This window comes from Pseudomonas segetis, from assembly GCF_900188155.1.
Lineage (GTDB): Bacteria > Pseudomonadota > Gammaproteobacteria > Pseudomonadales > Pseudomonadaceae > Aquipseudomonas > Aquipseudomonas segetis.
This window is the reverse complement of record NZ_FZOG01000003.1, coordinates 1-115343: the sequence shown is the minus strand read 5'-3', so window position 1 is coordinate 115343 and position 115343 is coordinate 1. Positions and strand designations below refer to the sequence as shown.

The 115343-nt window shown below is 57.1% G+C and carries 104 protein-coding genes and 1 pseudogene (1 of these 105 running past the window's edge); 49 read left to right on the top strand and 56 right to left on the bottom strand.

All coding sequences use genetic code 11. The features are described from left to right. The 4 genes in view from CHB79_RS11785 to CHB79_RS11770 are tightly spaced (at most 2 nt apart) and all read right to left on the bottom strand, a layout consistent with a single transcriptional unit that may run on beyond the window. Positions 1-277: the 5' end (the start) of a hybrid sensor histidine kinase/response regulator gene (locus CHB79_RS11785; protein ID WP_089360062.1), read on the bottom strand. It extends 938 nt beyond the left edge of the window; the window shows 277 of its 1215 coding nt (coding positions 1-277); the start codon lies at positions 275-277; its stop codon lies beyond the left edge, outside the window. A gap of 2 nt (positions 278-279) precedes the next feature. Further along, positions 280-888: a chemotaxis protein CheB gene (locus CHB79_RS11780; RefSeq protein ID WP_089360061.1), complete on the bottom strand. Its 609-nt coding sequence runs from the start codon at positions 886-888 to the stop codon at positions 280-282. Then, entirely contained in the window at positions 885-1706 is an 822-nt protein-coding gene (locus CHB79_RS11775; protein WP_089360060.1) for a CheR family methyltransferase, read from the bottom strand. Before CHB79_RS11775 ends, CHB79_RS11780 begins: the two co-directional genes overlap by 4 nt. Continuing rightward, on the bottom strand, positions 1706-5203 hold the full coding sequence (locus tag CHB79_RS11770) for a response regulator (RefSeq protein WP_089360059.1): 3498 nt from the start codon (positions 5201-5203) through the stop codon (positions 1706-1708). Before CHB79_RS11770 ends, CHB79_RS11775 begins: the two co-directional genes overlap by 1 nt. A 256-nt stretch (positions 5204-5459) precedes the next feature. Here CHB79_RS11770 and CHB79_RS11765 point away from each other — a divergent pair, with 256 nt between their 5' ends. Together CHB79_RS11765 and CHB79_RS11760 are read left to right on the top strand one after the other, a co-directional pair. Further along, a complete protein-coding gene (locus CHB79_RS11765) occupies positions 5460-5858 on the top strand; it encodes a response regulator (protein WP_089360058.1) in 399 nt (132 codons plus the stop codon). 113 nt (positions 5859-5971) lie between these two features. Next, complete coding sequence (locus tag CHB79_RS11760) at positions 5972-6382, top strand: DUF1330 domain-containing protein (protein ID WP_089360350.1); 411 nt, start codon at positions 5972-5974, stop codon at positions 6380-6382. Between the two features lie 54 nt (positions 6383-6436). Here the strand turns inward: CHB79_RS11760 and CHB79_RS11755 are convergent, their stop codons facing one another. The 7 genes and pseudogenes from CHB79_RS11755 to CHB79_RS11725 all read right to left on the bottom strand — a co-directional run bounded on the left by CHB79_RS11755 (position 6437) and on the right by CHB79_RS11725 (position 12574). Next, entirely contained in the window at positions 6437-7222 is a 786-nt protein-coding gene (locus tag CHB79_RS11755) for an N-acetylmuramoyl-L-alanine amidase (protein WP_089360057.1), read from the bottom strand. After that, positions 7219-7790, bottom strand: a pseudogene (locus CHB79_RS11750) (MarC family protein). The gene CHB79_RS11755 and the pseudogene CHB79_RS11750 overlap by 4 nt, the downstream one beginning before the upstream one ends. Before the next feature lie 137 nt (positions 7791-7927). Then, positions 7928-9934, bottom strand: a complete 2007-nt coding sequence (locus CHB79_RS11745; RefSeq protein WP_089360056.1) for a GGDEF domain-containing protein — start codon at positions 9932-9934, stop codon at positions 7928-7930. Further along, positions 9935-10813: an endonuclease/exonuclease/phosphatase family protein gene (locus tag CHB79_RS11740; RefSeq protein ID WP_089360055.1), complete on the bottom strand. Its 879-nt coding sequence runs from the start codon at positions 10811-10813 to the stop codon at positions 9935-9937. It lies immediately after the preceding gene. A gap of 24 nt (positions 10814-10837) precedes the next feature. After that, entirely contained in the window at positions 10838-11467 is a 630-nt protein-coding gene (locus tag CHB79_RS11735) for a thiol:disulfide interchange protein DsbA/DsbL (protein WP_089360349.1), read from the bottom strand. A gap of 164 nt (positions 11468-11631) precedes the next feature. Further along, positions 11632-12237, bottom strand: a complete 606-nt coding sequence (locus CHB79_RS11730) for a c-type cytochrome (protein ID WP_010488028.1) — start codon at positions 12235-12237, stop codon at positions 11632-11634. Positions 12238-12283: 46 nt separating this feature from the next. Beyond that, positions 12284-12574, bottom strand: a complete 291-nt coding sequence (locus tag CHB79_RS11725; RefSeq protein WP_010488030.1) for a c-type cytochrome — start codon at positions 12572-12574, stop codon at positions 12284-12286. A 269-nt stretch (positions 12575-12843) separates the two neighbouring features. Here CHB79_RS11725 and yihA point away from each other — a divergent pair, with 269 nt between their 5' ends. Next, a complete protein-coding gene (gene yihA, locus CHB79_RS11720; RefSeq protein ID WP_010488032.1) occupies positions 12844-13500 on the top strand; it encodes a ribosome biogenesis GTP-binding protein YihA/YsxC in 657 nt (218 codons plus the stop codon). A gap of 349 nt (positions 13501-13849) precedes the next feature. On the opposite strand, the gene polA is transcribed toward yihA, so the two are convergent. After that, positions 13850-16651: a DNA polymerase I gene (polA, locus tag CHB79_RS11715; RefSeq protein WP_089360054.1), complete on the bottom strand. Its 2802-nt coding sequence runs from the start codon at positions 16649-16651 to the stop codon at positions 13850-13852. Between the two features lie 235 nt (positions 16652-16886). On the opposite strand from polA, the gene CHB79_RS11710 reads away from it, so the two are divergent. After that, positions 16887-17171 carry a DUF2782 domain-containing protein gene (locus tag CHB79_RS11710; protein ID WP_010488037.1) on the top strand — a complete coding sequence of 95 codons (285 nt, stop codon included), beginning with the start codon at positions 16887-16889 and terminating at the stop codon, positions 17169-17171. Positions 17172-17215: 44 nt separating this feature from the next. Next, positions 17216-18166: a homoserine kinase gene (locus CHB79_RS11705; RefSeq protein WP_089360053.1), complete on the top strand. Its 951-nt coding sequence runs from the start codon at positions 17216-17218 to the stop codon at positions 18164-18166. Positions 18167-18209: 43 nt separating this feature from the next. Here CHB79_RS11705 and znuA read toward each other — a convergent pair whose 3' ends face one another. After that, positions 18210-19148 carry a zinc ABC transporter substrate-binding protein ZnuA gene (gene znuA / locus CHB79_RS11700; RefSeq protein WP_089360052.1) on the bottom strand — a complete coding sequence of 313 codons (939 nt, stop codon included), beginning with the start codon at positions 19146-19148 and terminating at the stop codon, positions 18210-18212. 66 nt (positions 19149-19214) lie between these two features. Between znuA and CHB79_RS11695 the strand changes: the two genes are divergently transcribed. The 7 genes from CHB79_RS11695 (at position 19215) to CHB79_RS11665 (ending at position 24965) form a co-directional block, all read left to right on the top strand. After that, positions 19215-19700 carry a Fur family transcriptional regulator gene (locus tag CHB79_RS11695; protein ID WP_089360051.1) on the top strand — a complete coding sequence of 162 codons (486 nt, stop codon included), beginning with the start codon at positions 19215-19217 and terminating at the stop codon, positions 19698-19700. After that, on the top strand, positions 19697-20488 hold the full coding sequence (gene znuC, locus CHB79_RS11690; RefSeq protein WP_089360050.1) for a zinc ABC transporter ATP-binding protein ZnuC: 792 nt from the start codon (positions 19697-19699) through the stop codon (positions 20486-20488). The genes CHB79_RS11695 and znuC overlap by 4 nt, the downstream gene beginning before the upstream one ends. Next, positions 20488-21276 carry a zinc ABC transporter permease subunit ZnuB gene (gene znuB, locus CHB79_RS11685; protein ID WP_089360049.1) on the top strand — a complete coding sequence of 263 codons (789 nt, stop codon included), beginning with the start codon at positions 20488-20490 and terminating at the stop codon, positions 21274-21276. Before znuC ends, znuB begins: the two co-directional genes overlap by 1 nt. 79 nt (positions 21277-21355) lie before the next feature. Next, on the top strand, positions 21356-22204 hold the full coding sequence (locus CHB79_RS11680; protein WP_089360348.1) for a PA5502 family lipoprotein: 849 nt from the start codon (positions 21356-21358) through the stop codon (positions 22202-22204). Positions 22205-22432: 228 nt separating this feature from the next. Further along, positions 22433-23440 (top strand): methionine ABC transporter ATP-binding protein, encoded by a 1008-nt coding sequence (locus CHB79_RS11675; protein ID WP_089360347.1) that lies wholly within the window; start codon positions 22433-22435, stop codon positions 23438-23440. Continuing rightward, positions 23440-24105 (top strand): methionine ABC transporter permease, encoded by a 666-nt coding sequence (locus CHB79_RS11670; protein WP_010488056.1) that lies wholly within the window; start codon positions 23440-23442, stop codon positions 24103-24105. Before CHB79_RS11675 ends, CHB79_RS11670 begins: the two co-directional genes overlap by 1 nt. An 86-nt stretch (positions 24106-24191) precedes the next feature. Further along, complete coding sequence (locus CHB79_RS11665) at positions 24192-24965, top strand: MetQ/NlpA family ABC transporter substrate-binding protein (protein WP_089360048.1); 774 nt, start codon at positions 24192-24194, stop codon at positions 24963-24965. A gap of 74 nt (positions 24966-25039) precedes the next feature. On the opposite strand, the gene CHB79_RS11660 is transcribed toward CHB79_RS11665, so the two are convergent. Beyond that, positions 25040-25915 carry a LysR family transcriptional regulator gene (locus CHB79_RS11660; protein ID WP_089360047.1) on the bottom strand — a complete coding sequence of 292 codons (876 nt, stop codon included), beginning with the start codon at positions 25913-25915 and terminating at the stop codon, positions 25040-25042. 112 nt (positions 25916-26027) lie between these two features. On the opposite strand from CHB79_RS11660, the gene CHB79_RS11655 reads away from it, so the two are divergent. Then, on the top strand, positions 26028-26453 hold the full coding sequence (locus CHB79_RS11655) for a VOC family protein (protein WP_089360046.1): 426 nt from the start codon (positions 26028-26030) through the stop codon (positions 26451-26453). A gap of 53 nt (positions 26454-26506) precedes the next feature. On the opposite strand, the gene CHB79_RS11650 is transcribed toward CHB79_RS11655, so the two are convergent. The 5 genes from CHB79_RS11650 to CHB79_RS11630 are packed head-to-tail and all read right to left on the bottom strand — an operon-like array spanning position 26507 to position 30465. Continuing rightward, complete coding sequence (locus CHB79_RS11650) at positions 26507-27142, bottom strand: SCO family protein (protein WP_089360045.1); 636 nt, start codon at positions 27140-27142, stop codon at positions 26507-26509. Positions 27143-27153: 11 nt separating this feature from the next. Then, positions 27154-28053, bottom strand: a complete 900-nt coding sequence (gene cyoE, locus CHB79_RS11645; RefSeq protein WP_089360044.1) for a heme o synthase — start codon at positions 28051-28053, stop codon at positions 27154-27156. A gap of 30 nt (positions 28054-28083) precedes the next feature. Beyond that, positions 28084-29133, bottom strand: coding sequence for a COX15/CtaA family protein (locus tag CHB79_RS11640; protein WP_089360043.1), 1050 nt, complete (start codon positions 29131-29133; stop codon positions 28084-28086). Between the two features lie 29 nt (positions 29134-29162). Then, positions 29163-29759, bottom strand: a complete 597-nt coding sequence (locus tag CHB79_RS11635) for a hypothetical protein (RefSeq protein ID WP_089360042.1) — start codon at positions 29757-29759, stop codon at positions 29163-29165. Continuing rightward, positions 29734-30465, bottom strand: coding sequence for an SURF1 family protein (locus CHB79_RS11630; RefSeq protein WP_089360041.1), 732 nt, complete (start codon positions 30463-30465; stop codon positions 29734-29736). The genes CHB79_RS11635 and CHB79_RS11630 overlap by 26 nt, the downstream gene beginning before the upstream one ends. An 86-nt stretch (positions 30466-30551) precedes the next feature. Between CHB79_RS11630 and CHB79_RS11625 the strand changes: the two genes are divergently transcribed. Next, positions 30552-30755 carry a twin transmembrane helix small protein gene (locus CHB79_RS11625; RefSeq protein ID WP_089360040.1) on the top strand — a complete coding sequence of 68 codons (204 nt, stop codon included), beginning with the start codon at positions 30552-30554 and terminating at the stop codon, positions 30753-30755. 45 nt (positions 30756-30800) lie between these two features. Here the strand turns inward: CHB79_RS11625 and CHB79_RS11620 are convergent, their stop codons facing one another. Genes CHB79_RS11620 through coxB form a run of 4 tightly spaced genes read right to left on the bottom strand, consistent with a single transcriptional unit; the run spans position 30801 to position 35006 of the window. Further along, positions 30801-31688, bottom strand: coding sequence for a cytochrome c oxidase subunit 3 (locus CHB79_RS11620; protein ID WP_010488076.1), 888 nt, complete (start codon positions 31686-31688; stop codon positions 30801-30803). Positions 31689-31723: 35 nt separating this feature from the next. Beyond that, positions 31724-32278 (bottom strand): cytochrome c oxidase assembly protein, encoded by a 555-nt coding sequence (locus CHB79_RS11615; RefSeq protein WP_089360039.1) that lies wholly within the window; start codon positions 32276-32278, stop codon positions 31724-31726. Between the two features lie 9 nt (positions 32279-32287). After that, positions 32288-33877 (bottom strand): cytochrome c oxidase subunit I, encoded by a 1590-nt coding sequence (gene ctaD / locus CHB79_RS11610; RefSeq protein ID WP_089360038.1) that lies wholly within the window; start codon positions 33875-33877, stop codon positions 32288-32290. Position 33878: 1 nt separating this feature from the next. Beyond that, entirely contained in the window at positions 33879-35006 is a 1128-nt protein-coding gene (coxB, locus tag CHB79_RS11605) for a cytochrome c oxidase subunit II (protein ID WP_176443182.1), read from the bottom strand. A 529-nt stretch (positions 35007-35535) separates the two neighbouring features. On the opposite strand from coxB, the gene CHB79_RS11600 reads away from it, so the two are divergent. Next, entirely contained in the window at positions 35536-36192 is a 657-nt protein-coding gene (locus CHB79_RS11600) for a hypothetical protein (RefSeq protein WP_089360036.1), read from the top strand. A 69-nt stretch (positions 36193-36261) separates the two neighbouring features. Here the strand turns inward: CHB79_RS11600 and CHB79_RS11595 are convergent, their stop codons facing one another. The 11 genes from CHB79_RS11595 to CHB79_RS11545 all read right to left on the bottom strand — a co-directional run bounded on the left by CHB79_RS11595 (position 36262) and on the right by CHB79_RS11545 (position 49078). Beyond that, positions 36262-36975 (bottom strand): carbonic anhydrase, encoded by a 714-nt coding sequence (locus tag CHB79_RS11595; protein WP_089360035.1) that lies wholly within the window; start codon positions 36973-36975, stop codon positions 36262-36264. A gap of 212 nt (positions 36976-37187) precedes the next feature. Continuing rightward, a complete protein-coding gene (locus tag CHB79_RS11590) occupies positions 37188-38129 on the bottom strand; it encodes a carbohydrate kinase family protein (protein WP_089360034.1) in 942 nt (313 codons plus the stop codon). Between the two features lie 158 nt (positions 38130-38287). Then, complete coding sequence (xylB, locus tag CHB79_RS11585) at positions 38288-39760, bottom strand: xylulokinase (protein ID WP_089360033.1); 1473 nt, start codon at positions 39758-39760, stop codon at positions 38288-38290. A 123-nt stretch (positions 39761-39883) separates the two neighbouring features. Continuing rightward, on the bottom strand, positions 39884-41365 hold the full coding sequence (locus CHB79_RS11580) for a mannitol dehydrogenase family protein (RefSeq protein ID WP_089360032.1): 1482 nt from the start codon (positions 41363-41365) through the stop codon (positions 39884-39886). 21 nt (positions 41366-41386) lie between these two features. Beyond that, positions 41387-42487, bottom strand: a complete 1101-nt coding sequence (locus CHB79_RS11575) for an ABC transporter ATP-binding protein (RefSeq protein WP_089360031.1) — start codon at positions 42485-42487, stop codon at positions 41387-41389. A gap of 15 nt (positions 42488-42502) precedes the next feature. After that, complete coding sequence (locus CHB79_RS11570; RefSeq protein WP_089360030.1) at positions 42503-43336, bottom strand: carbohydrate ABC transporter permease; 834 nt, start codon at positions 43334-43336, stop codon at positions 42503-42505. A 10-nt stretch (positions 43337-43346) separates the two neighbouring features. Continuing rightward, positions 43347-44273, bottom strand: a complete 927-nt coding sequence (locus CHB79_RS11565) for a carbohydrate ABC transporter permease (RefSeq protein ID WP_089360029.1) — start codon at positions 44271-44273, stop codon at positions 43347-43349. Positions 44274-44354: 81 nt separating this feature from the next. Continuing rightward, on the bottom strand, positions 44355-45665 hold the full coding sequence (locus CHB79_RS11560; protein ID WP_089360028.1) for an ABC transporter substrate-binding protein: 1311 nt from the start codon (positions 45663-45665) through the stop codon (positions 44355-44357). 224 nt (positions 45666-45889) lie between these two features. Next, positions 45890-46798: an AraC family transcriptional regulator gene (locus tag CHB79_RS11555; protein WP_089360027.1), complete on the bottom strand. Its 909-nt coding sequence runs from the start codon at positions 46796-46798 to the stop codon at positions 45890-45892. A gap of 88 nt (positions 46799-46886) precedes the next feature. Further along, positions 46887-47945, bottom strand: coding sequence for a PA0069 family radical SAM protein (locus tag CHB79_RS11550; protein WP_010488107.1), 1059 nt, complete (start codon positions 47943-47945; stop codon positions 46887-46889). A 128-nt stretch (positions 47946-48073) separates the two neighbouring features. Continuing rightward, positions 48074-49078 (bottom strand): bile acid:sodium symporter family protein, encoded by a 1005-nt coding sequence (locus CHB79_RS11545; protein ID WP_089360026.1) that lies wholly within the window; start codon positions 49076-49078, stop codon positions 48074-48076. 82 nt (positions 49079-49160) lie between these two features. Here CHB79_RS11545 and CHB79_RS11540 point away from each other — a divergent pair, with 82 nt between their 5' ends. Continuing rightward, a complete protein-coding gene (locus CHB79_RS11540) occupies positions 49161-49949 on the top strand; it encodes an AraC family transcriptional regulator (protein WP_089360025.1) in 789 nt (262 codons plus the stop codon). Here the strand turns inward: CHB79_RS11540 and CHB79_RS11535 are convergent. From CHB79_RS11535 to prlC, 3 genes are read right to left on the bottom strand one after another with little or no spacing between them, the layout of a single operon-like run. Next, on the bottom strand, positions 49946-50719 hold the full coding sequence (locus CHB79_RS11535; RefSeq protein ID WP_089360024.1) for a DUF1835 domain-containing protein: 774 nt from the start codon (positions 50717-50719) through the stop codon (positions 49946-49948). The genes CHB79_RS11540 and CHB79_RS11535 overlap by 4 nt on opposite strands. A gap of 3 nt (positions 50720-50722) precedes the next feature. Then, positions 50723-50998 (bottom strand): YheV family putative zinc ribbon protein, encoded by a 276-nt coding sequence (locus CHB79_RS11530; protein ID WP_089360023.1) that lies wholly within the window; start codon positions 50996-50998, stop codon positions 50723-50725. Continuing rightward, a complete protein-coding gene (gene prlC / locus CHB79_RS11525; protein ID WP_089360022.1) occupies positions 50995-53043 on the bottom strand; it encodes an oligopeptidase A in 2049 nt (682 codons plus the stop codon). Before prlC ends, CHB79_RS11530 begins: the two co-directional genes overlap by 4 nt. A gap of 382 nt (positions 53044-53425) precedes the next feature. On the opposite strand from prlC, the gene CHB79_RS11520 reads away from it, so the two are divergent. After that, entirely contained in the window at positions 53426-53968 is a 543-nt protein-coding gene (locus tag CHB79_RS11520) for a gamma carbonic anhydrase family protein (protein ID WP_010488117.1), read from the top strand. Positions 53969-54084: 116 nt separating this feature from the next. Here CHB79_RS11520 and CHB79_RS11515 read toward each other — a convergent pair whose 3' ends face one another. Beyond that, positions 54085-54477 (bottom strand): hypothetical protein, encoded by a 393-nt coding sequence (locus CHB79_RS11515; protein ID WP_089360021.1) that lies wholly within the window; start codon positions 54475-54477, stop codon positions 54085-54087. An 8-nt stretch (positions 54478-54485) separates the two neighbouring features. After that, on the bottom strand, positions 54486-55799 hold the full coding sequence (locus CHB79_RS11510; RefSeq protein WP_089360020.1) for a sulfite oxidase: 1314 nt from the start codon (positions 55797-55799) through the stop codon (positions 54486-54488). Between the two features lie 228 nt (positions 55800-56027). On the opposite strand from CHB79_RS11510, the gene CHB79_RS11505 reads away from it, so the two are divergent. After that, entirely contained in the window at positions 56028-56675 is a 648-nt protein-coding gene (locus CHB79_RS11505; RefSeq protein ID WP_089360019.1) for an HAD family hydrolase, read from the top strand. An 18-nt stretch (positions 56676-56693) separates the two neighbouring features. Here CHB79_RS11505 and CHB79_RS11500 read toward each other — a convergent pair whose 3' ends face one another. Next, a complete protein-coding gene (locus CHB79_RS11500) occupies positions 56694-56954 on the bottom strand; it encodes a DUF1161 domain-containing protein (protein ID WP_245851456.1) in 261 nt (86 codons plus the stop codon). Between the two features lie 74 nt (positions 56955-57028). Continuing rightward, positions 57029-58102: an aminopeptidase gene (locus CHB79_RS11495; protein WP_089360018.1), complete on the bottom strand. Its 1074-nt coding sequence runs from the start codon at positions 58100-58102 to the stop codon at positions 57029-57031. A gap of 112 nt (positions 58103-58214) precedes the next feature. Here CHB79_RS11495 and CHB79_RS11490 point away from each other — a divergent pair, with 112 nt between their 5' ends. Continuing rightward, positions 58215-58631 (top strand): PA0061/PA0062 family lipoprotein, encoded by a 417-nt coding sequence (locus tag CHB79_RS11490; RefSeq protein WP_010488128.1) that lies wholly within the window; start codon positions 58215-58217, stop codon positions 58629-58631. Positions 58632-58682: 51 nt separating this feature from the next. Continuing rightward, the gene (locus tag CHB79_RS11485; protein ID WP_089360345.1) at positions 58683-59102 is read left to right on the top strand and encodes a PA0061/PA0062 family lipoprotein; all 420 of its coding nucleotides are present in this window, start codon (positions 58683-58685) and stop codon (positions 59100-59102) included. Between the two features lie 25 nt (positions 59103-59127). Here the strand turns inward: CHB79_RS11485 and CHB79_RS11480 are convergent, their stop codons facing one another. From CHB79_RS11480 to CHB79_RS11460, 5 genes are all read right to left on the bottom strand, one after another. After that, the gene (locus CHB79_RS11480; RefSeq protein ID WP_089360017.1) at positions 59128-59553 is read right to left on the bottom strand and encodes an OsmC family protein; all 426 of its coding nucleotides are present in this window, start codon (positions 59551-59553) and stop codon (positions 59128-59130) included. A 94-nt stretch (positions 59554-59647) separates the two neighbouring features. Beyond that, positions 59648-60643 carry an LLM class flavin-dependent oxidoreductase gene (locus CHB79_RS11475; protein ID WP_089360016.1) on the bottom strand — a complete coding sequence of 332 codons (996 nt, stop codon included), beginning with the start codon at positions 60641-60643 and terminating at the stop codon, positions 59648-59650. Positions 60644-60788: 145 nt separating this feature from the next. After that, on the bottom strand, positions 60789-61721 hold the full coding sequence (locus CHB79_RS11470; protein ID WP_089360015.1) for an autotransporter domain-containing protein: 933 nt from the start codon (positions 61719-61721) through the stop codon (positions 60789-60791). Positions 61722-61878: 157 nt separating this feature from the next. Then, positions 61879-62091, bottom strand: coding sequence for a dodecin (locus CHB79_RS11465; protein ID WP_010488136.1), 213 nt, complete (start codon positions 62089-62091; stop codon positions 61879-61881). 126 nt (positions 62092-62217) lie between these two features. Then, positions 62218-63105, bottom strand: a complete 888-nt coding sequence (locus CHB79_RS11460; RefSeq protein ID WP_089360014.1) for a LysR family transcriptional regulator — start codon at positions 63103-63105, stop codon at positions 62218-62220. A 148-nt stretch (positions 63106-63253) separates the two neighbouring features. Between CHB79_RS11460 and trpB the strand changes: the two genes are divergently transcribed. From trpB to recD, 5 genes are all read left to right on the top strand, one after another. Then, positions 63254-64474, top strand: coding sequence for a tryptophan synthase subunit beta (gene trpB / locus CHB79_RS11455; RefSeq protein WP_089360013.1), 1221 nt, complete (start codon positions 63254-63256; stop codon positions 64472-64474). After that, positions 64474-65283, top strand: coding sequence for a tryptophan synthase subunit alpha (gene trpA, locus CHB79_RS11450; RefSeq protein ID WP_089360012.1), 810 nt, complete (start codon positions 64474-64476; stop codon positions 65281-65283). Before trpB ends, trpA begins: the two co-directional genes overlap by 1 nt. Positions 65284-65493: 210 nt before the next feature. After that, entirely contained in the window at positions 65494-68766 is a 3273-nt protein-coding gene (recC, locus tag CHB79_RS11445; RefSeq protein WP_089360011.1) for an exodeoxyribonuclease V subunit gamma, read from the top strand. Then, entirely contained in the window at positions 68763-72356 is a 3594-nt protein-coding gene (recB, locus tag CHB79_RS11440) for an exodeoxyribonuclease V subunit beta (protein ID WP_089360010.1), read from the top strand. Before recC ends, recB begins: the two co-directional genes overlap by 4 nt. Continuing rightward, positions 72356-74200 carry an exodeoxyribonuclease V subunit alpha gene (gene recD, locus CHB79_RS11435; protein WP_245851479.1) on the top strand — a complete coding sequence of 615 codons (1845 nt, stop codon included), beginning with the start codon at positions 72356-72358 and terminating at the stop codon, positions 74198-74200. The genes recB and recD overlap by 1 nt, the downstream gene beginning before the upstream one ends. A 2-nt stretch (positions 74201-74202) precedes the next feature. Here the strand turns inward: recD and CHB79_RS11430 are convergent, their stop codons facing one another. Further along, positions 74203-75138, bottom strand: a complete 936-nt coding sequence (locus CHB79_RS11430) for an AEC family transporter (protein ID WP_176443187.1) — start codon at positions 75136-75138, stop codon at positions 74203-74205. A gap of 77 nt (positions 75139-75215) precedes the next feature. Here CHB79_RS11430 and CHB79_RS11425 point away from each other — a divergent pair, with 77 nt between their 5' ends. Further along, entirely contained in the window at positions 75216-75617 is a 402-nt protein-coding gene (locus CHB79_RS11425; protein ID WP_089360007.1) for a GFA family protein, read from the top strand. Here the strand turns inward: CHB79_RS11425 and CHB79_RS11420 are convergent. The 3 genes from CHB79_RS11420 to CHB79_RS11410 form a co-directional block, all read right to left on the bottom strand. Continuing rightward, on the bottom strand, positions 75614-77566 hold the full coding sequence (locus tag CHB79_RS11420; protein ID WP_089360006.1) for a DUF7844 domain-containing protein: 1953 nt from the start codon (positions 77564-77566) through the stop codon (positions 75614-75616). The genes CHB79_RS11425 and CHB79_RS11420 overlap by 4 nt on opposite strands. Then, the gene (locus CHB79_RS11415) at positions 77563-77883 is read right to left on the bottom strand and encodes a DUF2388 domain-containing protein (protein WP_089360005.1); all 321 of its coding nucleotides are present in this window, start codon (positions 77881-77883) and stop codon (positions 77563-77565) included. Before CHB79_RS11415 ends, CHB79_RS11420 begins: the two co-directional genes overlap by 4 nt. Positions 77884-78053: 170 nt before the next feature. Then, positions 78054-78371 carry a DUF2388 domain-containing protein gene (locus CHB79_RS11410; RefSeq protein ID WP_089360004.1) on the bottom strand — a complete coding sequence of 106 codons (318 nt, stop codon included), beginning with the start codon at positions 78369-78371 and terminating at the stop codon, positions 78054-78056. Between the two features lie 554 nt (positions 78372-78925). Here CHB79_RS11410 and CHB79_RS11405 point away from each other — a divergent pair. The 13 genes from CHB79_RS11405 (at position 78926) to CHB79_RS11345 (ending at position 93953) form a co-directional block, all read left to right on the top strand. Further along, complete coding sequence (locus tag CHB79_RS11405; protein WP_089360003.1) at positions 78926-80368, top strand: glycosyltransferase; 1443 nt, start codon at positions 78926-78928, stop codon at positions 80366-80368. Next, positions 80365-81816, top strand: coding sequence for a glycosyltransferase (locus tag CHB79_RS11400; protein WP_089360002.1), 1452 nt, complete (start codon positions 80365-80367; stop codon positions 81814-81816). Before CHB79_RS11405 ends, CHB79_RS11400 begins: the two co-directional genes overlap by 4 nt. Then, entirely contained in the window at positions 81813-82715 is a 903-nt protein-coding gene (locus CHB79_RS11395) for a class I SAM-dependent methyltransferase (protein ID WP_089360001.1), read from the top strand. The genes CHB79_RS11400 and CHB79_RS11395 overlap by 4 nt, the downstream gene beginning before the upstream one ends. Further along, positions 82705-83559, top strand: coding sequence for a class I SAM-dependent methyltransferase (locus CHB79_RS11390; RefSeq protein ID WP_089360000.1), 855 nt, complete (start codon positions 82705-82707; stop codon positions 83557-83559). The genes CHB79_RS11395 and CHB79_RS11390 overlap by 11 nt, the downstream gene beginning before the upstream one ends. Before the next feature lie 12 nt (positions 83560-83571). Beyond that, complete coding sequence (locus CHB79_RS11385; protein WP_089359999.1) at positions 83572-84762, top strand: acyltransferase family protein; 1191 nt, start codon at positions 83572-83574, stop codon at positions 84760-84762. Beyond that, the gene (locus CHB79_RS11380; protein ID WP_089359998.1) at positions 84759-85670 is read left to right on the top strand and encodes a GDP-mannose 4,6-dehydratase; all 912 of its coding nucleotides are present in this window, start codon (positions 84759-84761) and stop codon (positions 85668-85670) included. The genes CHB79_RS11385 and CHB79_RS11380 overlap by 4 nt, the downstream gene beginning before the upstream one ends. Before the next feature lie 146 nt (positions 85671-85816). Continuing rightward, a complete protein-coding gene (gene gmd / locus CHB79_RS11375) occupies positions 85817-86788 on the top strand; it encodes a GDP-mannose 4,6-dehydratase (protein ID WP_089359997.1) in 972 nt (323 codons plus the stop codon). Positions 86789-86792: 4 nt separating this feature from the next. After that, entirely contained in the window at positions 86793-88232 is a 1440-nt protein-coding gene (locus CHB79_RS11370; protein WP_089359996.1) for a mannose-1-phosphate guanylyltransferase/mannose-6-phosphate isomerase, read from the top strand. Next, positions 88232-89029 (top strand): ABC transporter permease, encoded by a 798-nt coding sequence (locus CHB79_RS11365; RefSeq protein ID WP_010488179.1) that lies wholly within the window; start codon positions 88232-88234, stop codon positions 89027-89029. Before CHB79_RS11370 ends, CHB79_RS11365 begins: the two co-directional genes overlap by 1 nt. Further along, on the top strand, positions 89029-90282 hold the full coding sequence (locus CHB79_RS11360) for an ABC transporter ATP-binding protein (RefSeq protein ID WP_089359995.1): 1254 nt from the start codon (positions 89029-89031) through the stop codon (positions 90280-90282). Before CHB79_RS11365 ends, CHB79_RS11360 begins: the two co-directional genes overlap by 1 nt. An 8-nt stretch (positions 90283-90290) precedes the next feature. Continuing rightward, a complete protein-coding gene (locus CHB79_RS11355) occupies positions 90291-91679 on the top strand; it encodes a glycosyltransferase family 4 protein (RefSeq protein ID WP_089359994.1) in 1389 nt (462 codons plus the stop codon). Next, on the top strand, positions 91657-92799 hold the full coding sequence (locus tag CHB79_RS11350) for a glycosyltransferase family 4 protein (protein ID WP_089359993.1): 1143 nt from the start codon (positions 91657-91659) through the stop codon (positions 92797-92799). Before CHB79_RS11355 ends, CHB79_RS11350 begins: the two co-directional genes overlap by 23 nt. Continuing rightward, entirely contained in the window at positions 92799-93953 is a 1155-nt protein-coding gene (locus CHB79_RS11345; RefSeq protein WP_089359992.1) for a glycosyltransferase family 4 protein, read from the top strand. Before CHB79_RS11350 ends, CHB79_RS11345 begins: the two co-directional genes overlap by 1 nt. Before the next feature lie 77 nt (positions 93954-94030). Here CHB79_RS11345 and CHB79_RS11340 read toward each other — a convergent pair whose 3' ends face one another. Then, the gene (locus CHB79_RS11340; RefSeq protein WP_010488186.1) at positions 94031-94246 is read right to left on the bottom strand and encodes a DUF1127 domain-containing protein; all 216 of its coding nucleotides are present in this window, start codon (positions 94244-94246) and stop codon (positions 94031-94033) included. Between the two features lie 591 nt (positions 94247-94837). Between CHB79_RS11340 and CHB79_RS11335 the strand changes: the two genes are divergently transcribed. Beyond that, positions 94838-95389, top strand: coding sequence for a cytochrome P460 family protein (locus CHB79_RS11335; protein ID WP_089359991.1), 552 nt, complete (start codon positions 94838-94840; stop codon positions 95387-95389). 91 nt (positions 95390-95480) lie between these two features. Here the strand turns inward: CHB79_RS11335 and CHB79_RS11330 are convergent, their stop codons facing one another. From CHB79_RS11330 to CHB79_RS11315, 4 genes are all read right to left on the bottom strand, one after another. Continuing rightward, the gene (locus CHB79_RS11330; protein ID WP_089359990.1) at positions 95481-96917 is read right to left on the bottom strand and encodes an NAD(P)(+) transhydrogenase (Re/Si-specific) subunit beta; all 1437 of its coding nucleotides are present in this window, start codon (positions 96915-96917) and stop codon (positions 95481-95483) included. 2 nt (positions 96918-96919) lie between these two features. Then, positions 96920-97237, bottom strand: coding sequence for an NAD(P) transhydrogenase subunit alpha part 2 (locus tag CHB79_RS11325; RefSeq protein ID WP_010488190.1), 318 nt, complete (start codon positions 97235-97237; stop codon positions 96920-96922). A 12-nt stretch (positions 97238-97249) separates the two neighbouring features. Beyond that, positions 97250-98371 (bottom strand): Re/Si-specific NAD(P)(+) transhydrogenase subunit alpha, encoded by a 1122-nt coding sequence (locus tag CHB79_RS11320; RefSeq protein WP_089359989.1) that lies wholly within the window; start codon positions 98369-98371, stop codon positions 97250-97252. A gap of 536 nt (positions 98372-98907) precedes the next feature. Continuing rightward, positions 98908-99816 carry a LysR family transcriptional regulator gene (locus CHB79_RS11315; protein ID WP_089359988.1) on the bottom strand — a complete coding sequence of 303 codons (909 nt, stop codon included), beginning with the start codon at positions 99814-99816 and terminating at the stop codon, positions 98908-98910. Positions 99817-100090: 274 nt separating this feature from the next. Here CHB79_RS11315 and CHB79_RS11310 point away from each other — a divergent pair, with 274 nt between their 5' ends. The 9 genes from CHB79_RS11310 (at position 100091) to pelG (ending at position 114963) form a co-directional block, all read left to right on the top strand. Then, entirely contained in the window at positions 100091-101269 is a 1179-nt protein-coding gene (locus CHB79_RS11310) for an acyl-CoA dehydrogenase (protein WP_089359987.1), read from the top strand. Positions 101270-101347: 78 nt separating this feature from the next. Next, positions 101348-102571, top strand: coding sequence for a CaiB/BaiF CoA transferase family protein (locus CHB79_RS11305; protein ID WP_010488194.1), 1224 nt, complete (start codon positions 101348-101350; stop codon positions 102569-102571). 178 nt (positions 102572-102749) lie between these two features. Next, positions 102750-105602 (top strand): bifunctional glycoside hydrolase/polysaccharide deacetylase family protein, encoded by a 2853-nt coding sequence (locus tag CHB79_RS11300; RefSeq protein ID WP_425439600.1) that lies wholly within the window; start codon positions 102750-102752, stop codon positions 105600-105602. Further along, a complete protein-coding gene (locus CHB79_RS11295) occupies positions 105580-109176 on the top strand; it encodes a tetratricopeptide repeat protein (RefSeq protein ID WP_089359986.1) in 3597 nt (1198 codons plus the stop codon). The genes CHB79_RS11300 and CHB79_RS11295 overlap by 23 nt, the downstream gene beginning before the upstream one ends. Positions 109177-109203: 27 nt before the next feature. Continuing rightward, complete coding sequence (locus tag CHB79_RS11290; RefSeq protein WP_010488195.1) at positions 109204-109722, top strand: hypothetical protein; 519 nt, start codon at positions 109204-109206, stop codon at positions 109720-109722. Continuing rightward, a complete protein-coding gene (locus CHB79_RS11285; RefSeq protein ID WP_089359985.1) occupies positions 109719-111098 on the top strand; it encodes a PelD GGDEF domain-containing protein in 1380 nt (459 codons plus the stop codon). Before CHB79_RS11290 ends, CHB79_RS11285 begins: the two co-directional genes overlap by 4 nt. Further along, on the top strand, positions 111076-112065 hold the full coding sequence (locus CHB79_RS11280; RefSeq protein WP_089359984.1) for a transporter: 990 nt from the start codon (positions 111076-111078) through the stop codon (positions 112063-112065). Before CHB79_RS11285 ends, CHB79_RS11280 begins: the two co-directional genes overlap by 23 nt. Beyond that, positions 112062-113591, top strand: coding sequence for a GT4 family glycosyltransferase PelF (pelF, locus tag CHB79_RS11275; RefSeq protein WP_010488198.1), 1530 nt, complete (start codon positions 112062-112064; stop codon positions 113589-113591). Before CHB79_RS11280 ends, pelF begins: the two co-directional genes overlap by 4 nt. Position 113592: 1 nt before the next feature. After that, positions 113593-114963 carry an exopolysaccharide Pel transporter PelG gene (gene pelG / locus CHB79_RS11270; RefSeq protein WP_089359983.1) on the top strand — a complete coding sequence of 457 codons (1371 nt, stop codon included), beginning with the start codon at positions 113593-113595 and terminating at the stop codon, positions 114961-114963. A 123-nt stretch (positions 114964-115086) separates the two neighbouring features. On the opposite strand, the gene CHB79_RS22105 is transcribed toward pelG, so the two are convergent. Continuing rightward, a partial coding sequence (locus CHB79_RS22105) for a hypothetical protein (protein WP_217898861.1) occupies positions 115087-115343 on the bottom strand: 257 nt, incomplete at its 5' end.

Sequence of the window (115343 nt, the reverse complement as noted above, 5' to 3'; positions counted from 1 at the left end):
GTTCACGGCCAGCGGCGCTGACAAAGACGATCGGGATGTTTTTGGTTTTTTCCGTACCGCGCATCAATTCGGCCAGTTCAAAGCCGTTCATGTCAGGCATCTGTACATCGATGATCGCCAGTGCGAACTCGTGTTGCAGCAACAGGCCCAGCGCCTGTTCACCGCTGCTGGCATGGAATATCTGTCGACCTTCGCCACGAATCAGCGCGTCGAGCGCCAACAGGTTTTCGGGGATGTCATCGACAATCAGTAGTTTGGTTATGATCTTGCTCAGCATGCTTAAGCCGCTTCCAGTTCTATGAGCAACGCCCGAATATCTTCCAGCCCTGCAACTACGTCTGGCTGATGCAACTCCAGGGCCGCCAAGGGCATGGTGGGTACATGTGCATCCTGTGGGTCCTGGACGACCGTAAAGCCGCCCATTTGCTTGATTGTCGCCAAGCCCGCAGCGCCGTCCTGATTGGCTCCAGTCAATAAAATACCTGCCAGGTTGGCGCCATAGGCGTCAGCCGCGGACTCAAACAGGTAATCAATGGCGGGCCGGGAAAAATACACCGGCTCCTCGCGACTGAACGACAGGCTGTGATCGGTCTCAATCGACAGGTGATAGCCCGGCGCGGCGAAATACAGTGTTCCCGCTTGTAGCTGCTCGCGACTTTCTGCTTCCTTGGCGGTCACGCCCAGGCGTCGGCCCATGACCTCAGCCAACTCACTTCGGCGGTTGTCCTGCAGGTGCAAGACCACAACAATGGGCAGCCTGAAGTTAGCCGGCAAGCCGGAAAAAATCGTCAGCAAGGCACTGACGCCACCGGCAGATGCGCCGACCACCAGCGCCTCGATAGGTGCCGGATGCGCGGCAAGCGCCTGTTGCCAATTACGCGGGCTCATAATTTACGAAAAACCCGTTCGGCCCGGCTCAGCGCTTCAAAGCTGCGTGCATAGGCTGAGAAGTCGATGCTTTCCTTGCTGCCCAGGCCAAGAAAACCACGGTGGCACAGGGACTCATGGAACAAGCCCAGTGCCCGGTCCTGCAGCGGCTTGTTGAAGTAGATCAGCACGTTGCGACAGGAGACCAGATGGGTTTCGGCAAACACAGTGTCAGTGGCCAGACTATGGTCGGCGAAGGTGATATTGGCGCGCAGAGTCTTGTCGAACAGCGCCCCGTCGTAAGCTGCGGTGTAGTAGTCCGAGAGTGATTTGAGGCCACCGGCCTGCTGGTAGTTCTCGGTGTAGCTGTGCATGTTGTCCAAACTGAAAATGCCACGCTCGGCACGTTCAAGGGACACCGGGTTTATATCGGTTGCATAGATGATCGAGCGCTCAAGCAAGCCTTCTTCCTTGAGTAAAATCGCCATGGAGTACACTTCCTCGCCGGTACTGCAGCCTGCAATCCAGATTTTCAGCGACGGATAGGTGCGCAGAATCGGCATCACATTCTGGCGCAGGGCCAGGAAGTAGCCTGGGTCACGAAACATCTCACTGACCGGGATGGTCAGGTACTGCAACAGCTGCATGAACACGCCCGGCTCATGCAGCACTTTTTCCTGCAACGCCGATATGCTCTGGCATTTGAGCTGGATCAGCGCGTGGCGCACACGGCGCTTGAGCGAAGCCCCGGAATAGTCGCGAAAATCATAGTTGTACTTGAGGTAGATGGCCTCGACCAGCAGGCGCAACTCAATATCACGGGTTCGCTCAGGCGCCATTAAATTCGTTCCAGTTTGGGCATCCATACCCGGATCAGAGAGAACAAACGGTCAAGATCAATGGGCTTGGCCAGGTAGTCGTTGGCGCCGGCTCGCAAGCAGCGATCCTGGTCGTCCTTCATGGCTTTGGCGGTTACCGCAATAATAGGCAGCTTACGCCAGCGCGGGTCCTTGCGAATAATTTCGGTGGCTTCATAGCCATCCATTTCCGGCATCATGATGTCCATCAGCACCAGGTCGATATCGTCAAACTGGTTAAGCTTTTCAATCGCCTCGCGCCCATTGCAACCGACCTCGACCACCGCTCCTTTCTGCTCGAGGGCGCTGGTCAGGGCGAAGATATTGCGCACGTCATCATCGACCAGCAGGATGCGCCGGCCTTCGAAAACCTTGTCCCGGCTGCGTGCCGTCTTGAGCATGCTCTGGCGCTCTGTGGATAACTGCGACTCGACCTTGTGCAGGAACAGTGTCACTTCATCGAGCAGGCGCTCCGGTGAACGTGCGCCCTTGATGATGATCGACTTGGAATACTTCATCAGGTCCGCTTCTTCATCGCGGGTCAGGTTGCGACCGGTGTAGACGATCACCGGGGGAAAGGCGCAGATCTGTTCGTTAGACATGCGCTTGAGCAACTGGTTGCCCTGCATGTCTGGCAACTTCAGGTCGATGATCATGCAGTCGAAAATCGTGGTGCGTAGCAATTCAAGCGCCTGTTCGCCAAACTCGACTGCCGTGATCTCGATATCCTCGTCACCAATCAAATGGGCGATGCTCTCACGTTGCAGGGCATCGTCCTCGACCAGCAGCACCCGCTTGACCTGCTGGGAAAGCTTGGCCTCGAGCTTGGCGAATACATCCTTGAGGTGTTCGCGCGTGGTCGGCTTTACCGCATAGCCAATGGCACCCAGTTGCAGGGCGGCTTCCATGCGGTCTTCAACCGAGATTACATGCACAGGGATATGGCGGGTCAGCGGGTTGTTCTTCAGTCGCTGCAAAACGGTAAGGCCCGATGCGTCGGGCAGGCGCATATCGAGCAAGATGCCTCGCGGCAACATGGTCGAGGCCAGTTCAACCCCTTCGTCAGCGCCATGGGCGACCAGGCAGTTGTATTCAAGCTCGTGGGCCAGGTCATAGAGAATCTGCGCGAACTTGGGTTCATCTTCAATCACCAGCACGCAGCGTCCAGCCGCTGGCAGTTGGTCGCGGTCATCGGCGAAGCTCGGTAGCTTGATCGGCGCGGTCACAGCGGGCACAGGTACAGAAGCCTGCGCGACCGTGATGGGCTGTTGTACCGCAGCCTCGAGATTGGTGCCGGAGTTCGCTGCTGCAGCCTCGTCATAGGTCTCCGGCAGCAGCAGGGTAAAGGTGCTGCCTGCACCCGGCTCGCTGGTAATGCTGATCGAACCGCCAAGCAAGGCCGCCAGGTCACGGGAAATGGACAGGCCCAGGCCGGTACCACCGTAGCGTCGGTTGATTGCGCCATCGGCCTGGCGGAATGCTTCGAAAATGCTTTCTTGCTGCTCCTGGCGAATACCAATGCCGGTGTCCTGTACGGCAAACGCAATACCGGCGCCAGGCTGGCGGCTCACGGTCAGAACCACGCGGCCTTTCTCCGTGAACTTGATGGCATTGGACAACAGGTTCTTGAGGATTTGCTCGATGCGCTGCTGGTCACTGACCATTTCGTCCGGCACACCCGCCAGTAACTGGATGTCGAACTCGAGATTCTTGTCGTTGGCCAGTGGCTCAAAGACATTGCGCATGCTTTCAATGACGCGCTCGATCTTCAGCTCATGCAGATGGACTTCAAGTTTGCCGGCTTCGACCTTGGAAATGTCGAGAATGTCATTGATCAGGTTGAGCAGGTCGTTGCCGGCCGAGTAGATGGATTCGGCAAACTTGATCTGCTCGTCGCTGAGGTTACCTTGCGGGTTGTCCGCCAGCAGCTTGGCCAGGATCAGCGAGCTATTGAGTGGCGTGCGTAACTCATGGGACATATTGGCGAGGAATTCGGACTTATACAGGCTGGCGCGTTGCAGCTCCTGGGCACGCTCCTCCAGCAGCACCTGGACCCGGCCCAGTGCGGTATTGCGTTCGTCGAGGGCATCGCGCTGATCGGCCAGTGTCTGGGTCTGCTCCGCCAACTGCTCGTTGGTTTGCTCAAGTTCCGCCTGTTGGGTTTCAAGGTGCGCCTGCGATTCCTTGAGCACCCGTGACTGCTCCTCCAGTTCCTCGTTGGCCGTGCGCAGCTCTTCTTGCTGCACTTGCAGTTCTTCGTTCAACTGCTGGGTTTCCGAGAGCATTTCTTGCAGGCGCTGGCGATTGCGTACCGAGTCGATCGAGGTGCCAACTGGCTCGGCGATCAGCTGGAGGAACTCGCTCACGCGTGGATCAATTGGCTTCAGAAAGCCCAGCTCAAGCACGCCATTGACCGAGTAGCCGTTGCTGATCGGCAGCAGTGCAATGCTCACCGGCGAGGTACTGCCCAGCCCGGAGCTGACTTTCAGGTAGCCATTGGGCAGGTTATCGAGTTGCAGGAATTTGTTTTCGCTGGCGGTCTGGCCAACCAATGATTCGTTGCTGTTGAAGTCTTGCGTGGCATTTTCCAGCTCTCGGCTGAAACCGTAGCTGGCGATCCGGCTGATATCGCCTTGTTCAGAGCGAACATAGAAGGCGCCAACCGCAACGTCCAGATATGAAGCCAGGCAGTTCAGTACATTGCGGCCAAGAGCCTGCAAGTTCGCCAGGCCAAGGACTTGCTCTGCCAACATGCTTTGGCCATTGCTCAGCCAGGCTTTTTGTTCGATCAGCTCAGTGCTTTGGCGCTGTTGCTCAAGGATTTGTGTATGTTGCGCCGCCAGCCCAAGCAGGTCTCGACGGCCAAAATAGGCCAGCAAGCAACTCAGTGTCAGGCTACCGAGCACATAGAGCAGTACATACAAGACCACTGAATCATTGGCTTTCTGGTTGCGCGCCTGGCGGCGTTGCTGCTCGATCTGGATGAAGTTGTCGTACTCGTCGCGGGTGCTGTCGGTAATCCGCTTGCCCCGCCCCGATGCGACTGCGTCACTGATGTCGGCGTTTTCCCGGCGCAGGTTGATCATGCCTTTGGCGTAGTTGTCCCATTCTTGATGCAGGGCTTGAATGCGCCTCAGACGGGCGTTCTGATCCGGGTTGTCCTTGACCATTGCCTTGAGGTTTTCCAGCTCCGTCTTGATCAGCGGGCGGGCTTCTTCGTAAGGCTGCAAGAAGCTTTCTTCACCGGTGATCAGGTAGCCGCGCAGGGAGGTTTCCAGGTCAATTGTCAGCTTGATTGACTGGCTGGCGCTGCTAATCACCTGATCGGTATGTTCGACGCCTTTTTGCGCGTTGATCAGGAAAAAAATCAAACCGATAAAAAATAAGGCGGTGACTAAACCTATACCTAACGGCAGCGCGATATTGCGGCGCACGAGCTGACGAAAGCTCTGCTCACTGTTGGATGCTGGTTTGGTCATGGTCGGCCCTAGGCTGAAAAATCAAGATTTTGCATGAATATGCACAGATAATCATACTTAAGAACAGTGACTAGTGAGAACATACTGTGGTTGCAGCAATGCAATTTCTAATTGATCGCGCTACAGATTCAAATAATACAAAGCTGGGCCAGCGTGCCGCCGGGGATTTTCCGCTGATCCGCCGAAGCCGCATAAGCCCCCGTAGATTCTGGCGTACCTAAATACTTGCCACCTGGCACTAACGAAAGGCCTGCACATGCAAGATGAGACTGGCGTCCTCGGCGTCAACCTGCACACCATTTTGGTGGTCGAAGATGATGCAGTGGTCAGAACCTTGACCCTCGAAGTGCTCGAAGCCTTCGGCTATCAAGTATTCGGTGCGGAAGATGGCGATACGGCCCTGAGCATCTTGCGCAGCGAGCAGGCGCTAAGCCTGCTAATGACAGATATCGGTTTACCGGATATCAGCGGGCTTGAATTGGCCCAGCAAGCGCAGACACTGCGTCCTGATATTGCGGTACTGCTGGCAAGCGGCTATGACGCTCAGCAGAATCAAGAAATGCAGGATGCCGTGGTCAGGGGAGCAGTCGCCACGATCAGAAAACCCTTCCAGCTCGACCAGTTGCGCAGCACCCTGCAGGCCATGCTTGCCTGAGTGCGGACAGTCGCGCCTGGGTTGATCATTGTGCGCCATAAGCCTGGTCAATGAATCTTGACCCTAGCCAGGGCTCAGGCACTGTTAAGTCTGCCACTTTTGGGAAGACCGATATGCCCAGCCTGAATCCAAGTCGTGAACAGCTTGCCGAGTTTGCCGAGCGCATGCCCGACAATACGCCAATCCTGATGCTCAACCTGCTGCGTTTCAACGCACAGGCCGCCTATCCTGAGGGCAACAGCCATGCCCCCTGCAGTGGCCAGCAAGCCTATGCGATCTACAGCAAGACGGCCCTGGGTAAAGTGCAGGGCGTGGGTGGAAACGTGGAGTTACTGGCCGCTGCCCACGTTGCGCTGATTGCACCTGCTGATGAGCATTGGGATCAGATGCTGTTGGTGCGCTATCCGTCAAAGCAAGCTTTTCTAAGCATGATCAACGATCCGGCCTACCAGGCCGCGACCGTGCATCGCACTGCGGCGCTGGCGGACTCGCGGCTGATTGGTACAACGGTCGTAACTCCTTAGCTCCAGGGTCATGATTTGCCTGGGCAAGGCCTGGTTGCCCTACCCTGGCCAGCATCAGAGCTTGCTGTTGAGTACCAGCAGCATTGCGGCGGTTTGTGCATCGGCTTCGCCGGAATAATTGCTGGGCCGGTATTTCATTTGAAATGCGGCAAGCACTTTGCGGGTCTGCTTATCGAGTTGACCATTTTCGATGATTTCGTAGCCCTGGCGCGCCAACTGATGCTGGAACCAGGCGATATTGGGCAGGTTGGCAGCGAGCTGTGCCTGCTTGCGGGCGACTTCGTTGGCATCCGGCCAGGGCACCAGCCCTTCATCGGCCAGGCGCTTCCATGGGAAGTATGGCCCCGGGTCAACCTTGCGCTGGGGCGCTACATCGCTGTGGCCGATAATGCTGCCCAGCGGCAGGTCGTGACGTTTGACAATATCTTTGAGCAGGCTGATAAGCGCCTGGATCTGCGCCTCGGTATAGGGCTGCCACACCCGCCCGGAAGGCGTGTCGGTGTAGCCTTTGTTGACCATCTCAATGCCAATGGTGGTGCTGTTGAGCCAAGTGCGTCCCTTCCATGAGCTGACCCCGGCATGCCAGGCACGACGGTTTTCATCAACGAGCTGGTAGATGGTCGCCGGGTTTGAGTCGATCAGGTAATGGCTGCTGACATCCGTGGTTGTAAGCAGCTCCAGGGAGCGCGGCAAATTGGTCGAGGTGTAGTGCAGCACCACATATTGCACACGGCTGCCTTGGCCGGTTGCGGTATAGCTCTTGTCGATGCTTGGGCCGCTGGCACAGCCGGCCAGCAAGACCAGCAAGACCAGCATCAGGGTAATACAGAATAATTTCATGGCTTGATATGTAACACGCTTTGCAAGTTATCCAACAGCATATCGACGCTGAGCATGATCAGTAACATGCCCATCAGCCGTTCAATTGCAGTTAACCCGCTGGGACCGAGAAAACGCTGCAGCAAGGATGCCTGCAGCAAGATGAATGCGCTAGCCGTCCACGCGATGATAAGCGCCAGATACAGTTCCCAAAGTGGACCGGCATGGGTATTGCGCAGGGTCATCAACACGGCCAGTGGGCAACTGCAGGCGTTGCCAGTGGAACCAGCATGGGCTCGCCCCCCAGCAAGCCTTGCGCGCTGGGGAAAATCAGTCGCATGGCGACGACAAACAGGATTATAGCCCCGGCAATTGCCGTGGCCTCTCGCGACAGGCCCAGGCTGCTGAGGATTTTGTCGCCAAATGTTAGGAACAGCAGCAACAGCACCAGGGCGAAGAGCAACTCGCGCCCGGCCACCCACAAGCGTCTTGCAGGGATGACGTTCTTTAATGCAGCAATGTAGATCGCGATGTTACCGAACGGGTCAGTCACCAGAAATATCAATACTGCGATGCTCAAGATATCCATGCATCACTCCATCATCCTGATGCCAGTCTAGCGGCCTTCGATGCAACAGGCTGTGCGCGGCGGGTTGCATCGGACCCATGGCGTGCAAATGGCGTCCTGGGTCCGCTGGTTACTCTGAGTGTAGCAATGGCGCAGGGCTAGCTGTGCTCTACACGGTTGCGCCCCAGATTCTTGGCGCGGTAGAGCGCCTGGTCGGCGCGCTCGAACACTTCATCGCTACGATCACCTTCGGCAAATGCACTGATGCCCGCCGATAAGGTGATGGTGACAGGCTCGCCCTTGAAGTGAAACGGACACTTCTCGATGGCACTGCGCAAGGTTTCTATCAACTGCTGGCCGCCTTCCATTGGTGTCGATGGCAGCAGCACAACAAATTCCTCACCCCCGAAGCGGGCGATAAAATCTGTTTTGCGCATCCGCTTTTGCAGTTCGCTGGCAATGATCTTCAGCACCTTGTCGCCAGCCAGGTGGCCATAGGCATCGTTGATCCGCTTGAAATGGTCGATATCGATAATCGCCAGCAGCAGGTGGCCGTTATAGCGCTGCCAACGGGCCAGCTCGATTTCAAGGCGCTCGCTCCAAGCCGCGCGATTGGGGAGCCCGGTGAGTGGATCGATCAGGGCTTTTTGCCGCTGTTCCTCAATGTGCTGGCGAAAACCCGTTGCTTCCTGCTCCATGCTCGCCACGCGCTCAACCAGCGATTGCAGGTGGCCGGTGACTTGCCGCTCGCGCTCGTCGCGCTGCGATTGGTATTGCTCCATGGTGCCGAGCAAGCCGCTCAGGCGGTTTTCAACCAGGTCCTTGAGGTTGTTCAGGTCAGTGGCCTCCTGAACGCTGACGTTGAGGCCATCAACCTGCTCGCGAAGCTCGGTATCCAGTGCCCGCTCGGAGTTGACCGCCTCGACGTAGCCTTCATGGGTATCCTGGAGGGAGCCTTGGAAGTGGGCAAGGCGCTCGTTGAGCTGCTTTAGGTAGCCCTCAAACTCGCGCTGCCCGACATCCGCGATTACGCGCATCAGTACCGCGAGATCATCCAGCACCGGGACCAGTTCATACATGTTCAAGCCCGCGCGGATGCGTTTGCTTAGTGCTTCGGCTTGCGACTGATGGTGTTCGGGCAGGGGCAGTTCGGCAAGCAGCTCGAGCAGGGTCGCTTCTACGTGATCGGCAATTGCGCTGTAGACCGGCTCTGGTTCCAGCTGGGGATCGGCCTGGACCACTTCCTCGGTAGGCTCAGCCGTAGCCACTGGCGAAGCCAGGTCGTGGTGCGCCTCGGTCGTTTCAGTGTCTGCAACTTCGCCAGCGTCGGGCTCTTGAGTGTCATCATCGGCTTCGATGCTGTTGGCCTGGACGGCCACAACTGTCTCTATTACCGACTGTTTTTGAGCCTCTACAAGGATTGGATCGCTTGGGGGCTGCTGATCTGCTTGCGGCTCGGCTTCAGGCGGCTGTTCGCTGGTCGCGGGCTCAAGCGAGTATTCATCCTGCTTTTCAACGATGGCTTGCGGCTCGGTTTCCCGCTCAGGTTCAGCCTCGGTTTCTGCCGGATAGGGCAGGTTCGCCGCAACGCTTATTGCTTGTGCTGGCAGCGGTTCAGTGGCTGGAGCCTGGGCTGCTGCGGGTTGGTTTGCGCCAAACAGGCGCTGCAGCAAGCCGGGGCGCTTGTTGTCCTGGTTTTCAAGCGCTGCCAATGTTTGTCGTTGCAGCGTACTCAGTTCAGTGAGCAGTGCTGGCAGCTCGCTGGAGTGTTCGTATGAGCGCTCCAGTTTTTTGGCAAAGGCCTTTAGTGGCTTGGCTATTTCACGGGGTGGCTCAAGGCGAAACAGTTGATCAACCAGTGCCGTCAGGGCTTCGGTAATACGTTCTGCGCGCTTTTTACGCTGTTTTTCAGAGTCGAGAACGGTGCGTTCCAGATGCGGAATCAGATTGGACAGGCCAGCGTCGATATCATTTTTGCGCAGCACGGCCCGCAAGTCCTGCATGCACTGGTCGACGGCCTTGTCCGCGCCTTCTGCCGCCAGGCTGCTGCGCACCAGGCCGCGACGCAGCAGATCAAGACGCATGTCCCAGCGTTGTTCAAGCTTGTCTTGTTGTTCGAGGCTGGACAGATACTTGTCTTTCCAATGGTCAGCATCAGTGCTCATTCAAGGCTTCCGCGCGGATGATGTATTTAACATAGGCGGCTTTGCGGCGTTTGGCATGTTGGGCAGGCCAATCTCTACCGCAACGGGTAGATGATCAGAGATAGGCTGGGCCAGGACTTCGACGCGTCTCAGCTCAAGTGTCGGGCTGAGCAGGATATGATCGAGACAACGCTGTGGGCGCCAGCTGGGAAAGGTTGCTTCGACTTGCGGCGCCAGCAAGCCAAGGTCGCGCAATGGCGAGTTGAGCAGCAGGTCGTTGGCGTGGGTGTTCATGTCACCCATCAGTATGTGATGACGATAACTGCCGAGCAGCTCGCGGATATAGGCCAGTTGCCGTGAGCGCGTACGTGCGCCCAACGACAGGTGCATCATGACCACTGCAATCGCATCCTCGCCTTCGCCAATGCGCAGCAATATTGCTCCGCGACCGGGAGGGCCGGGCAGTGGGTGGTCTTCGATCAAGGTCGGGCGAATACGGCTCAACAGGCCATTGCTGTGCTGGGCAAAACGGCCCAGGTTGCGGTTGAGCTGCTGATACCAGAAAGGAAATGCGCCGAGGTGGGCAAGGTGTTCAACCTGATTGATGTTGTCGGAACGCAAGCTTCCGCCATCGGCTTCCTGCAGGGCGACCACATCGTAATCGGCCAGTAGAGCGCCGATGCGTTGCAGGTTCAGCGAGCGTCCTGCATGGGGCAGGATATGTTGCCAGCCACGGGTCAGGTAGTGGCGATAGCGCTCGGTGCTGATGCCTACCTGGATATTGAAGCTGAGCAGGCGCAGGCAGTTATTTTCAGGCCAGTCAGCTACCGGCTCGCACGACAGGTTGATTTGTGGGTCGCACAGATTAACCTGTCGTGTCTTTTGCCAGCGGCGTAGCACGGCTAACGCCTCGGGCAGGCGCGCTTACTGCGCAGCCCGCTCCTTGGCAATGAGGTGATCGGCAACTTCCAGTGCCTGCTGTGGGCCGCCGGAGCTGCTGATGTCAAAACGGTATTTGCCGTTGACGATCATGGTTGGGACGCCACTGATTTGATAGGCCATAGCCAGTTTCTTGTCTTTCTCCATCTGGCTCTTCACGCCAAAGGAGTTGTAGGTCTTGAGGAACTCTTCACGGTCAACGCCCAGGCCAGCCAGGTAGTCAGCCATCTCTTCTGGAGTGGCCAGCTTCTTGCCCTGATTGTGGATCGCATCGAATACCGAGGAATGAACCTGGTGCTCTACGCCCATGCTCTCAAGGGTGATGAACAATTGACCATGGACATTCCAGACACCGCCGAACATTGCCGGAACGCGAACGAAATTGACGTCATCAGGCAGTTGCTTGATCCAGGGGTTGATGGTCGACTCAAACTGATAGCAATGCGGGCAGCCATACCAGAAAAGCTCAACCACTTCGATTTTGCCGGGCTTGGATACCGGTACAGGATTCGACAACTCAACATACTGTTTGCCTGCTTCGATTGGTTCGGCGTGCGCCGCAACACCAAACAAGCTGGCAGTGACCAGGGCGGCGCTAAGAATCAGGTTACGCATGCAGAACTCCTTGAACAAATAAGCGATGTCTGGCGTTAGATCACAGGTTTGACGGTTCGACCGGTAGTCTTTTGCGAGGTTCCAGCCATTGTAACGGCGTGACAAATAAAAAAGGGTGGCCATTGCCACCCTTTTTTAACACTTCATGTCATGGCGTGCACAACTCAGTGCAGGCCTTGGACATAGCTCGAAATAGCAGCGATATCCTTGTTGCTCAACTTGGCAGCGATAGAGCGCATGATCATCGCGTCGCCATCGTTGGTGCGGTTGCCTTCACGGAAGTCAGTCAGTTGCTTGGCAACGTAGGTTGCGTGCTGCCCGCCCAGGTGTGGGAAGCCTGCAGCAGCGATACCCGCGCCATTAGGTGAGTGACAGCCGGTGCAAGCTGGCATGCCTTCTTCCAGCTTGCCACCGCGGAACAGTGCTTCGCCGCGCTTGACCAGTTCCGGGTCAGCTGCGCCGACGCTCATCTTCTGGCTGGAGAAGTATGCAGCGATATCGGCAATATCCTGCTCGGAAAGGTTGTCCAGAATACCGGTCATCTCGACAACGGTACGGTCACCGTTCTTGATGTCGTGGATCTGTTTGAGCAAGTAGCGCTCGCCTTGACCTGCCAGTTTAGGAAAGTTTGGGGCTGGGCTATTGCCGTCAGGGCCATGACAGGCGCCACATACAGCGGCTTTGCTCTGACCAGCAGTAGCGTCGCCGGCGGCATGCGCCAAACCAGTGATACCAAGGGTCAACAGCAGACTCACGAGTACTTTGTTCATCAGCTAATCCAATAACGGCTAATAGAGAAAGAGTAATAGACCGAGCTTATTCAGTCATCAACTTGATGACTGCTTTGTAATCCTCGGCCGTGCAATCCATGCACAAACCGCGTGGCGGCATGGCATTCAGACCATTGGTAACGCTCGCAACCAGAGCATCGGTACCTTTGGCCAAACGCGGCTCCCACGCAGCCTTGTCGCCTTTTTTAGGCGCCATAGGCAGTTGACCGTTATGACAAGCAGAACACGCCTTGGCGTATACAGCTTCTGGGTCTTGGGCAGCCAGGGTGTTTAATGACAGTGTCAGTACACCTGCAGCTAGCAATATTTTTTTCACGAGATCAACCTCATCAGGGAGGGGCGTTCTGCATTCTATGCGCAGATAATCTTATTCGTCCCGGTGTACACATACCCCAAGTAGAGGGCAAAGCGCACACAAAATCTGCGGCATTATATACTGGCAGGACTGAAACGGAAACGACGCGACTTGCCCGATGTGGCTATCACAGGCAGGATGCGCGCAAATGTCGCAAGGGCCACACCCATTCGTAGCGCAAAATATGCGCCGTTCTCGCCCACGCTCTTACCGGATACCCAGGCAATTACATGCAATTAAAGAACCCAATCATTGGCCTTTGCCAAAAAGCCACTTTTCAGATCAGCGCCGCCAAGGTTGATCAATGTCCGTCTGATCACGGTCATGAAGTGGCATTTGCCGGGCGTTCCAACGCGGGTAAGTCGAGCGCGCTGAACACCATCACCCATGCGAGCCTGGCCCGCACCTCGAAAACGCCGGGACGTACGCAGTTGCTTAACTTCTTCCGTCTGGACGACGAACGGCGCCTGGTCGACTTGCCCGGTTATGGCTACGCCAAGGTGCCAATTCCGCTCAAGCTGCACTGGCAAAAGCACCTGGAGGCCTATCTGGGCAGCCGTGAAAGCCTGCGCGGGCTGATTTTGATGATGGATATCCGTCACCCGCTCACCGAGTTCGACCAGTTATTGCTCGATTGGTCGAAAGCCAGCGGTATGCCACTGCATATCCTGCTGACCAAAGCCGACAAGCTGACCTTTGGCGCAGCCAAGAACACGCTGTTGAAAGTTCAGCAGGAAATTCACAGGCATTGGGGCAAGCAGATCAGCATCCAGCTGTTTTCCGCGCCCAAGCGTATGGGCGTTGAGGATGCACAAGCGGTATTGGCTGAATGGCTGATGCTCAATGAGCCTGATGCAGAAGTCGCGCAGGACGAAATCGAAGACTAGGCCCGGCGGTAAACTGCGCTGCTTAGATGTGCTGAACCTCAGCGACTACGCGGCCTGCGGGGCTGGCTGAACTTTTCTTCAGGCAAAAAAAACTCCGAGCTTCATATGGGGAGGGAGAAGTTCGGAGTTTAAGGGTCTGAACCGCTAGGGCGGGGTTCAGATGTCTGCCAACACTTAACACAACAAAGGAGCATGAATGGCTTTGCGGGCCATTCATAAACTCTGACTGGTTGCTGGAAAAGAAAGTTCAGCAGTTTTGAAAAATCTTTTAGTCATAAGCAAAGTTTTTTAATAACTTTGTTATCTGGAGCACGGACAGCGTTCGCTATTCGTGCTCGAGGGCCCGTGATCAGTGGGCTTCGTCCCAGTTGTTGCCCACGCCGACCTCGACCAGTAGCGGCACATCCAGCTTGGCTGCGCTGCTCATTTGCAGTTTTATCTGCTCGCGAACCGTATCGACCTGGTCTTCACGTACCTCAAGCACCAATTCATCGTGAACTTGCAGGATAACCTTGGCGTCGAGCTTCGATTCGGCCAGCCATTTATCAACTGCAATCATTGCGCGCTTGATGATATCGGCTGCAGTGCCCTGCATTGGCGCGTTGATTGCCGTGCGTTCGGCGCCTTTGCGCAGCGCCGGGTTTTTCGCGTTGATCTCCGGCAAGTACAGGCGGCGCCCGAAGATGGTTTCGACGAAGCCTTGCTCTGCAGCCTTTTCCCGGGTGCTTTCCATGTACGCCAGAACCCCCGGGTAACGCGCGAAGTAGCGGTCGATATAGGCTTGCGACTGCTTGCGGTCTACCCCAATCTGCTTGGCCAGGCCGAATGCGCTCATGCCGTAGATCAGGCCGAAGTTGATGGCCTTGGCGCTACGACGCTGGTCGCTGCTGACCTCATCAAGTTCGACGCCGAATACCTCTGCAGCCGTGGCCTTGTGTACATCCAGGTCGTGACGGAAGGCATCAAGCAGGCCGGCATCTTGCGCCAGGTGGGCCATGATGCGCAGCTCGATTTGTGAATAATCCGCCGCCAGCAGCTTGTAGCCTTTCGGGGCGACAAACGCCTGGCGAATCCGCCGGCCTTCTGCGGTGCGGATTGGAATATTCTGCAGGTTCGGGTCACTGGAGGACAGGCGACCTGTGGCGGCAACGGCTTGATGATAGCTGGTGTGGATGCGTCCCGTGCGCGGGTTGATTTGTTCAGGCAGGCGATCGGTATAGGTGCTCTTGAGCTTGCTCAGGCTGCGGTATTGCATCAGCACCTTGGGCAGTTCGAAATCCTGCTCAGCCAGTTCGGCCAGCACCGCTTCGGCGGTGGATGCCTGGCCCTTGGCGGTCTTGCTGATGATTGGCAGGCCGAGCTTTTCGTAAAGAATCACCCCGAGTTGCTTGGGCGAGGCCAGGTTGAATTCTTCGCCGGCGATGTCGAATGCCTGGCGCTCAAGGGCCACCAGTTTTTCACCCAGTTCGCGACTCTGCTCGCCGAGCAGCTTGGCATCGACCAGGGCGCCCTGGCGTTCAATGCGGGCGAGCACAGGCACCAGCGGGATTTCGATTTCGTTGAGTACGCTCAGCAGGCTTGGCGTGGTGGCGAGCTTTTCCCAGAGTGTCTGATGCAGGCGCAGGGTAACGTCGGCATCTTCGGCGGCGTAGGGGCCGGCTTGCTCAAGGGATATCTGGTCGAAGGTCAGCTGCTTGGCGCCTTTGCCGGCAATATCCTCGAAGCGAATAGTGCTGTGGCCGAGGTACTTGAGCGCAAGGCTGTCCATATCGTGGCGCGTTGCCGTGGAGTCGTACACGTAGGACTCCAGCATGGTGTCGAACTTCACACCCTGCACATGGATGGGTGTCGATGCATTGGCCAGTACGTTTATGTCGTACTTGGCGTTTTGCGCAACCTTGGCTTTGCTCGGATCTTCGAGGATCGGCTTCAGTGCCTTGAGTACGGCGTCGCGATCAAGTTGCGTCGGCACGCCCATATAGGAGTGGGCCAGGGGCACGTAGGCGGCCTCGCCGGCGCTGACGGCAAATGAAACACCGACCAGTTGCGCCTGCTGGGCATCAATGCTGGTGGTTTCGGTATCAAAGGCGATCAGCTCGGCTTTATTGAGCTTCTTGATCCAGGCGTCAAAGTCGGCTTGCTCAAGTACGGTTTGATAGCGTTCAGCGGCGGGTTCTTCGCTGCTGGTATTGGCTGCTGCATCTGTTGCGTCTGCTGGCAGGGCAAACAGGTCAGTTGATGGCGTGGCCGCAACCTTGGCGGCCACGGCCTTGTGCTTGCGTTGCAGTTCATCGCGCCAGGTCTTGAATTCCAGCTCTTCATATAATTCAAGCAACTGCTCTATGTCGGGGGTTCCCGGATGCAGCGCTTCAATCTCGACGTTCAGTTCCACGTCGAGTTTAATCGTGGCCAGGGTATAAGACAGGTACGCCATGTCGCGGTGTTCTTCGAGCTTGGCTGGCAGGCCTTTCGCTCCGCGGATTGGCAGGTCAGGGACTTTGTCGAGGTTGGCATAGATCTCATCGAGGCCACCGCCGATACCGACCAGCAGGCCCAGGGCAGTCTTCTCGCCGACACCCGGTACGCCCGGAATGTTGTCGACCTTGTCGCCCATCAGTGCGAGGTAGTCGATGATCAGCTCAGGACCGACCCCGAATTTCTCCTTAACGCCTTCGATGTCATAGACGCTTCCGGTCATGGTGTTGACCAGGGTAACGTGCTTGCAGACCAGCTGTGCCATGTCCTTGTCGCCGGTGGAGATCACTACGTCGCGGCCTTCTCCGGCGGCTTTGCGCGCCAGTGTGCCTATTACGTCGTCGGCCTCGACACCTTCCACGCAGAGCAACGGCAGGCCCTGCGCACGCACGCTGGCATGCAGGGGTTCGATCTGCAGGCGCAGCTCGTCCGGCATGGAGGGGCGGTTTGCCTTGTAGTCAGCAAAGATTTCATCACGGAATGTGCCGCCTTTGGCATCGAAAACAACGGCAAAGGGGCTGTCCGGATATTGTTTGCGCAAGCTCTTGAGCATGTTCAGCACGCCCTTTACCGCACCCGTGGGCAGCCCTTTCGAGGTGGTCAGTGGCGGCAATGCATGGAAGGCGCGGTACAGGTATGAAGAACCGTCGACCAGAACCAGAGGGGTTTGACTCATGAGCAGGTTTAACCTTTTGACGAGGGCAGTCTTAATGATGTTTGGGCGTAAACAGGGTAGCCGAACTGCTCGCAGTTTTCTAAGGGCGCTCTGAGGAGCCGCTGCGCGGGCTCCGGGTTGCGTTGCGTGCGACTTTTTTCTGTTGGCGCTTAAAACAGGCGAACATCCATTAACCCTATGGACCGACTAACCACTAGAATGACTGCATCGTTGACTATAAAAGGACAAGGTTACCATGCGCACACTTAACTGCCTGTTGTTGGCCGGTCTGCTTGGCGTTGGCGCAACCATGGCGCATGCCGAGGATCCGGTCACTGCGGAACCGGACGTAACCATTCGTCAAGAAGGCGATCGCACGGTGCAGGAGTACCGGGTTAACGGTTTTCTATATGCGATCAAAGTCATTCCAAAGAATGGCAAGCCTTACTTTTTGGTGCGTTCAGATGGCAGCGACGGCAATTTCATTCGTTCCGACGACCCTGACATGTTGATTCCTGCATGGGAAATCTTCAGCTGGTAATCGAGCAATACAGATAAAATTTCAGGCGCTAAGGCAGTTTTGACATGTCCGTGTTTACCCCTCTGGAACGTCCAGAGTTAGAAGTCTTTCTCGCTCCCTATGGATTGGGTCGCCTGCGCGACTTCCAAGGTATTGCCGCGGGCAGTGAGAACACCAATTTTTTTATCAGTCTGGAGCAGGGCGAATTCGTCCTGACCCTGATTGAGCGTGGCCCAAGCGCTGATCTGCCGTTCTTTATCGAGCTGCTTGATGTGCTCCATGAGGCCGGCTTGCCGGTGCCTTATGCGTTGCGCACCACTGATGATCAGGCCTTGCGCAGCTTGGCCGACAAGCCTGCCTTGCTGCAGCCGCGCTTGAGCGGCAAGCATGTGAGCGAAGCCAATGCCCATCACTGCCAGGAGGTTGGGCAACTGCTGGCGCGCATTCATGTGGCAACCCGTGAGCAACCGATCACCCGCAAAAGTGATCGTGGCCTGGACTGGATGTTGCAACAGGGCCCGCATCTTGCCCAGCAACTGCCGGCAGAGTCTGCCGAGTTGCTTAATGCAGTGTTGGCTGAAATTAGTCAGCACAAGGCGCAAATCCAGGCACTGCCCCAGGCCAACCTGCACGCTGACCTGTTTCGTGACAATGTGTTGTTCGATGGTCCGCACCTGGCTGGGGTGATCGATTTCTACAACGCCTGCTCGGGGCCGATGCTCTATGACTTGGCGATTACCCTTAATGACTGGTGCTCGGAGCCCGGTGGCGAGCTTGATCTGCATCGGGCGCGCGCCTTGCTTGGCGCCTATGCTGCGCTGCGTCCGTTCACAGCCGCCGAGGCTGAGCTTTGGCCGACCCTGCTGCGGGTGGCATGCGTGCGGTTCTGGCTGTCACGCCTGATCGCGGCGGAGTCTTTCGCCGGCCAGGAAGTGCTGATTCATGATCCGGATGAGTTTCGCCAGCGCCTGAGCCATCGCCAGCAAGTTGATCTGCATCTGCCCTTTGCGCTTTGATCCCCAGCTTGCCTGGCGTGAAGGCAAGCTGGGATTTTCCAGGCTATTGGGCCGCAGGCAGGTTCCCCAGGCATTGGGTCAGATCATTGGCCAGGTTATCCATCAGCGTCTCGTAGCCTGTTGCGTTGGCGCTTAGCTCAGCGCCCATTGGGTCGAGCACCGCCAGGTTGACCGGCAGGCCTGCGGTAAGGGTTTTCGCCAGGCGCGGTACAAAGGGCGGCTCGCTGAAAACGCAGGCTGGCCCTGCTTCCTGTAGGCGCTCGCGCATCGCATCGACATGCTTGGCGCCTGGCTGCACTTCTCCCAAGACGCTGAATACGCCAGCATGTTCAAGGCCGTAGGCGTGTTCGAAGTAGTTATAGGCTTCGTGGAAGACGAAATAGGGTTTGCCTTCGGCAGCCACCAAGCGGGTCTTCAAGCGTGCATCGAGAGTTTCCAGGCGCTTGTCGAAAGCTGCCAGGTTGGCTTGATAGCGTGCGGCGTTGCCTGGGTCGGCACTGCTCAGGTCCGCAGCCATGCGTGCGGCAATGACCTGGGCGTTGACTGGGTTCAGCCATAGATGCACGTCGAGACTGCCTGGCTGGTGGTCGTGATCGTGATCATCGGCGCCATGGTCGTGCTGATCGTGCTCCTGCGCTTCGTCGAAGTGCTGCAGTTGCAGGCCTGCCAGGGTTTGCACCGCAACACTGGGCTGTGTGCGCTGGGCCATTACCCGTGGCAGAAAGTTTTCCAGTTCAGGGCCAACCCAATACATCAACTGGGCGTCACGCACCCGACGAATGTCCGAAGGCCGCAGTGCGTAATGGTGCGGCGAGGCACCAGGCGGCAGCAGTACGTCAGGCTCACCAACGCCATCTTGCACGGCGGCGGCAATGAGTTGCAGGGGTTTGATGCTCGTCAGCACCTGCACCTCGGCCCGGGCAACGGTGCTGCACAGCAAGGTGCTCAGTAATAAACAAGCAACGGAGAAGACACGTGACACGATAAATACTCGATAAGGACAAAAGAGGTTATATAATAACGTCTCTTAACCAAAACGTCGCCGCCCATGACTCAGACACCGCTTGCATCCCGCCCTCACGATCATTCGCACTGCGTCAGCCATGCCCTGGCTGAAGCCGAAGATATCTGCCTGCGCCAAGGCACGCGCCTGACTGCGCTGCGCAAACGGGTGCTGGAATTGGTGTGGCAGAGCCATAAGCCATTGGGGGCATACGACATCCTCGGTGTCCTGAGCGATGAAGACGGTCGTCGTGCCGCGCCGCCGACGGTCTACCGCGCCCTGGATTTCCTGCTGGAAAACGGCCTGGTGCACCGCATTGCCTCGCTCAATGCCTTTGTCGGCTGTAATCAGCCAGAGCATGCGCACCAGGGCCAGTTCCTGATCTGCCGAGATTGCCACGTCGCGGTTGAGCTTGAGCACGAGAAAATTAACCAAGCCATTCTCAATAGCGCCAAGAGCATTGGCTTTGCTGTCGAAAGCCAGACCGTCGAAGTGGTGGGCTTGTGCGCGGCTTGCCGGGAGCCCAAATGAGTGATGCGCTGATACGGCTTGAAGATGTTGGCGTTCACTTCTCTGGTCAGGCCGTGCTTGAGAAGGTGCAACTTAGCGTCAGGCCGGGTGAAATCGTTACCCTGATCGGTCCCAATGGTGCCGGCAAGACAACCCTGGTTCGGGCAGTGCTCGGCTTGCTGAAAATCGATACCGGCGATGTCTGGCGCAAGCACAAGCTGCGCATCGGCTATATGCCGCAAAAGCTGCATGTCGACGCCACCTTGCCGCTCACGGTGCTGCGTTTTTTGCGCCTGGTGCCGGGAGTGGATCGACGCAAGGCGTTGTCAGCCTTGGCTGAAGTTGGCGCCGAGCATGTCATCGACAGCCCTTTGCAAACGGTCTCCGGCGGGGAGATGCAACGTGTATTGCTGGCGCGGGCGCTGTTGCGTGAGCCAGAACTGCTGGTGCTTGACGAGCCGGTACAGGGTGTTGATGTCGCCGGGCAGGCTGAGTTGTATCGGCTGATTACCCGCCTGCGTGACCGGCACCAGTGTGGCGTGCTGATGGTTTCCCACGACTTGCACCTGGTGATGAGTACCACTGACAAAGTGGTTTGTCTGAATCGCCACGTCTGTTGTTCCGGACACCCGGAGCAGGTCAGCGGCGACCCCGCGTTTGTCGAGCTCTTTGGTCAGGATGCGAAAAGCCTGGCGGTCTATCACCACCACCACGACCACGCCCACGACCTGCACGGCGGCGTCATCAGCGAGCAACCTCATGTACATGGCCCGAATTGCGGGCACGCGCCGGGGAGCGCGGATAAATAATGGCTGATTTTCTGATTAATGCGCTGGTTGCCGGCCTGGCATTGGCGCTGGTTGCTGGCCCGCTCGGTTCGTTCGTGGTCTGGCGGCGCATGGCTTATTTTGGCGACACGCTGTCACATGCGGCGCTGCTTGGCGTGGCGCTGGGCCTGATGCTCGATGTCAGTCCAATGCTTGCGGTGACTGTCGGCTGTGTATTGATTGCGGCGCTGTTGGTGACATTGCAAACCCGCCAGCCCCTGGCCTCCGATACCTTGCTCGGGATTCTCGCGCACAGCACCTTGTCCCTTGGCTTGGTCGTACTGAGCTTTATGCATGATGTGCGTATTGATTTGATGGGCTATCTGTTTGGCGACCTGCTGGCTGTCGGTCCCACTGACCTGGCCTGGATCCTTGGCGGCAGCGCACTGGTGCTGGTGCTATTGGCGATTCTTTGGCGGCCCTTGCTGGCAATCACCGTGCACGAGGAGCTGGCCAAGGTAGAGGGGCTGCCGGTCGCAGCGATTCGCCTGAGCTTGATGCTCTTGATTGCCGTGGTCATTGCGGTGGCGATGAAAATCGTCGGTGTGTTGCTGATCACTTCACTGCTGATCATTCCAGCCGCCGCTGCCCAACGCCATGCCCGAACGCCCGAGCAAATGGCTTTCGGCGCGAGCCTGCTGGGGATGGTGGCGGTGTGCAGCGGCCTCAGCCTTTCCTGGTTTGAGGATACGCCCGCCGGGCCTTCGATTGTGGTTTCTGCCGCCTGTTTGTTCTTGCTTAGTTTTGTGTTGCCCAAGCGCCATGCTTAAGGCCTATGCGGCAGATTCGTGGTCTGTCGCCTTGCTGGTGTAGACTTGCGTGTTTTTTGTTCAATTCGAGACTAACAGCATGATGTCTTTAGCATTGCGTCGCCTGTTTATCGTTGCGACTTTACTGGTATTGGCGGCCTGTCAGCAGCAAGTGCCACAGGAGGCTGACCTGCCGACTGATCCTCTGGTCAGTGGCTTCAATCAGCTTGACCAAAGCCTGCGCGCCGGTAACCTGGCGACTGCCGAGCAGCAACTCGATGCCTTGAAAGTCAGTGCCGCAGGTGACACGCGCCTTGAGGCCTACCAGCGACAACTGGCCGAGGCCTACCTGCACCAAGGCCAGCAAGCCCTTCAAGATGGCGACCTGGACACTGCAACCACTGCCCTTGGCCGCGCCCGCAGCATGATGCCGCAAGCACCTGCTTTGACCACAGGCCTGGACGGGGCTATTGCCAAAGCTCGCGAAACCGAACTCAGCGCCGCTCAGGAACAGCGCGCTGCCGGCGCCAAGGCCGAGGCTGCTCGCCTTGAGCAAGCGCAACTGCTGCGCCAAGCGGCTGAAACCCAGGCGGCGGTACTCGGTATTGCCCGACTGGCCGAGCCTCAAGTGGGGATCAGGACGCCGGGCAAGCCCAAGGCACAGGTGATCAATCCATCCGAGGAAAACAGCCAGGTCTTGCTGCCGATGCTGGATAACCACGACAACGACAGCTTGCGCCGTCTACTCGATAAAGCGGCGTCGGATGTCGTGCACTTTAATTGCGCCGTGCATATCCAGGTCCGTGAAAGCAAGGATTACCCATGGGTTGCGGCATTGCTCAATGCTCGCATCAAGCGCATTGAACCCAATTACAAGGCGAGCCTGAGCCACACCATCAAGGCTGATTCGGTGCCACGTCTGGTGCTTAGCCCGCGACCGAGGTTTTAACCAGTCCGGCAACTACCTGCTGCGGGCAAGACAAATTACCCGCGTGGGTTTCTGGCTTGCCCAGGGCTAATTGGGTGCTGGCTGAACAGCACTAAAAACCACGATCGTTATTTCGATTTAGTTATAACCATAGGTCTACAAAGATTTTTGAGACCTATAGAGCAGCGGGTAAACTACGCAACCTTTTTGCGCTTACCCCGCAGTTTGAAGACCCAAAAGGTTTCCCGCGTGATCAATTTCCAACAGGTCCATAAGGCGTACCACGTCAATGGCCAAGCGATAACGGCGCTACAGCCGACCGACTTGAACATCGCCCGTGGCGAAGTGTTCGGCATTATCGGCCACTCCGGTGCCGGTAAAAGTACCCTGCTGCGCTTGATCAACCGCCTGGAAGAACCTTCCGGTGGGCGCATCGATATCGATGGTGAAGAGGTGACCGCGCTGGACGCCAATGGTTTGCGCGGTTTTCGCCAGCAGGTCGGAATGATTTTCCAGCACTTTAACCTGCTGTCATCAAAAACCGTGGCCGACAACGTGGCCTTGCCACTGAAGTTGGCTGGCAAGTTGTCAGGCGCCGATCTCGACAAGCGAGTCGCGCAATTGCTCGCCCGTGTTGGCTTGAGCGACCATGCCAAGAAATACCCTGCGCAATTGTCGGGCGGTCAAAAACAGCGTGTCGGCATTGCCCGCGCATTGGCCACCGAGCCAAAAATCCTGCTCTGCGATGAAGCCACCAGCGCGCTAGACCCACAAACAACGGCGTCGGTCCTGCAATTGCTGGCCGAGATCAACCGCGAACTGAACCTGACCATCGTGCTGATTACCCATGAAATGGATGTCATCCGCCGGGTTTGCGATCGGGTTGCGGTGATGGATGCCGGGGTTATTGTCGAGCAGGGGCCGGTGGCGGACGTGTTCCTGCATCCGCAGCACAGCACAACCAAGCGCTTTGTGCAGGAGTCCGAGCATGTCGATGAACAAGAACAGCACGATGACTTTGCCCATGTTGCAGGCCGTATCCTGCGCCTGACCTTCCAGGGGGAATCCACATACGCTCCCTTGCTTGGCACTGTTGCCCGCCAGACCGGGGTTGATTACAGCATTCTTGCTGGTCGTATCGATCGCATCAAAGATACCCCATACGGCCAGTTGACCCTGGCCCTGACCGGCGGCGATCTGGAGGCGGCGATTGCCTGCTTTGCCGCGGCCGACGTTCACCTGGAGGTGCTGCGCTAATGGAAAGCCTATTCCCCAACGTAGACTGGGTCGAAATCTGGCAGGCCAGCCTTGATACCCTGAGCATGCTCGGCGGCTCGCTGCTGTTTACCGTATTACTGGGTCTGCCGCTTGGCGTGCTGCTGTTTCTGACCAGCCCACGGCAGATGTTCGAGCAAAAAGCCTTCTACGGCCTGCTGTCACTGCTGGTCAACGTGCTGCGCTCGGTGCCCTTTGTGATCTTGCTGATTGTGATGATCCCGGCAACGGTGCTTATCACCGGCACTTCACTGGGTGTGGCCGGGGCTATTCCGCCCTTGGTTGTCGGTGCAACGCCATTTTTCGCCCGGTTGGTCGAAACGGCTTTGCGCGAAGTGGATAAAGGCATTATCGAGGCGACCCAGGCGATGGGCGCAACCACCCGGCAGATTGTGGTCAACGCGCTGCTGCCCGAAGCATTGCCGGGTATCTTTGCGGCGATAACCGTGACCGCAATTACCTTGGTTTCCTATACCGCAATGTCCGGCCTGATCGGCGGTGGCGGGCTTGGCGACCTCGCGGTGCGCTACGGCTACCAGCGTTACCAGCCTGATGTGATGATGGTCACCGTGGTGCTATTGCTGGTGCTTGTGCAGATTCTGCAAAGCGTTGGCGACAAGCTGGTGGTGCATTTTTCACGTAAATAATTGCAGCAAACGCGACCTGTTTGCCAAGAACCAACAGAACAGTGCGGTTATCAGCCGCCGCTTAACATCCCACAAGGAGATATATGATGAAAAAGTTGCTCGTTGCTGCTTTCGCAACCTTCGCGGCCTTTGCCGCCCAGGCTGAAACCCTGAGCGTAGCGGCCACTGCCGTACCGCATGCCGAAATCCTCGAGTTCGTTAAGCCAACCTTGGCCAAAGAAGGTGTTGACCTGGATATCAAGGTATTCACTGACTACGTCCAGCCAAACGTACAGGTTGCTGAAAAGCGCCTGGATGCCAACTTCTTCCAGCACCAGCCTTACCTCGATGAGTTCAACAAAAGCCGTGGCACCAAGCTGGTAAGCGTTGTCGGCGTTCATGTTGAACCCTTTGGTGCTTATTCAACCAAGTACAAGAGCCTCGACGAATTGCCGCAAGGCGCCACAGTGGTTATCCCGAACGATGCAACCAATGGCGGTCGCGCGCTGTTGCTGCTGGAAAAAGCCGGCCTGATCAAGCTCAAGGACTCAAGCAACATCCTGGCGACGCCCAAGGATGTGGTTGAGAACCCGAAGAACATCAAGTTCCGTGCTCTCGAAGCCGCCACCCTGGCACGTGTTCTGACTCAGGTCGACCTCGCGCTGATCAACACCAACTACGCCCTGGAAGCCAAGCTCAACCCAACCAAGGACGCGCTGGTGATCGAAGACAGCAACTCGCCATACGTAAACAACCTGGTTGCCCGCGAAGACAACAAGGACAGCCCGGCCATGCAGAAACTGGCCAAGGCCCTGAACAGCCCAGAAGTCAAAGCCTTCATCGTTGAAAAATACAAAGGCGCAATCGTTCCAGCGTTCTAATCTGATCGCTGCAACCCCATGCCTTGAAAGCCGCTCCCTGAGAGCGGCTTTTTTGTTGGTAGCGTACTCTACGTTCAGTTGTGGGCAGGCGTGTATGCCGGGGTCAGGCACTCAAGCAGGCAATCGAGTGCTGGCTGGCGCTGGGCGCGACGCAGCAGGGCTACCAGTTCGCGGTGAAAGGTCAGCGGGCCCAGTTCTATGACGCGCAATTGCGTGGGCCGTTGCAGCCACAGGCCCGCACGGGGGATCAGTGATACGCCCATGCCGTTCTCAACCATCCGGACTATGGCTTCCAGCTCGTCCAGCTCCAGGGTGTCGCGAGTATCAATCTGCTGTTCGCGTAAGAACCTGCTCACCAGCCTGCCGCCAAACGAGCGTCGCTCATAGCGAACGAAAGGCTGTTCGGCGAGTATTTTCAGCGGCTCATCGACCTCGACTGACAGAGGGGTTATCAGTACGAATGGCTCACGGGCCAGGCTGACTTCGAGCAGTTCCTTGGGTAGGTCGAATGGCGGTTTGATCAGCAATGCCAGGTCGATTTCGCCTGCATCGATCTGGCCAAGCAGGTTCAAGGAAACCCCAGGGATGATCTTGACTTCGACCTGCGCCGCCTGGGCTCGAAAGCTTGGCAAGGCATCAGGCAGCAAGCCGGTCTGCACGCTGGCAATCGCCCCGACTTTCAACTCGCCGCGCCATTCAGCCAAGGCTGTTGGCAGGGCCATTTGTGCATAAAGCCCGAGCATTTGTTCCGCCAGCGGCAGCGCATGCCGGCCAGCGGCATTAAGCACGGCCGCGCGACCGCTGCGGTCAAACAAACGCAGGCCCAGCCCTTGCTCAAGTACACGCATTTGCGCGCTCACCGCCGATTGAGTCAGCCCCGCGTGCTGACCTGCCGCGGCGAAGGTGCCGTACTTTGCAACCAGCAAAAAGGTTTTCAGCTCGCGAAGCATGGACGTCTCGATTGATCAATTTAATTTGAGGTTGAGCGCAATAATATTCGCTTTTAATCACTTTTACTGTAGCTAAACTGAGGCGACTGGCTTACCTCAACAGGACATCTGCATGGCTCTCGCTCCGTTCCACCTGGCTATTCCGGTTTATGACTTAAAGGCTGCCCGGCACTTCTATGGTGAAGTCTTTGGTTGTCCAGAAGGTCGTAGCAGTGATCACTGGGTTGATTTCGACTTCTTTGGCCATCAGTTGGTCATCCACGAAAGCCCGAAGACAGACTCGCAAAGCCACGCGCAAAGCAATCCAGTCGATGGCCATGACGTGCCGGTGCCGCATTTTGGCGTGGTATTGGGCTGGCAGGATTGGGAGCAACTGGCACAACGCCTGCGCGAGCGGCAGACCGAGTTCGTGATCGAGCCTTATGTGCGTTTCAAGGGGCAGGTGGGTGAACAGGCGACCATGTTCCTGTTTGACCCTTGCGGTAATGCGCTTGAGTTCAAGGCCTTCAAGGACCTGTCGCAGATGTTTGCCAAATGATGAGCAACTGATCGCGCAGGGGCAAACTGCACGGTGTTTGCCCCTGGCGACTTTTAGTCTTTTTGCATTAGCAACTCAGGCAGTTGCGCCGCAAGTTTCTGGTTATTCAGCGGGGCGCGAATGAAGCCGCGCTGCCTGCCATCCGGGCCTACAATCACCAGGTTGCCGCTGTGATCAACGGTGTAGTTGGGCTTGTTGGTGTCGGCTGGAATAAATGGAATGCTGACGCCGTTGGCGAGTTTTTCGATGGTCTTTTCTTCGCCGGTCAAGCCGGTGAAGCTGGAGTCAAAGTAACCAAGGTATTTCTTCAGTTGTTCCGGCGTATCGCGATGTGGGTCAACGCTGACCAGCACGACGCGCAAATTATCCACAGCCTCTTTGGGCAACATTTTTTTCAGTTCGCGCAGTTCGGCCAGTGTGGCCGGGCAAATGTCCGGGCAAAAGGTGTAGCCGAAAAACAGCAGGCTCCATTTGTCCTTGAGCTGCGAGGTCTTGAATGGCTTGCCATTCTGGTCAACCAAGTCGAGGGTCGGCACGTCACGACCTTGAGGCAGTAAGACGATACCCGCATCGAGCAGCTTGGTTGGGTCAGCCTGGGCTTTGCTGTTAAGCACTTTGTTTACAGTGAGCCCCAGTACCAGGGCGATGACAGCGACAAGAACAAAAACGGTAGTCTGAGTACGGGTCATGGCACCAAAATCTATAGGTTGAAGAACAAGTAGTGATCCACCAACAAGGCGATAAACAACAGGAACAGGTACCAGATACTGTACTTGAAGGTGTTGATCGCTGCGTGCGGTTTGCTGTCACGGTACAACACCACCGACCACTGGAGAAAGCGTGCGCCCAGAATGACCGCGCAGACCAGGTACAGCAGACCGCTCATGTGGATTGCGTAAGGCAGCAGGGTAACGGCGAACATCATGCAGGTGTAAAGAATGATGTGAATCTTTGTGTAGTGTTCACCGTGTGTGACCGGCAGCATCGGGATATCGGCCTTGGCGTATTCCTCTTTGCGGTGAATGGCCAGGGCCCAGAAGTGCGGTGGTGTCCAGGCGAAGATAATCAGCACCAGCAGTAACGGCTCGGCACTGATATGCCCGGTGACTGCAACCCAGCCAAGCAGCGGTGGTGCCGCGCCAGCCAAACCTCCTATAACGATATTTTGCGGCGTCGCACGCTTGAGAAAACCGGTATAGAGCACTGCATAACCGAGCAGCGAGGCCAGGGTCAGCCAGGCGGCCAGCTCGTTGGTAAATGCCAGCAACAGCAGCATTCCGCTAACGGCCAGTACTAATGCAAAGCTCAGCGCCAGTAACGGCGACATGCGTCCGGAGGTGACTGGGCGCTTGTGGGTGCGCGCCATGATCGAGTCGATTCGCCGGTCGACCACATGGTTCACTGCGGCGGCAGCGCCTGCGCACAAACCAATGCCCAGGTTGCCGAAAATCAATACCTGCCAGGTCACGCCCGCCCGCGTCGCGAGAAACATACCGACCAGCGAGGTGATCAGCATCAGCACCACGACACGGGGTTTGGTCAACTCGAGGAAATCTCTCCAGCTAAGGTGTCCGGCCTGTTCGCGTAATAGAGTTGCCATGGGGTGACTCCTTCTACTTATTCCGATGCGTTAGACGGCTGTACGCCGCCTGATTTGCGCAGTAAAACCTTCTTCGATTGCGATTCGCCTGCCCGCGGTTGCCGGTGCGCGCACGCGGTAATTAACCAGGATCATGCTCATCAGCAGTACCGCGCCGCCAGCGTTGTGCGCTACAGCGACCAGCAGCGGCAGGTGGAAAATGACATTGCTGATGCCCAGGCCAACCTGCATGGCCAGGGCGACTAAAACCCCGCCAGCCAGGCGCCTCAGGCCCGCAGCGCGTAGACGCCAGGCCAAAAGCATAAGCATGCAGGTGACGAGCAGGGCGCCGATCCGGTGAGTCATGTGAATCGCGGTGCGCGCATCACTGTCGAGCTGACCGCCAAGATAGTTAGGGCCAATGTGCTGGCTGAGATGAAAGCCATTGGCGAAATCCATCGCTGGCCACCATTCGCCGTGGCAGCGGGGCAGGTCGACGCAAGCAACTGCAGCGTAGTTACTGCTGACCCAGCCGCCGAGTGTGATTTGGCCGATAACCAAGGCCAGTGATGCGCCTGCAAGCCACCTCAACTGGGGTGTGATCGAAGGGATCAGCGGCGCCTTTCCCGATAGTCGCAAGGTCAACAGGAACAACAGGCTCAAGGTGGCGAAGCCGCCTAGCAAATGCAGGGTGACCACTTGTGGCCACAGCTTGAGAGTGACAGTCCACATGCCAAAGGCCGCTTGCACTATCACCAGGCCAAGCAGCAGTAACGGCAGCTTCAGCGGTTGCGCCTGTTGCCCCTGTTGTCTCAAGGCGTGTACCGCCAAGCCCAGAATCACCAGGCCGAGGGTGCCGGCAAAGTAGCGATGGATCATTTCTGCCCAGCCCTTGGCGACTTCGACCGGTGCTGCCGGGAATCGTGACTCTGCCAGCCCTTGCGCGTGTTCGCTCATGGGTACGCCGATAAACCCGTAGCAACCGGGCCAGTCCGGGCAGCCCAGCCCTGAATGACTAAGGCGCGTGTAGGCGCCAAGCATCACCACAACGGCTGCAAGCAAGGTGGCGAACAATGCAAAGCGATAGCCCGGTTTAGTCATCAAGCACACTCCTAAGTGCAAATCTGCTTTCAGCCAATGCGCGACAGTTTGAGCAAGTGCTGCAGGTCTTTCAGTGTTTCTTTACCGTTGTTGCTGTTGTCATAACGCAGCACCAGATTGCCGTGTGGGTCGACAATCCACAGCTGTGCTGCTTCGGTTTTGGCGTCGGTCTGGCGCAAGGTTTTCTGATAGGCGGAGAGGTCCAGCGAATGCTGGGTGAGTTGTGGGTATTCGCGTTTGAGTTGATTGTCGTAATCGCTGCTAACCGGCTGGCTGGTGGCGAGCGTATGGGTTGCTCGCGTGGCATCGCGGTTAAGGCCGATATTGATTTGGCGGGCGAGGAACACCAGCTTCTTGCAATCATCTGCGCAGGCGTTTGGTGCAGTTACCAGTAACTGCCAGCGTTTGTCTGCGGCGTCGCTGATGCCGAGGCTCTGGAGATTTTCCCCGTTACCCAGTAGCTCGCCGTGGTAATTGCGGCTCTCCGGTACCCAGAAGTTGCCGTAATACATGGCCGTTGCCAGCACCATGGGGCCAATCACTATGGCCAGTATCAGGAGCAATTGCAGGCGCCCGGTGAACCTGTTGTTCGGTGCGGTATCAGGCATGGTGATGCTTGGGTTCATTGTGCGGCTCCCGTGCGTTATGCACACCTAGGTAAATGAATAGTCCGAGCAACGTCAGGGCCATGGCAAACCACTGCACGGCGTAGCCGAGATGTTTGTCTGGACTCATCGAGACCACTGGCCACTGGGTTTCAAACGCAGCTGGACCGGGTTCGATTCGCAGCTCGGCAGCCAATCCGGCTCGCCCGAGTTGTTGCCACAGGGCTTTTGCGTCGACCTTGGTGATCAGTTTTGGCCAGGCACTGCTGGCGGCGACATCCTGTAGTTGCAGGCCATCGCCCAGGGGCTGATACACCGATGCATTGAGTTGTAGCTGTGAGTCCGGCGTGCTGAATGCTGGGGTTACGCGGCGGTCCGGCCATGGCAGCCAGCCGCGATTGAGGAGCACCCACAAGCCACTGGCCTGGTCGTAAAAGGGTTGCAGCACTTCAACGCCTGCATGGCCGTCGCGAATGCGGTTGTCCAGCAACAGGCTGTGGTTGCTGTCGAATGAGCCCTGCAATTTAACCCGCACGTAGGCGGTGTCAGTCAGGCCTTCAAGTTGGTTAAGGCTGATGGGAGCTGCGACTTCCTGCAGTTGATGGGCGGCGAGCATTTGCCGTTTTTGTTCGGCGCGGTCAAGCTGCCAGAAGCCCAGGGCAACCAGCACGGGCAGCAAGACCAGCACTGCTATGCTGGGAATAGCGCCCGGACGAAAGCCGCTCATGACGTCTGCCCGAGTAATCTGGCGGAGCTGGCTATACTGCTGGTTGAGCGCATTTATCTCCCCCCGGAGCCTTAAAGGAGTCACGCATGCTCAAAGCCGCGATAATCCTTCTCTTGCTTGCGACCTTGGTCAGCTTGTTCAGCGGCCTGTTCTTCTTGGTCAAGGATGAAGGCCATGGTTCGCGAGTGGTCAATTCGCTGACTGTCCGGGTTAGTTTGACCGCTGCAACCGTAGCGCTTATCGCCTGGGGTTTTTACAGCGGCCAGTTGGTCAGCCATGTCACCTGGTGATTCCCGCATTCATGGGCCTTGTACCGCCAAGTGCCCAGCACTTGGTCAGAGCACGTAGACGAAGATAAACAGGCCGAGCCAGACCACATCCACGAAGTGCCAGTACCAACTGGCAGCTTCAAACCCAAAGTGTTTCTCCGGGTTGAAGTGGCCCTTCATAATTCGCATCAGCATCACGAATAGAATCAGCGCGCCCATGGTGACGTGGGCGCCATGGAAGCCCGTGAGCATAAAAAATGTGGCGCCATAGATCCCCGAGCCCAAAGTCAGGCCCAGGTGGTTGTAGGCTTCGTAGTATTCGTAGGCTTGCAAGAACAGGAAGGCCACACCGAGTACCACTGTCAGTGCCAGCCAGGCTTTTAGCGCGCCGCGCTTGTCCTTTTTCAGGGCATGGTGAGCGAAGGTCACGGTGAAGCTGGAGCTGACCAGCAAGATGGTGTTGATCAATGGCAGGTGCCAAGGATCAATCACACCGCTTGGTGGCGGGAACAGTTTTGGATCGGGGGTGTGCAGCAGCGGCCAGCTGAACTGGAAGTTCGGCCACAGCATATTGGCAACGCCTTTTGCACCTTCACCGCCAAGCCAGGGACCGGCAAGGTTGCGAACATAGAACAGCGCGCCGAAGAATGCGGCAAAGAACATCACCTCGGAAAAGATGAACCAACTCATGCCCCAGCGGAACGAGCGATCCATCTGCGGGCTGTACAGGCCACCACGGCTTTCCTTGATCACGCTGCCGAACCAGCCAAACAGCATGTAGGCGAGGAACAAGCCGCCAATAAAGAAAATCAGTGGACCGTGGGAGTCAGGGCGTTCGGCAGACATGTCATTGAACCAGGTGCCAACACCGAAGACGCTGATCAGCATGCCAAGCGTAGCAATGATCGGCCACTTGCTTTGCGAGGGGACGTAATAGGTTTCGTGAGACGCCATCTTTGTTCTCCTTATTTAAGGCGAAACTACGCTCATTACTTGGGGCTGACCTGCGCGACGGGTGGTACGCGGTCAGTGACATCAAACAAGGTGTACGCCAGCGTCAAGTGATGCACGTCGGCGGGTAGGTCTTTATCAACGATAAATCGCACCGGCATTTCGATTCGTTCGCCGGGTTGGAGTATTTGCTGGCTGAAACAAAAGCATTCGGTCTTGTGGAAATACGCGGCCGCATTGGACGGTGCAATGCTTGGAATGGCTTGAGCCGTCATGGGTTTATCCGTTGGGTTACTGGCCACGAACAGCATCTGGTTGGTGCCGCCGGGGTGCACGACGAGATCATCGGCCATTGGCTTGAATTCCCAAGGCATGTCGATATTGTTGGTGGCCAGGAACTGAACCCGCACTTCGCGCGCGCTGTTTTCAACTTGGGCGCCTTCATACGCAGCGCCGCTGGTTTTGCCATTGATGCCGAATGCCTGGCACATCACGTCATAGATCGGGACCAGGGCAAAACCAAAGGCGAACATGCCCACCACCACGCCTAACAGGCGAAGTACAAGACGGCGGTTGGGCATTGGGCTGTTCATGGGAGCTCCTTATTTGACTTCAGGTGGCGTGCTGAAGGTGTGGTAAGGCGCAGGCGAAGGAATGGTCCACTCCAGCCCATCCGCACCATCCCAAGGCTTGGCTGGCGCAGGCTTACCGCCGCGAATGCACTTGATCACAATGAACAGGAACAACAACTGGGTGGCGCCGAACATGAATGCGCCAATGGAGGAGATCATGTTGAAGTTGGCGAACATCAGGTTGTAGTCCGGAATCCGCCGTGGCATGCCGGCCAGGCCGACGAAGTGCATGGGGAAGAACGCCATGTTCATGCCGATGAAACTCATCCAGAAATGCAGCTTGCCGAGGGTTTCGTCATACATGTGTCCGGTCCACTTGGGCAGCCAGAAGTACGCCGAGGCAAAGATGCCGAAGATCGCGCCGGGCACCAGTACATAGTGGAAGTGCGCCACCACGAAGTAGGTGTCGTGATACTGGAAGTCGGCCGGTGCAATCGCCAGCATCAGCCCGGAAAAGCCGCCGATGGTGAACAGGATGACGAAAGCCACGGCGAACAGCATCGGCGTCTCGAAGGTCATCGAGCCTTGCCACATGGTACTCGCCCAGTTGAACACCTTGACCCCGGTGGGCACGGCAATCAGCATCGTGGCATACATGAAGAACAGTTCGCCGGTCAGCGGAATACCGACGGTGAACATGTGGTGCGCCCAGACGATAAACGACAGGAAGGCAATCGAGGCTGTCGCGTAAACCATCGAGGTATAGCCGAACAGCGGCTTGCGCGCGAAGGCCGGGATGATCGAGCTGACGGCGCCAAATGCCGGCAGGATCATGATGTACACCTCGGGGTGGCCAAAGAACCAGAACACATGCTGGAACAACACCGGGTCACCGCCGCCAGCTGCGCTGAAGAAGCTGGTGCCGAAGTGAATGTCCATCAGCATCATGGTCACCACACCCGCCAATACCGGCATCACCGCGATCAGCAGGAAGGCGGTGATCAGCCACGTCCAGACGAACAGCGGCATTTTCATCAGGGTCATGCCCGGTGCACGCAGGTTGAGGATGGTCGCGATCACGTTGATCGCGCCCATGATCGAGCTGACCCCCATCAAGTGAATGGCGAAGATGAAGAAGGTTACGCTTTCGGGCGCGTAGGTCGTCGACAATGGCGCATAGAAGGTCCAGCCAAAGTTTGGCCCGCCGCCCGGCATAAACAAGGTGCTGACCAACAAGGCAAAGGCTGCGGGCAGCAACCAGAAGCTGAAGTTGTTCATGCGCGGCAGGGCCATGTCTGGGGCGCCGATCATCAGCGGAACCATCCAGTTGGCCAGCCCGACAAACGCCGGCATTACTGCGCCGAATACCATGATCAGGCCGTGCATGGTGGTCATTTGGTTGAAGAATTCGGGCTGCACGATTTGCAGGCCGGGCTGGAACAACTCCGCACGAATGACCATGGCAAAGCTACCGCCAAGCAGGAACATGGCGAAGCTGAACCATAGGTACATGGTGCCAATATCTTTGTGGTTGGTGGTCAGTACCCAACGCATCAGGCCTTTAGCGGGGCCGTGGTGATGGTCATGCCCTGCATGACCGTGGTCGATCACTGCACTCATGTCATTGCTCCTCGGCTTGCTTGAGCTCTAGCACTTCTTTTGGGGTGACCATATCGCCCACCTTGTTGCCCCAAGCATTACGCTCATAGGTAACGACGGCAGCGATATCGACTTCAGACAGTTGTTTGCCGAAGGCGGCCATTGCCGTACCAGGTACGCCATGGAAAACCGTGCTGAGGTGATTCTCTTTTGGCCCCGTGGCGATTTTCGAGCCATCCAGTGCCGGGAACATAGGCGGCAAGCCTTGGCCTTCAGGCTGGTGACAGGAGGCGCATGTGGTGTGGTAGATCTTGTCGCCGCGCGCCACCAGCTCTTCCAGGGTCCAGTCTTTCTTGGTCAGCTCTTTGAGCTTGGCTGTCTCGGCTTTCTTTTCAGCCAGCCAGTCTTCGTAGTCAGTCTTCGACTTGGCCTCGACCACAATCGGCATGAAGCCATGGTCCTTGCCGCACAGTTCGGCGCATTGGCCGCGGTAGATTCCTGGCTGCTCAATGCGTGTCCAGGATTCATTGATAAAGCCGGGGATCGCATCCTTTTTCACCGCCAGCGCGGGCACCCACCAGGCGTGGATAACGTCGGCGGAGGTGATCAGAAAGCGAATTTTTGCGCCCACGGGCACCACCAGTGGCTGGTCGACTTCAAGCAGGTAATGCTCGCCCTTGTCGGCCTGGTTGTGGATTTGCTCGGAAGGTGTCGCCAGGTTGCTGAAGAACTCAACATCCTGTCCAAGATACTTGTAGTGCCATTTCCACTGGTAGCCGGTGATCTGAATGTCGACATCTGATTCGGAGGTGTCGTAGATGTCGATCAGGGTCTTTGTGGCGGGGATCGCCATCAATACCAGGATCAGCAAGGGCACTACTGTCCAGAGAATCTCGACCGTGGTGCTCTCATGGAAGTTGGCGGGTACTTGGCCGGTGGAGCGGCGGTGAATAAACATCGACCAGAACATCGCGCCAAACACGATGACGCCGATGACCACGCAGATCCAGAAGATGGTCATGTGCAGATCGAAGACAGTGCGGCTTACCTCGGTGGCTCCTGGCGTCATGTTCACCGTCCAGCTCGCCTCAGCGGTGCTGAACGCCAAACACAGCAGTAGCCCCATCCAAACACGTGGATGTCGCGACATCGCGGGTTCCCCTTATGATTCTTGTTATCCCGCCGGCGAAGCCCGCGGCAAAGGGATCAACTGCCAAGCCCAGGCGCGTGTCAACGGCCTGGGTCTGTAGCAACAACTGTCAAGCCCTCTCCGTGCCGAAGCCCGTCCGGTTCCATCAAGCAGTGCCTATCGCTCTGGAGTATAGTCGGCGACTAGCAGCCCGCAATGTGAAAGCTGAAATGGTTGAGACTTCGCAAGGCAGGTCCCAAACCCCACGGACGGCGCGGCTTTGCAAAAGCTACCAGGCAATCGTTATAGCGGGCTGGTATAGAAATTTTTGGGTTTATGACAATCGCGTCTTAGACTAAAGCAGACAGCAACTAGGGTTGCATGGGTCTGTTTGCCCTGGGAATCGGCGAATGTCGAAGCATCTGTAATCGTTTGGATCCGTTCTTGTCTATGGAGTGACTACCCATCAGCAGTTGATTGCCGAGCCAGATAGTTATTGGCCTGCTCGCTGCCAATATAAGTACTAAGGCCCTCGCTAGAAGGAGCTGCCATGAACACCCCTGCTTTACGCGAACTTATCAACAAAGCGCTGGAACATGAGGCGAACACCGGCCAACTGGCCACGCAGTTGAAGACGAAACTCAAAGATATCCACCCATCGATCCGCTTACCTGAAGCCAATCCTCTGGCGGTTCTTATCGGCTTTGTGACGGCTTATATCGAAGAGGTGCCGCAAGTCATCGATGCTGCGACACAGGTTGCGCGCGAGGCTGGTATAGAGGGCCGGATAAAGCCGGTGCTCAAGGTCGCCGAACAGTTTTTCCTACAACCGCCCGAACTAATGTCTGGACATGAAGGACTTGATGGTTTGCTCGACGAGGCCTACTTGGCCCATCGCCTGGTTGAGGAAGTGAACGACCTGTATATCGCGCACCTTGGCCAGCCGCTGATTCCACTGGATACCACGGTTGCCAACCTCGTCGCCCATCAACTGATCGGCGAACCCTTTGCCAATCAACTGGATGAAGCTGTGCATCGCACGGTCATGGGCATGCTCGACAAAGACAGCTTCAAGCAGGACTCTGTCGTGGCTTATCGCGAGCGCTTGGGTGCGCCGACAACCGAAGCCGCCTGGAAGCGCTGGCCGTGTTTCTCTGAGCAGCTAGGGGTTGAGCTGGTGCTCGATGGGCAGCGCACTACCCAATAGAACGTCGGCGATAACCCTGGTTTAAAGGGTTATCGCCGTTCTTTCGCCAACAGAACAACGGTTTGTCGATCAGTCGTGACGGTAGCGGGCGCGCGGTGTTGCCAGGGGCATTGGGCCTTCATCAATCGAGCGGAACTCGCCCAGCTCGGCGTCATAGGCGACGATCTCACTGGTCTCGATATCGTAGACCCAGCCATGGACAAAGAGTTGGCCACTGGCGATTTTGGCTGCCACTGAAGGGTGGGTGCGCAAGTGATCGAGTTGCGCCAACACGTTTTCCTTGGTCAACAAGCCCAGCGTGGTGTGGTGGTCAACGCAGCCGCAATTTTCTGTGACTACCGTTTTCGCCACTTCGGCATGACGCAACCAGGCCTTGACCGTTGGCATGCGCTCCAGGGATTCGGGGTTGAGCACTGCCTTCATTGCGCCGCAGTCGGAATGGCCGCAAACAATGATGTGGTGCACATTGAGCGCCATCACCGCAAACTCGATCGCCGTTGAAACGCCGCCCATCATCTGCCCATAAGGCGGTACGACGTTGCCGACGTTGCGTGTGACGAACAGGTCGCCCGGGTTGGTCTGGGTAATTAGCTCTGGAACGATGCGCGAGTCGGCGCAGGTGATGAACATGGCGCGTGGGGTTTGCTCATGCGCAAGCTTCTTGAACAGTTCCTCTTGTTGAGGAAAGACTTCCTTACGAAAGCGCCGGAAGCCTTCAACAATATACTGCAACGCCTCATCAGCACTTTCAGTATGCGCGGCGTCTACTTGTTTTTTATCCATGCTACCAACCTCGGAAACCACAGGAATATCGAAGCCCGCCGGCTCAGGTCATCATCCGCCGGTTTATCAGGCCACTACTGGACAGCCAAAAAAGACTTCAAGTCACAACTTTCAGGTGAATGTTCTGACAGCTGAGTCTAGCGGTCTACTGCATCAAGAAAAATGCTTTTTTGTAACCTCGCTAGCGCTCCGCAAATGGCCTGGGCAAGTATTTAGAGGCCCTCGACTTCGGCCAGCAGGGGCAAGTCCGGGCCTGTACGCGAGCAGGTAATTGCAGCTGCGCGCACGGCCAGCTTGAGCATGGCGTCTATCTGTTCGCGCCTGATATTGGCCAAGGCCCTGGGCGAGTCCAGCTGGTTACGCTGCAGGTAGGCGAGCAGTGCGGCCTGAAACGTATCGCCGGCGCCCACCGTGTCGCGGATGGGTACTGAAGCTGCCGGCACGCTCCAGTGACCATGTTGATAGCTGAATACGCTTGCACCTTGTTGCCCGCGGGTTAGAAAGACCAACTGGCAGCGTTCGCTGAGCCAGCTGTTGACCAGTGCTTGAGGCTCTTGGCCTGGGTACAGCAAGTCGAGGTCTTCATCGCTGACCTTGATCATGTGTGCGTAGTTGACGAAGGTTTCAACACTGAGTCGCCACAGCGCCTTATCGGGTTGTGGATTAAGCCGAACATTGGGGTCGTAGCTGATCAGGCGCTGCGCGGGTTGGTCCTTGATCAACTCGAGCAAGGTATCTGCCACTGGCAACACCACCAATGAATAGGAACCGATGTGAATGCCGCGTACCTGCGGGTCGAGCTGTGGCAGGTTTTCGCTGTACAACTGCCGGTCGGCGCAGCCTTCACCGCGAAAGGAATACTGTGGCGAACCCTGTTGATCAAGCCCCACCATGGCCAGTGTAGTGGGTGCGTCCGAGCCCACCAGATACTGATCAACCACGCCCTCGTCGGCCAGCACCTTGCGCAAACGCAGGCCAAGGTAGTCCGTCGAGATGCCTGTGAACAAGGCTGCTTCGGCGCCAAGACGGCGCAAGCCAATCGCCACATTGAAGGGTGAGCCACCGGCGACTGCCTTGAATGCGACCTCGCCATTGCGTGGGCTGGGTTCAACACTAAAGAAATCGAACAAGGCCTCGCCACACACCAGATACATAAAAGACTCCCGCAGTTGCGCAGCTCAGTGCCACACGCAGATAAAGTGCTTGGCCAGCGGATTTGGTGACCAAGCGACCAGGTTGAAATGGATCAGGTAAACAATTATCGAATCGCCTTGATCGCTAGGGAACCCCTGGGTTGACGGCCAGTTCGGTTTCAGAGGCTGCCAAGCCGCGCGAGGTAATCTTGATAGACTTTTTCATACTGGGCACTGCGCAGTGGATTCGGGTGAGTGCTGGTGCGCTGGTCAAGGTGTACGCAGGCATTGCAAAGCTGTTCCAGGGACACCGCGTCGCCTCCTACGCACCAGGCAGCCTGGATCGCCGCGCCAAGTGCTGCCGCCTCGGTGTGTTCAGGGCACACCAGCGGCGTAGCCATGATGTCGGCAACGGCCTGGCGCCACATGGGGCTTTTTGCGGCGCCGCCAATCAAGCGGATATCCTGGCTCTGAATACCGCTGTCACGCAGCAGGTCAAGGCCATAGCGCAAGCTGAACAATGTACCCTCGACCACTGCCCGGCATAGGTTGGCACGGTTCAGGTTTTCGCTGGTCATGCCGCTCAGGCTGGCTGTTGCATGGGGCAGGGCAGGCACACGCTCACCGTTGAAGTACGGCATCATCCGTATGCCCTGGGCACCAATTGGTGCGGCCTCGACCAGGTCGGAAAACTCATCCAGGTTGAGTTCCAGCAGGTTTTGAATCAGGCCGCTGGCGCTGGTGAGATTCATGGTGCAGATCAACGGCAGCCAGCCTCCCGATGACGAACAGAAAGCCGCCACTTGGGGATGTGGGCTGATTACCGGTTGGTCGTCATAGGCATATAAAGTCCCCGAGGTGCCGAGGCTCATGGTGATTGCACCTGGGCGGATATTGCCGGTACCGATTGCGCCCATCATGTTGTCACCGCCACCGCTGGCAACCACGACACCGGGATTCAACCCCAGGCGCTTGGCTGCCTCTGCCCGCAAGCTGCCGACCGGCTGGTTGGAGTCGATCAGTCCAGGTAATGCCTTGACCAGGCGCCCTGTCGGATCCATATGCTCCAGCAGTTCGGTGTCCCATGTTCGCGTGCGGATGTTGAAGTAGCCGGTGCCCGAGGCATCGCCATATTCGCTGCAGCAACGCCCGGTCAGCCAGTAATTGAGATAGTCGTGGGGCAGCAGGATGTGTGCAATACGGGCAAAGAGCTCGGGGTGATTGCGTTGTGTCCAAAGCAATTTGGACAGGGTGTAACCGGGCGCAATCGCTACGCCCAGGCGTTCGATGGAGCCGGATTCGCCGCCCAGGATGTCGAGCAGCTCCTGGTTTTCGGCGGCTGACTCGGTGTCGCACCAGAGCTTGGCAGGTCGCAGTACTGTGCCCTGCTCATCAAGCAAGACCAAGCCATGCTGCTGGCCTGAAACCGCCATGCCCCGGATGGCTTGGCCAGAGATACCAGCTTGCTGCAATGCGCCATGGGTGGCCTGCTCAAGCGCTGCCAGCCACTGATCAACCTCTTGTTCGCGGCGTCCGTTGGCTCCACTGATTAGCTGGTGTACAGCACTGCCCTGGCCCAAAACCTCGCCCGTGTCAGGATTGAGGATCAGTGCCTTGGTACCTTGGGTGCCGCAATCGATACCTAAATACATGGCTGTCCCTCTTGTCTATGCAGTCGCTTGGGCTTGCTCGGCCGGGAGGCGACAGGGTGCTTTCGGCAAGTTTTACGATGCCTATGGCTGGGGTGCCCGAGCATGCTTGGCATAACGCCTCGTCTATCGAGCATCTGCAAGCAGCGCTTGCAAGGTGCCGCTCACACCCAGCGTGCGCAGGCGATGCAGGTTGCGCTCAAAGGCCTGGACAAATGCCGGCGAGGCAGCGAGCTTTTTACCGAAGATGCTCTCGGCGCCTAGAACGCGTTCGGTCAAGCACGCATCATCGCTAACCAGGCTGCGGCAATAGTCGGCTCGCGGATCGATAATGCGGTAGCGTTCGCCCTGTTCATCAACCTCTTTCAGGTACAGCGCCCACGCCGCCACGACCAGCGCGACAGAGTCCAGTGGCTTGTCTTCGGCGATCAGCTGGTTAAGGGTCGGCACGATAAATTTCGAGAATTTTGACGAGCCATCCGAGCACACGCGCTCAAGCTGGTCGGCAATTGCCTGGTTGGAAAAACGCTCAATCAAGGTGTCTATGTAGATACTCAGGTCGATGCCCGGCACCGGCGCCAACTGTGGTGTTACATCGACATCCATAAAGCGGCGAATGTAGTCGCGTATCAAGCTGTCGTCCATGGTCTGGTGGACGAAGCGATAGCCCTTGAGAAAGCCCAGGTAGGTCAGCGCCAGGTGGCTGCCGTTGAGCAGCTTGATCTTCATGTCTTCATAAGGCGTGACATCGTCGGTGAACTGTACGCCGACTTTTTCCCAGGCTGGCCGACCGTTGCAGAACTTATCTTCCAGCACCCATTGCACAAAAGGCTCGCAGACCACTGGCCAGCCATCTTCGATGCCGTGTTCAGCGGCGAGTTGTTGGCGGTGGCTGGGCTTGGTCATGGGAGTAATGCGGTCGACCATGGCGTTGGGGAAACTGACGTGGGTATCAATCCAGTTGGCCAGATCGTGATCGAGCAGGTGAGCAAAACTGAGCAGCGCCTTGCGTGAAACCGAGCCGTTATGGGGCAGGTTATCGCACGACATCAGGGTGAAAGCAGGAATATTGTCGGCACGGCGCCTGGCCAGCGCCGCGCAGAGAAAGCCAAAAATGCTGCGCGGTGATTGCGGGTGGGCAAGGTCATGCTGGATGTCCGCCAGTTCGGACATGAATTCACCCGTGCTGTCATCCATGCAATAGCCGCCTTCGGTGATCGTAAGCGAGACAATCCTCACCTGTGGATCACTAAGCTTGTCGATCAAGGCCTGGGGTGAGTCCTCGGCCAAGAGCATGTTGCGGATCGAACCAATCACGCGGATCTCAGCGCCAGGTTCATCCGCCAGCTGGATCAGGGTGTAGAGATGATCTTGTGCGGCCAAGGCGTCACGCATTGCACGGTCTTCGGCGCGCAAGCCGACGCCACAAATACCCCACTGGGCAGCTTCGCCCTGGTTGATCAGGGCATCGGTGTAGACTGCTTGATGCGCCCGATGAAAGCCGCCGACACCGATATGGACGATGCCTTCGGAGGCAACCTGGCAAACTTCGCTAGGACGGCCAATATCAGCGGCAAGCCTTGATAAATTCTGGCGATTGAGTTTCATCGGGGTTCCTTAGCAAGCCGCTTAAGCTGCAGATTGAATGCGTTTGTCGATGGCCTTGCCGCTGTCGTCAAACAGGTGGCAATGCGCGGTGTCGAAGCTCAAATCCAGGGTTTCGCCGAATTTAGGCGCGAAGTCACCCCGTACTCGCACGGTGAGCATTTCTCCCGACTGGCTGCGGACGTGGCAGTAGGTGTCGCTGCCAAGGCGTTCGCTGACATCGGCGGTGACGCTGAGCAGGCCTTCACCAGCCGGTACGATATTTATGTGCTCGGGGCGTATGCCCAGGGTCACTTTGCTGCCAGGGGCCAGCGCTGTTGCCAGTGGCAGGCTGATATTGGCTCGAGCATCAAGCTTGACCTCACACGCATTGGCTGCGGTCTGGCCCAGGTTTCCGGTGAGAAAACCCATGGTTGGCGTGCCAAGGAAGCCGGCAACGAACAGGTTGGCGGGATGGTGATAAAGCTCAAGCGGTGAGCCGACCTGCTCGACGCGTCCGCTGTTCAGCACCACCACCTTGGTTGCCAGGGTCATGGCCTCGACTTGATCGTGGGTGACGTAGATCATCGTTGCTTGCAGGTCCTGGTGCAGGCGCGCCAGTTCCAGGCGCATCTGCACGCGCAGGGCCGCATCGAGGTTGGACAGCGGCTCATCGAATAGGAATATCTTCGGGTTGCGCACAATTGCCCGGCCAATGGCCACGCGTTGGCGCTGTCCGCCTGACAGTTGCTTGGGCTTGCGTTCCAGCAAGGGGTCGAGTTCGAGGATGCGCGCAGCGTTTTCAACTTTGTCTTTAACTTCCTGCTTGGGCGCACCCGACAGGTCGAGGCCGAATGACAGGTTTTTACGTACTGTCATGTGCGGGTATAGGGCATAGGTCTGGAACACCATGGCCAGGTCGCGCTTGGCCGGGGCGACTTCGGTAATGTCCTTGCCGTCCAGCTCAATGTTGCCGCTGCTGACATCTTCCAGGCCGGCGATAAGGCGCAGTAGGGTCGACTTACCGCAGCCCGACGGCCCGACAAACACCACGAATTCACGGTCATGTATATCCAGGTCAATGCCCTTGATGATCGAAAACCCTTCAAACGCTTTTTTCAGATTGCGTACTTTTAGATCAGCCATTACAGAATCCTTTTGTTATTTGACGGCGCCGAAGGACAGGCCACGCACCAGTTGTTTCTGGCTAATCCAGCCAAGTATCAGGATCGGCGCACAGGCCAGGGTCGAAACGGCTGAAAGCTTGGCCCAGAACAAACCCTCGGGGCTTGAGTAAGAGGCGACCAAGGCGGTCAGTGGCGCGGCTGCGGAAGAGGTCAGGTTGAGTGACCAGAACGCCTCGTTCCAGCACAGGATCAGTGACAGCAACATGGTCGAAGCCAGTCCGCCACGGGCGATTGGCAGCAATACACGGCTGATTTCCTGCAGCGTGGTTGCGCCATCCAGGCGCGCGGCTTCAAGGATGTCGACCGGGATATCCTTGAAGTAGGTGTAAACCATCCAGATCACGATCGGCAGGTTGATCAGGGTATAGATCACAATCAGCGCCAGGCGTGAGTCCAGCATGCCCAGGCTTTTGCAGATCAAGTAGATCGGCATCAGGACACCCACCGGCGGGAGCATCTTGGTCGACAGCATCCACAGCAGGGTGCCCTTGGTGCGCTTGGTCTCGAAGAAGGCCATCGAGTATGCCGCAGGCACCGCAACCAGCATGCACAAGGCGGTGGCGGCAAACGAGATCAGCACCGAGTTCCAGGCATAGCTGAAATAGTCGCTGCGATCATTGATGTGCAGGTAGTTTTCCAGGGTCGGGGTGAAGATGAATTGCGGCGGCGTGGCAAACGCGGCCAACTCGGTCTTGAAGCTGGTCAGCACCATCCAGAAGATCGGGAAGAAGATCAGCCCGGCAATCAGCCAGGCGGCGCAGCCCACCAACAGGCTTTGCAGGCTACGCTTTTGTTTTAGGGTCAGCATGGTCTGGTCCTCACTGTTTGTCGGTGAGGCTTTTACCGATCAATCTGATCAGCACTAGCGCCGCAATGTTGGCGATCACAACCGCGATCAAGCCGCCCGCCGATGCCATGCCGACATCGAATTGCAGCAACGCCTGGTTGTAGATCAGGTACGCCAGGTTGGTCGACTCAAAGCCTGGGCCACCGCTGGTCGTGGTGAAGATTTCGGCGAAGATCGACAGCAGGAAGATGGTTTCAATCATCACCACCACCGCAATCGGACGCGCCAGATGGGGCAGTGTCAGGTGCCAGAAAATCGCAATTGGACCCGCGCCTTCCAGGCGTGCCGCTTCTTTCTGTTCCTGGTCAAGCGACTGCATGGCGGTCATCAGCAGCAGGATCGCGAAGGGCAACCATTGCCACGAGACAATCATGATGATCGAGAACAAGGGGTGTTGGGCCAGCCAGTCCACGGGCTGGGCGCCGAAGAACTTCCACACCGCCGCAAGGATTCCCGAGACGGGATGGAAAATCAGGTTTTTCCACAGCAGCGCGCTCACCGTCGGCATGATGAAAAAGGGTGAAATCAGCATCACCCGGACTATGCCGCGTCCCCAGAACTCGCAGGCCTCAAGCAGTGCTGAAATCAATACGCCGAACACCACGCTGATCAGCAATACGCTGCCGACCAGCGTCAGGGTGTTCAAGGCGCCCGGCATAAAGCCTGGGTCGGTCAAAAAGTATTCAAAGTTTTCCAGCCCGACAAAGCTCTCTTCGTCCGGGTACAGCAGGTTGTAGCGGATGGTCGAAAAGTAGAGGGTCATGGCCAGTGGCACGACCATCCAGAGCAGCAACAGCAGCACCGATGGGCTGACCAGGAACCAGCCAATTTTCAAGCCGCGCTTGCGGGACTTGGTTTGGGTTGCTGGTGGGGAGGTATCGAGAGCCGAAGTAGTCATGGCAACTCCAGAAGTGAGCAGGGTGAACAACGCCCGGCCCGGCGCCATACGAGCGCCGGGGCGGGTACTGCCGAGGAGGAATTACTTCAGGTAGCCGGCGCGTTTCATCTGCCGTTCAGTGGCGGTCTGGGCGCCTTGCAGTGCCTGCTGCACGCTCATGCCTCCGGTCAAGGCGGCGGCAAACTGCTTGCCAACCTGTGTGCCAATGGCCTGGAACTCGGGAATGGTCACCAACTGCACGCCGACATAGGGCACCGGCTTGAGTGTTGGCTTGTTGGGGTCAATCGACTTCAAGGATTCAAGGGTGACCTTGGCAAAAGGCGCTGCTGCCATGTACGCATCTGTGTAGGTTGATGCGCGCGTGCCAGGCGGCACATTGGCAATACCGTCGGTCTTGGCAACCAGTTCGGAGTAGGCTTTTGACGTTGCCCACATGCTGAAGGTTTTAGCGGCGTCTTTTTCCTTGGAACTGGTCGGGATGGCCAGCGCCCAGGAATACAACCAGGACGAACCTTTGCTGGTTGCTTGAATCGGCGCAAAGGTAAAGCCCACATGGTCGGCCACTTTGCTCTGGCTCTTGTCGGTAACAAATGAACCAGCCACGCTGGCGTCTACCCACATCGCGCACTTGCCGCTGTTGAACAGTGCAAGGTTCTCGTTGAAGCCATTGCTCGATGCGCCTGGAGGGCCGTATTTGCTCAGGGTGTCGACGTAGAAATTCAGTGCGCTTGTCCATTCACTGCCGGTGAATTCAGGTTTCCAGTTCTCGTCAAACCAGCGCGCGCCAAAGGCGTTGGCCACCGTGCTGATCAGCGCCATGTTTTCACCCCAACCCGCTTTTCCGCGCAGGCAGATGCCGTATTGGTCTTTGTCCGGGGCGTGCAGTTTGGCGGCAAAATTTGCCATTTGCGTCCACGTCGGGTGTTCGGGCATTTTCAAACCCGCATCCTTGAACAGGTCTGTGCGGTAATAGGTGATTGAGCTTTCAGCGTAGAACGGCAAGGCGTACAGCTGCCCCTTGACTGACAGGCCGTCGCGAACCGATGGAAATATATCCTCGGCGTCATACTCGGCGCTGAGGTCGGTCATGGGTTCGAGCCAGCCTTTGGCCCCCCACAGCGATGCTTCATACATGCCGATGGTCAACACATCAAACTGGCCGCCCTGGGTGGCGATATCAGTGGTCAGGCGTTGGCGCAAAACATTCTCTTCGAGCACTACCCACTTGAGCTTGATGTCGGGGTGTTCTGCCTCAAAGGTTTTTGACAGGCGCTGCATGCGGATCATGTCGCTGTTATTGACCGTGGCAATCGTCAGCGTTTCAGCTGCCAGGGTTAAACCAGGCAATGCAAGGCAAGCAGTAGCAGCTAATGCCAGAGATAATTTATTCATTTATCGACTCCGCTTCTGCCACCGTCCTGGCCACAGAAGATCGCTATTATTTTTGTCGTGCTCGTCCCGATTACACCGCTGCGAAGGCGGTATAACAAATCCTTGTCTGCACAGTTACTGATACTTTTTTGCACTTGCCGTGCATTGGCTTAATAAAGAAAAGTCAATGAAAGCCAGTGCCTAAAGGAGGTTGCGTTGGGTTTGCTGTTTTTGCGGGGTATAAATCAGTACAGGTTTTGTTCAGAAAGACGATGCACAACCAGCTTTCTGTAACGCGAAGGTGTCATGCCCTTGAGCTGCTGGAAGCGGCGGTTAAAGTTGGAGATGTTGCTAAAGCCCGATTCGAAGCACACGTCGGTGATGGGCTTGTCACTGCGGCTGAGCAGTTCGCACGACTTACTTACCCGCAGACGATTAACGAACTCAACGAAGCCACGGCCTGTGGCCTGTTTGAAAAAGCGCGAGAAGTAGGTTGGGGTCATGCCGAGGGAGGTCGCCACATCGTCCAGGCTTATTTCCTGTGCGTAATGGCCAAAGATGTAATCCACGGCAAGGCTGATCCTGTCGACATGGCTCTCATCCGCCAGTTGCGAGGCAGTAACCCCGGATAACAACTGGTAATCCTCGGTCTCGGCCAGCAGCTCAAGCAAAATCAAAAAGTGCCCGAGCCGCTTGATGCCTTGTGATTGGGCAATGCAGCCCATCAGTTGCCTGGCTTGAGCAATCACCTTCGGATGATGGAACTCAATGCCATATTCAGCCCGCGCCAATAATGGCATCAGGGTTTTCAGCTCGGAAAACACGCTGGTTCCGCTGCCAAGCACCTCATGGGTGAAGTTGACCAGCATGTCGCGGTCCCGTACCTCCTGCTCGGTTTCGTCGAGCTGGCTGATCCAGTTGTGCGGCAGGTTCGGGCCGGTCAGGAACAAACTATTGGGGCCAAAGTTACCGATGTAGTCGCCAATGAACACTTTGCCGGAGCTGGCGGTAATCAGGTGCAGTTCGAACTCCTTATGGAAGTGCCAGCGCACCAACGGGCTTGGAAAACCATGCTGTCGGTAGATCAGCGAATGACCGCCATGGTCGTCCATCAGCTCATAGGAAGGGTCTGTAACACGGGCAATGCGAGTCATGGTTGCTTGGGTTATCCAACGCTGGCCTGGCGGGTTGTAGGTCTTTTTTGTAGCACAGTCTGTGTGACCGCGTTTACCCCGCGCAGTTTTACAGCAGTGCCAATTGCCCGCCGGGGGGGCAAAACTGAGAACAATCCAGCTTGAAATCGCCTCGCTGGTTCAAGCCAAAGCGCTTTATGGCCAAGGCAAAGCGCTTGGCGATCAGCTCGGCAAAAGCACCTTCGCCACGGAAGCGGTGGCCAAAGCGGCTGTCGTACAGCTCTCCGTCGCGGCTTTGCCGGATCAGGCTCAATACGTGCTCAGCGCGCTGCGGGTAATGTGCGTGCAGCCATTCTTCAAACAGCGGGGCGACTTCGCGCGGCAAGCGCACGAACATATAGGATGCGCTTTGCGCGCCCGCTTGCTTGGCTTTCTCGAGCAGGCTTTCCAACTCCATGTCATTGATCATCGGGATCATCGGCGAGCACAACACCCCGACCTTGATACCCTGCTCACGCAACACGCCTATGGCCCGCAAGCGCGCCGCAGGGGAGGCCGCACGGGGTTCCATGATGCACTTCAACTGGTTATCCAGGGTGGTCAGGCTGATCATTACGGCGACCAGACGTTGCTTGGCCAACTCAGTGAGAATGTCCAGGTCGCGCAGGATCATCGAGCCCTTGGTGACTATGGTCACCGGGTGGCGATAGCGCAGCAGCACTTCGAGGGTTTTGCGCGTGAGCATATGCTGGCGCTCGATCGGCTGGTAGGGGTCGGTATTGGCGCCAAGGTTGATTGGCGCACAGCGATACCCAGGCTTGCTCAGCTGTTGTTCAAGCAATGCCACGGCATTGGTCTTGGCGATGAGCTTGGTTTCAAAATCGATGCCCGGCGACATATCCCAATAGGCGTGGCTGGGCCTGGCGTAGCAATAAATACAGCCGTGCTCACAGCCGCGATAGGGATTGATTGAGCGATCAAAAGGCAGGTCCGGCGACTGGTTGCGGGTGATGATGCTCTTGGCGGTTTCCAGGCGCACTTCGGTTGCAGCGCTGGGCGGCACTTCCTGGAACCAGCCGTCGTCAGTCGCGATGACTTGCGTTGGTGCAAAACGGTTGAACGGGTTGCTGGCCGTACCACGACCGCGCGGAGGTAGAGAGGCTGACATCGCAAGGTTCCATGCACAAGAGTGGGCTGACTACACCGATAGCTGTATATTTATACAGTTAAAAGTGCAGTCAAGCCAAGCCTCTTTATGCGGCGCTGATCAGCGGTTCCTCGGGCCAGGGCATATGGCTAGCGCACCAAAGGTGGCTCTGTGTCCAGGCTTTCGACTTCCTCCGGGCGCCGCGCATAGCGTTGCGCGAGCACGGCACAGACCATGAGCTGGATCTGGTGGAAAATCATCAGTGGCAGGATCAACAAGCCAATGGTGCTGCCGGCAAACAACACCTGGGCCATTGGCACGCCGGTGGCCAGGCTTTTCTTCGAGCCGCAGAACACAATGGTGATGCGGTCTTCCTGGTTGAAGCCAAACCATTTGCCCAGCAAGTGCGTGCCGAGCAGCGAAAATGTGAGCAGTACGCAGCAGGCAAATACCAGCCAGGCGAGCTCGACCAGCGGCACCTGATGCCACAAGCCCTCGATGACCGCCGCCCCGAATGCGGTATAGACCACCAGCAGAATAGAGCCTTGATCGACAAACTTGAGCCAGCTTTTATTGCGCCCCACCCAGTCACCTATCCAGCGTCTGGCTACCTGGCCGGCCACGAATGGCACCAACAACTGCAAGGTGATCTTGCCGATGGCATCAACTGTCGAGCCGCCATCACCATGAACGTTCATCAGCAATGCGACCAGCAACGGGGTGAGAAAGATGCCAAACAGGCTTGATGCCGCGGCGCTGCAAATGGCGGCGGGAATATTGCCGCGTGCCAGCGAAGTAAAGGCAATGGCCGATTGCACCGTTGCCGGTAGCGCACAGAGATAAAGCATGCCCAGGTACAACTCGTTGCCGACCAGGGGCGAGAGCACGGGTTTGAGCGCCAGGCCCAGCAACGGGAACATGATAAAGGTGCAGGCGAACACCAGCAGATGCAGGCGCCAATGGCTGGCTCCGGCCAGGATCGCCTGGCGAGACAGCTTGGCGCCATGCAGGAAAAACAACAGGGCAATGGCCAAGTTGGTAATCCAGCCGAAGGCAACCGCCGTCTGACCGCTTGCGGGCAACAGGCTGGCGATTGCGACGACAGCGATCAAGGCGCAGGTGAAATTATCGGGCATGAAGCGCTTGAGTGACATGTTCGAATCTCGTACTTGCAGACAGGTTGAGGCAAACACTACCCTGTTCGCAGCTTTCCGACTAACGCCAAAGAGCCAGCGAATGTCGCCAAACAGACAAGGGACGATCATCCATCGCTCACTGCCCGAGCTTCCGGCCTTGCCGCGCCCGCTTTATGGCCGGGTCGAGTCGCTGCCGAACCGGGCCTTGACCTATCGCCACAGTCATCCCTGGGTGCAGCTGTCCTACGCCATTGCCGGGGTGCTCGAGGTGCAAACGGACAACGCCCGCTATGTCGCGCCACCACAGCGTGCTGTCTGGCTGCCAGCGGGGTTGGAGCATCAGGTTTCCAGTTCGTCGCATACGGAAATGCGCAGCCTGTATATCGAGTGTTCGGCAGTAGCCTGGGCTCCGCAAAGCTGCCGCGTGCTTGCAGTCAGCCCATTGCTGCGCGAGTTGATCAATAGTTTCAGTGATGTGCCGGTCGAATACGACGAAGCAGGTTCCGACGGGCGCTTGGCCAGCGTGCTGCTCGATCAGTTACGGGTTGCGGCAGAGGTCGACCTGGTGCTGCCAATGCCCCATGACGTGCGTCTGCAAGCGTTGTGCATGAGCCTGCAGGAGAATCCCGAACAGCATGCCACGCTGGCACAGTGGAGCGCGCAACTTAACCTTTCGGAACGCACCTTGAGTCGCTTGTTTTTGCAGGATACCGGGCTGACTTTTCGCGCCTGGCGCCAACGCTTGCGCCTGCTTGGCGCATTGGCGCCGCTGGAGCAGGGGGAGCGCGTCACCGATGTCGCCCTGGCCTGCGGCTATGATTCGGTTTCCGCGTTTATTGCCGCATTCAGGCTGCACTTTGGTGCCACTCCGGGAGAGTTTTTCCGTTAGCCGCGTTTCACCCTTTGTTCGGCATAGTGGGTGTCCACTGGGGCTGAAAACACCAGTTGCGCGCTGGCGGCCAGCTCACGGGCGCACCACCAGAGGTAAAAGTCGGTGGCGAAAAAGCCGTCGCACTCCGCCATGACACTGGTCATGACGTGGCCAAGTGGTTGCCATTGGTCTGTGCAAAAGTGCAGCAGGCGCTGGTGAATATGCTTATGGCTTTGACCGTGGAATGCGCCGTCATGCCAGCGGCGGATATCTGCATTTTCAGCCACGGCAGCGTGCCATTGCGCGGCTAGTTGATGGCGCTGTGTGACGCTGAGCAGCTTGGGTTGATGCAGGGCCGCGAGTGTATCGGGTGCATGCATGGCCACGGCTTTGCGACTGGCTACACGGCTGTCGCCGGTGCCACAAGCCACTCGCCATAATTTCACCCTGGAGTTTTCGAGTGCGGCTGCCACCCGGGCCAGCAGCAGTTGTTCCGATGCGCTGTCACCGTCCCAGACCGTCACCGCCTGCGGCTGGTGCGCCAGGTCTTTGAGCCATAGCGCGTCGGCGCTCAGGCCGGAGCCGAAATCAGGTTGCGGCTGCACCGAGGCGGGCCATAGCTGTTGCCAGAAGTCGCTGCGCATCTGGCAGGGCGGGGTGTCGATATCAGCCAAAGGGCCGACAGCCAGATCATCGCGCATCACCCGCAGCGACTGTCTAGCTGTCTCGGCACCTATGCAGTGAGTCACGCCTGCCACGGCGTTGTCACCGCATACCAGGTGCCACATGGGCTATTTCTCGGATTTTTTCAGTTTGGGATTGGGAAAAAACTGCACGGTTTGCACTTTTGTCTCAGCCGGTTTGACCTCGACTTTGTTAACCCGCGTGCCTAGCTCTCGAGGCACCGACTGGCCTTGGGCGTTTAGCAAGTCGCTAAAGCCGCAGGCCACGCATTCACGGTGTGGAACGCCGTCTTCGTCCCACATTTTTACAGTGTCGGTCGCGCTGCACGCCGGGCATACGGCACCGGCGATAAAGCGTTTCTTTGGGGTGTTGCTGTCTATCATGCGGCCTCCTGACTCAAGCCCAGGTGGCGCAACAGCGCATCGATGCTCGGCTCGCGGCCACGGAAATCAACAAAGAGTACCATCGGCTCCTGCGATCCACCGCGTGCCAGAATGGCTTGGCGAAAGGCGCGGCCGGTTTCGCTGTTGAACACCCCTTCTTCTTCAAACTTGGAGAAGGCATCGGCAGACAGTACTTCCGCCCACTTGTAGCTGTAGTAACCCGCGGCATAGCCACCGGCAAAGATGTGCGCGAAGCCGTTCGGGAAGCGGTTGTACTGCGGAGGACGCATCACCGAGACTTCGGCGCGGATGCTTTCGAGCACTTCCAGCACGCTGCGTCCGTCACCATGGGTGGCGTGCAGTTCGAAGTCGAACAGGGAGAACTCCAACTGGCGAACCATCATCAGTCCCGACTGGAAGTTCTTCGCGGCAAGCATCTTGTCCAGCAGGTCTTGCGGCAGCGCTTCGCCGCTTTGGTAGTGGCCTGAAATCAACGCGAGGCCTTCGGGTTCCCAGCACCAGTTTTCCATGAATTGGCTCGGCAGCTCCACCGCATCCCAGGCCACGCCATTGATGCCCGAGGCCCCAGCGTGCTCGACCTGGGTCAGCAGGTGATGCAAGCCATGGCCAAATTCGTGGAACAGGGTGGTGACTTCATCATGGGTCAGCAAGGCAGGTTTGTCGCCAACCGCCGGGGTGAAGTTGCACACCAGGTTGGCCACCGGGCTGATCAGTTCGCCTGCTGCGTTGCGACGCTTGTCACGGGCACCGTCCATCCATGCGCCGCCACGCTTGTTGGCCCGGGCATAGAGGTCGAAGAAGAAACGGCCGACATGCTCGCCGTTTTCGCTGATTTCAAACAGGCGCACATCCGGGTGCCAGGTATCGAAGTCGCTGAGTTCCCGGATTTGAATCCCATAGAGTTTTTCGACAATGGCGAACAGGCCGGTCAGTACTTTGTCGATCGGAAAATACGGGCGCAGGATTTCCTGCGAAATACTGTAGCGCTGCTCGCGAAGCTTCTCGCCGTAGTAAGCGGCGTCCCAGCTTTGCAAGTCAGCGCAGCCTTGCTCGCGGGCAAAGGCTTGCAGTTCCTTGAGGTCTTGTTCGGCAAAGGGCTTGCTGCGCACGGCCAGGTCACGCAGGAAGCTCAGCACTTGCGCGTTATCCTCCGCCATCTTGCTCGACAGGCTCAGCTCCGAATAGTTGGCGAAACCAAGCAGCGTTGCCAGTTCCTGGCGCAGGTCGAGGATTTCCTGCATCACCGGGGTATTGTCATTTTGCCCGGCATTCGGGCCTTGATCCGAGGCGCGGGTGCAGTAGGCGGCATAGATTTCTTCACGCAGCGCGCGGTTGTCGGCATAGGTGATCACCGCGTAGTAGCTGGGGAACTCCAGGGTGATCAACCAGCCTTCAAGTCCCTTGGCCTTGGCTGCTTCGGCCATTTGCTGCTTGGCTGAATCGGTAATGCCCTGCAACTGCGCTTCGTCAGTGACGTGCTTGCTCCACGCCTGGGTGGCGTCCAGCAGTTGGTTGGAAAAGTGGCTGGCCAGCTCTGAGAGGCGCATTTGAATCGCGCCATAGCGCTGCTGTTCGGCTTCTGGCAGATCGATACCGGACAAGCGGAAATCTCGCAGGGTGTGCTGCAGGATCGTTTGCTGCGCAACATCGTAGCCCGTTGACTCAGGGCTGCTCGACAGTGCCTTGTAGGCTTCGAATAAGCGCCGATTCTGGCCGATTTCGGTGAAATACTCGGACAGTTTCGGCAAGCAGGCTTCGTACGCCTGACGCAATTCAGCGTTGTTGCGCACGGCGTTGAGGTGACTCACCGGGCCCCAGGCCCGTTCCAGGCGTCCGTTGAGCTCGTCAAGCGCCAGCACCAGAGCGGCCCAGCTCGGTGCGTCAGCATGTTGCTCGAGCAATTCGGTGATAGCCGCACGGTTCTCAGCAAGAATGGTGTCTACCGCTGGCTCAACATGCTCGGGGCGAATGCTGGAGTAGGGCGGCAAGTCGAAGTTCTGGAGCAGCGGATTGCTATCGGTCACGGGCAGGCACCTGTCATTTGAAGGCAAAAATAAAAAACTCTTGGTTCAGTTATTGGGTCACTCAGGCCAATTAACAACCCATAGGCTTAGGGAGCGTCTGAAAAAAGTAGCGACCCAAGGAAGTAACAGCCGAAGGCAGGCCCGTAGGCCGAGCACCAGCGAGTAGAAAATGTGAAAAAACACAGTTTAGTATTCTAAATGAGCATTTGATTCGCGTTGCCACCCTTTCGGGGCTGCAGCAAGGGCTGTCCAACTAAAGTCCGTTCAGCCTGAAGGCTGTGAGCAGCTTTTCAACGCAGTAGTGCCGAGCGCAGTATTTTTTCAGCGTTTCCTCGGTATCCTATTTAGAATCGTGATTATTAGCAGCCAAAAGGAATCTATCGTGTCGATTCGAACTTACCAGCAATTTACTCCGCAATTGGGCGAGCGCGCATTTGTCGACAGCTCTGCAGTGGTGCTGGGTGACGTCGAGATTGGCGACGACAGCTCGGTTTGGCCGCTGACCGTGATTCGCGCCGACATGCACAGCATCCGTATCGGCCAGCGCACCAGTATCCAGGATGGCTGCGTTTTGCATATCACTCACGCCGGCCCCTTCAACCCTGCCGGTTATCCACTGAATATTGGCGACGATGTGACCATCGCGCACAAGGTCACCCTGCATGGTTGCAGCATTGGTAGCCGGGTGTTGGTCGGCATGGGCAGCATTGTCATGGACGGCGCCGTGATCGAGGATGAAGTGGTGCTGGGCGCTGGTAGCCTGGTGCCGCCTGGCAAGCGCCTGGAAAGCGGTTTTCTCTATGTCGGCAGCCCGGCCAGGCAGGTGCGTCCCTTGAGTGACAAGGAACGCAGTTACTTCTGCTACAGCTCGAAAAACTACGTGAATCTCAAGGATCAGCATCTGATGGAGGGCTACGGACACTAACGAGGCTCTACTCGCTGGTGCTCGGCCTACGGGCCAGCCTTCGGCTGTTACTCCCGTTGGTCGTTGTGCCTTGTCCTATCTTTGTTCGCGACCTTTTTCAGTGGCTCCCTAAGCCGTCAATCTGCTTTGGACGGTGACTGCTTGGGTTTGCGGAGCGGGTTTTCCGGTAATTGTTCGGCCAGTAAGGCCGGGCGCCGGGTTTCAACTTTGGCGCCGTAGTTGCTGCTCAGGTAGGTGAGTATGGTGTCTTCGGTTTTTGCATCAAAGGGCCATAAACCTTGCTTGTCCTGCATCCAGCGGATCAATGAAAGCCAATGTTCGCGGCTGCCGCTGTTTTGCGTAACCAGTTTGGCCGAGTGACAGGCCATGCAGTTATTGCGTACGGTTTCCCAGCCGGGCGCGATGATGAAGCCGCTGGCGTGGTCGGTCTGCGCAGCGGTTTCAGCGGCCTGGACCGAGATGGAGAAAAGGCCAAGCAGCAACAGACTCAGGGCAGTTGAATGGGCCATGGGTCCTCCTAGACTATCTGAATAGCAATGCGATGGCAGGCGTTGTTCAGGTAGCCCTTGGGATTCCAGCCCGGCACCAACATGGGCTGTGAGCGACCCTGATTATCGACCGCGCGCGCCCAGACCTCGTAATAGCCCTTCTCGCTAAAATTCAGCTCTGCACTCCAGTGCTGCCATGCCAGGCGATTAACCGGCGCCTTGAGCTTGGCCGGTTGCCAGGTGACGCCGAAGTCGGTTGAAACATGCACTTCGCTGACCTCAAGATCGCCCGCCCAGGCATGACCACGCACCTGCACGCTTTGCGCAAGTGGCAGGCTGACACCGGATTTGGGGAAGGTGATCAGTGACTTTACCGGCATTGATTCAATAATCTGCATGTCTTCGACGGGAACCTCGCTACCCGGCGCGACCGGGTACTTGGGCACGCTGTAGGACGGGGCCGCCATCTTGTTGCCGTCATGGACCTTGTTGCGCACCACGATCTTGCTCAGCCATTTGCCAGATGTCGAGGCTGGCCAACCGCCGCAAACCAGGCGCAGTGGCCGGCCATTGAGGTAAGGAATTGGCTGGTCATTCATGGCCCAGGCAATCAGCGTCTGGTCTTCCAGCGCCTTGGCCATGGGGACGCCACGTGAGATCGCATGCTTGCTTGGGTCGCCACTTGGGTGCGCATCTGCGCCGTAATAGCCGATGTAAACGGCATCTTTCTTGATTCCGCAGGCTTCGAGCACATCGCGCAGGCGCACCCCGGTGAAGGTTGGGCAGGCGACGGCGCCCACCGACCATTGGTTGCCACTTGCCGCCGGGACGAATTCACTGCGGCCATTGCCGCCGCATTCGACCACCAGTTGATAGGTATGGTGTTTGAAGCGCGATTTCAGTTCGGCAACGGTGAAGGTCATAGGCGTGACACACGACTCGCCTGCGATTTCCAGTTTCCAGTTGGCCGCATCCAGGGTTTCGAGTGCTGGGGGAATGCCGTTGTTGCGCACAAACATATGGCGCGCAGGCGTGACTTCATCGTCGAGCAAATGAGCAGGGGTTTCAGCGTTCAAGGGCCTGTCGTTGAGTACCTTGAGGCCGTCCTTGCCTTCAATGCTGAAGGGCTCATCGGCATGGGCAAGCCCGGCAGGAATAAGTCCCAGCGGCATGAACCGGGCGTATGGAATGCTGGCGCCCAGGGCAGAAGCCATTGCCAGCAGGCTGCTGCGTTTAAGAAAGCCACGACGGCTTGGTTCGGCCTCGCGGTCCCAGAGCAGTTTTTCGGCTTCGACCGGATCTTTTGCATAGAGCTCGTGAATGCCAGGTTGATCTTTAGACATACTTGGCCTCTCCTTGCCTGTTGTTGGCGGCGCCACGCAATCAAGCCGGGCGCCATTGTTGTGCTTCGACCCTAGTTGGCCGTGGCGCCATGCACAACGACCAGTTTGGGGTCGGTGGTCGGTCCAGATGGGCGTGGGGGTAAAATAGCGGAGTGCCTATGCTTTGTTTGGCGGCCTGTTTTTTGTATGGTGGCGCACTCTTTTCATGGCGCCAGACGGGCGATTGCGATGCATTATCAGAATATTTTGTTCGACCTCGACGGCACGCTCACCGACCCGCGTGAAGGCATCACTCGCTCGGTGCAATATGCGCTGGGCAAGCTCGGTATCGATGAACCTGAGCTGCAAGCGCTCGAGCATTTTATTGGCCCGCCACTGTTGCAGTGCTTTATGAGCACCTATGCGCTGGATCAGGAGACGGCCTGGCAGGCGGTGAATTTTTATCGCGAGCGCTTTGCCGATGTCGGCTTGTATGAGAACCGGATGTTCTCGGGCATTCCACAGTTGCTGGCCCTACTCAATAGCCAGCAGCGCAGCCTGTATGTGGCGACCAGCAAGCCACAGGTATTTGCTGCCAGGATCGCCCAGCACTTCGGTTTTTCCGAGCAGTTCAAGGTGATCTACGGCAGTGAGTTGGACGGTACGCGGACCAACAAGGTCGAGCTGATTGCCCATCTGCTGGAGCGCGAAGGCTTGGCGCCAGGCGATTGCCTGATGATTGGTGACCGCAAGCACGACCTGATAGGCGCCCGCGAAAATGGCTTGGACGCCGCCGCAGTGGGTTATGGGTTTGGTAGCTTCGCTGAACTCAGGGGCGAGCAACCGCGCTATCACTTCCAGACGCTAGGTGAACTGCATCAGGCCTTTGCGGGCTGAGTCAAAGCGAGTGCGGGTTTAGCTGTCGTTACGCTGGTAGATGATCTTCTTGGTGCCGCCATCGCAACTGCCTACCACCATGTTTTCGTCTTCAACCTCAGCGTTGGGGACGATTTCCAGGGTGTAGCTCTGCACGCCTGATGCCTGGATCTTGACCTCGATCTCTTGCTTGAGCTCTTCGCAAGGTTTGACCGCCGCCTGCGCGCCCGCACTGCCCAGTAACCCAGCGCCGAGAGCAATAAATGCCACGAATGTGTGGAGTTTGATTGTGCTAAACATGAGGCTCCGCCCTTGGTGAGCAATTGGGTTTAATTTAGACGCAAGCAATGGCAACTAGTTCGCCAGTCATGCTGCTAATTTGCCATTAGCCTTTGTTCAAGCGCTGCCTTGCGCTGATCTGCCGGTAATCCACCCAGTTTCGCGACCTTTTGGTAGAACACTGGCCAGTCGCCGTTGGCCTCGGCAAACAGCTTGGCGAATGCAGGCACCCATTGATCATAAAGGCCAAAGGGCAGCAGCTTGGCGTTATTGATCGGTGAGTTGATCCAGCCATCATAACGACCGACCCCGCCCCAGCTGCGCTGGCGCAGGTCGTGGTACTCGGCGCGCAAGCGATCAAATTCAGCTTGCTTGCCCTGGCGCATCTGCTCGGCGGATTGACCGCTGGCGTACAGCGTTTCCAGGCGCGCACGCGTTTTTAGCACAAGCTGGGTGAACTGCTCGCGTTGCTGGTCGGCTGACGGGTCTGCAGCGGACTGGCCTCGTTCGGCTCGCCACTGGCGCAGCCCCTGTTGCTCGACAAAGGTGGCGAAGGATTCGTTGAACTCGGTATCGCCCGCAACGTAAAACTGTTGATGGGCCAGCTCATGGAAAATCACCGAGACCAAGCGCTCGTCACTCCAGCGCAACATGGTGTTGAGCAGTGGGTCATCAAACCAGCCCAGGGTCGAATAGGCCTCGACACCACCCATGTAGACATCCAGCCCTTGCTGCTTGAGCAGGGCTGCCGCGCCGCGCGCACGTCCCAGCTGGTAATAGCCGAGATAGGCCACGCAACCGGCGATGGGGAAGCAGTGCAGTTCGGGTTTTAGCGAGAACTCAGGGGTGGCAAACACATTCCAGAGCACAAATGGCCGCTGCACATCCGCGTAGACCCGGTAGCTCTGGTTATCGGGCAGGGCCAGGTGCTGGCTGGCAAAGCTGCGCGCCTGTTGCGACAGCGCCAGGCGTCTGCGCAATTGTGCATCGGTCTGAGGGTTGCTGAGCAGCTGCGAAATAGTCTGGCGGCGCTGTAATAGATCAACCTGCCCATCAAGTAGTTGGCTGTAGTAATCAAGGCTTGAACAACCGCTCAGCAGGGCGATGAGCAGCAATGGAACCCAGCTCAGCTGGATGCGGTCGAGTAGAGAGCGATAAGTAGGCGGCATGACAGGACACTACTGCATCCGCCCGCTTATCCGCCAGCCCCTTGGTAGTGGCTTTTTCGTTCAAACAAAGCGGCGCTAGCCAGCGTTTGCTAATTAAAGTCGGAGCCCTTGCATGCGCGCATTTTTGGCTGTCACCAGTTTGGCACTTATCAGTGGTTGTTCGTTGCTTATGCCGAGCCATGACCCAAACATGGCCTGGGTGGACCTGCGAACCGACGACGATACCGAACTGCTGGCCAGCGAGGTCGACAGCAAAGCGTTGGAAGACGACCGTTTCTTTCAAGTCAGCCCCGGCATCCATGAGTTGCATGCACATATACGCTTCGAGGTGGACGCGACCAACATGGGCGGCGATGAAGCGCCTTTGGCGCGCACCTGCGAGATGCTGGTCAAATACAATGACTTCGCCGCTGGACAAACCTATCGACTGGAGGCTGGCTCCGTGGGCTTTCGGCCCTGGGCCAAACTCTTTGATACAAATGACCGGCTCCTGGCCACGGCACGCGAAGGCAGTTGTGGGCAAATATGAGTGAAACAGCGCTATGCTGAATTATCTTCTCTAGGCATTGACGAGGTTGTCATGCACCGAATAGCACTCACTGCCTGTGCGCTGGCACTTACCGCCTGCGCATCCGAGCTGCCTCAACCGTCACCCGATCAGGCCTGGGTTGACCTCTACGCCAGCGCCGGTTATCTGCTGATGGCCAACAAACTCGATGGAAAGCGCCTTGATGACGGGCGTTACTTCCAGGTGTCACCCGGCGCCCATGACCTTGAAGCAAGGTTCCAGTTTGAGGTGCCTGGCGGTGGCAGCCTGGGAGGAATGTCTGAGCCGGTGCAGATGACCTGCGAGTTGCGCTACCGCTATGACAATTTTGAAGCGGGCAAGCGCTATCAGATACAGGCTCGCCCCTTGATGCGTGAAGCGCAAGGCTGGCTCTATGATGAGCAGCGCAATGTCGTTGCCAAAGCAGATGTCATGCGCTGCGGTACATTCTAGGCGCTAGCCTTTGCCAGCGGGTGAATCAGGTTTCGAGCGTGGCTTCAAGGGTGATGGTCGCATTCAGCACTTTTGAAACCGGGCAGCCGGTCTTGGCGTTCTGTACCGCTTTTTCGAAGGCGGCACGATCGGCGCCAGGAACTTTTGCGTGCAAGGTCAGGTGTACGGCAGTGATCGAGAAGCCATCGCCGTCTTTATCCAGGGTAACTTCCGCCTTTGTGTCGATGCTCTCGGCGGTCATCCCAGCTTCGCCCAGTTGCAGCGACAGCGCCATTGAGAAGCAGCCTGCATGCGCGGCGCCAATCAATTCTTCGGGGTTGGTTCCCGGCTCGTTTTCAAAGCGGGTATTGAAGCCGTAAGGTGATTTTGACAGCACGCCGCTCTCGGTCGAGATGGTGCCTTTGCCCTGTTTGATACTGCCCTGCCAATGGGCTGATGCGGTCTTCTTCATCAAAGATCTCCTGCTTTGTAGGGTACTTAGTTGAGAGTCCGGTGCTGCCAACAAGTTCGTTGGCAGCCAGGTTTTACAGTCGATCAAGAACCAATCAGCGCAGGCCCGCGAGAATCTCGAAGGAGCGCTTGCGGTCATTGAAATCGTACAGGTCGCTGGTGAATATCAACTCATCTGCGCCGGTTTGTTCGAGCAATACCTCAAGCTTAGCGCGGATTTTTTCCGGACCGCCGATCATGGCCAAGCCAAAGAACTCGCCCACGGCATTGCGTTCATGGGGCAGCCACAGGCCGTCCATGCTGGCGACAGGAGGGCGCTGGACCAGGCTCTGGCCGCGAATCAACGAAAGTATCCGCTGATAGGCCGAGGTTGCCAGGTATTCGGCTTGTTCGTCGGTGTCCGCCGCCACCAGGGGGACGCCGAGCATGACATAAGGTTTGTCGAGTACATCGGAGGGCGTGAAGTGATCGCGGTAGATCCGAATTGCCTCATGCATCATGCGCGGGGCAAAGTGCGAGGCGAATGCATAGGGCAGGCCTTTCTGACCCGCTAACTGCGCGCTGAACAGGCTTGAGCCGAGCAACCAGATTGGCACGTTGGTATCGCTGCCGGGCATGGCCACAACCCGTTGATTGGGTGTGCGTGGGCCCAGGTAGCGCTGTAGTTCTTCTACATCCCTGGGGAAGTCATCGGCGCTACCGCTGCGGTCGCGACGCAGGGCATGTGCGGTGTATTGGTCGGCACCGGGCGCACGGCCCAATCCCAGGTCAATCCGCCCAGGATAGAGCGTTGCCAGTGTGCCGAACTGTTCGGCAATGACCAGCGGAGCATGGTTGGGCAGCATCACCCCGCCAGAGCCCAGGCGAATGCTTTGGGTATTGGCCGCCAGATAACCGAGTAGAACCGAGGTGGCCGAACTGGCGATGCCATCCATGTTGTGGTGTTCTGCCACCCAGAAGCGGTTAAAGCCTAATTGCTCGGCATGCTGTGCCAACGCCAGTGAGTTGCCCAGGGCCTGCTTGGCGTCGCCGTCATCGCGGATTGGGGCTAGGTCGAGGATAGAAATCTTGGTCTTTGCTAAAGCGCTCATCTGCTTGGCCTATTAAATGCTCAAATGTGCGACGCAGTCTTAAGCCTTAATGAATGCGCCAATACTTGAGTTTAATAGTGGGGATTAATCAGTCGATTCCAAGCCCTGAAGTCGAATTGGCTGAATTTGCGCCTACGGTCCGGGGCTAAAAACTCACCGCCAGGCCTAGTGACAAGCCCGATACGTTGTCTCCGACCATTTGTCGTAATACCAGGCGGGTGCGGCTGATGAATATGTCGTAAGCGCTGGAGTCGAACTCGACGCCCAGGCCAAATGTGGACAAGCGGTCAAAACCCAGGGCGCCACGTTGGTCGCCTAGATATTCAGAGTGAGAGAACTCCAGGACATAACGCAGCGGCCGTTGCATCACCACCCAGCCCGTGGGGGCTCGCCAGCGTGACCAAAGGTTGGCTGTTTCGGCGGTAACCTCGCCGTTAATGGCTTCATCCCCGCCGATCTGCTGCAAGTTCATATAGGTGTAGCGCAGTTCGATGTCGGCTTCGTAATCGGGGCGGACACGTTCCCAGTCGAGCATCATGGCGCCGCCCAGGCCCAAGGCACTCATCTGACCGTCATCGAGAAACTTGATTTGCTTATTGGTCTTGCGGTTGATGAATATCCGCGCCGCATTGAGGTCGCTGGTCATGTAGCCCAGGCCAACGCTGGCGATTGGGCGTACCACCACTTCATCGCTGATGGGAAAATCCCAGCCGACACCGCCGGTTGCCGAGACAGAGTTCCACTTGACCGGGATGGAGCGTTGCTCGGCACCGTCCGTGGCCACGAAGCGCGGGTCGTAGCGGCTGTAGGCTGCAGCACCTTCGAGATACAGTGGGAATGACTTGCTCATGGTCGCGCCGCCGCCAAGCTGGGTCATCTTGATGCTTGGGTTGCCACTGCTGCCATCCTTGATTTGCAGCGAGCTCGAAGCCAAATCAAGGGTCATTGAGTAGGACATCAATGACAGCACGCCGTTAACCCGATCCTCCACATCATCCCGGTCGAGCATCAGTTCGGCATGGGCTGTGGGGGCAGCAATAACGACAAGAAGTGTAAAGCGGGCAGCGAGTGTGGCCATGATTGCGCCGTCAGTAATCAGTTTGCCTGAATTCTAGACGCAAATCCGAGGACCGTTGACTAATCAGGCGCAATCAAGCGCGTTGCTAAGTACCGTGCTAGAGGCATTTAGCCCTAAGGGCCGGGCAGACGAGGCCCGCCCGCACCTTTAGGCTGGTTTAACTGCTGCTTAGGCGAAAGCCCACTTTGAGGGTGACTTGATAGTGACAAACCTTGCCATTTTCGATGTGTCCGCGGGTCTCTGTCACTTCAAACCAATCGAGATTACGAATCGACTTGGCGCATTCGGCAATGGCGTTATTGATTGCATCGTCGATGCTGGTTTTGGACGAGCCAACGACTTCGACTTTCTTGTAGATGTGGTCTGACATCTTCTGCTCCTCAGTGAAATCACTTTTGGATAGTGGCCTGTAGCGCTGATTTAGATCAGGCACTTATCAATACTGATGCCACCATCCGTGCAACGTTCACTTTAAGCCTAGGCAAGGATCAAGCATTCAGCGCGATAATTCGTGCTCCAGCCATTGCGCCAAGCGCTCTGCACGCTTGTCCAGCTGGCGTTTCGGCACCCATAACGCCAGTCGCGCCGAGGTTTCGACAAAGCCCCAGGGTGCCAGCAGGCGCCCGCCCGCCAAATCATCGGCAACCAGTTGTTGCGGGGCGATGGCCACACCAAGCCCGGCGGCAGCAGCTTCCAGTAGGTAGTACAAATGCTCGAAGCCCTGGCCCAGGCGCAACTTGGCCGGAGCGATGGCATTACTCTGTGCCCAGCTTGGCCAGGCTTGCGGGCGCGAGGTGGTGTGCAGCAATGGTTCGTTTAGCAGGCCTTCGGCAGAGCCTTGTGCCAACGCATCGAAGTGGTTGTAGCGCGGGCTGACCACTGGGCCGATACGCTCAACTGCCAGCTCGAATACACGCATATCCGCAGGCCAGGGCGGCTCGGCAAACCATAAGGTGGCGTCGACACCGGCTCCGCGCGGGTCCAGCTCGCCTTCGCTGGCGGACAGCTGCAAGCGCAAATCGGGCAGTTCGCGGTTGAGTCGGTCGAGCCGGGGGATAAACCAGCGGGCCAGTAAGCTGCCGGGGCAGGCCAGGACAAAGGGCGACTCAGCCTGACCTTGCTTGAGCTCTGCACAGGTTTGCCGCAACCGTTCGAACACCTCTGAGCTGCTATCACGTAAACGCAGGCCTGAATCTGTGAGTTTAAGGCCGCGACCGTCTTTACTGAACAGCGTCAGGCCAAGGTGAGCCTCGAGCACCTTGATCTGTCGGCTCACGGCTCCATGGGTTACGTTAAGCTCATCCGCTGCAGCACTAACGCTGTTGAGGCGGGCAGCCGCTTCGAATGCACGCAATGCATTTAAGGGCGGAAGCTCTTGGTTCATGTGTGAGTTTTCCTGACAGGTTGTCGCAATCTTATCGCTTTTTTCCTGAGGCACACAGCCTTATCCTGTGTCCATTGTCCGAGTGGATAGGGCATTTGCCCGTCCAAGCTTGTGGCCCAGCCGTTTAGATTAGATTGAGGAGAAAACCATGACTTCATTTCGCAATGGTCCTGATACCAACGGCCTGTTTGGCGCGTTCGGTGGTCAGTACGTCGCAGAAACCTTGATGCCGTTGATCCACGATCTGGCTGATGAATATGAAAAAGCCAAACAAGACCCTGAATTTGCCAAGGAACTGGCTTACTTCCAGCGTGATTATGTTGGCCGCCCAAGCCCGCTTTATTTCGCCGAGCGCCTGACCGAACATTGCGGCGGGGCGAAGATTTATTTCAAGCGTGAAGAGCTCAACCACACTGGCGCGCACAAGATTAACAATTGCATCGGCCAGATCCTGCTGGCACGCCGCATGGGTAAAAAACGCATCATCGCCGAGACTGGCGCGGGCATGCACGGGGTGGCCACTGCCACGGTCGCGGCGCGTTTCGGCCTTGAATGCGTGATCTACATGGGCACCACCGACATTGATCGCCAGCAGGCCAACGTCTTTCGCATGAAGCTGCTCGGCGCCAAGGTGATTCCGGTGGTTGCCGGCACTGGCACGCTCAAGGACGCGATGAACGAGGCGCTGCGCGACTGGGTGACCAACGTCGACAGCACTTTCTACCTGATCGGTACCGTTGCCGGGCCGCACCCTTATCCAGCCATGGTGCGTGACTTCCAGGCGGTCATCGGCAAAGAGACCCGCGAGCAAATGCAGGCCCAAGAAGGTCGCCTGCCGGACAGCCTGGTTGCCTGTATCGGCGGTGGCTCGAATGCCATGGGTCTGTTCCACCCGTTTCTTGATGACCAGTCTGTTGAAATCATCGGTGTGGAAGCGGCCGGTCACGGTATCGAGACTGGCAAGCACGCCGCCAGCCTGAACGGCGGTGTTCCCGGCGTGCTGCACGGCAATCGCACCTTCTTGCTGCAAGATGACGACGGCCAGATTATCGATGCGCATTCGATCTCCGCCGGCCTTGATTATCCGGGCATCGGCCCCGAGCACGCCTGGTTGCACGAGATTGGCCGCGTGCAATACACCTCGGTTACCGACAACGAAGCGCTCGATGCCTTCCACAAATGCTGTCGCCTTGAAGGCATCATCCCTGCACTGGAAAGCGCCCATGCACTGGCTGAAGTATTCAAGCGGGCACCAAGCCTGCCAAGCGATCACCTGATGGTCATCAACCTGTCCGGCCGTGGTGATAAAGACATGCAAACCGTTATGCATCACATGGCTGATGCCGTAAACCAGCAGGAGAACAACTGATGAGCCGCCTGCAAGCTCGCTTTGCCGAACTCAAGCAACAAAACCGCGCAGCGCTGGTGACCTTCGTTACCGCCGGCGACCCTGGCTATGACGCTTCACTGGCGATCCTCAAGGGTTTGCCGAAGGCGGGCGCCGATGTGATCGAACTGGGCATGCCCTTTACCGACCCGATGGCTGATGGCCCGGCGATTCAGCTGGCCAATATTCGTGCCTTGGCCGCCAAGCAGGACCTGGCCAAGACCCTGAAGATGGTGCGTGAGTTTCGCCAGGATGACCAAGGCACGCCGCTGGTGTTGATGGGTTACTTCAACCCGATCCACAAATATGGGGTTGAGCGCTTTATCGCCGAGGCCAAGGAATCTGGGGTTGATGGCTTGATCGTGGTCGATCTGCCGCCAGAGCATAACGTCGACCTCTGCGATCCGGCGCAAGCAGCGGGGCTCGACTTCATCCGCCTGACCACTCCGACCACGGACGACAAGCGTCTGCCGAAAGTGCTCAATGGCAGCTCGGGTTTTGTTTACTACGTCTCGGTTGCGGGCGTGACCGGTGCGGGTTCCGCTACGCTTGAGCATGTCGAGCAAGCGGTTGCACGCCTGCGTCGCCATACCGACCTGCCAGTCAGCATCGGTTTTGGTATCCGCACCCCTGAACACGCCGCAACCATCGCCCGTTTGGCCGAGGGTGTGGTGGTGGGCTCGGCACTGATCGATCAAATCGAAAAAGCCGACAGCAGCGATGCGGCCATCAAAGGCGTGCTCGATTTGTGCAGCCAACTGGCTGAAGGTGTGCGCGGCGCCCGCCAGTAACGCTGTTGCAATTGGGGCAGACGATTGGCTCAAGCCCGGGGTTTGGGTTTGAGCCAAGGTGGACAAGCTTCGCGTTGTCGCATTTTCTGCCCGCTACTGCTTTTCATCCGCCTCACTGGATCTGTATCCCGCCAAAGATTGCGGCCCTGAGTCTGTTGTCACCTTGCTGAACTGTTAATCTAGCCAGATTGCCCGGATGTGATGTGACCCATGCTGACTCTGTATCACGCGCCAGACCTGGAAACCCTTGGTGAGCTAGCGACCACGCTGCTTGCCCAGCCGCTGCGCGATCCCTTTGCAGCTGTCAAGGTGGTGGTGCCCAGCCAGGGTATGGGTCGCTGGTTGACGCTTGAGTTGGCGCGCAAGCAAGGCATTGCCATGCAGTTGGATGTGCAACTGCCCGCCAAATTTGTCTGGGACTTGTCACGCCTGGCGCTCGGCCAGTTGCCCGAGCAATCCGCGTTCTCACCGACCACCCTCAGCTGGCGCCTGTATGACTGGCTTTGCGAGGCTGAGCATCTCGCTCTGGCGCCACGCCTGGCGCACTACCTTGAAGGCGGTGATGAACGCCGCCGGTTGTCGCTGGCAGCGAAGATCGCGGACGTCTTTGACCAGTATCTGCTCTACCGTGATGACTGGCTGGCGGCCTGGGAGCGCAATGAGTTGCTGGACCTGGGCCCGGACGAGGCCTGGCAGGCCCTGCTCTGGCGCGAACTGACCAAGGATGGCCACCCACACCGGGCGCGCCTGCTCGATGACTTGCTCAAGCGCCTGTACAGCAGTGACCCTATTGCCGACATGCCGGAGCGATTGCTGGTATTTGGCATCAGCAGTTTGCCGCCGCACCACATGCGCGTGCTCGATGGCCTGGCCAAGCACACAGAAGTGATCATCTTCGCCCTCAACCCCTGCCGCGAAGCCTGGGGCGAGATTCGTGATATCCGTGAGCTGGCGCGTCAGCCTGAGCTGAGCCCGGATGACTGGTACCTGGATGTCGGCCATCCATTATTGGCGAGCCTGGGCAAACAGGGACGCGACTTCTTCGACAGCTTGTTCTCCCTGGCCAGCAGTGAAGGCAGCCAGGAAATTGGCTTGTATTCTGAAGACGATGCGCTGCATGACGACAGCCTGCTGCAAGCCCTGCAGAACGACATCCTGCGCCTGCAAACCCGTACGCCCGAGCAGCGTCTGGTGCTGCGCGAAGATGATCGTTCGCTGGAGGTTCATGTCGCGCACTCGCCACTGCGCGAAGTCGAAATTCTCCACGACCAACTACTCGCCCGCTTTGCCGCCGATCCAGCGCTGACGCCCGATCAGGTGGTAGTGCTGACGCCGGATATCGAGCGTTATGCGCCCTATATCGAGGCGGTGTTCGCGCCCCGTGAAGGCGTGCCGCGCATTCCGTTCAGCCTTGCCGACCGCAGCATGCGCGCTGAAATACCGCTGATTGAGGCCTTTATCAGCCTGCTCGGTCTGCCCGACAGCCGCTTCGCCGCGGAAGAGGTACTGACCTGGCTTGAGCAACCCGCAATCGCCCGCAAGGCCGGGATCGAAGCAGAGGATTTACCGCTGATTCGCGACTGGCTGCACGAGGCTGGCGTGCGTTGGGGTCGCGACAGCAGCCACCGTCAGCAACTGGGGTTGCCGGCTGATGCTGCATTTACCTGGCGCCAGGGCCTCGATCGCCTGTTGCTGGGCTTTGCCGCGCCGCCGCAACTGGCCGGTCTGGCTGCGCCGCTGCTGGGTGAAAGCTGGCCGCTGGATGCACTGGAAGGCGCGCGTGGTCAATTGCTCGGACGCCTGGCCGGGTTTGTCGAACGGCTCGCCGGATTAGCGCAAAACATGCAGCGTCCACGCTCATTGAGTGAATGGGCGCAGACCTTGCTTGAATTGGTCGATAGCCTGTTTGATGAGCGCGAGGCGGGCGACACCTTGTTGTTGCTGTCCAAGGCATGTGCGACGTTGCAGGAGCAGGCGCTGGCATCCGGTATCGAGCGGCCCCTTGAGCTGGCCCTGATTCGTCAGCAGCTCAGCGCTGCGCTGGAGCAGGGCAACGGTGCCTCGGGCTTTTTGACCGGTGCGGTGACCTTCTGCACCATGGTGCCGATGCGCAGCCTGCCCTTCAAGCAGGTGTGCCTGCTGGGCCTGGATGACGGCGCACTGCCGCGCAGGACGCCTGCGGCCGGTTTTGACTTGATCGGCCAGAAACCGCGCCGGGGTGATCGTGCCCGGCGCCTGGATGACCGCTATTTGCTGCTCGAAACCCTGCTTAGCGCACGCGGTGGCCTGTACCTCAGCTACGTCGGTCGTGACCCGCGCAGCAATGCCGAGTTGCCGCCTTCGGTATTGATCAGCGAATTGCTCGAAGTGGTTGACCTGACTGCGGTATGCGCCGGGGCGGAACATGCCTATGCGCAAACCGCGAGCAAACACATCGTCCTCCAGCATCCGTTGCAGCCCTTTGCCCCGGCCAACTTTCAACAGGATCGCCATGCCGGTTTTGCCGCGCCCTGGTTTCGCGCCGCGCAGCGTCTTGCAGAACCGGCGAATATGCTCGCCCAGCCTTTTGTCGAGCGTTTACCCGAGCCGGATGAGGAATGGCTGATGCTGGAGCCGAGCCAGTTGATTCATTGCTTCAAGCACCCGGCGCGCTATCTGCTTGAGCAACGCCTTGGCTTGCGTTTGGCGCAAACCGAGGACGCGCTGGCTGGCGACGAGCCCTTCAGTGTCGAGTGGACATCGACCCATGGTTTGCGTCAGCTGGCTTTGCAGGCGATCGAGCGCAACTGGAGCGAAGCCGAGGAGCGTGCAGTCGCGGCAGCCTCCGGCTGGTTGCCGGTGGGCGAATTGGGACAGGCGTATTGGGGGCAGATTCGCGGGCCGATCCGGGCCTTCGCACCGACACTGTTTGCCGAGCGGCCGGATGATGCGCCGCAGCCGGTGTTGGTTGATATCAAGCTCGCCGGGGTGCGCATTCATGGCTGGCTCGAAGGTGTTTGCGAGACTGGCCTGTTTGATTATCGGCTGCGCGACTTGGGTGCATGGGAGCTGGCGCCATTCTGGCTGCGTCACTTGCTGCTCAATTGCAGCGATAACCCGGCGGTTTGTCGCGAGAGCCGGTTGCTGTCACCGAAAAGCGAGTGGCGTCTCGGTGCCCTGGGCAATGCCCGTGAATTGCTCGAACCCTGGCTGCTGGCCTATCGCTCGGCGCTGTGCGAGCCGTTACCGGTACTGGCCAAGTGCAGTTATGGCTTTGCTAAAAAATGGCGCAAACCAGGGCGCAAGGAACCCATAGACGCCGCGCGCAGCGAGGCACGTATCTTGTGGGCCGGTAATGACTTTATGAGTGGCGAAAGCCAGGACCCCTGGAACGCACTGGCGTTTCGTGACCGAGACCCCCTGGATGAACGTTTCGAGGCGTTGGCCGAACAGTTGTATGGCCCCGCGCTGGATGCCCTGCAAGGCGATGAGGACGAGCAATGAGTGGCGCCAAGTTGGACCTGCTGCACGACAGCTTCAAAGGTCGCTCGCTGATCGAAGCCAGTGCTGGCACCGGTAAGACCTTCACCCTGACGCTGCTTTATGCGCGCTTGTTGCTGGAAAAACAGCTGTCCGTTTCCCAGATTCTGGTGGTGACTTACACCACGGCTGCCACTGCCGAATTGCGTGAGCGGGTACGCAAGCGCCTGGCCGAGTTGCTGGTGGTTTATGAGCAAGGTCATGGCGATGATGCCTTGCTCAATGCCTTGCATGACCAGTTCCCCGACCCGGCCAGCCATCGGCGCTTGTTGCTTGCGGTGCATGGTTTTGACCAGGCGGCAATCTTCACCATCCACGGTTTCTGCCAGCGGGCATTGCAAGATGCGGCGTTTGAAGCCGGCGGCGATTTTGATAACGAACTGACCCAGGATGACCGCGAACTGCTGGATGCACTGATCGCCGATCTCTGGCGCATTGAGCTGGCCAGCGCAGAACCTGAATGGGCGGCGTTTCTGGTGCAGCAGAAAATAACCCCGCAGGTGCTGCGCCAGCGCTTGCGCAGCCATTTGGGCAAACCCTATTTGCGCATTGAGCCCCAGCCGAGCGCTCCGGCCGAGCTGGCTCAACTGCGTAGCGCCTGGCAGCACGCCAAAGACTTCTGGTTGCGTCAGGGCGCGGGCTGGATCGAGCAGCTCAAAGCCTTTGATGGCTTCAATAAGCGCAGCTTTAGCGCCGAGAAATTCGGCTTCTGGCAGCTTGAGCTGGATGGCTATTTCAGTGATGCGGCGGCTCTGTTCAGCAAGGTCGATGGCTTGCGTAAACTGGCCCGCGAAGCGTTGATCAAGGGCACCAACAAGGGGTTTTCGGCGCCGTTGGAAGCGGTCGCCGATGCCTTGCAGGGCCTGTGTGACGCACTGGACGCGGCGCAGCCAGAGGCTGAGCAGCGCCTGATCGACCTGCAAGTACGGATGATCGGCCAGCTCAATCAACAACTGCCGGCGCGCAAGGCGGCGCAGCGCATGCTGGCATTCGATGACTTGCTCAACCAGCTACAACAAGCCCTGTATGGCGAAGGTGGCGAGCATCTGGCCCAGACGTTGCGCGAGCAGTATCCGCTGGCGCTGATTGATGAGTTCCAGGACACCGATCCGATTCAATACCAGATATTCCGGCGTATCTACTCAGACAGCAGGGGCGAGCCATCGCAGGTCATCGATGAGCCTGAAAATCGTGCCGACCTGTGTTTTGTCGGCGATCCCAAGCAGGCAATCTACGCCTTTCGCGGGGCGGACCTGGCCACCTATTTTACTGCGCGTGGTGAAGCCGCCCGGCAATACAGCCTGGCGACCAACCACCGTTCAACGCCACAACTGATCAGCGCCCTTAACCAGGTATTTGACCGGCCCATGCCGTTTGCCGTCGCGGGGCTGGATTATCCAAGCGTTGGTGCCAGCGACAAGGCGCGGGCCAAGCTGGTGCTGCCAGCGCTTGAGGGGCAAAGCGATGCCTCGCTGGCGTTGGTCTGGCTGGCGGATGATTACCTGAGCAAAGGCGAGGCGGGCAGCCTGGTCGCCATCGACACCGCCAGGCGAATCGCCAGCCTGCTGGCTGCAAGCGCCAGGGGCCAGGCTTACTTCGACGATGATGGCGTGCACGAACCGCTCAAGGGCGGTGATATCGCGGTGTTGGTCGCCAGTCACCGACAAGCCGCTGAGGTCGCCGCGCAGCTTGCGGCGCGGGGCGTACCCAGCGTGCGCCGCGGTAAGGAAAGTGTCTGGCACAGCGAAGAGGCAGAGGCCCTGGCTGCGGTGCTGGCAGCCTACGCTGAGCCGGGCCGTGAAGGTGCATTGCGCTATGCCCTGGCTACACGCTTGCTTGGGCGCAGCGCCGCGGACCTGGCGGCCTGCCAGGATGATGCGCGGGCCTGGGATCAGGAGCGTGAAGCAGCTGAACGCTATCATCAACTCTGGCAGCAACAAGGCTTCATGCGCGCCTTTCGCGCCTGGCTGGACGAGCAAGGCGTTGCCGAGCGCCTGCTTGCGGTGGTCGATGGCGAGCGACGCTTGACCAACTTGCTGCACCTGGCCGAACTGCTGCAGAACGAAAGCCTGCAGCGCCCGGGCATGGAGCAGTTGCTGGCCTGGTTCAACGCCCAGCGCGGTGTGGACAATCACGGCGAAGAGGCCCTGCTGCGTCTTGAGAGCGATGCCGAACGGGTGCAGATAGTCACCATCCACACTTCAAAAGGCCTGGAATATCCCCTGGTGTTTTGCCCCTACCTCTGGGATGGCGCGTTGTTGCGCAAGACGGAAGACATCACCTGTCATGCCGAAGACGGCACGCCATTGCTCGACCTTGGCGGCGAACAGTTTGAGCAACATCGCCAACTGGCGCGACAAGAGCGCTTTGCCGAGCGTTTACGGCTCACCTATGTGGCCATGACCCGCGCTGCCGTGCGTCTGTGGTTGCATTGGGGCGCAATCGACTGCAAACCGAAAAAGGACGGCACCTTGAGCGATGAGGGCCTGCACAGCAGCGCCTTGGCCTGGCTGCTACAGGGTCGTGATCTGCGGGGCAACGACCCCCTTGTCGAGCTGGCTGAGCACCTGCAAAGCCTGGCGCCACAGGGCATACATGCAGAACTTGAAGCTCTGGCCAATGCCAGCCAGGGCCATATTGGCCTGAGCCCGCTGCTGGAAACTGAAGCCAGCGCCGCCGGTGAGCATCGCGCCCCGGCGCCTGAGCAACTCGCGCAATTGCAACGCAGCCTGCACAGTAGTTGGCGTATTGGCAGTTTCTCTGGCTTGTCAGCCGGCATGCACATGGAGGCGCCTGACCGCGATGGGCTGGTGATTCCCGACGCCAGCGAGCCAGGCATGGGCTTCTACGCCTTCCCCCGTGGAGCACGGGCCGGTACTTGCCTGCATGCAATCCTCGAAGACTGGGCCTGTAACAAGGCGCCGCTGGCGGAACTGGTCGAGCCTGCCTTGAGCGGCCATGGCATTTCCAGCGACTGGACTGAAATCGCCCGTCAGCAACTGCAACAGGTGCTCGATACTGATCTGGACGGCGCAGGACTGACCCTGACCAGCCTTGCGGGTGCGCGTCGCCTGCCTGAGCTGGGCTTTACCTTCCCAGTGAAGCGTCTGGATGTGCAGCGCTTGCGCGCCATTCTGACTGACCCGGCCCATGGTCTGGCCGAGCCCATGCGAGAAGCCGCGGCGCGGCTTGAATTCGACAGCCTGCAAGGCTTTCTGAAGGGGTTTATCGACCTGACATTTGAGTATCAAGGGCGTTGGTATATCGCTGACTACAAATCCAACTGGCTTGGCCCGGATGCCAGTTTCTACGGCGGTGAACGGCTGGTGCAGGCCTTGGCCCGCGAGCATTACTATTTGCAGTACCTGATTTATCTGGTCGCACTGCGGCGCTTCTTGCGCCAGCGCCTGAGCGACTTCAGCAATGAGCACATTGGCGGTGCCTATTACTTGTTCCTGCGCGGCATGCCGAGCGCTGGGGTGTATTTCTCGCGGCCCAGTGATGAATTGCTGGATGCCCTTGATCTGTTATTCAGCGCCGAGGTGTCTGCATGATTGATCTTGCCCAGTTGTCATTAGGTGCCCTGGAGCGTGCCCTGGTACAGAGCCTGCAGCGGTTGCAGCCGGATGCAGATGCATGGGTTCTGGCCTCCGCCGCCTTGACCTGCGCCGCCCTGGAAAAGGGCGATGTGTGCCTGGATCTATCGCGCCTGGCCGGGCAGCGGCCATGGCCGGAAAACACCACGCAACTGCCCGCACTGGCTGACTGGTTGAGCATCTTGCATGCTTCGCCGTTGGTCGGTGAGGCCGGTGATTTTACGCCGCTGGTATTGGATGGCCAGCGCTTGTATCTGGCCCGTTATCAGGCCTACGAACAACAGCTCGCCGAACAATTGCTGGCCCGCTCCGCCGCTCTGCCAGCGGTTGATGAAGCCATACTTGGACAAACCCTTGAGCGTTTGTTTGCCTTCAATACCCAGCAGCCTGACTGGCAGCGCCTTGCCGCGGCGCAAGCGGTACGGCGTAATCTTGCGGTGATTTCCGGCGGCCCCGGCACCGGTAAAACCACCACTGTTGTGCGCTTGCTCGCGGCCTTGCTTGAGCAGCCGGGTGGCGGGCAGTTGGCGATTGGTCTTGGTGCGCCAACGGGCAAGGCCGCAGCGCGCATGGCCGAGGCCATCCGCAACGCCAAGGCTGCATTGCCGGTGAGCGATACGGTCAAGCAGATGCTCCCGGAAGAAGCGCGTACCTTGCACCGCCTGCTCGGTAGTCGCGGTGACAGCCCGCAGGTGCGGCATACGGCGGCCAATCCTCTGCCGCTTGATGTATTGGTGGTCGATGAAGCCTCCATGGTCGATCTGGCGTTGATGGCCAAGCTGGTCGATGCCTTGCCGCCCAAGGCGCGGCTGATATTGCTCGGCGATAAAGACCAGCTGGCAGCGGTTGAAGCGGGCGCCGTCTTTGCCGAGCTATGCGAGGGGCGTGGTTTTGATGCCCAGGCAGCGGCCGACCTGCAACGCATTACCGGGCAGCAAGTAGAGGTGCAGCCACCGGCGTCACAACTTGGTGATGCCGTGGTATTGCTGACCCACAGCCATCGTTTTGCCGGTGACAGCGGGATTGGCGAACTCGCCCGGCGAATAAACGCCGGTGACGTGCCGGGTACCTTGAGCCTGCTTCGAGAGTCGCGGGTTGACCTTGCCTGGCAGGCAGAGCCAAACGCGACCGATCTGCTGGAGCGCCTTACCCAGGGCTACGCCGGTTACTTCCACGCGGTGAAAAGCGCCGACCCGGAAGCCGTGTTCGCTGCCTTCAATGAATTCCGTGTGCTCACCGCCCAGCGTGAAGGGGCCTGGGGTGTGGCGGGTATCAATGAAGCCTTGGAGGCGCGCATCAGGCGGCGCCAGCAAGTCGCCAGCCGCGAGCGCTGGTACGCCGGGCGAGCGGTAATGGTTCGGCAGAATGACTATGCACTGGGTTTGTTCAACGGCGATATTGGTATCTGTTTGCCGACCGAGCACGGCCTGCGCGTGTTCTTCGAGGGCGAGCAGGGCTTCAGGCCATTCGCCCCGGCGCGACTGCCGAGCCACGACAGTGCATTTGCCATGACCGTACATAAAAGCCAGGGCTCGGAGTTCAGCGAAGTCTTGCTGGCGCTGCCTGAGCAGCCAAGCCCGTTGCTGACCCGCAGCCTGTTCTACACCGGTATTACCCGGGCCAAGCACAAGGTCGAGATCTGGGGCCTGCCCCAGCGGCTGGCCGAAGCCGTGGCGACCCGCGCCGAGCGCGCTGCTGGATTGGCTGAGCGTTTGGCCAGGGTGCCGACCGCCCCGGCTGTACTGGCGCCCCGTGATGAGCCAGCGAGCGCTGGGCATCAGGGGCAGTTGGATCTATTTTGAGCCTAGCCCAGCAGCATCAGAATAATCGGCAGGCTAGCGGCGGCGAGCAGTGTTTGCAGAGTGATAGCGCCCGCCATTAGCTGGCTGTCGCCGCCCAGGTGGCGCGTCAGCACATAGGCGGTGGGCGCTGTCGGCAGGGCAAAGAACAAGACCAGTACGGTGGTTTCCATCGCTGGCAGGCCGAGAACCTGCGCAATCACCCACGCCAGCAGTGGCATGCCGACCAAGCGCGCCAGGCTGCTCCAGGCCAGGGCCGGAACTTCCCCGCCCAGCTCTTCAGGTTTCAACGCCGCGCCAACGCAAAGCAGGCCCAGGGGCAGGCTGGCGGCAGCCAGCAGGCTAAGGAGTCGATCGCTGCCGCCGGGCAGGCCGATACCGCTGAGGTTGATCAGTGCGCCACCGAGGCAGGCAAGAATCAGTGGGTTCTTGGCGATGGGCAATAGCAGGCTGCGCAGGCTGATACCGCGCTCGGCGGTTAACGACCAGACTGACAATACATTCACTGTCGGCACCATCAGCGCCAGCATCAGTGCGGCCAGCGTGAGCCCTGGTTGACCAAACAGGCTGCCAACTGCGGCAAGGCCGAGGTAGGTGTTAAAGCGCAGCGTGCCTTGGGTGAATACCCCGAAACGTGCGGCGGGCCAGCCCCGCAGGCGGCGCATCAGCAGCAGCGCCAGCCAGCCGATGCCAAGCCCCAGCATCACCGCGAGCGCCAGTTGCTTGAGTGCAGGATTATCCAGTGGCGCGCGGGCCAGGTTGCTAAACAACAGTGCCGGGAACAATATAAAGTAGTTGAGGCGTTCGGCGCCGGGCCAAAAGGCTTCATTGGGAAAGTTCCAGCGTCGCAGATAGAAACCGGCCACAATCAGGGCAAATAACGGCCACAAGGCCAGTAGCAGCTCAAGCACGGTAACCTCCTGCAATAGATAGGCAGCTATCTTGCTCAGTGGCGTGCTGGAGCGCAACAACAAGGTTGTCCAGGGTCGTTGTAATTTGCATAACGGGAGGCATGACCATGACGCAGCTCCATAGCGGCGGTTGCCAGTGCGGTGCCATGCGCTATCAGTTCGATGCGCCGCTGCAGGACATCGCGCATTGCCATTGCTCGGTTTGCAGGCGCAGCAGCGGAGCAATTGTCACCACCTGGATTACCGTGCCGCTGGCGAGTTTTGCCTGGCTCAAAGGCGAGGCCAGGCAATATGCGTCATCAGCCAGTTGCACGCGCTATTTCTGTGCCGATTGCGGTGCGCAGCTGGCGTTGTTCACCACGCTCAGCCCCCACACCCTGGACGTCACCATCGCAACCCTTGATCACCCAGAGCTGGCAGCTGCCGACCGGCATATCTGGGTGCAAAGCCGGTTGCCGTGGCTGCGGCTTGACCCCGAATTACCAGAGGAGCAGCAAGAGCTTCTTTAAGGCAGCATCAATCCACCGCTGGCCTTATGCATCTCGCGCAAGTGTTTGCCGAGTAGCTTGAGGTTGTCTTCAATGGTCTCCAGCTCCGCCAGCCGTTTTGGCTCAAGCAGGCTGCGGACTTCATTGTCGAGCGAGTCGCGCAGTTTCAGCAGGTACTTTTGCCGGTTGCTGCTCTCGGTTTCAAGGTGCTGCCATTCGGCTGGCTGGGGCAAGCCATAACCGCCCTCGAGCATCTCCGCTGGCCGGCTCAGGAAGCCGCTATTGGCGAGGATCTGCTCAAGGGCGTTGCCTGCCTTGTCCAGCCCTTTGTCAGGCACTTTTCGACCGCTGAGGTAGCGTTCCTTGAGCTCCTGTTGGGCGACCAGTATTTGCTTACGCTGCGCGGCTTTTTCAAGGAGCATCATTGCCGCCGTGGTGCGTATGTCGGCTTGGGCGAACCACTGGCTGCGTTGTTTGGCTGGTAGCTCCAGCCAGTCTTCCACGGACTCTTGCTTGATCGGCAAGTGAGTGCGCAACACATCAAACATGGCTTGATAGCGATCGCGGTACGAATCGAACAAATAGCCCAGGCGCATGGCCTCCTTGCGATCCTTGAGTACAGTCGAGTCCGCCAGTCCGCGCGCCTCAAGGACTTCCAGCAAGCCATTGGGCATGATGCTGTCGAGTGTTTGCAGCTTGGGGTTGTTGGTGCCCGTGCGCAGCAGTTTCAGGTTTTCCACCGCGCAGTTGTTCGACAGGAAGTAGTAGTTGCCGTCGTAACTCCAGTGCTGCTCAACCGAGCGGGTGACAAAATCATTGATCTGCTGGCGATCAAGGTTCATCGGCACCGAAATCAGGCTGCGCAGCTCGGTCTTGGTGTATTCATCGACCACCTGGGCCAATGGCAAGACAAACAATCTGGATGGATAGGCGCCAATCATCGCGCCCCAACTGGACAGCTGCACGTCGCCAATAAAGGCGCGGTAGGACAGTACCAGGCTCTGGTCCAGGTCGAGCCTGCACGCTGGGCCACGTGGCCGGCCCGGCGCACAGATGATCAGGCGAATCATGCTGTGGCCCCAGCGGCTGGCAAGCTGGTCGTTGGCCTCGGCCAGCAGATAATCGACCGCGTAGACGCGCTCCGGATCAATCTTGCCCAGTGGTTCCTTGGCGAAGTCATTGCCCGCATTGAGATAAGCCAGGCTAGTGTCGCACTTGGCCTGGTTCGGTGGCGTCCAGGCAAACTGTTCGCGGTAGTAGGCGGCCAGTGTTGGCCGGCGACAGGCGAAGTCGGGATCGAGCAGGAAGTATTCCATATTGACCGCAACAAATTCGCGGGCGTTTTCCAGCTCGTAAAGGTCCGGGCTGCGGGCAACCTGATGGTTTTCCTGCTCGCGTTCGCCGCGGCGGCCCACATATTGCGGCCAGCCTGCAATATCCAGCAGGCGCGGGTTATCGCTGAGGGTGAAGCGTCGTGCGGTTTCGCCGCGACAGTTATCCGGCAAGCCAACAAGGCCGCTGCTGCTGGCGCGATTCTGGCAGCGCTGCAGGCGTATTTTTTCTACGGTGGGCCAAAGCTGGGCGCGGTCGTAGAGATGGGTCAGTTCGTGAATCACCGTGGCCAGTAATTCTCTGCGCACCGTGCCGTGGGGACGATTGGTCTGTTGGGTTTGCGCGCTGCCATCAACCAGCGCCGGCAATAGTCGTTGGTTGAGCCGGATCTGATCGACCTTTACCGTGCGCCCGTAGACCTGCTCCGGCAATTGCTGCCAACTGAAATTGACCTTGCGATCCAGGCGCTGACGGAATTGGGGCGGCAGCACCTGCAGTGCATCCTGGAGCAACGCCTGGCTGGCCGCTTGCTCCGACGCGCTTAGCTTCTCGCCATCAACTTCCAGGCTTAGCTGCGCGTAACTGCCAGTGGAGACCAGTAGCAGGCAAAAAGCCAGGCAGGTACGCGCCAGACTCACAGAGCGAGAATGGCTTGCGCTAGGGTCAGGTCGGAGGCGTTTTCGGCTTCGGGTACGCGGCTACGAATAGTGGTGATTGCCGCTTCAAGGTTGGCACCACGGATTTCGCCCTGGCTGGCGACAAAGCTGGCCGCGTCATCATGGGCTTCACGCACGACCTTGGAGTCGCGGATTGATGTGGTGGTGTCCGAGGTGAAATCCAGGGTGCGATCAAGAGCACGCACAATGATATTACTGGTCGCAACCAGTGTCTGGGCCTGGACGGAGCCGGCCATGAGTGCGGCTGCGGCAACAGAAGTGAGCAAAATGCGACGCATAAAAATCTCCGTAAAACAATTCGATAGCGATTGGACGGGCAAAACTCGGCCCGGTTCCGCTACACAGGTAGCAGCATGGTATGCGGATTTTGACTCACACGGCAGGCCGATAGCCAGGGGTGCAGGGGAAATGCATAACGCCACGAACAGGCCGTGGCGTTATTGGGCGGTTACAGGCTGATGATGGCCTGAGCCAGCTGCATATCATTGGCTTGCAGGCTTGGAACTGTGGTGCGGATGTGATCCAGAGCGGCTTCCAGATGAACGCCACGAATGGCGCCCTGGCTGGCAACGAAGCTGGCTGCGTCATCACGGGCTGCCAAGACAACTTTGTCGTCCTTGAACGACGAACTGACATCAGAGGTTGCATCCGTGGTTGCTGCAACAGCGCCAACAATGGCATCGGTTGTGACCACAAAGCTGGTGGCCGAGGCATTGGCTGCCAAAACCATAAGGGCTGCGAAGCTAAGTGTGCGTAAGGGATTCATCCTGAAAACTCCAAGCTGTGGATAGATTTTGGGCGCTGGGCACCTAGGGTGAGTATAAGCCTAGCCCGCTGATTATGCCGCGTCAGGTAATGCCCGCTAATAGATTTTTTAATCCGGGAGCTGAAGGTTCGGCCAGCGGATTGTGCGTAGCGCCAAGCTATGAGTTTGGGCGGCAGCGAAAGTTGCACTGGCCTTGATTCAATGCGCTCCAGTTTTTATTCACTACGCATAGGTTTCAGCACAGGCCCTGCAAATACTGGGCCGGCGCAAAGCGTCTAGATTGCGCCTTTCGCAGGTTACAAAAAATTTCACATATCATAGATTTGCCTATTGCAAGCCAAACTAAATGCTGGTGGTATTGAGGGGTCGTGAAAAAATATTTGCCTGCAGATATTGCCGCCATATGTCATGAAAACCTGAAAAAAATAGCGAATTTATCGCTTTTATAACGGTTTGATCTCTCGGCGTCAGGTCAAGCAAGGCTTAAAAATAATAACAATCAAGCTTGGTTGCTCGCAGCCAGGGATCTGACGCTAAAGGCTTGCAAGCCGTACATGATTATTCTCATCAGTTCGAAAATCACCCAGTCGAATATCCAGGCCTCCTTGGGCAAGGCCGAATACAGCTATTTCTTTTTGCTGAAAGAATTCATGCCTGCCTTGCAGCAGATAGCCGAAGTCATCAGCGTGGAGTCGGCCGATCAGGTCGATAGCCTGTACCAACAGTATCGCGCCGCTGGCGAGCAAGTCTTTTTTATCAGCGTAAGCCCTCCGCAACAGACCCCCATTGATCTTGAGTGTCCAACGATTTGCCTGTTTGCCTGGGAGTTCGACAATGTGCCGGATGAGCCTTGGGAAGGCGAACCACGTAATGATTGGCGCTATGTCCTGCAAGGCATTGCAGGCGCCATAGCCTGCAGCCGTGAGTCGGCGGATGCAGTGCGTAAAGCCATGGGTAATAGCTATCCAGTTACTGCGATACCAGCACCTGTCTGGTCACGATTCCAAGCTCTGATGCCGGAAGGTGGTTGGACACCTTGCCGGCCAGGGCGCTCTATCGAGTTCACCGGGCACGTCATCGACAGCCCTTTACTGGGACTTTCGGCCGATGGCTTGGTCCAGCATATGCCCCGGCCCCAAGCGCCCTTGTTGGTTGCAGCGGCGAAGTCAGATCACCGCCGGGTTGGACGTACCCGGGCGCTTTATCACGCGTGGCGCGAGGCCCTGAGCAACAGGCCCAGCGCTGTGGCCAGGCGTGAAAAGCCTGCTGCGCCTGCCCATAGTGAACTCGGTGCGCAAGCGTTGCATGCATGCCGCATTGAATTGTCAGGCGTGGTGTTTACCTCTGTACTTAATCCGCGCGATGGCCGCAAAAACTGGATCGATATCGTGACTGCGTTCTGCTGGGCATTTTCAGAAACCAGCGATGCGACCTTGATCCTGAAGATGACCCACCATGATCTGGAACACTACCGAATTCCTTTGCTGACCCTATTGTCGCGCTTAGCACCTTTCAAATGCCGAGTGTTGGTATTACACGGATTTCTCGATGATCAGCAGTATCGGCAGTTAATTGAGATCAGTGACTTTTATGTCAATGCATCGACTTGCGAAGGCTTGTGCTTGCCGTTGATGGAGTTTCTTGCCAGCGGCAAACCCGCTCTAGCCCCCAGGCATACGGCGATGCTCGATTATGTCGATGAGCAGATGGCCTATGTCGTGAAAACCAGCGTCGAACCATCCTGCTGGGCGCACGATCCTTGTGGAATTTTTCGCACGCGCAAATATCGATTGAACTGGCAATCGCTGATGGAGGGGTATCGCCATTGTCATCAGATTGCGGGCGGTGACCTTGCCCGTTATCAGCAAATGTCCCAGCACGCTTGGCATCAATTGCGTGAGTTTTCTGATACCCCAGTCGTTGCACAGCAGGTGCAGGATTTTCTGCAAGGACTGGGCTCAGGTAGCGAACAACGCCTGGCTGGAGCTCAAGCATGAAGTTCTTGCTCTATAGCGCCATGAATGCTGAAACCGTAGTGCAAAACCTGGGAGAACCCGAGTACAGCTATTTCTTTGTGCTTCGCGAGTTCTTGCCATTGCTCAAGACGCTTGGTGAAGTGGTTCTGGTGGCCGATCCGGCTGTTGAAGTTGATGCGCATTACGCAGCGGCTCAAGCCAGGGGCGAGGACTGTGTATTTCTCAGCTTCACACCGCCACACCTGACATGCCGAGACCTGGCCTGCCCGACAATTCCTGTTTTCGCATGGGAATTCAGTAGCATGCCGGATGAAACCTGGTGGGAGGACCGGCCTGAAAATGATTGGCGTAAATGTCTCGCCCAGTGCGGTGCGGCCATTGTCCATTCGGAGCAAAGCGTAAGGGCGGTTCGCCAGATCATGGGCGAGGCATTCGCGGTAGTGTCGATTCCGGCTCCCGTTTGGGATCGCCTGGAGACCGTGCGCGAGTTTCTTCGGACGGCAGCTGTCGCCAGGTCACAGCTCTTGGCGATAGAACGTGGCGTGGTCTTTGATAGCCATGCTCCTGATTTTGCGCGTTTACTGCCGACAGCAGAGGAGATTGCGCGCGAGGTTGCTGAGTCTCGTGGATTGATTCCAATCGAGAATCACCTTGGTTATCGACGTAAATCCGGGACCATTGTTGGTATCACCCAGCACTACCTCTTGCACTGGTATCAACAGGTGGTGGCTCCGGCTCTGCCTGCGCAATTGCGCAAGATGCTTGATCGCTTCGTTGAGAGCAGTGATCCGTGGCAGGCCGGTACTCGTCAGCTGGAATTGAGCGGGGTGGTGTTTACCAGCCTGTTTAATCCTCAAGATGGTCGCAAGAACTGGGTGGATATGCTGACGGCCTTCTGTTCGGCATTCAAGGATGAACCCAACGCCACCCTGGTTTTCAAACTGGGCCATCACCGTTATGAAGATGCGATCAGAGGCATATTAATGGCAATGTCTCGCCTTGATCCCTTCGCTTGTCGAGTGGTGTTGGTACATGGCTATCTGAGTGGCGATGCCTATAACCAACTGATCCAGGCAACGCATTACATCGTGAATGCATCTTATGGCGAAGGCCAATGTCTGCCGCTTATGGAGTATTTGTCCTGCGGTAAGCCGGCCATTGCGCCGCGACATTCGGCAATGACGGATTACATCGACGACAGCGTGGGTTTTGTGGTCGATAGCTGGGCAGATGCAACCGCATGGCCCCATGATCCGAGGATCGCCTACCGTACGTTGCGCCAGCAGATAGATTGGCAGTCGCTAAAGGAGGCTTATAGCGCCGCTTACAGCTGTGTCCAGGAGCACCCGGAGCGTTATCAGCAACTGGCGAAAAATGCGATCAAGCGCATGCAGCAGCATTGTTCTTACTCGGTTGCCAGTGAGCGAATGCTCGGTTTTCTTCAGCTTGAAGAGCAGGTCTCGGCATGAAGATTCTGCAAAAGCTTTTCCAGCGTCTAGGCGCGCCCGCTGCATCTGCAGCTGCGAGTGGCCGTACCGAAGACTACGTTGATGCGCGTGATTGCGGGCTGGTCGATGCCGTGCAAAGTGGCTGGTTCCAAAATGCCACTGATGAGTTGTTCAGCGGCTTTGCTATTTCCGCTGAGGACGTGGTGCTTGATATCGGCTGCGGGGCTGGCGGCGCCACATTGTTTTGCGCAAATCGCGGCGCCCATGTGGTCTTCACCGATGTAATTGCCGAAAAGATTGACGCACTCAAACAAAAGCTCAAGGAGACACCGGCGCGGGGAGTCGAAGGCATTGTCTCTGACAGCGTGCCGCTGCCCTTGGCCGATGAGTATGCCTCCCGGGTCATTGCCCTTGAGGTGCTGGAACATGTGGAAGATCCCGCACGGGTTTTACGTGAGCTGGTGCGTGTTGCGCGTCCGGGGGCTCTGTTTCTCTTGGCCGTGCCTGATCCTGTCGGTGAGCACATTCAAAAAGACTGTGCGGCACCGCACTATTTCAGCCATCCCAACCATATCCATATTTTCGAGCGTGAACAGTTCGCCGCCTTGGTCGAGGAGGCCGGGTTGATCATTGAGCGCCGCGCTTCCTATGGCTTCTTTTGGACCATGTGGATGCTGATGTACTGGACGCAGCAAAAGCACAGCGGCGAGCCCAACTCAGGCGAAACCCATGATGTCGTACACCCGCCATACAGCGCGCTAGTGGAGGACTGGTCGAGTCTTTGGAAGCGTTTGATTGATATGCCGGAGTTTTCCCCGGTGAAGCAGAACCTGGACAGCTTGATGCCTAAGAGTCAGGTCATTGTCGCCCGCAAACCAAGCCAGTCACGAGCCGATAACAGGAATAAAAATGCTCAGTAAAATTAAACGCTTTTTCAATGCGGACTCCGTTGAACAAGTCGACCCAGCTCCAGTTGTGGCCGAGCCTGTTGATACCGCCGTGCCTGCGCCACAGCCAGAAATCGATGTTGGCCTGGCTGATAGCTATATGAGTGGTTGGATGCGTGGCGATACAGGCGAGTTGATTGAAGGTTTTGCTATTACAGCAGCCGACACACTCTTGGACATTGGCTGTGGTGATGGTGGTTATGCAGGCTTTAGTGCACGGCAGGGCGCCGCCATTATCCTTGCCGATGTCGATGCAGAGAAAATCGAGTCGGCGCGCCGCCATGTTGAAGCTTCGGGTGCCAGAAGCGTTCAGGCACTGGTTACCGATGCCAACCCGTTGCCCTTGCCTGATGCACATGTGACGAGGGTCGTGGCCATGGAGGTGCTTGAGCATGTCGATGATCCTGCCCAGTTTATGCAGGAATTGGTTCGGGTTGCGGCGCCTGGTGCATTGTTCCTGCTGACGGTGCCGGACGAGTTGATTGAAACCATACAAACCCATATCGCCCCTCCCGTCTACTTTGAGAAGCCCAACCACATTCGTATTTTCAAACGCGGCGAGCTGGCCCAACTGGCGCTTGATGCCGGCCTGACAATTGAGCGCACCACCCAATATGGCTTTTACCATTCGGTTTGGTGGTCGCTGTACTGGGCCTGTGAAAACCAGCCTCTATCGCCGCCCTGGCATCCGCTTATAGAAAACTGGAGACAAACCTGGTCAACGCTTTTATCGCTGCCCCAAGGCAAGCAAATCAAGCAGGCGCTGGATGCAGCAATGCCTAAAAGCCAAGTCGTTATTGCGCGCAAGCCTCTTTAGGTGGGCTCCAGGATGAATGCAGCTACGCAAAAAATTGCTGAGATTGAAGTTCTGCGTGGGCTGGCGGTCCTTGGCGTGCTGTTTCATCACGTCTCTGGAAATCTGGTGAGCAGTAACCTTGAGTGGCTTGAGGCTTTGATGTCGCAGTTGCAGCTTTGGTGGGGAGTCGATCTGTTCTTCGTGATCTCAGGTTTCGTCATCGCGCGCCAGTTGCTACCTGCTTTGCAGCAATCTGCGGCCAGGCCAGTAATCGTTGCTTTCTGGATTCGGAGAGCTTTCCGGCTTCTACCATCGGCTTGGCTGTGGCTGCTTCTACCTTTGCCATTGGTTCTGGTGTTCAACCAAACGGGTGTCTTTGGTGCGCTGTCGACAAATATGGAAGCCACAGTTGCAGGCTTGTTTAATTTCGCCAATTTCCGCTTTGCAGACAGCTTCTTTAAGTATGACTACGGCTTTAGTTTTGTTTACTGGAGCCTCTCCCTGGAGGAGCAGTTTTATTTGCTACTACCGCTTTTGGCGCTGTGTTTCAGACAGAAGTTGTTGTGGTTGCTGTTAATCGTTGTGCTAGTGCAGTTTTTTCAAGTGCGCAGCGTATTGATGATGTCTTTGCGTACTGATGCGCTGGCGCTGGGCGTACTGCTCGCTATTTGGTCGGCAAAACCCAGTTACCAGATGTTTGAACCCCGTTTTCTAAAGGCATTGCCATTATCTGGTGGTTTGATTCTGGCTTCGTTACTGCTGGCCATGTCGTTTTTAGCGGCACATAACGATTTTCTGCCTACTGTTCGAATTGGCTTGATAGCTGTCATGGCTACAGTCTTGGTTTGGCTCGCTTCCTATGGACGAGGCTATTTATGGCCAACAGGTTTGGGCCAGCGCTTGATGAAGTGGCTGGGTGCTCGCTCCTACGCCATTTATCTCATCCATATTCCTGCCTACTTCTTTACTCGTGAACTGCTCTATAGAGCACTCGGCGTTACCGATGTTTCAGCAAGTCTGCATGTGCTCCTGAGCCTAACTATCGCTGCTGGTCTGATTTCGGTGCTTAGCCAGCTTAATTACCGCTGGGTAGAAATGCCGATGCGTCAATTAGGTAGCCGGGTAGCGCAACGCTTCGAACATAAGGATCAAGGTGCAAGAGGCTTGCAACCAATGCCTGCCTTGCTCAATACCCCCATCAACACAATAGGCGAACAGGCATGAGCCGTCTTTTTGTTACCGGGCGCAGTGGCTTTGTCGGCCGGCATCTAGAGAAGGTGCTAGCGTCCAGGCCTGGATCAGATTGGCAACTTATTGAGTCGGCAAAATTTGACCTGCTTGAGCCTGCCTCACTGGATGCTGCGCTGGCGGAGGCCTGCCCGGATGCGGTCATCCATCTTGCAGGCCAGACGTTTGTCCCGGAGGCCTTTCGCGATCCACAACGAACCTTTGACGTGAACCTGCTGGGCACCCTGAATCTGCTACAGGCGCTCAAGCGGCGTGGATTTAGCGGCACTTTTCTTTATGTCAGTTCGGGTGATGTCTATGGCCATGTTGATACGCCGGACATGCCGATTTCCGAGGCTTTGCCGGTTAAACCGCGCAATCCCTATGCGGTGAGCAAGGTTGCTGCAGAGCTGCTGTGCCAGCAGTGGGGATATACCGAGTCGTGGCGTGTGCTTATTGCCAGGCCGTTCAACCATATTGGCAGTGGCCAGAACGAAACCTTTTTAGTGGCCGACATGGCGCGCCAGTTAATCCGCATAAAGCGAGGTCAACAAGTGCCTGTACTGACAGTGGGCGATGTGGATGTCACTCGGGATTTTCTCGATGTCCGGGATGTGGTGACGGCTTATTTGCTGATGCTGGAAACAGGTCAGGCTGGCGAGGTTTACAACCTGTGTTCAGGCATTGAGCGCAGCGTTCGCGACGTGATTGTCGATATGGCGCATTTGGCTGGCCTGGAAGTGGCTCTTGAACAGGACCCGGCGCGATTGCGCAAAGCCGAGCAACGAAGGGTTGTGGGTTGCTCCGAAAAACTACAAAAGCAGACCGGATGGAAACCAGGTACTGACTTTTCCGAGACGCTGCTCGGCGTCCTGGGTGATTGGGAGGCGCGAGAAGAAAACTGAATACAACGCCCGATAAGGTTTGATTGGCGAGTCACACCGCGGGAGTTGATAGCTCTGAAAAACAGATGAAGAGACTGGGTACAAACCCAGCAAAACTTTCCAGAGGCCCGCTCAGAGTCAGCTCTGAGAGAAGTAAGAGAATAATAATGTATAAAAAAGCGCTTATTACAGGTTTAACAGGTCAAGATGGTGCGTACTTGGCCAAACTGCTATTAGACAAGGGCTACGAGGTTCATGGCCTTGTTGCCCGGCGCAGTACCGATACCCGCTGGCGCTTGCGCGAGCTTGGGGTTGACTCGCGCATTGTCTATCACGACGGCGATCTGGCTGATGCATCATCAGTGCAGCGCGCCGTGCTCAAGGCCTGCCCGGATGAGGTGTATAACCTCGGTGCGCAAAGCTTCGTCGGCAGCTCATGGGATCAGCCTATCACCACGGGCATAGTGGATGGCCTGGGCGTTACCCATATGCTTGAAGCCATACGCCAGTTCCGGCCGCAGACGCGTTTCTATCAAGCCTCGACCAGCGAAATGTTCGGCTTGATTCAGGCCGAGCGTCAGGATGAAAACACACCCTTTTATCCACGCAGCCCCTATGGGGTGGCCAAACTCTATGGCCACTGGATTACGGTTAACTATCGAGAAAGCTTCGGCTTACATGCTTCCAGCGGGATTCTGTTTAACCATGAGTCGCCACTGCGCGGCATTGAGTTCGTCACCCGCAAAGTGACAGATGCCGTAGCGCGGATTAAGCAGGGTAAGCAGCGCGAGCTGCGCCTGGGCAATATCGATGCCCAGCGTGACTGGGGGTTTGCTGGTGACTATGTCGAAGCCATGTGGCTGATGCTGCAGCAGGACAAGCCTGATGACTTTGTGATCGCGACAGGGGTCACCACCACGGTACGCGAAATGTGTCGCATCGCGTTTTCCTACGTGGAGTTGGATTATCAGGATCACGTTGTGATTGATCCCGAGTTTTTCCGCCCGGCTGAGGTCGAAGTCTTGCTGGGTAACCCAGCTAAAGCTGAGCGAGTCCTCGGTTGGTCGCCCAAGACCAATTTGAAAACCCTGATTCAATCGATGGTGGATGCTGATCTCAAGCGTGTAGCCAAGGAGTGATCTGATGATAGTTCCTGTGATTCTGTCCGGCGGTGCCGGAACACGCTTGTGGCCAGTGTCGCGTGAAGGGCAGCCTAAACCCTTCATGCTCATGCCCGATGGCGAATCCTTGTTGGCCAAGACCTATCGCCGGGCTGCCGACTTGATTGTCGATGGCGGGGAAATTGTCACTGTGACCAACCGTGACTACTACTTCCAAAGCAAGGATCATTTTCACGCCGCCAAGACCAGGCCGCGTCGGCCCCACTTTATTCTTGAGCCGGTTGGGCGTAACACGGCTCCTGCCGTCGCGATTGCGGCCCTGACGCTGGCGCAAAGTCATGGTGACGATGTGGTGATGGTGGTGATGCCTGCCGACCACTTGATCTGCGACGGGGCTGGCTTTACTGCATCAGTCAAGCATGCACAGGCCCTTGCGCTAGAGGGTTACCTGGTGACATTCGGGGTTCCGCCCACCGCGCCTGAAACCGGTTTTGGCTATATCGAAACCGGTAGTGAACTCGACGCCCAAGGTGCGGCACGGGTTGCGCGATTTGTCGAAAAGCCAGATGCGAGTACGGCGCAGACCTATCTGGACAGTGGCAAGTTTCTCTGGAACTCCGGCATGTTTTGCTTCACCGCCGGTACCTTTATTGAAGAGCTCGAGCGCTACGCGCCGCAATTGCTCGAGCAGGTCCGCCAGTGCGTTGAGCAAAGCCCAGCGCAGGAAGTCCCGACTCTGGTTCAGCGAGAACTGGACACGAAAACCTTTTCGGAGATGCCGGATATTTCCATCGACTACGCCTTGATGGAGGTTTCGCAACGAGTGGCTGTGATACCGGCGACCTTTGACTGGAGTGATATTGGCTCCTGGAAGGCCATGAGCCAGTTGGTCGAACCTGACGCACATAATAATCGTGCGACCCACAATGCCTTGTTTATCGATAGCCACAACAATTATGTGCAAAGCGATGGTCGGATGGTCGCGACCGTAGGCCTGGATAACCTGATTGTGATTGATACTGATGACGCGCTGTTGGTTGCTCATGCTGATCGCGCGCAGGATGTCCGGTTGGTGGTCAAGCAGCTCAAGGATAACAATCATGATGCCTACCGTTTACACCGCACGGTAAGCCGGCCATGGGGAACCTTTACCGTTCTTGAAGAAGGGCCGCGGTTCAAGATCAAGCGCATTGTGGTCAAGCCTGGCGCCTCACTGTCGTTACAGATGCACCATCACCGCAGCGAACACTGGATAGTAGTTAAGGGCATGGCCAAGGTCACCAATGGCGACGGTGCACGCTTGGTTAACAGCGACCAGTCAACCTATATCGCGGCCGGCCACAAGCATCGCTTGGAAAACCCGGGGGTGATTGAACTGGTGATGATTGAGGTGCAGAGCGGTGAGTACCTTGGTGAAGACGATATTGTGCGTTTTGAAGATCAGTACGGCAGGGTGGTCTGATGGCTTTGAGCATGGCGCGCTCTGTTTGGACCTACCGTGGATTTGTGCTCGGCAGTGTTAAGCGGGAGTTCCAAACGCGCTATCAGAACTCGCTGCTGGGCGCTGCCTGGTCGGTGCTTAATCCGCTGTCGATGATTATTGTCTACACGGTGATTTTCTCGCAGTTGATGAAAGCCCGGCTGCCGGGTGTGGACAACGGCCTGGCGTATGGGATCTATCTGTGCGCTGGCATTCTCACCTGGGGATTCTTTGCCGAGATCATCGGCCGCAGCCAATCGGTATTCCTGGAACATGCCAACCTGATCAAGAAGCTCAGCTTTCCGCGAATCTGTTTACCGCTGATTGTGGTGCTCAATGCCGGGGTCAACTTTGCGATTATCTTTGCCCTGTTCCTCGGGTTCCTGGTTGCCACGCAGAACTTTCCAGGCTGGGCTGTTTTGGCGGTCATCCCGCTGTTGATGATTCAGGTCCTGTTCTCTATCGGCCTTGGCGTCATGCTTGGCGTGCTTAACGTGTTCTTTCGCGATGTTGGTCAGTTTGTCGGCATATTCCTGCAGTTCTGGTTTTGGTTCACGCCTATTGTGTACCCGGCTTCAATCCTTCCGGATTGGGTCAAGCCTTTGCTGAGCGCGAATCCGATGGCGCCATTGATTGCTGGCTATCAAGGCATCTTTGTCTATGGCAATTGGCCTGATTGGTCGTCATTAGTGCCGACAGTGATCATTGCTGGTGCCCTGTGTGGGTTGGCAATGCGCTTGTTTCGCAAGCGCTCGGGCGAAATGGTGGATGAACTCTAATGGGCAGCATTCAAGTCAGCCAACTGGGCAAGGCATACAAGCAATACCCTTCTCGCTGGGCGCGTCTTGCCGAGTGGTTTATTCCCTTCTCAAGGCCAAGGCACCAACTCAAGTGGGTGCTTCAAGACCTGTCGTTTACCGTTAACCCGGGAGAGGCGCTGGGCATCATTGGGGTCAACGGTGCGGGTAAAAGCACGCTGTTGAAGATGATCACCGGAACCACCCAGCCCAACGCCGGGCATATCCATTTGCAGGGGCGGGTTGCAGCCCTGTTGGAACTCGGCATGGGCTTTCATCCTGATTTCAGTGGTCGGCAAAATGTCTTCATGGCCGGGCAGTTACTGGGCCTTGGGATGGATGAGTTGCACGAGCTGATGCCGGAGATCGAGGCATTCGCGGAAATCGGTGAATACATTGATCAACCCGTGCGCACCTATTCCAGCGGCATGCAAATGCGCCTGGCATTCAGCGTGGCAACCGCTCGCCGTCCGGATGTGTTGATTGTCGATGAAGCATTGTCGGTGGGGGATGCGTATTTCCAGCATAAAAGCTTTGCGCGTATTCGCGAGTTCCGTAAGGCCGGCACCACATTGTTGATTGTGTCCCACGATCGCCAGGCGATCCAGAACCTTTGCGACCGGGCTATCTTGCTTGCAAACGGCAAGCTGGCGCTTGAAGGTTCACCCGAGGAGGTCATGGATTTTTACAGCGCCATGCTTGCCGAAAAAGAACAGCAAACCGTTCGCCAGGAACGCCTCGAAAGCGGACAAGTCAGAACCATTTCCGGCACCGGTGAAGCAGGTTTTGCCGATATCGCCTTGATCAATGATCAGGGGCAGCGGGTTGATGTCGTTTCTGTCGGTGCCATGGTCACGCTTGAGGTGACCGTGGATGTAAGGGCGGATGTGCCGAGACTGGTTTTGGGCTTCATGATCAAAGACCGCATGGGACAAGCCATGTACGGCATCAATACCCATCGTCTCAATCAGCCCGTGGAAAACCTGAAGGCAGGTGAGCAGGTGGTTTATCGGTTCAAGTTTCCTGCACGTCTGGGCAAGGGCAACTACTCAATTGCCTTGTCCTTGTCACGCTTTGACTCTCATCTCGACACCAATTATGAGTGGCGTGATTTTGCCTTGGTGTTTCATGTGATCAATATCAAGCAGGCTGACTTTGTGGGCTGTGCCTGGCTCGATTCCGATGTGTCCATCGAGCGCAGCGAAGCTGTTGTTGCGGCCACTGTTGAGGGTTAAGGAAGACTATGCGGCTTTTAGTTGAATGTACTTACGTATTTGAACACCCGAACGACAACTCGGGCATTCAGCGTGTTGTGCGCAATGTGATCAAGCAGCTGGCCTCGGTTGATTCCGGGGTCGAATGCATCCCCGTCATGATGCAGGCGGGAGAGGTGCATCAAGTCTTGAGCCTGGCGCCACTGCCAACGCGAGAGCTGTCGTGGATGCAAAAGTTGCGGGTCAGGCTTGAGCACTGGAGAAACCGTTTCTGGTACCTACATGCGCGACTTGAGCGGCATGCGCCCTTGCGCTATTCCCATGCATTGCGCCGGCTCTTTTATGTGCTTTGTCGTTTGGCTGGGCTGAGCTTCAGCATTCCCATTCGTCTGCTTGATCGCTTTATCGATGACACTCCTGCGCCAGAGCGTGCGGTGGTCCTGGAATGTCGGGAAGGCGATCAGTTATTGCTGCTCGACTCATCCTGGCATGCCGATTTCTTTCCATTGGCCGAGCGTTTGAAGCGCGAGGGCGTAGGGATCATTTCGGTGATTTACGACCTTATCCCGCTGACTCATCCGCAGTTTTGTGATGCCGGCCTGGTCAAGGTATTTGACCGTTGGTTTGACTGGATCTCGCAAACTGCAGATGGCTTTATCGCAATTTCCTCGACCATCAGTGAGCAGGTGCGGGCAGAGGTCGGTCGACGCATTGGTCAAGCCAAGGCTCAAAGCCGTTGGTTCGACCATTTTCATCTGGGGTCTGAGCTTGACCTGGTTGTGCCCGGAAAAAAGCTTGATCCCGAACTGCTCGGCCTGTTTGCCAAGGACGCGCCTGTTTATCTGATGGTCAGCACCATAGAGCCGCGCAAGAATCACGCTTATTTGCTTGATGCTTTTGAGCTGCTATGGCAAAAGGGCTCGCCAGCTTGCCTGTGCATCATTGGTAAAGTCGGTTGGAAATGCGATGCCTTAATCGAGCGCATTGAGTCTCACCCGGAATTGAACCGGCGCCTGTTTATGTTTAACGGGCTTGATGATGCCGGGCTCGAATATGCCTATAGCCATTCACGGGCACTGGTTTTTCCTTCCTATGTTGAGGGCTTTGGTCTGCCGCTGGTTGAAGCTATGCAGCGCGGCCTGCCAGCCATGGCAAGTGCGATCCCGGTCTTTGAAGAAATCGGCGGTGACTTCATGGCTTATTTCCAGCTTGATCAACCCGCATCCCTGGCCGCCCTGGTCGAAACGTTTGAGCAGCAAGGTCGTTTTCCTGCAGCGCAGGATCTGCAGCAGTGGTCATGGTTGAGCTGGAGTGATTCGACTCGTCAATTGGTTGAGCGCACCGCCGCGCATATTGGCCAAGCGCGCTCGGTGGACAGATCAGAGAGAGAATTCGATGCCAAGACGCATAGCGCTTAACGCAAGTATTTTGCGTGCGCCGCGTACTGGCATTGGTCAGTACCTGACGGAGCTCGCCAAAGAATTGACCAAGCAAGATGACCTGCAACTGCAGTTCTTCAATGGTTGGAACTGGAGCGAGCAATTACCTGATGCGCCTATGCCCGGCTATTCGCGCTGGAGTTCTTTGATCAAACGTTGGGTGCCTGGCGCCTATCCGTTGCGCAGGGCGCTGGAACAACAGCGCTTTAGCCAAGGAATAGGCAAGCAGCCAGGGTGTTTGTATCACGATCCCAATCTCTGGCCATTTGAGTTCGATGGGCCCATGGTGATGACGCTGCATGACCTTACCCATGTGCATCACCCTCAAACCCAGCCAGCGGACCGGCTCGCTGAAATCGAGCGTCATACGGCCAAAGCCGTCCAGCGGGCCCGGCGTGTCTTGGTTGATTCCGAGTTTATCGCGGCTGAGGTCGCAAAATATTATGCGGTCGCTAAAGACAAGCTCGTAGTTGCCCCGCTCGGTTGTTCTGAACGCTTCCAGCCAAGAGCCGCTGAAGACTTGCATGAACCCTTGCAGCCGTTTGGCCTGGTGCCCGGGCAGTACCTGTTGTGTGTCGGCACCTTGGAACCTCGTAAAAACCTACAGCTGTCACTGAGTGCACATCAACGCTTGCCTGAGTCGCTACGCAGGCAGTATCCCCTGGTGATCGTTGGCATGGCCGGTTGGCTGCCCGAGAGCTACTCGCAACAATTGCAGCAGGCACTCGCTGCTGGTTTTGCGCGAGTGCTGGGCTATCAGCCTGATGCACTGCTCGCACAAATCGTATCTGGGGCGCGGCTGTTGATATTTCCATCGCTCTATGAAGGCTTTGGCCTGCCGGTACTTGAAGCGATGAGCAGCGGTGTACCCGTTGTACTCAGCCGGCGGGCTTCTTTGCCTGAGGTTGCGGGCGGGGCTGGTAGCTATGTGGACGTGGACGATGAAATGGCATGCGCCGAAGTGATCACTCAATTGCTGGAAGATCAACAGCTTTGGCAGGCCAAGCGTTCGGCTGGGCTAGCCCGTGCGCAACAATTTTCCTGGCAGCGCTGCGCGGCAGTGACTGCTGATGTGTATCGACAGGTAATGGTGAGCTAATGCGTGTTTTGCACTTTTATAAGGCCTACCTGCCTGAGTCCATGGGTGGCATTGAGCAGGTTATCTATCAACTTTGCCAGGGCAGCGCCGCTCAGGGCATTGATAGCCACGTACTGACGCTCAGCGCCGAAGATGGGGCCAAGGATTTCGCACTAGGTTCGCACCAGGTACATCGTGCAAACCTGGATTTCTACCTGGCGTCCACGGGCTTTTCGTACAGTGCGTTCAAGCGCTTCCGTGAACTGGCTGCTGAAGCGGACATTATTAATTATCACTTCCCATGGCCTTTCATGGATGTGGTGCACTTTGCTTCTTCTGTGCGCAAGCCAACGGTGGTGACCTATCACTCCGACATTGTTCGTCAACGCAGGTTGTTGCAGCTGTACAAGCCGGTCATGAACCGCTTCCTCGGCAGTGTCGACAGGATCATCGCCGCATCGCCAAACTACATGCACACCAGCGAAGTGCTGACGCGCTTTGCCAGCAAGACACGGGTCATTCCCTATGGCCTTGATAAAAGTACCTATCCCATTGCCCAGGCTGAGCGCTTGAATCATTGGCGCCAGCAGTTCGGCCCACGATTTTTTCTATTCGTGGGTGTGATGCGTTACTACAAAGGCTTGCATATTCTGCTCGATGCCCTGGAAGGCACGCATTACCCGGTGGTTATTCTCGGGGCGGGTCCGTTGGAGCAGGAATTGCGCGCTCAGGCTCAGCGCCTTGGTCTGGATCACCTGCACTTTGTTGGTCGTTTGGGTGACGAAGATAAAGTGGCCTTGCTGCAACTGTGCAGTGCGATCGTATTTCCGTCGCACTTGCGGTCCGAGGCCTTTGGTATTTCCTTGCTCGAAGGGGCCATGTACGGCAAGCCGATGATCTCCAGCGAAATAGGAACAGGCACCAGCTATATCAATATTCATGGCGAGACAGGCTTGGTAGTCCCGCCCAGCAATCCTCCTGCATTCAGGGAGGCCATGCGTACGCTCTGGGATAACCCGGAACTTGCTGCGCAGATGGGCGTACGAGCACAAGAGCGCTACGAGCGGGTGTTTTCCGCACAGCGCATGTGCGAACAAACCGCTGCGCTTTATCAGGAGTTGCTGGATGCTCCGCATGAGCAGGCCGAACCCCTGCGCATGAGCTCCAAACCCTAGTCGAAGCCGCCAGGATTTTCGTCGCCCACAAAAAAACCGCCAAGCTCACGCATTGGCGGTTTTTTGTTGGCCTTGAATCAGCGCCAGAAAGGCTTCTTCAGCTCTGCATGGCGCTGGCTTTCGCTGATGCCGGCGTCGGCCAGAAGGCGTGCATCAAGACGCGCTAGTTGGCGGCGGCTGACGATGCGGCGCTGCCACAGCAACAGCGTGGCAGCCATACGCAGCGGAAGGCCGCTGGTAACAGAAGTCGGTTTGGTTTCGAACAACAAGTCGGAACTGAGGGTACGTTCCATGGTGACATCCTTCCGCTTGTGGCGGTGTGAGAGAGTATTTTGCTTGGTACTAATGATCGTTCTTTTGCAAATAATGCAGTAGCCACAGCTGAACGAAATTGTTGTGTTAATAGATAGGATGCTTTGTAACTGTTTCTGTGCTTTTTGACAAAACTGTACTGCACATAAGTTATTTAGCCAGGATAATGGCTTCCAGGCAGTTTATTACTCTGCCATTTGCATTAAATACAGGATAAATATTGCGGTACAGTTGCAGATTGATCGAGTTATTTAGCTGACCTGTTTTTCAGGTTATATGAATAGTCTTGCCGGTTTTAAGTTGTCTGTACTGGTTGCCAGACCGAGCCAATGCCTAGAGTCTTACCCCTCCTCATCCACGCGTCACAGCTGATTCCCACGCAGCAATAGACAAGATCCCTCGACCTAACCCTAGCGTTTTGCGCCTTGGGGTAATGGCTTCTAGGCAAAACCTGTAGGGCTGTTTGTAATGATCGGGCGCGCTTTGCGTCCCTATCTAGAGATGTCTGCTGTGTTCCTGGCTGGAGTCATGGATACACAGACGGGATGAGGAAAATAGATAAGGAAACAGCCGTGAATACATTAACGAGGTTTACTGGTGCCGCCTTGGTTGCATCCTGTGTGGCGCTGTCGGCGCAGGCCGATGACAGTTTCTCTTCTCAGGTCGATGCCAAGGGCAACATTGGTTTACCTGATGACTTTCGGGCGACGATGTCGCATTTGGGTTCTTGGTTCGTTCCTGCTGGCGATGCCAGTGGCTTCCATGATGTCTATCTGGATTCAGACGCAGTCACCGCATTCCGCAAAACCGGCAAGTTTCCGGATGGAGCCGTAATGGTCAAGGAGTTGCGTCACCCCAAGGTGGGCAACTACACCACTGGTGCTGGGGTTAGTCATGCGGGCGATATCAAGCAGACCTTTGTTATGGTCAAGGACAGTACCAACCGTTTTGCCGGTAAGAATCCTGCCTGGGGCGATGGCTGGGGTTGGGCGCTATTCAAGCCTGACAGTGGTGGCAAGAGCGTGGTCACCGATTACAAGATCGATTGCCTGGGTTGCCATTTACCGGCCAAGTCCAAGGACTATATCTACACTGAGGCCTATCCGACATTGGGTGCCAAATAGGCCATTGCTTGAATGTGCGCAGTGCGCAATTGAAAAGGCCCGGGCTGATTAGCAGTCCGGGCCTTTATGCGATTGGGTAAGAGATTAATCCTTACTCAACAGCTTTTACCATGTCTTCAATGACTTTCTTGGCATCGCCAAACACCATCATGGTTTTGTCGAGGTAGAACAGTTCATTGTCCAGCCCGGCATAACCGCTGGCCATGGAGCGCTTGTTGACGATGACGGTCTTGGCTTTGTAAGCCTCAAGAATCGGCATGCCCGCGATCGGCGACTTTGGATCGTTTTTCGCAGCGGGGTTGACCACGTCGTTGGCGCCTAACACCAGCACCACGTCGGTCTGGCCGAACTCGGAGTTGATGTCTTCCATTTCGAACACTTGCTCGTAAGGCACTTCAGCCTCAGCCAGCAATACGTTCATGTGCCCAGGCATGCGACCGGCAACCGGGTGGATTGCATACTTAACGGTGACGCCGCGATGGGTCAGTTTTTCAGCCAGCTCCATCAGCGCATGTTGGGCGCGGGCAACGGCCAGACCGTAACCGGGCACAATCACAACGGTGTCGGCGTTGGTCAGCAAGAAGGCGGCGTCGTCGCTGGAGCCAGACTTGACTGGCCGCTGCTCTTTGCTGCCGGCTGCCGGGCCTGCATCCGCTTCGGCACCAAAGCCACCGAGGATGACGTTGAAGAACGAGCGGTTCATGGCCTTGCACATGATGTAGGACAGAATCGCGCCGCTAGAGCCAACCAGCGAACCGGCAATGATCAACATCGAGTTGTTCAGCGAGAAACCGATACCGGCTGCTGCCCAGCCCGAGTAGCTATTGAGCATCGACACCACAACCGGCATGTCCGCACCGCCGATCGGGATGATGATCAACACGCCGATGATAAAGGCCAGGATCAGCAGCAGAACAAAAGCAGTCAGGCTGCCGGTAAAGGTGAAGTACAGGCCCAGCACCAGAATTGCAATGCCGACAATCAGGTTGAGCTTGTGCTGGCCGCTGAAGGATACCGGTGCGCCCTGGAACAGGCGGAACTTGTACTTGCCTGACAGCTTGCCGAAAGCGATCACCGAGCCCGAGAACGTCACGGCACCAATGGCTGCGCCGAGGAACAATTCCAGGCGGTTGCCTGCTGGAATGGCGTCGCCCAACGTGGCAACGATGCCCAGCGACTGGGGTTCAACCACGGCGGCAATCGCAATGAACACCGCGGCCAGGCCGATCATGCTGTGCATGAAGGCAACCAGTTCGGGCATCTTGGTCATTTCAACGCGCTTGGCCATGATCGAACCGGCCGTGCCGCCTAGCAGCAGGCCGAGGATCACGTAGCCAATGCCGGGTGAGTCAGCTTCGGCGCTGAGCTTATACATCAGGCCAATAGTGGTGATGACAGCCAGGCCCATGCCGATCATGCCGAACAGGTTGCCCCGACGTGACGTGGTTGGGTGTGACAGGCCCTTGAGTGCCTGGATAAAACAGACCGAGGCGACCAGGTAGAGAACAGTGATTAAATTCATGCTCATGATCAGTGCTTCTCCGTCGGCGCGGCTGCTTTAGGCGCCTTCTTCTTGAACATTTCGAGCATGCGTCGGGTGACCAAAAAGCCACCGAAGACGTTAACCGCTGCCAGTGCAACGGCCATGGTGCCCATCAGCTTGCCGAACGGGGTCACGGTCAATGCGGCAGCCAGCATGGCGCCGACGATGACGATTGCCGAAATAGCGTTGGTTACCGCCATCAGTGGCGTGTGCAGCGCCGGGGTGACGTTCCAGACCACGTGATAGCCGACATAGATAGCCAGCACAAAAATAATCAGGTTGTAGATACCGTCGGAAATTTCCATGTCTCTACTCCTTTAGCCGTTGCTGCGCACGACTTCACCGTCGCGGCACATCAGGCACGCGGCGACAATGTCGTCTTCAAGGTTGACGTTGAGCTGGCCGTCTTTGTCGATGACCAGCTTGAGGAAGTCGAGCAGGTTGCGGGCATACAGGGCCGATGCGTCCGCTGGAACCAATGCCGCCAGGTTGCTATGGCCGACTATGGTCACGCCGTGCTTGACCACCACTTGCTCGGCTTCGGTCAGCGGGCAGTTGCCACCCTGGGCCGCCGCGAGATCGATGATGACCGACCCCGGCTTCATTTCCTGCACCGTCGCTTCGTGCAGCAAGGTTGGCGCCTTGCGGCCCGGAATCAGTGCGGTGGTAATCACGATGTCGGCCTGCTTGGCGCGCTCGTGCACAGCTTTTGCCTGGCGTTCCATCCATGAGGCTGGCATTGGCCGGGCGTAGCCGCCGACACCCTGGGCGGCGTCGCGCTCTTCATCGGTCTCGAATGGCACGTCAACAAACTTGGCACCCAGCGACTCGATTTGCTCTTTAACCGCAGGGCGCACATCTGACGCTTCAATAACTGCCCCCAGGCGCTTGGCAGTCGCGATGGCCTGCAAGCCCGCAACCCCGGCACCGAGAATCAGAATGCGTGCCGCCTTTACGGTACCGGCAGCGGTCATCAGCATCGGCATAAAGCGCGGATAGTGATGAGCGGCCAGCAATACGGCTTTGTAGCCCGCAATGTTGGCTTGCGATGAAAGCACATCGAGGCTCTGCGCGCGCGAGGTGCGCGGCGCCGCTTCGAGGGCAAAGGCCGTAATGCCGCGTGCGTTCATCAAGGCGATGGTTTCATTGCTGAACGGGTTGAGCATACCCACCAGAACGGTGCCGGATTTCATGAGCGCAAGTTCAGCTTCAGATGGGGCGACCACCTTCAGCACAAGTTCAGCGCCAAAGGCATCGCTATCGCTGCCAATGGTTGCGCCGGCAGCTTCATAAGCTGCATCTGTCACGCTGGCACTAATGCCTGCGCCACTTTGCACTGTTACCTGGTGGCCTTGGCCAACCAGCTTCTTGATGGTCTCGGGAGTCGCGGCTACGCGCGTCTCTCCGGCATGGGTTTCGAGAGGAACACCGATGTGCACTTCAAATCTCCTGCGTGATCTTTTTTTGTGAACCCGTACGCTACGTTGGCATGCGGGCGAGGGAGGATCAGCACAATCCCGCTTAAGCATGGCTTCTAGTATTTAGCGGGGTCGGCATTTTGCAGGTGAAGCGCGAGGCCTTCAAGACGTTCTGTAATAAAACCTTGCAGTAACTACAGGTCACCAGATGACCAGGCAGCCACTGTTTATGGCTGACACCTTGTATTTAGCGAGGTTAAGGCTTGTTTTTGTAGATTTTCATGGGCCGGGTACAGGCTAAATAATTTGCGATTCAGCAGATCAATGGTTAACAGTGTAATTGGAGTTAAAACCACTGAAACAGCGCATTAGCGACCTCTACTGTGCAAAAAACGAAACACTTAGAGGGTTTGAGAAGAGGCTGATCTGTAGCTGTGGCAAATACTGACTACGGGGTCAGTTATTCTGTTTTGCCCACTGATTTTGAAGGTTATAACCAGATTTGACTGGAGTTAAGTAAGCAAATCAACGGCAAAAAACCGTTTGGTTGCTGTCATTTATTCCAGTCCAGTACGTTGAGCGTAATCTTTGGTCTGTTCTATCAGCCAGTCGCGCAGGGCTTTCAGGGCGGTGAATTCGGCCTTGCGTTCAGGGATGATCAAAAAATATGCCTTGTCACTTGGGTGGCTATAAGGGGAGGCGATCACCAGGCGACCTTCGTTGAGCTCGCGCTCGATTAAAAACGGCGGTATCAGGGCAATGCCCATCTCGTGGATAGCGGCTTGGGCAAGCATGGAAAAAAGCTCGTAGCGGGGGCCGCTCATGTCGCGGGCGACCGACATACCCTGGCCATTGAACCACTGTCGCCAGCCGTACGGACGAGTCGTCTGCTGGAGCAGCGGCAGGTTTGCCAGTTCATCGGGCGATAATTGAGATCGGCCGTCTAGTAGCGCCGGACTGCAAACCGGCATGGGGTTTTCACGCATCAGCCGGTAGGACGCGGTGCCCGACCAGTCGCCGTCACCAAAATAGATGGCGGCGTCAAAGTCGGTATCGGCAAATAAAAAGGGGCGGGTACGGTTGGTCAGGTTAACCGTGACCTGTGGGTGCAAGCGTTGGAAATCCTTGAGCCGTGGCAGCAGCCATTGGGTGCCGAATGTGGGTACCACTGCCAGCTCAATGGTGATCGCACCCTGTTGGCCAATCACCGCCAGCGTATCGCGTTCGACAGCATCCAGTTGGCTGGCGACGCGACGTGAGTAGGACGCGCCGGCCTCCGTTAGCACGACCCCGCGTCTCGAGCGACGAAACAGTTCGACATTCAGGAACTCCTCAAGCCCGGCAATTTGCCGGCAGATTGCACTTTGTGTCAGTGCAAGTTCTTGCGCTGCCTTGGTAAAACTCTGATGTCGCGCTGCTGACTCGAAGGCGATCAGGGCTGCGGTGCTGGGTATTTTTCGGCGCATGGTCGGTTATTCACTGGTGTTGATGTCAGGGCCTGTGTCCTGGAAACATGCCATAAGGTTATTCTGTGTAGTCCCATGCTTGGTTGCACCTACGGGCTCTGGGGCTGTCATGGCAGGCATCCGTGGTGCTCAATGGCAGGTTTACGAAGTGAGTATTATGCACAGGTCAGTGCAAAATACTCGTTTGTCTCCTGTGCTTGGCGGGGCTAGGATCAATCCACACGATCATTTGGGGAGCGCCTTGTTGCTCCCGCGCTGAACAGAGGATTACCCGATGGCCAAGGCAAGCTTTAACTGGATTGACCCCCTGCTGCTGGATCAACAGCTCACTGAAGAAGAGCGCATGGTGCGTGATAGCGCCCAGCAGTTTGCCAATGACAAGCTTGCTCCGCGGGTGCTCGAAGCTTTCCGTAATGAGCAAACCGACCCGGCTATTTTCCGTGAAATGGGCGAAACCGGGCTGCTCGGTGCAACCATTCCCGAAGCCTATGGCGGCAGTGGCCTCAATTATGTGAGCTATGGCTTGATCGCCCGTGAGGTCGAGCGAATTGATTCGGGATATCGCTCAATGATGAGCGTGCAGTCCTCCTTGGTCATGGTGCCCATCTACGAGTTTGGCAATGAAGAAACCCGGCAGAAGTACCTGCCCAAGCTGGCCAGTGGCGAATACATCGGTTGCTTTGGCCTGACCGAACCGAACCATGGTTCGGATCCTGGGTCGATGATCACCCGTGCTCGTGCCGTTGAGGGCGGTTATCGTTTGAGTGGCAGCAAAATGTGGATTACCAACAGCCCGATTGCCGATGTCTTTGTGGTCTGGGCCAAGGATGATGCCGGTGAGATCCGCGGTTTTGTCCTGGAGAAAGGCTGGGAAGGCCTGAGCACTCCGGCGATTCACGGCAAGGTCGGACTGCGCGCTTCGATCACTGGTGAGATCGTGATGGACAATGTGTTTGTGCCTGAAGTGAATGCCTTTCCAGATGTGCGCGGTCTTAAAGGCCCGTTCACATGCCTTAATTCAGCACGTTATGGCATCAGTTGGGGCGCCTTGGGGGCGGCTGAGTTCTGCTGGCACACCGCTCGCCAGTACACCCTGGATCGCCAGCAGTTCGGTCGTCCGCTGGCTGCAACGCAGTTGGTGCAGAAGAAACTTGCCGATATGCAGACTGAGATCACCCTGGCATTGCAAGGCTGCCTGCGCCTGGGGCGTATGAAGGACGAAGGCACTGCTGCCGTCGAAATCACATCGATCATGAAGCGCAACAGTTGCGGCAAGTCGCTGGAGATTGCGCGCATGGCGCGTGACATGCTCGGCGGCAACGGCATCAGCGATGAATTTGGTGTGGCCCGGCACCTGGTCAATCTGGAGGTGGTCAACACCTACGAAGGTACCCATGATGTACATGCGCTGATACTTGGGCGTGCGCAGACTGGTATCCAGGCGTTCTTCTGATTCGCGATCCGAGGGCCGGGCCGGCAAGGTCTCGCCCTTCTGTTTCCGTTGTGCCTTGTCTCAATTTCGGAGTCTGTTATGTCCGGTGCTCTGTCGCATCTGCGTGTTCTTGATCTGTCCCGTGTGCTGGCTGGCCCCTGGGCGGGGCAGATACTCGCTGACCTTGGGGCCGAGGTCATCAAGGTCGAGCGCCCGGGCGTGGGTGACGATACCCGTCATTGGGGGCCTCCCTTCTTGCAGGATGCGGCCGGCGAAGATACCTCGGAGGCGGCGTACTACCTGAGCGCCAACCGCAACAAGCAGTCGGTCACCATTGACTTCACCCAGCCTCGCGGCCAGCAATTGGTTCGTGAGCTGGCGGCCAAGTCCGATGTATTGATTGAGAACTTCAAGGTGGGCGGCCTGGCTGCCTATGGTCTTGATTATGCGAGCCTCAAGGCACTCAATCCGCGCCTGATCTACTGCTCTATCACCGGCTTTGGGCAAACCGGGCCTTATGCCAAGCGTGCGGGCTATGATTTTATGATCCAGGGGCTGGGCGGTTTGATGAGCTTGACCGGGCGGGCGGATGACCAGCCGGGTGCCGGGCCGGTCAAAGTCGGGGTGGCCTTGACCGATATCCTGACTGGGCTGTATTCCACCTCGGCGATCCTGGCTGCCCTGGCCAGTCGCGGTGAGACGGGAAAGGGGCAGCACATTGATATGGCGCTGCTTGATGTTCAGGTGGCATGCCTGGCCAATCAGGCGATGAACTACCTTGCAACTGGCATGGCGCCAAAGCGTTTGGGCAATGCTCATCCCAATATCGTGCCCTACCAGGATTTCCCGACAGCAGACGGTGATTTCATCCTGACGGTGGGTAATGACCGGCAGTTCAAGAAGTTTTGTGAGGTTGCTGGCAAGCCTGAATGGGCTGATGACTCGCGCTTTGCGACCAATCAGGCTAGAGTCGCGCACCGGACGGAGCTGATCCCGCTGATACGCCAGGTCACGGTGTTCAAGACAACCGCACAATGGGTTGGGGATCTGGAGCAGGCAGGGGTTCCCTGTGGGCCGGTCAATGATATTGAGCAGGTGTTTGCTGACCCGCAGGTGATGGCGCGCCAGCTACAGATTGAGTTGCCCCACGCGCTGGCAGGTTCGGTGCCGCAGGTTGCGAGCCCGATAAGGTTGTCCGAGACGCCGGTGCAATATCGAAATGCGCCGCCGTTGTTGGGCGAGCACACCGATCAGGTGCTGCAGCGCTGGCTGGGGTTAAGTCATGCCGAAATAGCGCAATTGCGTGATGGTGCGGTGCTGTAGCAAGGCTTTTGAGCTGTCCGTGCTTGCAGTCCGAGCAGGACGGGCTAATGTCAATATAATGGCGCCCAATTATTGAAGGGTGCCTTAGACAACAAATTTTTAATTTAATTTCACGCCTCGGAAAATACCGCCTAATCTTATTCCTTTTAGACGGATTACTCCTACAGGGCTGTAGATGATTAGATTTTGCAGTATTCGATCAGCAGTTGTTTTGACCGTCTCATTCTTTTCATCACTGCTTCGTTCGATCCTCATTCTGAAGGCCAAGTCCCAGCACTTGCTTATGTGCTGTTGCCTGCTGGTCTCAGGCATGGCGCTTGCCCAGCCGCAAGCCCCTAAAAGCGTGGTGTTCTGGTATGCGGTTTCGCCCCCGCTGGCCGAGCTCGCCCAGTTTGACTGGAGTGTGGTCGAGCCTGCGCACCTGAGCGATAAGGATGTTAAGTACCTGCGCGATCAGGGCTCCCAGCCTTTTGCCTATCTTTCCGTGGGCGAATTCGATGGCGATCTGAGCCAGATCCAAAACCAAGGCCTGCAGCGCGGTGCCAGCCCTACCCGCAACGATGCTTGGCAAAGCCAGGTCATGCGACTCAGCTCCGACGTCTGGCGTAAGCATCTGCTGCAACGGGCAAAAGCGCTCAAGGCCCAGGGCTATAGCGGGCTGTTTCTCGACACTCTTGATAGTTTCCAGCTCCTGCCCAAGGACCAGCAAGAGGCGGAGCGTATTGCCTTGCGCGACTTTCTCAAGCAGTTGGCCAGGCAAGAGCCCGATCTCAAACTGTTCTTCAATCGCGGTTTTGAAGTGCTCCCCGAGCTGCCAGGTGTAGCGGCTGCCGTTGCTGTGGAGTCAATCCATGCCGGTTGGAACCCATCCAAGCGCAGTTACCGTGACGTGCCTGCCAGTGATCGTGAGTGGCTTGAGGGCCATCTCAAGCCCCTGCGTGAGCAGGGTATACCGCTGGTTGCCATTGACTACCTGCCCGCCGAACGCCGCGCGGACGCGCGCAAACTCGCCAAGCAATTGCAAAGCGAAGGCTTTATTCCGTTCGTGACCATGCCCGATCTCAACTACCTGGGCATCAGTTCAATTGAGGTAAAGCCACGCAGAATCGCGTTGATTTATGACTTGCGTGAAGGGGCACTTTATCGTGCAACTGGCTTCAATGTGCTCGGTGGGTTGCTGGAGTACCTGGGGTATCGTGTGGATTATTTTGCCGCTGACGATTTGCCTGATATTCCAGCCGCTGGCCTTTATGCCGGAATCATCACCTGGATGAACACCGGGCCACCGACGCAAGCCAGCGTATTCAATAAGTGGATCAATCAGCGGCTTGATGAGCAGGTGCCCCTGGCTATTTTCAAGGGTTTGCCGATTTCCGATCCACAACTTCTGCGCCGGCTTGGTATGCAGCTAAATACCGTGGATTTAAGCAAGGATGCCAAGATTGTCAGCTTTGACAAAACCTTGCTGGGTAGTTTTGAGGCGCCGTTGAAGATGCGCACCCGCGAGTTCTCGGCGGTGACTGCATTGGTTGATGGGCCCAAGCCAGCATTGACTGTAAATGACAATGGCGAGCTTTATACCCCAGTCGCCTTGGGCGACTGGGGCGGCTTTGTGCTAAGCCCGTTCGTGCTTGAAACCATTCCTGACCAAATGCGCTGGATTGTTGATCCCTTTGCCTTTTTGCAGCGCGCACTGAAACTTGAAACCATGCCGCGCCCGGATGTAACCACAGAGAACGGCAGGCGTGTAGCAACCGTGCATATCGATGGCGATGGCTTTGTCTCGCGTGCCGAGGTGCCGGGCAGTCCTTATGCCGGTACTGAAGTGCTCAACAGCTTTATCAAGCCCCATGACTTTTTAACCTCGGTTTCGGTTATCGAAGGCGAAGTCGGGCCAAAAGGCATGTACCCGCATCTGTCACGCGAACTGGAGCCTATTGCGCGCAAGATATTTGCCGAAGACAAGGTTGAAGTGGCCACTCACACTTTTAGTCATCCGTTTTTCTGGCGGCCCGAAGAGGCTAGCCAGGGTGAGGGCTTTGACCCTGAATACGGCTTTATGATGCAGATTCCGGGGTACAAGAAGATTGACTTCAAGCGTGAGGTGATCGGCTCCACGGACTACATCAACCAGCGGCTAACCACGCCGGATAAGCCGGTTAAGATGATTTTCTGGTCTGGTGATGCCATCCCTGACGCTGCCACCATCAAGCTGGCGTATGACAAGGGGCTGGCCAACGTTAATGGTGGCAACACGGCGTTGACCAATGCATTTCCTTCGGTGACCAATCTCTACCCCTTGATCAAGCCCAGCGCCGGTGGCGTGCAGTTTTACGCGCCAGTTATCAACGAGAACGTCTACACCAACCTCTGGCATGGTCCGTACTACGGCTTCCGTGATGTCATGCAAACCTTTGCCTTGACTGACAAACCAAGACGCCTGCGTGGATTGCACCTGTACTACCACTTCTACTCAGGAACCAAGCAGGCTTCGATCAAGGTCATGGGCGAGATCTATCGGTCGATGCAGGCCGAGCATCCGATATCGCTGTGGATGAGCGATTACATTCCGCGTATGCGCGGCCTGTATGAAACCAGCATGGCTCAGCGTGCAGATGGCGCTTGGCAATTTCGCGGGTTGAACAAGCTACGCACCGTGCGTATTGATCCGGCAATGGGTTGGCCTGATTTGGGCGCGTCCAAAGGTGTTGCCGGTGTCAGGGATTTGCCGCAAGGGCGTTACGTGCATTTCAGTAGCGATTTTCCCATCCTGGCGTTGCGCAAGACGCGCGACCCCCGGCCGTCGCTCGAAGAAGCCAATATCCCGCTGACTGGCTGGGTATACCAGGATGACAAGAAGGTGCGGGTGTCATTCGCCGGGCAATTTCCACTGCAATTCAGTGTTCGCGCCAGCTCGGCGTGCTCACTTGAGGTTGCAGGCAAGCGTTATGTCGCCAAGGCGGTTGATGGCCTTTGGCAGTTCAATATCGATAAAACACAGGTGAACGATGCGCAGCTCACCTGTCGTTAAAAAGACTCGCCTGCTTAGCCCCTGGGTTCTTCTGCTGATCGCCATACTGGTCGGCACGCTATTGGTTGTCAGTTTTTCGGGTAAAGATGCATTTTTGCCGGACGACAATAAACCTGATGCCGTCTCGGTCAATTACGCAGAGTTATTGCTCAAGGCTGATCCAGAGAACCAGGAGCTGCGTGAAAAGCTCATCGGGCAACTTATCGAACTGGGCAGTTATGACGCTGCGCGTCGACATATCAATGAGCTGCCGGTGACGGCCCCTGATCTGAAGGGCTTCTTCGAGTTGGAGCTCGATACTCTGGAGGCACTGGCCAAAACCGAGGGTGTCGATGCGTCCGCAAAGGCCGCACTGGTTGCGCGAATAGAGGCCTTGCCGCGCATCAAGCTCAGTGATGAGCAGCTTAAGCGTGAGGCCAGTTATGCCCTTGCTTTAGGCGCGCCTGCCGTTGCAGCGTCGATCTATGATGAGTTGGCAGTGCGTCAGCCGGAGAAGAAGGCCCTGTGGTTAGACCAGGCGGCGAAATGGTTTATGGCAGGCTCTGAGCCAGGGCGCGCAGCTGAGGTATACAAGCTATTGCTTGATGATGAAAAGGACCCGCAAAAGCGCCTCGACCTGATCTATCAAACGGTGTTGGCCCTGCGAGGCGCCAATCAAGATGATGCGGCTGCGATTTTTCTCAGCGAGCACATGGATGCCCTGAGTGGTCACGACTCGGAACTGCTGGATGAAGGCTTCCACGCTGCCTTGGGCAGTAATCGATATGACCTGGCCGAACAGTTTGTCGCTCTGTGGCGTGAGCAGGAACCCAATGACAAACGTGCAATCAAGGCTGAGTTCGATCTACATATGGCCTCGGGCAACATTGCCGCTGCCTGGCCGCTGGGTCAGTTGTTGGTCGCTGAAGATCCAGATAATCCCGAATTGCTTTCCACCATGGGCAAGTTGGGTGAGTGGGTTGGACAATCGATTGGCGCGCTCGACTACTGGGAGCGCTTGTTGGCGCTGAAGGAAGACCCGCAAGTTCGTGAGCACGCCTGGCGTCTGGCGGCCCAGCTGTTTGAGTTCGACCGAGCAATCCCCTTGCTGGTCGAGCTGGGGGATATGCGCGAGCTGACGCCGGAAGAGATTGATTCGCTGGTGTACAGCTATGAGTCCCTTGGTGAGCCCGAGGAAGAAGAGCAATGGTTGCGCCGCTATACAAAGGCACATCCCGGGCAGGAACTGGGCTGGTTGCGATTGCAGCAATTGCTTGAGCGGACCCAGCAATTCAAGGCCGAAACTCAGATCTGGGCCCAGTTGGACAAGCGTTTCGGAATATCGACCAGTGAACGAGTCAGTTGGGCTCACGCGCACTGGAAACTCTTTGACGAACAAGCTGCCTGGCAGGTTCTCACGGCAAAGAACGCTCACGCCGAGAAGATTACCGATCCAGAATATTGGCGGCTAAGGGCTGAGCTGGCGTGGGCCACGGCCAACGACCAAGATACTCAATATTCGTTTGAGCAACTCTTGGCCCTTAATGAGCCGCTGTACAGTTCCGAGCGTGAGCAATTACTGAATATTTATCAAAAGGTCGACCCGGTAAAAGCCTTGGCATTGGCGGTGTCTTTCTGGAATGCGCGACACAGGCCCGAGCGATTGGCCAGTGCCTTGGACTTGGCTGAAAAGCTGGGTGACTGGGAGCAGTATGCTGCGTTGGTAGCCAGCGCTGAAAAAGTGCCAGGCACAGAGAACCTTCAGGTGCTATGGAATGCCCGTGCTCAACTGGCCATTCGTGCAGGCGACCTAGCCAAGGCTGAGCGTATATATGCACAGGCACTCAAGCGGTTCCCCACCGAGAATATTTACCGTCAACAGTTACTCTGGCTCTACATTGATCAGGGGCGACATGAAGATATCGAGCGTGCGCTGAATAAGTGGCAGTCCATTGCACGGGCCGATGGCATCATGTGGTTGCCGTTTGCCAGTGCTAATTTGATGCTCAATCGGACTGAGCGTGCGCTGGCCTGGCTGAAGCTTTATCTGCAGGCCAATCCAGATGACTTGTTGGCCAATGCCAGTTACGCCGATGCGCTCGACAGCGCGGGTTATCAGGAAGCCGCCTTGCGCCTGCGCAGCAAGCTGCTCAAGCAAATGCAGACGCAAACCCTGCCGGCAGACCCGGATACATTGCGCATCTACTTGCGCCTGCTCGCCAGTGCCCAGTCGCAGCATGCCGCATCTGCTCAGGCTGCCAGGATGGCGGGTGATTCCAAGGCGATGCTGCAACTATGGTTCGAGCAATACACGGCGCAACTCAGTACTAACGGTCAGGCTGATATTAATGGCCAGTGGCTGGCGTGGGCAGAAGCGCAGGGCCTGAAGCTCGAGCGTTATGAGCAGCTTAGCGAAGCCGTACGTACCCTCAACCGTACCCGCCTGCAAGCAGAGCTGGACAAAGGCGGGCTTGATCCGCTGCAAGAAACCGAAGTCCTTGCGGCGTTAGGCAAGGACGGCCAGGCCCATGCTTATGCGCTGAGTCATCTGTCCGATCAATATCCAAGTGCAGTGAGCAATCAGCTTCGCGGGATGTTGGCTGGAGTCATTGAAAGTACGCCGCAAGGCGCTCAGTTAGGCTGGCGCAGTGAAGATTTCGGTGGGCTGAAGTTGCAAGGTGCCCGCGGGGCGATTGCCCGTAATATCACCGATGACTGGTATGCGCGGCTTGATTTATTCGACGGCCGTTACGACTCGGATAGTCTCGATGAAAGTGTTATCGGCAATGAGCGCAATGCCGAGTTGCAATTGCAACGGACTATGGACAACGGAGTTCTCGGTTTTGAACTGGATGGAAGCTGGCGCGACGATGAGGACCGCTATGGTTTCGGTCTGTTCCGCACCTTGCGGCTGACCTCGCGTGACTTGCTGCGAGTCGATCTCGACGTTCATCGCGAGGCTGACGAAAGTGGTTTGCTACGGGCATTGGGCATGCGTGACGGCCTGACGCTGGGCGGGCAACACAACCTGACTGCACGTGACCAGATTGCCTGGTCTATCGGCCAGCAGTATTACCAGACCCGCCAGGGCGATGACATAGGTTCGGGCCAGAAATACAGCCTGGAATACAACCACACACTGTTTTTTGCCGGCCCGGCCTGGGTGCTGCGAACCGGTGTGGATTACCAGAGCAACAGCCTGGAAAACACCTTGCCTAATGATCTGCTGACTTCTACGGCCAGGGGAAATGCTCCCGGTTTACCTGGTGGCGCGCTGGATGTTGAAGGTGCGACGCCTGAAACCCTTCTTGAGGAGCGTTACGGCCAGCTGTACTTCGGCACCAGTTGGCAACGCGGTCTGCCTGGCTCATTGAATCGCAGTCACCCGCAATACACCTGGTTCGTGGATATGCAGGCAGGCTGGCAGTGGGTTGATCAAGAGGTCAATTACGGCATCAGCACCGGCCTGGGCATGGAAGTGGTCGGCGATGACGAGCTGGCATTTTCCATGGGTTATCAATCGGCTCCGCAAAACGGCGATGGCGAGTCGGGTGGCACCGCAGCAATTACTTACAGCACCCGATTTGGGCGCTGAAAACAGGTTTAAATGGAGGAACTGACAATGTTGAGTATTCGAAAGCTGGCCTTGTTGGCCGTGGTTGTCGCGGTAGCGGGTTGTTCAAGTTTCACCACGCCTGATGGCCAGGTGTTCCCGCGTGCCGCGCAGTGGGGCGTTTTGCCTTTGGTCAATTATTCCCAAGCGCCGCAAGCCGGGCAGCGCAGTGAGCAGATCTTGCTCAGTGTGTTGAACGAAGAGGGGCTGCACCCTCGCTTGTATCCGGCGAGCACGCAAAGTGAATTGCCGTTGCTGGATGACCGTGCACGTCTTGACGAGGCGCTTAACTGGGCCCGTAAAGAAGGTCTGGATTACGTCATCAGCGGCAGCGTTGAGGAGTGGCAGTACAAAAGTGGCCTTGATGGCGAGCCCGCTGTAGGCCTGAGCCTGCAGGTTATCGAGCCTGCAACAGGTCGCGTGCTCTGGAGCAACAGCGGTGCACGCGCGGGCTGGTCACGCGAAAGCCTGGCTGGCACCACCCAAAAAGTCCTGCGTGAGCTGGTCGGCGAATTACAGGTTGAATGATGGCAACTGAGTCTGCTCACAAGGACTTTGCCCTGGCGCCTCGCGCCAGTGGTCATGTCTCCTGGATCGAAACCCTGTTAATCAGCGTGGTTGCGGTCGCGCTTGGTTATTGGCTGTCACCGGCTGATCCGTTGTTGGTGCACGGCTCGTTTCCATGGCTGATTCTGGCGCCACTATTGATGGCGATTCGTTACGGCTTCATGCGTGGCTTGATCAGTGCGCTGATTATTGTTGCCGCGCTCTTTGCTTATCGGGCCAGTGGCCTGGGGCTTTACCAGGAGTTGCCGGTATCCTTTATCGTTGGCGTGCTGATCAGTGCAATGCTGATTGGCGAGTTTCGCGACATCTGGGAGCGGCGCCTTGAGCGGCTTGACCTGGCCAATGAGTATCGCCAACTGCGTCTCGATGAATTTACCCGGGCTCATTACATCCTGCGCATCTCCCATGATCGCCTGGAAAAGCGTGTTGCCGGTAACGACCAGAGCTTGCGCAGTTCGCTTCTGGGGCTGCGGGCAAAAATGCGTGAGTTGCCACGCGAAAGCTTGGGCATTTCGGTGCTGGCCGAATCCATCCTGACCTTGCTCGCGCAATATGGCTCGTTCCGTGTTGCCAGCCTGCATTTGGTCAATGAAAGCAAGACAGTGGTGCTCGAGCCACTGAGTAGCATGGGGGAAGTGCGACCCATGCTGGCCGATGATCTGCTGGTCAAGCAATGCCTGGCGCAAGGCCAATTGATCAGTGTGCGCGAAGAATTGATGGAGCGTGGCGAGCATCGCCAGCATTCGCAATATCAGGTTTGTATTCCGCTGATGGACACCGAAGGTCGGATTTTGGCCTTGCTGGCGGTTGAGCAGATGCCTTTCTTCTCCTTTACCCAGCGTGTGTTGAGCCTGCTGATGATCCTGTGTGGGCACATTGCCGACTTGCTGCAAACCGATGCGCAAACCTTGCAGCTAACCGACATGGACGCACAGGATTTCACCCTGCAGCTCAAGCGTTCGATCAATGATGCTGTCGAGCACGACCTTGAAGCGCACATCTTTGTTATCGAGGCCAGCCCGAGTGAGCATCGCGCTGCATTGCTGCGCCTGATCCAAGACAGTCGACGCGGTCTGGATGTGCAACTGCTGACGACTAACGAGCGCGGCAACGAGTGTGTGCTGGTGCTGTTGCCGCTGACATCTGCAGATGGCGGTCAAGGCTACCTGACACGACTCAATAATATTATCCATGAGCGCTTTGGCCTGGATCAGAGTTTCGAATCGCTGGGGCTACAGGTTCGCGAGTTCGACATCGATGGTCAGGGCGGGAGTGAAGGCCTGCGGCGTTTTCTGTTCAATGAGTGTGGGATCAATGATCAGCAAGTGGCTATTTAGCGGGGCGGCGCTTTTCGAACTGAGCAGCTTTGCTGCTTTGCTCGATAACCTATCCACGGTCGAGGCCACGCTGCTCTATGTCTCCGCGCATGGCCTGGCGAGTGTAATGCTCAGTGCAGGCGTGTGGTTATTGCTGCCACGCCGATATAAGTTCCCGCTGCCCTGGAGTCCGCTGGTGCTGTTCAGCCTGGCTTTCTTCATCCCCATTCTTGGCACCCTGGGCGTAATCCTGGCGGTATTTCCTGCGCTTTACCTGCCGCGTCGAGCAAAGCCGCAGGTGTTGAACTCAATGGATGTGCCAGAGCTGCCGTTTCGTGCCCAGGAGCTTGGTCGTGACCTGATGTTCAATGATGGTGGTTTGCAGGATGTATTGCGCCATGCGCCCAGCCCTGAACGTCGCACCATGGCCCTGATGGCTACGCGTCGCATGAATGGCAAGGACTCTATCCCTATTCTCAAGTTGGCATTGCGCGACCCGGCCGACGACGTACGTTTGCTGGCGTATTCGATGCTCGATCAGCAAGAGAGCCAGATCAACCAGCGAATCGAGAAAACCCTTAATCAACTGCAAACCGCACCCCAGGCACAGCACTCGGCCCTGCATTCGACTCTGGCGCGCTGGTACTGGGAGTTGGCCTATATGGGCTTGGCGCAAGGCAGTGTGCTCGAACATGTGCTCAACCAGGCGCGTGAGCATGTCGAGCGTGGCCTGAGCCTTGGCGCGGGCGACGACATGCACCTGTTGGCGGCACGCATTGCCATGGAGCAAGGGTTGTTGGAGGAGGCGCGTAGTCATCTATCGGCGGCCAAGGCTGCCGGTCTTGCTCAAGAAAAAATTGCCCCCTTCAAGGCTGAGATTGCATTCCTTCAAGGGCGCTATGATGAGGTCCCCCTGTACTTGTCCCAACTGTCTAGCGAAGCCTTGGCGCGTCCACCTTTTGGCGCGCTGGCGAGATATTGGTTATGACGACTAAACCGCTGAATACAGCGCCAATTGCCGATGTATGCCTGTTGCTTGAGGGCACTTGGCCCTATGTGCGCGGAGGGGTTTCCAGTTGGGTTAATCAACTGATACTTGGTCTGCCTGAGCTGACTTTCTCGGTGTTCTTCATTGGTGGGCAGCAAAGCGCTTACACCAAGCGCCAATATGCTATTCCGCCAAATGTGGTGCATATCGAAGAGCATTTTCTGGAAAGCTCATGGACGGCTGGTCGTGCAGTCATGTCGGCCAAGCGTGAAGGCCCACGAGCCGAGATCAATGCCTTGCACGAGTTTTTTCATCACCCGGCTGAGCCCCTTGCCGAGCAGGGTGAGCAGGTGCTCGAGATTCTCGCAGCAGGTGAGGTGACATTAGACGATGTGCTGCACAGTCGCGCCAGTTGGGATGCCGTCACCGAAGGCTACACCAACCATTGCAGCGATCCTTCATTCGTCAATTATTTCTGGACGCTGCGCACCATGCAGGCGCCATTGATGATGCTGTGTGAAGCGGCAATGCGCATGCCACGTGCTCGCGCACTGCACTCGATTTCCACGGGGTATGCCGGGCTGCTGGGCAGCATCTTGCAGTCGCGCTGGAATTGCGCCTATGTATTGAGTGAGCACGGCATCTACACCAAGGAGCGCAAGATTGACCTGGCACAGGCCAGTTGGATCTCCGATAGCCCGGACGAAGCGTTGAAGACCGGTATCGACTCGGAGGTCAACTACGTCAGGCGCTTGTGGATTCGGTTCTTTGAGCGCATTGGCTTGCTGGCATATCGCTCTGCCAACCCGATTACGGCTTTATATGAAGGCAATCGCCAGCGTCAACTGGCCGATGGTGCCGATCCGCAGCGAGCCCGGGTTATTCCCAATGGTATTGCAATGGATGTTTGGAGCAATGCCATTGAACAGCGCCCGCCAGGAATCCCGCCAATAGTGGGTTTGATTGGGCGGGTTGTCCCTATCAAGGACGTCAAGACATTCATCCGCGCGATGCGTGGCGTGGTCAGTGCCATACCTGAAGCCGAAGGCTGGATTGTGGGGCCAGAGGAAGAAGATCCGGAATACGCCAGCGAATGCCATAGCCTGGTGGTCAGCCTGGGTTTGCAGGACAAGGTGAAGTTCCTGGGTTATCGCAATATCCGCGAGTTGTTGCCGGAGCTGGGCATGATGGTCCTGACATCAATCAGTGAGGCCCAGCCATTGGTGATTCTTGAGGCCTGGGCGGCCGGTACCCCGGTTGTCAGCAGTGATGTTGGCTCATGTCGTGAGTTGATCGAGGGCGCAGAGGGCGAAGACCGGGCATTAGGGTGTGCTGGCGAGGTGGTGGCCATTGCCGACCCTCAAGCGACATCGCGGGCTATTGTCAGTCTGCTCAGTGATTCAACCCGCTGGCACCAGGCCCAGTCAGTTGGCTTGAAACGGGTCAATACTTATTACACAGAGACACTGATGCTGCAGCGCTATCGCACCCTTTATCACGATGCTATTGCCATGGAGGCCCAATAAAATGGCTGGCATTGGATTTGAACTGCGCAAGATTCTCTCGCGAGACTCTTATACATCGACATTGCGTGCCTATGTCTATGCGGGGTTGATCGGCTCCGGCCCGTGGGTGCTGTCGATCCTGAGCGTGATGATGATTGGTGTGCTCAGCCTGGGTATAGTGGTTCCCGAACTGCTCATCAGGCAGTTCCTGATCACAGTAACCTACCTGATGGCCTGCTCGCTGATCATCACCGGCGGCCTGCAGTTGATGTTTACCCGTTTTATTTCCGATCGTTTGTTTGAAAAGGCCAACGACAGAATCCTGCCTAACCTGGTGGGCATGCTGTTAGTCGTCACTATAGGTGCAGGCTTCCTGGGCTTCGTGCTGCTGGCGACGCTATTTGATGAGTCCTTTACCTACCGCCTGCTGGTTGTGTCCAATTTCGTAGTGCTGTGCAACCTGTGGCTGGTCATTACCTTTCTGTCCGGGATGAAGGCCTACAATCGGATATTGCTGGTGATGCTGGCGGGCTATTCGCTGATGGTGCTCTGTGCCCTGCTGCTGCGCTTCCTGAAAATGGAGGGCTTGCTGCTGGCCTTCCTAATTGGTCACGCCAGCCTACTCTTTATGTACCTGTTCGATATTTTGCGTGAGTACCCGGCCAAACAGTTGGTCGCCTTTGACTTCTTCAAGCGTCAGCAAGTGTTCTACAGCCTGTTGGTCACGGGGCTTTGCTACAACCTTGGGGTGTGGATCGACAAGTTTATCTTCTGGTACACGCCCGCGACCTCTGGCCAGGTCATCGGGCCATTGCGTGCCTCGATTCTGTATGACTTGCCGATCTTTCTCGCTTACCTGGCGATTATTCCCGGCATGGCGGTGTTCCTGGTGCGGATTGAAACTGATTTTGCCGAATGGAACGAGCGCTTGTATGTGGCCATCCGCGGGGGCGAGACCCTGCAGCATATTGGCCAGCTAAAAGAGCAGATGATTCTATCTATCCGCCAAGGCCTGCTGGAGATCTGCAAGGTGCAGGGCGTCACTGTGACCTTGCTGTTCTTGTTCGCGCCACAACTGCTTGAATGGTTGGGCATGTCCAGCCATTACCTGCCCTTGTTCTATATCGACCTGATCGGCGTGAGCATCCAGGTTGTCTTCATGGCCCTGCTTAACGTCTTCTTCTATCTAGACAAGCGCGCCATAGTGCTTGAGCTATGCATCCTGTTTGTTGTGCTCAACGCCGCGCTGACTATATTGAGCATCTATATGGGGCCGAGCTTCTTCGGATATGGCTTCACCCTGTCCCTGCTGGTTTGCGTGCTGCTGGCCCTCGGGCGGCTATCAAGCTCGCTTGATGACCTTGAGTACGAAACCTTTATGCTAAGCCGCTGATAAGCGGGTTTGCAGATTTTCGGGATTAGATTCAAATAAACCCTTGACGGCAAATCTGAGGTGCCTATAATGCGCACCTCTTCCGGCGCAGACCTCTCGGAAAACTTCTTGGAAAACAAGAGGTTAGCTTAAAAAGAGGGGTTGCAAAGCAGCGAAAGCTGTGTAGAATGCGCCGGGCTCTGAAGGGTGTTTTGAATGGCCTTTGGAGTGATCGCCCAGGTGATCGGAAGCGGTAGAAAAAGAGGTGTTGACAGCGAGTTTGAACGCTGTAGAATGCGCCTCCCGCTGACGAGAAGCTGGTTTGATCGGAAGCGCAAGTGGTTGAGTAGAAACGGTTTTCTTCGGAAAAGAACTTCGAAAAACAGCTTGACAGTAAATGA

Excerpts from the sequence above, each read along its gene's own strand:
- CHB79_RS11400 (WP_089360002.1), top strand. The coding sequence starts at position 80,365 with ATGAAGTTCTTGCTCTATAGCGCCATGAATGCTGAAACCGTAGTGCAA.
- CHB79_RS11625 (WP_089360040.1), top strand. The coding sequence starts at position 30,552 with ATGCTCAAAGCCGCGATAATCCTTCTCTTGCTTGCGACCTTGGTCAGC.
- CHB79_RS11280 (WP_089359984.1), top strand. The coding sequence starts at position 111,076 with ATGATCAGCAAGTGGCTATTTAGCGGGGCGGCGCTTTTCGAACTGAGC.
- CHB79_RS11535 (WP_089360024.1), bottom strand. The coding sequence starts at position 50,719 with ATGTGGCACCTGGTATGCGGTGACAACGCCGTGGCAGGCGTGACTCAC.
- CHB79_RS11340 (WP_010488186.1), bottom strand. The coding sequence starts at position 94,246 with ATGGAACGTACCCTCAGTTCCGACTTGTTGTTCGAAACCAAACCGACT.
- CHB79_RS11405 (WP_089360003.1), top strand. The coding sequence starts at position 78,926 with ATGATTATTCTCATCAGTTCGAAAATCACCCAGTCGAATATCCAGGCC.
- CHB79_RS11560 (WP_089360028.1), bottom strand. The coding sequence starts at position 45,665 with ATGAATAAATTATCTCTGGCATTAGCTGCTACTGCTTGCCTTGCATTG.
- CHB79_RS11325 (WP_010488190.1), bottom strand. The coding sequence starts at position 97,237 with ATGGAAATTTCCGACGGTATCTACAACCTGATTATTTTTGTGCTGGCT.
- CHB79_RS11475 (WP_089360016.1), bottom strand. The coding sequence starts at position 60,643 with ATGAGCGCTTTAGCAAAGACCAAGATTTCTATCCTCGACCTAGCCCCA.
- CHB79_RS11395 (WP_089360001.1), top strand. The coding sequence starts at position 81,813 with ATGAAGATTCTGCAAAAGCTTTTCCAGCGTCTAGGCGCGCCCGCTGCA.
- recB (WP_089360010.1), top strand. The coding sequence starts at position 68,763 with ATGAGTGGCGCCAAGTTGGACCTGCTGCACGACAGCTTCAAAGGTCGC.
- CHB79_RS11615 (WP_089360039.1), bottom strand. The coding sequence starts at position 32,278 with ATGAACAGCCCAATGCCCAACCGCCGTCTTGTACTTCGCCTGTTAGGC.
- CHB79_RS11655 (WP_089360046.1), top strand. The coding sequence starts at position 26,028 with ATGGCTCTCGCTCCGTTCCACCTGGCTATTCCGGTTTATGACTTAAAG.
- CHB79_RS11745 (WP_089360056.1), bottom strand. The coding sequence starts at position 9,934 with ATGAGCACTGATGCTGACCATTGGAAAGACAAGTATCTGTCCAGCCTC.
- CHB79_RS11780 (WP_089360061.1), bottom strand. The coding sequence starts at position 888 with ATGAGCCCGCGTAATTGGCAACAGGCGCTTGCCGCGCATCCGGCACCT.
- CHB79_RS11480 (WP_089360017.1), bottom strand. The coding sequence starts at position 59,553 with ATGAAGAAGACCGCATCAGCCCATTGGCAGGGCAGTATCAAACAGGGC.
- CHB79_RS11665 (WP_089360048.1), top strand. The coding sequence starts at position 24,192 with ATGAAAAAGTTGCTCGTTGCTGCTTTCGCAACCTTCGCGGCCTTTGCC.
- CHB79_RS11630 (WP_089360041.1), bottom strand. The coding sequence starts at position 30,465 with ATGAGCGGCTTTCGTCCGGGCGCTATTCCCAGCATAGCAGTGCTGGTC.
- CHB79_RS11370 (WP_089359996.1), top strand. The coding sequence starts at position 86,793 with ATGATAGTTCCTGTGATTCTGTCCGGCGGTGCCGGAACACGCTTGTGG.
- CHB79_RS11540 (WP_089360025.1), top strand. The coding sequence starts at position 49,161 with ATGTCGCCAAACAGACAAGGGACGATCATCCATCGCTCACTGCCCGAG.
- CHB79_RS11760 (WP_089360350.1), top strand. The coding sequence starts at position 5,972 with ATGCCCAGCCTGAATCCAAGTCGTGAACAGCTTGCCGAGTTTGCCGAG.
- CHB79_RS11575 (WP_089360031.1), bottom strand. The coding sequence starts at position 42,487 with ATGGCTGATCTAAAAGTACGCAATCTGAAAAAAGCGTTTGAAGGGTTT.
- CHB79_RS11595 (WP_089360035.1), bottom strand. The coding sequence starts at position 36,975 with ATGGATAAAAAACAAGTAGACGCCGCGCATACTGAAAGTGCTGATGAG.
- polA (WP_089360054.1), bottom strand. The coding sequence starts at position 16,651 with ATGAGTCAAACCCCTCTGGTTCTGGTCGACGGTTCTTCATACCTGTAC.
- CHB79_RS11290 (WP_010488195.1), top strand. The coding sequence starts at position 109,204 with ATGTTGAGTATTCGAAAGCTGGCCTTGTTGGCCGTGGTTGTCGCGGTA.
- CHB79_RS11735 (WP_089360349.1), bottom strand. The coding sequence starts at position 11,467 with ATGCGTAACCTGATTCTTAGCGCCGCCCTGGTCACTGCCAGCTTGTTT.
- CHB79_RS11310 (WP_089359987.1), top strand. The coding sequence starts at position 100,091 with ATGGCCAAGGCAAGCTTTAACTGGATTGACCCCCTGCTGCTGGATCAA.
- CHB79_RS11710 (WP_010488037.1), top strand. The coding sequence starts at position 16,887 with ATGCGCACACTTAACTGCCTGTTGTTGGCCGGTCTGCTTGGCGTTGGC.
- CHB79_RS11345 (WP_089359992.1), top strand. The coding sequence starts at position 92,799 with ATGCGTGTTTTGCACTTTTATAAGGCCTACCTGCCTGAGTCCATGGGT.
- pelF (WP_010488198.1), top strand. The coding sequence starts at position 112,062 with ATGACGACTAAACCGCTGAATACAGCGCCAATTGCCGATGTATGCCTG.
- ctaD (WP_089360038.1), bottom strand. The coding sequence starts at position 33,877 with ATGAGTGCAGTGATCGACCACGGTCATGCAGGGCATGACCATCACCAC.
- CHB79_RS11530 (WP_089360023.1), bottom strand. The coding sequence starts at position 50,998 with ATGATAGACAGCAACACCCCAAAGAAACGCTTTATCGCCGGTGCCGTA.
- CHB79_RS11620 (WP_010488076.1), bottom strand. The coding sequence starts at position 31,688 with ATGGCGTCTCACGAAACCTATTACGTCCCCTCGCAAAGCAAGTGGCCG.
- CHB79_RS11415 (WP_089360005.1), bottom strand. The coding sequence starts at position 77,883 with ATGCGTCGCATTTTGCTCACTTCTGTTGCCGCAGCCGCACTCATGGCC.
- CHB79_RS11765 (WP_089360058.1), top strand. The coding sequence starts at position 5,460 with ATGCAAGATGAGACTGGCGTCCTCGGCGTCAACCTGCACACCATTTTG.
- CHB79_RS11460 (WP_089360014.1), bottom strand. The coding sequence starts at position 63,105 with ATGAACCAAGAGCTTCCGCCCTTAAATGCATTGCGTGCATTCGAAGCG.
- CHB79_RS11355 (WP_089359994.1), top strand. The coding sequence starts at position 90,291 with ATGCGGCTTTTAGTTGAATGTACTTACGTATTTGAACACCCGAACGAC.
- xylB (WP_089360033.1), bottom strand. The coding sequence starts at position 39,760 with ATGTATTTAGGTATCGATTGCGGCACCCAAGGTACCAAGGCACTGATC.
- CHB79_RS11550 (WP_010488107.1), bottom strand. The coding sequence starts at position 47,945 with ATGTCAGCCTCTCTACCTCCGCGCGGTCGTGGTACGGCCAGCAACCCG.
- CHB79_RS11770 (WP_089360059.1), bottom strand. The coding sequence starts at position 5,203 with ATGACCAAACCAGCATCCAACAGTGAGCAGAGCTTTCGTCAGCTCGTG.
- CHB79_RS11295 (WP_089359986.1), top strand. The coding sequence starts at position 105,580 with ATGCGCAGCTCACCTGTCGTTAAAAAGACTCGCCTGCTTAGCCCCTGG.
- CHB79_RS11500 (WP_245851456.1), bottom strand. The coding sequence starts at position 56,954 with ATGTTTAGCACAATCAAACTCCACACATTCGTGGCATTTATTGCTCTC.
- CHB79_RS11680 (WP_089360348.1), top strand. The coding sequence starts at position 21,356 with ATGATGTCTTTAGCATTGCGTCGCCTGTTTATCGTTGCGACTTTACTG.
- CHB79_RS11305 (WP_010488194.1), top strand. The coding sequence starts at position 101,348 with ATGTCCGGTGCTCTGTCGCATCTGCGTGTTCTTGATCTGTCCCGTGTG.
- CHB79_RS11485 (WP_089360345.1), top strand. The coding sequence starts at position 58,683 with ATGCACCGAATAGCACTCACTGCCTGTGCGCTGGCACTTACCGCCTGC.
- CHB79_RS11670 (WP_010488056.1), top strand. The coding sequence starts at position 23,440 with ATGGAAAGCCTATTCCCCAACGTAGACTGGGTCGAAATCTGGCAGGCC.
- CHB79_RS11515 (WP_089360021.1), bottom strand. The coding sequence starts at position 54,477 with ATGGCCCATTCAACTGCCCTGAGTCTGTTGCTGCTTGGCCTTTTCTCC.
- CHB79_RS11555 (WP_089360027.1), bottom strand. The coding sequence starts at position 46,798 with ATGACTCGCATTGCCCGTGTTACAGACCCTTCCTATGAGCTGATGGAC.
- CHB79_RS11350 (WP_089359993.1), top strand. The coding sequence starts at position 91,657 with ATGCCAAGACGCATAGCGCTTAACGCAAGTATTTTGCGTGCGCCGCGT.
- CHB79_RS11590 (WP_089360034.1), bottom strand. The coding sequence starts at position 38,129 with ATGTATCTGGTGTGTGGCGAGGCCTTGTTCGATTTCTTTAGTGTTGAA.
- gmd (WP_089359997.1), top strand. The coding sequence starts at position 85,817 with ATGTATAAAAAAGCGCTTATTACAGGTTTAACAGGTCAAGATGGTGCG.
- recC (WP_089360011.1), top strand. The coding sequence starts at position 65,494 with ATGCTGACTCTGTATCACGCGCCAGACCTGGAAACCCTTGGTGAGCTA.
- trpA (WP_089360012.1), top strand. The coding sequence starts at position 64,474 with ATGAGCCGCCTGCAAGCTCGCTTTGCCGAACTCAAGCAACAAAACCGC.
- CHB79_RS11360 (WP_089359995.1), top strand. The coding sequence starts at position 89,029 with ATGGGCAGCATTCAAGTCAGCCAACTGGGCAAGGCATACAAGCAATAC.
- znuC (WP_089360050.1), top strand. The coding sequence starts at position 19,697 with ATGAGTGATGCGCTGATACGGCTTGAAGATGTTGGCGTTCACTTCTCT.
- CHB79_RS11425 (WP_089360007.1), top strand. The coding sequence starts at position 75,216 with ATGACGCAGCTCCATAGCGGCGGTTGCCAGTGCGGTGCCATGCGCTAT.
- CHB79_RS11635 (WP_089360042.1), bottom strand. The coding sequence starts at position 29,759 with ATGAACCCAAGCATCACCATGCCTGATACCGCACCGAACAACAGGTTC.
- CHB79_RS11285 (WP_089359985.1), top strand. The coding sequence starts at position 109,719 with ATGATGGCAACTGAGTCTGCTCACAAGGACTTTGCCCTGGCGCCTCGC.
- CHB79_RS11490 (WP_010488128.1), top strand. The coding sequence starts at position 58,215 with ATGCGCGCATTTTTGGCTGTCACCAGTTTGGCACTTATCAGTGGTTGT.
- yihA (WP_010488032.1), top strand. The coding sequence starts at position 12,844 with ATGCAATTAAAGAACCCAATCATTGGCCTTTGCCAAAAAGCCACTTTT.
- CHB79_RS11545 (WP_089360026.1), bottom strand. The coding sequence starts at position 49,078 with ATGTCACTCAAGCGCTTCATGCCCGATAATTTCACCTGCGCCTTGATC.
- pelG (WP_089359983.1), top strand. The coding sequence starts at position 113,593 with ATGGCTGGCATTGGATTTGAACTGCGCAAGATTCTCTCGCGAGACTCT.
- CHB79_RS11660 (WP_089360047.1), bottom strand. The coding sequence starts at position 25,915 with ATGCTTCGCGAGCTGAAAACCTTTTTGCTGGTTGCAAAGTACGGCACC.
- CHB79_RS11510 (WP_089360020.1), bottom strand. The coding sequence starts at position 55,799 with ATGTCTAAAGATCAACCTGGCATTCACGAGCTCTATGCAAAAGATCCG.
- CHB79_RS11470 (WP_089360015.1), bottom strand. The coding sequence starts at position 61,721 with ATGGCCACACTCGCTGCCCGCTTTACACTTCTTGTCGTTATTGCTGCC.
- CHB79_RS11390 (WP_089360000.1), top strand. The coding sequence starts at position 82,705 with ATGCTCAGTAAAATTAAACGCTTTTTCAATGCGGACTCCGTTGAACAA.
- CHB79_RS11600 (WP_089360036.1), top strand. The coding sequence starts at position 35,536 with ATGAACACCCCTGCTTTACGCGAACTTATCAACAAAGCGCTGGAACAT.
- CHB79_RS11565 (WP_089360029.1), bottom strand. The coding sequence starts at position 44,273 with ATGACTACTTCGGCTCTCGATACCTCCCCACCAGCAACCCAAACCAAG.
- trpB (WP_089360013.1), top strand. The coding sequence starts at position 63,254 with ATGACTTCATTTCGCAATGGTCCTGATACCAACGGCCTGTTTGGCGCG.
- CHB79_RS11315 (WP_089359988.1), bottom strand. The coding sequence starts at position 99,816 with ATGCGCCGAAAAATACCCAGCACCGCAGCCCTGATCGCCTTCGAGTCA.
- CHB79_RS11695 (WP_089360051.1), top strand. The coding sequence starts at position 19,215 with ATGACTCAGACACCGCTTGCATCCCGCCCTCACGATCATTCGCACTGC.
- CHB79_RS11570 (WP_089360030.1), bottom strand. The coding sequence starts at position 43,336 with ATGCTGACCCTAAAACAAAAGCGTAGCCTGCAAAGCCTGTTGGTGGGC.
- CHB79_RS11365 (WP_010488179.1), top strand. The coding sequence starts at position 88,232 with ATGGCTTTGAGCATGGCGCGCTCTGTTTGGACCTACCGTGGATTTGTG.
- CHB79_RS11650 (WP_089360045.1), bottom strand. The coding sequence starts at position 27,142 with ATGACCCGTACTCAGACTACCGTTTTTGTTCTTGTCGCTGTCATCGCC.
- CHB79_RS11640 (WP_089360043.1), bottom strand. The coding sequence starts at position 29,133 with ATGACTAAACCGGGCTATCGCTTTGCATTGTTCGCCACCTTGCTTGCA.
- cyoE (WP_089360044.1), bottom strand. The coding sequence starts at position 28,053 with ATGGCAACTCTATTACGCGAACAGGCCGGACACCTTAGCTGGAGAGAT.
- znuB (WP_089360049.1), top strand. The coding sequence starts at position 20,488 with ATGGCTGATTTTCTGATTAATGCGCTGGTTGCCGGCCTGGCATTGGCG.
- CHB79_RS11495 (WP_089360018.1), bottom strand. The coding sequence starts at position 58,102 with ATGCCGCCTACTTATCGCTCTCTACTCGACCGCATCCAGCTGAGCTGG.
- CHB79_RS11580 (WP_089360032.1), bottom strand. The coding sequence starts at position 41,365 with ATGAAACTCAATCGCCAGAATTTATCAAGGCTTGCCGCTGATATTGGC.
- CHB79_RS11465 (WP_010488136.1), bottom strand. The coding sequence starts at position 62,091 with ATGTCAGACCACATCTACAAGAAAGTCGAAGTCGTTGGCTCGTCCAAA.
- CHB79_RS11730 (WP_010488028.1), bottom strand. The coding sequence starts at position 12,237 with ATGAACAAAGTACTCGTGAGTCTGCTGTTGACCCTTGGTATCACTGGT.
- CHB79_RS11330 (WP_089359990.1), bottom strand. The coding sequence starts at position 96,917 with ATGAGCATGAATTTAATCACTGTTCTCTACCTGGTCGCCTCGGTCTGT.
- CHB79_RS11385 (WP_089359999.1), top strand. The coding sequence starts at position 83,572 with ATGAATGCAGCTACGCAAAAAATTGCTGAGATTGAAGTTCTGCGTGGG.
- CHB79_RS11705 (WP_089360053.1), top strand. The coding sequence starts at position 17,216 with ATGTCCGTGTTTACCCCTCTGGAACGTCCAGAGTTAGAAGTCTTTCTC.
- CHB79_RS11755 (WP_089360057.1), bottom strand. The coding sequence starts at position 7,222 with ATGAAATTATTCTGTATTACCCTGATGCTGGTCTTGCTGGTCTTGCTG.
- CHB79_RS11410 (WP_089360004.1), bottom strand. The coding sequence starts at position 78,371 with ATGAATCCCTTACGCACACTTAGCTTCGCAGCCCTTATGGTTTTGGCA.
- CHB79_RS11380 (WP_089359998.1), top strand. The coding sequence starts at position 84,759 with ATGAGCCGTCTTTTTGTTACCGGGCGCAGTGGCTTTGTCGGCCGGCAT.
- coxB (WP_176443182.1), bottom strand. The coding sequence starts at position 35,006 with ATGTCGCGACATCCACGTGTTTGGATGGGGCTACTGCTGTGTTTGGCG.
- CHB79_RS11505 (WP_089360019.1), top strand. The coding sequence starts at position 56,028 with ATGCATTATCAGAATATTTTGTTCGACCTCGACGGCACGCTCACCGAC.
- CHB79_RS11775 (WP_089360060.1), bottom strand. The coding sequence starts at position 1,706 with ATGGCGCCTGAGCGAACCCGTGATATTGAGTTGCGCCTGCTGGTCGAG.